The 115,343-nt window shown below is 54.6% G+C and carries 105 protein-coding genes and 1 pseudogene (1 of these 106 running past the window's edge); 49 read left to right on the top strand and 57 right to left on the bottom strand.

Going from position 1 to position 115,343, the window contains the following annotated elements; genetic code table 11:
- Positions 1–1,087 precede the first annotated feature (1,087 nt).
- The 5 genes from ACXAGA_RS12595 (at position 1,088) to ACXAGA_RS12615 (ending at position 4,935) form a co-directional block, all read left to right on the top strand.
- On the top strand, positions 1,088–1,234 hold the full coding sequence (locus ACXAGA_RS12595; RefSeq protein WP_475117834.1) for a hypothetical protein: 147 nt from the start codon (positions 1,088–1,090) through the stop codon (positions 1,232–1,234).
- Between the two features lie 110 nt (positions 1,235–1,344).
- Positions 1,345–1,710, top strand: a complete 366-nt coding sequence (locus ACXAGA_RS12600; RefSeq protein ID WP_475117835.1) for a hypothetical protein — start codon at positions 1,345–1,347, stop codon at positions 1,708–1,710.
- 5 nt (positions 1,711–1,715) lie between these two features.
- Entirely contained in the window at positions 1,716–2,603 is an 888-nt protein-coding gene (locus ACXAGA_RS12605) for a metallophosphoesterase (protein WP_475117836.1), read from the top strand.
- On the top strand, positions 2,593–3,438 hold the full coding sequence (locus ACXAGA_RS12610) for a hypothetical protein (protein ID WP_475117837.1): 846 nt from the start codon (positions 2,593–2,595) through the stop codon (positions 3,436–3,438). Before ACXAGA_RS12605 ends, ACXAGA_RS12610 begins: the two co-directional genes overlap by 11 nt.
- Positions 3,439–3,630: 192 nt before the next feature.
- Complete coding sequence (locus tag ACXAGA_RS12615) at positions 3,631–4,935, top strand: AAA family ATPase (RefSeq protein ID WP_475117838.1); 1,305 nt, start codon at positions 3,631–3,633, stop codon at positions 4,933–4,935.
- 90 nt (positions 4,936–5,025) lie between these two features.
- Here ACXAGA_RS12615 and ACXAGA_RS12620 read toward each other — a convergent pair.
- A pseudogene (locus ACXAGA_RS12620) lies at positions 5,026–5,157 on the bottom strand (IS3 family transposase); the annotation flags it as partial.
- A gap of 596 nt (positions 5,158–5,753) precedes the next feature.
- On the opposite strand from ACXAGA_RS12620, the gene ACXAGA_RS12625 reads away from it, so the two are divergent.
- Positions 5,754–6,497 carry a WecB/TagA/CpsF family glycosyltransferase gene (locus ACXAGA_RS12625; protein WP_475117839.1) on the top strand — a complete coding sequence of 248 codons (744 nt, stop codon included), beginning with the start codon at positions 5,754–5,756 and terminating at the stop codon, positions 6,495–6,497.
- Positions 6,498–6,520: 23 nt separating this feature from the next.
- Here ACXAGA_RS12625 and ACXAGA_RS12630 read toward each other — a convergent pair whose 3' ends face one another.
- The 9 genes from ACXAGA_RS12630 to ACXAGA_RS12670 form a co-directional block, all read right to left on the bottom strand.
- Positions 6,521–7,384, bottom strand: coding sequence for a sulfotransferase family protein (locus ACXAGA_RS12630; protein WP_475117840.1), 864 nt, complete (start codon positions 7,382–7,384; stop codon positions 6,521–6,523).
- Positions 7,374–8,609, bottom strand: coding sequence for an O-antigen ligase family protein (locus ACXAGA_RS12635; RefSeq protein ID WP_475117841.1), 1,236 nt, complete (start codon positions 8,607–8,609; stop codon positions 7,374–7,376). Before ACXAGA_RS12635 ends, ACXAGA_RS12630 begins: the two co-directional genes overlap by 11 nt.
- A complete protein-coding gene (locus tag ACXAGA_RS12640) occupies positions 8,606–9,544 on the bottom strand; it encodes a glycosyltransferase family 2 protein (RefSeq protein ID WP_475117842.1) in 939 nt (312 codons plus the stop codon). Before ACXAGA_RS12640 ends, ACXAGA_RS12635 begins: the two co-directional genes overlap by 4 nt.
- Positions 9,541–10,464 carry a sulfotransferase family protein gene (locus ACXAGA_RS12645; protein WP_475117843.1) on the bottom strand — a complete coding sequence of 308 codons (924 nt, stop codon included), beginning with the start codon at positions 10,462–10,464 and terminating at the stop codon, positions 9,541–9,543. The genes ACXAGA_RS12640 and ACXAGA_RS12645 overlap by 4 nt, the downstream gene beginning before the upstream one ends.
- Complete coding sequence (locus ACXAGA_RS12650) at positions 10,461–11,780, bottom strand: lipopolysaccharide biosynthesis protein (protein ID WP_475117844.1); 1,320 nt, start codon at positions 11,778–11,780, stop codon at positions 10,461–10,463. Before ACXAGA_RS12650 ends, ACXAGA_RS12645 begins: the two co-directional genes overlap by 4 nt.
- 264 nt (positions 11,781–12,044) lie before the next feature.
- Entirely contained in the window at positions 12,045–13,529 is a 1,485-nt protein-coding gene (locus ACXAGA_RS12655) for a DegT/DnrJ/EryC1/StrS family aminotransferase (protein WP_475117845.1), read from the bottom strand.
- 13 nt (positions 13,530–13,542) lie between these two features.
- Positions 13,543–14,685 (bottom strand): UDP-N-acetylglucosamine 2-epimerase, encoded by a 1,143-nt coding sequence (gene neuC, locus ACXAGA_RS12660; RefSeq protein ID WP_475117846.1) that lies wholly within the window; start codon positions 14,683–14,685, stop codon positions 13,543–13,545.
- Positions 14,686–14,697: 12 nt separating this feature from the next.
- On the bottom strand, positions 14,698–15,720 hold the full coding sequence (neuB, locus tag ACXAGA_RS12665; protein WP_475117847.1) for an N-acetylneuraminate synthase: 1,023 nt from the start codon (positions 15,718–15,720) through the stop codon (positions 14,698–14,700).
- Between the two features lie 15 nt (positions 15,721–15,735).
- On the bottom strand, positions 15,736–16,368 hold the full coding sequence (locus ACXAGA_RS12670) for an acetyltransferase (protein WP_475117848.1): 633 nt from the start codon (positions 16,366–16,368) through the stop codon (positions 15,736–15,738).
- An 89-nt stretch (positions 16,369–16,457) separates the two neighbouring features.
- On the opposite strand from ACXAGA_RS12670, the gene ACXAGA_RS12675 reads away from it, so the two are divergent.
- Positions 16,458–17,153 carry an acylneuraminate cytidylyltransferase family protein gene (locus ACXAGA_RS12675; protein ID WP_475117849.1) on the top strand — a complete coding sequence of 232 codons (696 nt, stop codon included), beginning with the start codon at positions 16,458–16,460 and terminating at the stop codon, positions 17,151–17,153.
- Here ACXAGA_RS12675 and ACXAGA_RS12680 read toward each other — a convergent pair.
- Genes ACXAGA_RS12680 through ACXAGA_RS12690 form a run of 3 tightly spaced genes read right to left on the bottom strand, consistent with a single transcriptional unit; the run spans position 17,150 to position 19,499 of the window.
- Complete coding sequence (locus tag ACXAGA_RS12680; RefSeq protein WP_475117850.1) at positions 17,150–17,866, bottom strand: hypothetical protein; 717 nt, start codon at positions 17,864–17,866, stop codon at positions 17,150–17,152. The genes ACXAGA_RS12675 and ACXAGA_RS12680 overlap by 4 nt on opposite strands.
- Complete coding sequence (locus ACXAGA_RS12685) at positions 17,863–18,966, bottom strand: ABC transporter permease (protein ID WP_475117851.1); 1,104 nt, start codon at positions 18,964–18,966, stop codon at positions 17,863–17,865. The genes ACXAGA_RS12680 and ACXAGA_RS12685 overlap by 4 nt, the downstream gene beginning before the upstream one ends.
- The gene (locus tag ACXAGA_RS12690; protein WP_475117852.1) at positions 18,966–19,499 is read right to left on the bottom strand and encodes a hypothetical protein; all 534 of its coding nucleotides are present in this window, start codon (positions 19,497–19,499) and stop codon (positions 18,966–18,968) included. The genes ACXAGA_RS12685 and ACXAGA_RS12690 overlap by 1 nt, the downstream gene beginning before the upstream one ends.
- 112 nt (positions 19,500–19,611) lie before the next feature.
- Between ACXAGA_RS12690 and ACXAGA_RS12695 the strand changes: the two genes are divergently transcribed.
- Entirely contained in the window at positions 19,612–20,382 is a 771-nt protein-coding gene (locus ACXAGA_RS12695) for a glycosyltransferase family 2 protein (RefSeq protein ID WP_475117853.1), read from the top strand.
- On the opposite strand, the gene ACXAGA_RS12700 is transcribed toward ACXAGA_RS12695, so the two are convergent.
- Entirely contained in the window at positions 20,379–20,951 is a 573-nt protein-coding gene (locus ACXAGA_RS12700; RefSeq protein WP_475117854.1) for a sugar transferase, read from the bottom strand. The two genes, ACXAGA_RS12695 and ACXAGA_RS12700, sit on opposite strands and share 4 nt — an antisense overlap.
- A gap of 180 nt (positions 20,952–21,131) precedes the next feature.
- Here ACXAGA_RS12700 and ACXAGA_RS12705 point away from each other — a divergent pair, with 180 nt between their 5' ends.
- From ACXAGA_RS12705 to ACXAGA_RS12735, 7 genes are all read left to right on the top strand, one after another.
- Complete coding sequence (locus ACXAGA_RS12705) at positions 21,132–22,382, top strand: hypothetical protein (protein WP_475117855.1); 1,251 nt, start codon at positions 21,132–21,134, stop codon at positions 22,380–22,382.
- A 68-nt stretch (positions 22,383–22,450) separates the two neighbouring features.
- A complete protein-coding gene (locus tag ACXAGA_RS12710) occupies positions 22,451–23,590 on the top strand; it encodes a polysaccharide biosynthesis/export family protein (RefSeq protein WP_475117980.1) in 1,140 nt (379 codons plus the stop codon).
- Between the two features lie 45 nt (positions 23,591–23,635).
- Positions 23,636–24,571: a Gfo/Idh/MocA family protein gene (locus ACXAGA_RS12715; RefSeq protein ID WP_475117856.1), complete on the top strand. Its 936-nt coding sequence runs from the start codon at positions 23,636–23,638 to the stop codon at positions 24,569–24,571.
- An 8-nt stretch (positions 24,572–24,579) separates the two neighbouring features.
- Positions 24,580–25,590, top strand: a complete 1,011-nt coding sequence (locus ACXAGA_RS12720) for a Gfo/Idh/MocA family protein (RefSeq protein ID WP_475117857.1) — start codon at positions 24,580–24,582, stop codon at positions 25,588–25,590.
- Positions 25,591–25,617: 27 nt separating this feature from the next.
- Positions 25,618–26,733 (top strand): KpsE/RkpR family capsule polysaccharide export protein, encoded by a 1,116-nt coding sequence (locus tag ACXAGA_RS12725; protein ID WP_475117858.1) that lies wholly within the window; start codon positions 25,618–25,620, stop codon positions 26,731–26,733.
- Between the two features lie 23 nt (positions 26,734–26,756).
- Positions 26,757–27,734, top strand: a complete 978-nt coding sequence (locus ACXAGA_RS12730) for a capsular polysaccharide export protein, LipB/KpsS family (protein WP_475117859.1) — start codon at positions 26,757–26,759, stop codon at positions 27,732–27,734.
- A gap of 8 nt (positions 27,735–27,742) precedes the next feature.
- Entirely contained in the window at positions 27,743–30,883 is a 3,141-nt protein-coding gene (locus tag ACXAGA_RS12735) for a hypothetical protein (RefSeq protein ID WP_475117860.1), read from the top strand.
- A 35-nt stretch (positions 30,884–30,918) separates the two neighbouring features.
- On the opposite strand, the gene ACXAGA_RS12740 is transcribed toward ACXAGA_RS12735, so the two are convergent.
- The 8 genes from ACXAGA_RS12740 to ACXAGA_RS12775 all read right to left on the bottom strand — a co-directional run bounded on the left by ACXAGA_RS12740 (position 30,919) and on the right by ACXAGA_RS12775 (position 39,447).
- Positions 30,919–32,187, bottom strand: a complete 1,269-nt coding sequence (locus ACXAGA_RS12740; protein ID WP_475117861.1) for an FCSD flavin-binding domain-containing protein — start codon at positions 32,185–32,187, stop codon at positions 30,919–30,921.
- 26 nt (positions 32,188–32,213) lie between these two features.
- Positions 32,214–33,371: a c-type cytochrome gene (locus ACXAGA_RS12745; protein ID WP_475117862.1), complete on the bottom strand. Its 1,158-nt coding sequence runs from the start codon at positions 33,369–33,371 to the stop codon at positions 32,214–32,216.
- A gap of 11 nt (positions 33,372–33,382) precedes the next feature.
- The gene (locus tag ACXAGA_RS12750) at positions 33,383–34,558 is read right to left on the bottom strand and encodes a c-type cytochrome (RefSeq protein WP_475117863.1); all 1,176 of its coding nucleotides are present in this window, start codon (positions 34,556–34,558) and stop codon (positions 33,383–33,385) included.
- A complete protein-coding gene (gene soxC / locus ACXAGA_RS12755; RefSeq protein ID WP_475117864.1) occupies positions 34,542–35,810 on the bottom strand; it encodes a sulfite dehydrogenase in 1,269 nt (422 codons plus the stop codon). Before soxC ends, ACXAGA_RS12750 begins: the two co-directional genes overlap by 17 nt.
- A 30-nt stretch (positions 35,811–35,840) precedes the next feature.
- Positions 35,841–37,544, bottom strand: a complete 1,704-nt coding sequence (gene soxB, locus ACXAGA_RS12760) for a thiosulfohydrolase SoxB (RefSeq protein WP_475117865.1) — start codon at positions 37,542–37,544, stop codon at positions 35,841–35,843.
- Positions 37,545–37,644: 100 nt separating this feature from the next.
- Entirely contained in the window at positions 37,645–37,974 is a 330-nt protein-coding gene (gene soxZ, locus ACXAGA_RS12765) for a thiosulfate oxidation carrier complex protein SoxZ (RefSeq protein WP_475117866.1), read from the bottom strand.
- Positions 37,975–37,993: 19 nt separating this feature from the next.
- A complete protein-coding gene (soxY, locus tag ACXAGA_RS12770) occupies positions 37,994–38,410 on the bottom strand; it encodes a thiosulfate oxidation carrier protein SoxY (RefSeq protein WP_086450135.1) in 417 nt (138 codons plus the stop codon).
- Positions 38,411–38,709: 299 nt separating this feature from the next.
- Entirely contained in the window at positions 38,710–39,447 is a 738-nt protein-coding gene (locus ACXAGA_RS12775) for a cytochrome c biogenesis CcdA family protein (protein ID WP_475117867.1), read from the bottom strand.
- A gap of 45 nt (positions 39,448–39,492) precedes the next feature.
- Here ACXAGA_RS12775 and ACXAGA_RS12780 point away from each other — a divergent pair, with 45 nt between their 5' ends.
- From ACXAGA_RS12780 to ACXAGA_RS12790, 3 genes are all read left to right on the top strand, one after another.
- Positions 39,493–39,855 carry a hypothetical protein gene (locus tag ACXAGA_RS12780; RefSeq protein WP_475117868.1) on the top strand — a complete coding sequence of 121 codons (363 nt, stop codon included), beginning with the start codon at positions 39,493–39,495 and terminating at the stop codon, positions 39,853–39,855.
- A 141-nt stretch (positions 39,856–39,996) separates the two neighbouring features.
- A complete protein-coding gene (locus tag ACXAGA_RS12785; RefSeq protein WP_475117981.1) occupies positions 39,997–40,326 on the top strand; it encodes an ArsR/SmtB family transcription factor in 330 nt (109 codons plus the stop codon).
- 45 nt (positions 40,327–40,371) lie between these two features.
- On the top strand, positions 40,372–41,430 hold the full coding sequence (locus ACXAGA_RS12790) for a YeeE/YedE family protein (RefSeq protein ID WP_475117869.1): 1,059 nt from the start codon (positions 40,372–40,374) through the stop codon (positions 41,428–41,430).
- Here ACXAGA_RS12790 and ACXAGA_RS12795 read toward each other — a convergent pair.
- From ACXAGA_RS12795 to ACXAGA_RS12810, 4 genes are all read right to left on the bottom strand, one after another.
- On the bottom strand, positions 41,425–43,647 hold the full coding sequence (locus ACXAGA_RS12795; RefSeq protein WP_475117870.1) for a hybrid sensor histidine kinase/response regulator: 2,223 nt from the start codon (positions 43,645–43,647) through the stop codon (positions 41,425–41,427). The two genes, ACXAGA_RS12790 and ACXAGA_RS12795, sit on opposite strands and share 6 nt — an antisense overlap.
- A 9-nt stretch (positions 43,648–43,656) precedes the next feature.
- Positions 43,657–44,835, bottom strand: coding sequence for an FIST signal transduction protein (locus ACXAGA_RS12800; RefSeq protein ID WP_475117871.1), 1,179 nt, complete (start codon positions 44,833–44,835; stop codon positions 43,657–43,659).
- A gap of 33 nt (positions 44,836–44,868) precedes the next feature.
- Positions 44,869–45,558, bottom strand: coding sequence for a response regulator (locus ACXAGA_RS12805; protein ID WP_475117872.1), 690 nt, complete (start codon positions 45,556–45,558; stop codon positions 44,869–44,871).
- A 128-nt stretch (positions 45,559–45,686) separates the two neighbouring features.
- Positions 45,687–47,453: a PQQ-dependent methanol/ethanol family dehydrogenase gene (locus tag ACXAGA_RS12810; RefSeq protein WP_475117873.1), complete on the bottom strand. Its 1,767-nt coding sequence runs from the start codon at positions 47,451–47,453 to the stop codon at positions 45,687–45,689.
- Between the two features lie 218 nt (positions 47,454–47,671).
- Here ACXAGA_RS12810 and ACXAGA_RS12815 point away from each other — a divergent pair, with 218 nt between their 5' ends.
- Complete coding sequence (locus ACXAGA_RS12815; RefSeq protein WP_475117982.1) at positions 47,672–48,631, top strand: ABC transporter substrate-binding protein; 960 nt, start codon at positions 47,672–47,674, stop codon at positions 48,629–48,631.
- A 23-nt stretch (positions 48,632–48,654) separates the two neighbouring features.
- Entirely contained in the window at positions 48,655–49,287 is a 633-nt protein-coding gene (locus ACXAGA_RS12820; protein ID WP_475117874.1) for an ABC transporter ATP-binding protein, read from the top strand.
- Here ACXAGA_RS12820 and ACXAGA_RS12825 read toward each other — a convergent pair.
- Genes ACXAGA_RS12825 through ACXAGA_RS12850 form a run of 6 tightly spaced genes read right to left on the bottom strand, consistent with a single transcriptional unit; the run spans position 49,269 to position 53,884 of the window.
- On the bottom strand, positions 49,269–49,805 hold the full coding sequence (locus tag ACXAGA_RS12825) for a tetratricopeptide repeat protein (protein ID WP_475117875.1): 537 nt from the start codon (positions 49,803–49,805) through the stop codon (positions 49,269–49,271). The genes ACXAGA_RS12820 and ACXAGA_RS12825 overlap by 19 nt on opposite strands.
- Positions 49,806–49,816: 11 nt before the next feature.
- Positions 49,817–50,596, bottom strand: coding sequence for an ABC transporter permease (locus ACXAGA_RS12830; RefSeq protein ID WP_475117876.1), 780 nt, complete (start codon positions 50,594–50,596; stop codon positions 49,817–49,819).
- Positions 50,593–51,303: an ABC transporter ATP-binding protein gene (locus ACXAGA_RS12835; protein WP_475117877.1), complete on the bottom strand. Its 711-nt coding sequence runs from the start codon at positions 51,301–51,303 to the stop codon at positions 50,593–50,595. The genes ACXAGA_RS12830 and ACXAGA_RS12835 overlap by 4 nt, the downstream gene beginning before the upstream one ends.
- Positions 51,300–51,740, bottom strand: coding sequence for a hypothetical protein (locus ACXAGA_RS12840; protein ID WP_475117878.1), 441 nt, complete (start codon positions 51,738–51,740; stop codon positions 51,300–51,302). Before ACXAGA_RS12840 ends, ACXAGA_RS12835 begins: the two co-directional genes overlap by 4 nt.
- Before the next feature lie 12 nt (positions 51,741–51,752).
- Positions 51,753–52,715 (bottom strand): YVTN family beta-propeller repeat protein, encoded by a 963-nt coding sequence (locus ACXAGA_RS12845; RefSeq protein WP_475117879.1) that lies wholly within the window; start codon positions 52,713–52,715, stop codon positions 51,753–51,755.
- Complete coding sequence (locus ACXAGA_RS12850) at positions 52,712–53,884, bottom strand: ABC transporter substrate-binding protein (RefSeq protein ID WP_475117880.1); 1,173 nt, start codon at positions 53,882–53,884, stop codon at positions 52,712–52,714. The genes ACXAGA_RS12845 and ACXAGA_RS12850 overlap by 4 nt, the downstream gene beginning before the upstream one ends.
- A gap of 141 nt (positions 53,885–54,025) precedes the next feature.
- Between ACXAGA_RS12850 and pedF the strand changes: the two genes are divergently transcribed.
- Complete coding sequence (gene pedF / locus ACXAGA_RS12855) at positions 54,026–54,724, top strand: cytochrome c-550 PedF (RefSeq protein ID WP_475117881.1); 699 nt, start codon at positions 54,026–54,028, stop codon at positions 54,722–54,724.
- Positions 54,725–54,726: 2 nt separating this feature from the next.
- Entirely contained in the window at positions 54,727–55,629 is a 903-nt protein-coding gene (locus tag ACXAGA_RS12860; protein ID WP_475117882.1) for a substrate-binding periplasmic protein, read from the top strand.
- Positions 55,630–55,632: 3 nt separating this feature from the next.
- Here the strand turns inward: ACXAGA_RS12860 and ACXAGA_RS12865 are convergent, their stop codons facing one another.
- Both ACXAGA_RS12865 and ACXAGA_RS12870 read right to left on the bottom strand, forming a co-directional pair.
- Positions 55,633–56,499, bottom strand: coding sequence for an FAD:protein FMN transferase (locus ACXAGA_RS12865; RefSeq protein WP_475117883.1), 867 nt, complete (start codon positions 56,497–56,499; stop codon positions 55,633–55,635).
- Positions 56,496–58,556: a 4Fe-4S binding protein gene (locus ACXAGA_RS12870; RefSeq protein ID WP_475117884.1), complete on the bottom strand. Its 2,061-nt coding sequence runs from the start codon at positions 58,554–58,556 to the stop codon at positions 56,496–56,498. Before ACXAGA_RS12870 ends, ACXAGA_RS12865 begins: the two co-directional genes overlap by 4 nt.
- 115 nt (positions 58,557–58,671) lie before the next feature.
- Between ACXAGA_RS12870 and ACXAGA_RS12875 the strand changes: the two genes are divergently transcribed.
- Together ACXAGA_RS12875 and ACXAGA_RS12880 are read left to right on the top strand one after the other, a co-directional pair.
- Positions 58,672–59,445 carry an ABC transporter permease gene (locus ACXAGA_RS12875; protein ID WP_475117885.1) on the top strand — a complete coding sequence of 258 codons (774 nt, stop codon included), beginning with the start codon at positions 58,672–58,674 and terminating at the stop codon, positions 59,443–59,445.
- Between the two features lie 76 nt (positions 59,446–59,521).
- The gene (locus ACXAGA_RS12880) at positions 59,522–59,902 is read left to right on the top strand and encodes a c-type cytochrome (protein ID WP_475117886.1); all 381 of its coding nucleotides are present in this window, start codon (positions 59,522–59,524) and stop codon (positions 59,900–59,902) included.
- 38 nt (positions 59,903–59,940) lie between these two features.
- On the opposite strand, the gene nhaA is transcribed toward ACXAGA_RS12880, so the two are convergent.
- The gene (gene nhaA, locus ACXAGA_RS12885; protein WP_475117887.1) at positions 59,941–61,125 is read right to left on the bottom strand and encodes a Na+/H+ antiporter NhaA; all 1,185 of its coding nucleotides are present in this window, start codon (positions 61,123–61,125) and stop codon (positions 59,941–59,943) included.
- Between the two features lie 110 nt (positions 61,126–61,235).
- Here nhaA and ACXAGA_RS12890 point away from each other — a divergent pair, with 110 nt between their 5' ends.
- Together ACXAGA_RS12890 and ACXAGA_RS12895 are read left to right on the top strand one after the other, a co-directional pair.
- On the top strand, positions 61,236–61,916 hold the full coding sequence (locus ACXAGA_RS12890; RefSeq protein ID WP_475117888.1) for a TerB family tellurite resistance protein: 681 nt from the start codon (positions 61,236–61,238) through the stop codon (positions 61,914–61,916).
- On the top strand, positions 61,916–62,929 hold the full coding sequence (locus ACXAGA_RS12895) for an endonuclease/exonuclease/phosphatase family protein (RefSeq protein WP_475117889.1): 1,014 nt from the start codon (positions 61,916–61,918) through the stop codon (positions 62,927–62,929). Before ACXAGA_RS12890 ends, ACXAGA_RS12895 begins: the two co-directional genes overlap by 1 nt.
- On the opposite strand, the gene ACXAGA_RS12900 is transcribed toward ACXAGA_RS12895, so the two are convergent.
- The 16 genes from ACXAGA_RS12900 to ACXAGA_RS12975 all read right to left on the bottom strand — a co-directional run bounded on the left by ACXAGA_RS12900 (position 62,926) and on the right by ACXAGA_RS12975 (position 83,735).
- A complete protein-coding gene (locus ACXAGA_RS12900) occupies positions 62,926–64,473 on the bottom strand; it encodes a Ppx/GppA family phosphatase (protein ID WP_475117890.1) in 1,548 nt (515 codons plus the stop codon). The two genes, ACXAGA_RS12895 and ACXAGA_RS12900, sit on opposite strands and share 4 nt — an antisense overlap.
- Before the next feature lie 46 nt (positions 64,474–64,519).
- A complete protein-coding gene (locus tag ACXAGA_RS12905; RefSeq protein WP_475117891.1) occupies positions 64,520–66,685 on the bottom strand; it encodes an RNA degradosome polyphosphate kinase in 2,166 nt (721 codons plus the stop codon).
- A gap of 41 nt (positions 66,686–66,726) precedes the next feature.
- Complete coding sequence (locus ACXAGA_RS12910; protein WP_475117892.1) at positions 66,727–67,401, bottom strand: P-loop NTPase family protein; 675 nt, start codon at positions 67,399–67,401, stop codon at positions 66,727–66,729.
- Entirely contained in the window at positions 67,401–68,534 is a 1,134-nt protein-coding gene (locus ACXAGA_RS12915; protein WP_475117893.1) for an AI-2E family transporter, read from the bottom strand. Before ACXAGA_RS12915 ends, ACXAGA_RS12910 begins: the two co-directional genes overlap by 1 nt.
- A gap of 71 nt (positions 68,535–68,605) precedes the next feature.
- The gene (gene cysG / locus ACXAGA_RS12920) at positions 68,606–69,982 is read right to left on the bottom strand and encodes a siroheme synthase CysG (RefSeq protein ID WP_475117894.1); all 1,377 of its coding nucleotides are present in this window, start codon (positions 69,980–69,982) and stop codon (positions 68,606–68,608) included.
- Between the two features lie 10 nt (positions 69,983–69,992).
- Positions 69,993–70,952 carry a glycosyl transferase family protein gene (locus tag ACXAGA_RS12925; protein ID WP_475117895.1) on the bottom strand — a complete coding sequence of 320 codons (960 nt, stop codon included), beginning with the start codon at positions 70,950–70,952 and terminating at the stop codon, positions 69,993–69,995.
- Complete coding sequence (locus tag ACXAGA_RS12930; protein ID WP_475117896.1) at positions 70,949–73,546, bottom strand: molybdopterin-dependent oxidoreductase; 2,598 nt, start codon at positions 73,544–73,546, stop codon at positions 70,949–70,951. Before ACXAGA_RS12930 ends, ACXAGA_RS12925 begins: the two co-directional genes overlap by 4 nt.
- The gene (nirD, locus tag ACXAGA_RS12935) at positions 73,546–73,881 is read right to left on the bottom strand and encodes a nitrite reductase small subunit NirD (protein ID WP_475117897.1); all 336 of its coding nucleotides are present in this window, start codon (positions 73,879–73,881) and stop codon (positions 73,546–73,548) included. The genes ACXAGA_RS12930 and nirD overlap by 1 nt, the downstream gene beginning before the upstream one ends.
- Positions 73,878–76,316 carry a nitrite reductase large subunit NirB gene (nirB, locus tag ACXAGA_RS12940; RefSeq protein WP_475117898.1) on the bottom strand — a complete coding sequence of 813 codons (2,439 nt, stop codon included), beginning with the start codon at positions 76,314–76,316 and terminating at the stop codon, positions 73,878–73,880. Before nirB ends, nirD begins: the two co-directional genes overlap by 4 nt.
- On the bottom strand, positions 76,313–76,738 hold the full coding sequence (locus ACXAGA_RS12945) for a globin family protein (RefSeq protein ID WP_475117899.1): 426 nt from the start codon (positions 76,736–76,738) through the stop codon (positions 76,313–76,315). The genes nirB and ACXAGA_RS12945 overlap by 4 nt, the downstream gene beginning before the upstream one ends.
- A 5-nt stretch (positions 76,739–76,743) precedes the next feature.
- Positions 76,744–78,423, bottom strand: a complete 1,680-nt coding sequence (locus ACXAGA_RS12950; protein ID WP_475117900.1) for an ABC transporter ATP-binding protein — start codon at positions 78,421–78,423, stop codon at positions 76,744–76,746.
- Positions 78,424–78,429: 6 nt separating this feature from the next.
- Entirely contained in the window at positions 78,430–79,509 is a 1,080-nt protein-coding gene (locus ACXAGA_RS12955) for an ABC transporter permease (RefSeq protein ID WP_475117901.1), read from the bottom strand.
- Positions 79,510–79,566: 57 nt separating this feature from the next.
- Positions 79,567–80,934, bottom strand: coding sequence for a CmpA/NrtA family ABC transporter substrate-binding protein (locus ACXAGA_RS12960; protein ID WP_475117902.1), 1,368 nt, complete (start codon positions 80,932–80,934; stop codon positions 79,567–79,569).
- Positions 80,935–81,197: 263 nt separating this feature from the next.
- Entirely contained in the window at positions 81,198–82,373 is a 1,176-nt protein-coding gene (locus tag ACXAGA_RS12965; RefSeq protein ID WP_475117903.1) for a CmpA/NrtA family ABC transporter substrate-binding protein, read from the bottom strand.
- Positions 82,370–82,954 carry an ANTAR domain-containing response regulator gene (locus ACXAGA_RS12970; RefSeq protein WP_475117904.1) on the bottom strand — a complete coding sequence of 195 codons (585 nt, stop codon included), beginning with the start codon at positions 82,952–82,954 and terminating at the stop codon, positions 82,370–82,372. Before ACXAGA_RS12970 ends, ACXAGA_RS12965 begins: the two co-directional genes overlap by 4 nt.
- Positions 82,955–83,075: 121 nt before the next feature.
- Complete coding sequence (locus ACXAGA_RS12975; RefSeq protein ID WP_475117905.1) at positions 83,076–83,735, bottom strand: GntR family transcriptional regulator; 660 nt, start codon at positions 83,733–83,735, stop codon at positions 83,076–83,078.
- Between the two features lie 291 nt (positions 83,736–84,026).
- On the opposite strand from ACXAGA_RS12975, the gene ACXAGA_RS12980 reads away from it, so the two are divergent.
- From ACXAGA_RS12980 to ACXAGA_RS13020, 9 genes are all read left to right on the top strand, one after another.
- Complete coding sequence (locus ACXAGA_RS12980) at positions 84,027–85,280, top strand: Zn-dependent hydrolase (protein WP_475117906.1); 1,254 nt, start codon at positions 84,027–84,029, stop codon at positions 85,278–85,280.
- 155 nt (positions 85,281–85,435) lie between these two features.
- Positions 85,436–85,831 carry a tautomerase family protein gene (locus tag ACXAGA_RS12985; protein ID WP_475117907.1) on the top strand — a complete coding sequence of 132 codons (396 nt, stop codon included), beginning with the start codon at positions 85,436–85,438 and terminating at the stop codon, positions 85,829–85,831.
- Positions 85,832–85,934: 103 nt separating this feature from the next.
- Positions 85,935–87,389 (top strand): dihydropyrimidinase, encoded by a 1,455-nt coding sequence (hydA, locus tag ACXAGA_RS12990; protein WP_475117908.1) that lies wholly within the window; start codon positions 85,935–85,937, stop codon positions 87,387–87,389.
- Positions 87,390–88,163 (top strand): ABC transporter ATP-binding protein, encoded by a 774-nt coding sequence (locus tag ACXAGA_RS12995; protein WP_475117909.1) that lies wholly within the window; start codon positions 87,390–87,392, stop codon positions 88,161–88,163.
- Complete coding sequence (locus ACXAGA_RS13000) at positions 88,156–88,407, top strand: hypothetical protein (protein WP_475117910.1); 252 nt, start codon at positions 88,156–88,158, stop codon at positions 88,405–88,407. Before ACXAGA_RS12995 ends, ACXAGA_RS13000 begins: the two co-directional genes overlap by 8 nt.
- On the top strand, positions 88,404–89,354 hold the full coding sequence (locus tag ACXAGA_RS13005; RefSeq protein WP_475117911.1) for an ABC transporter permease: 951 nt from the start codon (positions 88,404–88,406) through the stop codon (positions 89,352–89,354). Before ACXAGA_RS13000 ends, ACXAGA_RS13005 begins: the two co-directional genes overlap by 4 nt.
- Entirely contained in the window at positions 89,351–90,193 is an 843-nt protein-coding gene (locus tag ACXAGA_RS13010) for an ABC transporter permease (protein WP_475117912.1), read from the top strand. Before ACXAGA_RS13005 ends, ACXAGA_RS13010 begins: the two co-directional genes overlap by 4 nt.
- Positions 90,194–90,213: 20 nt before the next feature.
- Entirely contained in the window at positions 90,214–91,197 is a 984-nt protein-coding gene (locus ACXAGA_RS13015; protein ID WP_475117913.1) for an ABC transporter substrate-binding protein, read from the top strand.
- A gap of 95 nt (positions 91,198–91,292) precedes the next feature.
- On the top strand, positions 91,293–91,784 hold the full coding sequence (locus ACXAGA_RS13020; RefSeq protein WP_475117914.1) for a DUF2867 domain-containing protein: 492 nt from the start codon (positions 91,293–91,295) through the stop codon (positions 91,782–91,784).
- On the opposite strand, the gene ACXAGA_RS13025 is transcribed toward ACXAGA_RS13020, so the two are convergent.
- Both ACXAGA_RS13025 and ACXAGA_RS13030 read right to left on the bottom strand, forming a co-directional pair.
- A complete protein-coding gene (locus ACXAGA_RS13025; protein WP_475117915.1) occupies positions 91,781–92,365 on the bottom strand; it encodes a YdeI/OmpD-associated family protein in 585 nt (194 codons plus the stop codon). The two genes, ACXAGA_RS13020 and ACXAGA_RS13025, sit on opposite strands and share 4 nt — an antisense overlap.
- A gap of 62 nt (positions 92,366–92,427) precedes the next feature.
- On the bottom strand, positions 92,428–94,620 hold the full coding sequence (locus ACXAGA_RS13030; protein ID WP_475117916.1) for an NADP-dependent isocitrate dehydrogenase: 2,193 nt from the start codon (positions 94,618–94,620) through the stop codon (positions 92,428–92,430).
- A gap of 192 nt (positions 94,621–94,812) precedes the next feature.
- On the opposite strand from ACXAGA_RS13030, the gene ACXAGA_RS13035 reads away from it, so the two are divergent.
- Both ACXAGA_RS13035 and arsH read left to right on the top strand, forming a co-directional pair.
- The gene (locus ACXAGA_RS13035; RefSeq protein WP_475117917.1) at positions 94,813–95,115 is read left to right on the top strand and encodes an ArsR/SmtB family transcription factor; all 303 of its coding nucleotides are present in this window, start codon (positions 94,813–94,815) and stop codon (positions 95,113–95,115) included.
- A 55-nt stretch (positions 95,116–95,170) separates the two neighbouring features.
- Positions 95,171–95,857 (top strand): arsenical resistance protein ArsH, encoded by a 687-nt coding sequence (gene arsH, locus ACXAGA_RS13040; protein WP_475117983.1) that lies wholly within the window; start codon positions 95,171–95,173, stop codon positions 95,855–95,857.
- Here the strand turns inward: arsH and ACXAGA_RS13045 are convergent.
- Positions 95,854–96,960: a THUMP domain-containing class I SAM-dependent RNA methyltransferase gene (locus ACXAGA_RS13045; protein WP_475117918.1), complete on the bottom strand. Its 1,107-nt coding sequence runs from the start codon at positions 96,958–96,960 to the stop codon at positions 95,854–95,856. The two genes, arsH and ACXAGA_RS13045, sit on opposite strands and share 4 nt — an antisense overlap.
- Positions 96,961–97,100: 140 nt before the next feature.
- On the opposite strand from ACXAGA_RS13045, the gene ACXAGA_RS13050 reads away from it, so the two are divergent.
- From ACXAGA_RS13050 to ACXAGA_RS13060, 3 genes are all read left to right on the top strand, one after another.
- Positions 97,101–98,537 (top strand): mannose-1-phosphate guanylyltransferase/mannose-6-phosphate isomerase, encoded by a 1,437-nt coding sequence (locus ACXAGA_RS13050; RefSeq protein WP_475117919.1) that lies wholly within the window; start codon positions 97,101–97,103, stop codon positions 98,535–98,537.
- A gap of 3 nt (positions 98,538–98,540) precedes the next feature.
- Positions 98,541–99,911 carry a phosphomannomutase gene (locus ACXAGA_RS13055; RefSeq protein WP_475117920.1) on the top strand — a complete coding sequence of 457 codons (1,371 nt, stop codon included), beginning with the start codon at positions 98,541–98,543 and terminating at the stop codon, positions 99,909–99,911.
- Positions 99,912–100,018: 107 nt separating this feature from the next.
- Entirely contained in the window at positions 100,019–101,029 is a 1,011-nt protein-coding gene (locus ACXAGA_RS13060; protein WP_475117921.1) for a GDP-mannose 4,6-dehydratase, read from the top strand.
- A 33-nt stretch (positions 101,030–101,062) separates the two neighbouring features.
- Here ACXAGA_RS13060 and ACXAGA_RS13065 read toward each other — a convergent pair whose 3' ends face one another.
- The 3 genes from ACXAGA_RS13065 to ACXAGA_RS13075 form a co-directional block, all read right to left on the bottom strand.
- On the bottom strand, positions 101,063–102,691 hold the full coding sequence (locus tag ACXAGA_RS13065) for an acyl-CoA synthetase (protein ID WP_475117922.1): 1,629 nt from the start codon (positions 102,689–102,691) through the stop codon (positions 101,063–101,065).
- A 192-nt stretch (positions 102,692–102,883) separates the two neighbouring features.
- Complete coding sequence (locus ACXAGA_RS13070) at positions 102,884–103,798, bottom strand: phage head spike fiber domain-containing protein (protein WP_475117923.1); 915 nt, start codon at positions 103,796–103,798, stop codon at positions 102,884–102,886.
- Positions 103,798–104,064 (bottom strand): spike base protein, RCAP_Rcc01079 family, encoded by a 267-nt coding sequence (locus tag ACXAGA_RS13075; RefSeq protein ID WP_475117924.1) that lies wholly within the window; start codon positions 104,062–104,064, stop codon positions 103,798–103,800. The genes ACXAGA_RS13070 and ACXAGA_RS13075 overlap by 1 nt, the downstream gene beginning before the upstream one ends.
- A 434-nt stretch (positions 104,065–104,498) precedes the next feature.
- Here ACXAGA_RS13075 and ACXAGA_RS13080 point away from each other — a divergent pair, with 434 nt between their 5' ends.
- From ACXAGA_RS13080 to ACXAGA_RS13120, 9 genes are all read left to right on the top strand, one after another.
- Entirely contained in the window at positions 104,499–105,362 is an 864-nt protein-coding gene (locus tag ACXAGA_RS13080) for a hypothetical protein (RefSeq protein ID WP_475117925.1), read from the top strand.
- A gap of 51 nt (positions 105,363–105,413) precedes the next feature.
- Positions 105,414–106,619: a PD-(D/E)XK nuclease family protein gene (locus ACXAGA_RS13085; RefSeq protein ID WP_475117926.1), complete on the top strand. Its 1,206-nt coding sequence runs from the start codon at positions 105,414–105,416 to the stop codon at positions 106,617–106,619.
- 8 nt (positions 106,620–106,627) lie between these two features.
- Positions 106,628–107,197: a hypothetical protein gene (locus ACXAGA_RS13090; RefSeq protein WP_475117927.1), complete on the top strand. Its 570-nt coding sequence runs from the start codon at positions 106,628–106,630 to the stop codon at positions 107,195–107,197.
- 432 nt (positions 107,198–107,629) lie between these two features.
- Complete coding sequence (locus tag ACXAGA_RS13095) at positions 107,630–107,881, top strand: helix-turn-helix transcriptional regulator (protein ID WP_024096522.1); 252 nt, start codon at positions 107,630–107,632, stop codon at positions 107,879–107,881.
- A 1-nt stretch (position 107,882) separates the two neighbouring features.
- Positions 107,883–109,184: a type II toxin-antitoxin system HipA family toxin gene (locus ACXAGA_RS13100; RefSeq protein ID WP_475117928.1), complete on the top strand. Its 1,302-nt coding sequence runs from the start codon at positions 107,883–107,885 to the stop codon at positions 109,182–109,184.
- 269 nt (positions 109,185–109,453) lie between these two features.
- Positions 109,454–109,651: a hypothetical protein gene (locus ACXAGA_RS13105; protein ID WP_475117929.1), complete on the top strand. Its 198-nt coding sequence runs from the start codon at positions 109,454–109,456 to the stop codon at positions 109,649–109,651.
- A 133-nt stretch (positions 109,652–109,784) separates the two neighbouring features.
- On the top strand, positions 109,785–112,541 hold the full coding sequence (locus tag ACXAGA_RS13110; RefSeq protein WP_475117930.1) for a class I SAM-dependent DNA methyltransferase: 2,757 nt from the start codon (positions 109,785–109,787) through the stop codon (positions 112,539–112,541).
- Positions 112,538–113,851, top strand: coding sequence for a PDDEXK-like family protein (locus ACXAGA_RS13115; protein ID WP_475117931.1), 1,314 nt, complete (start codon positions 112,538–112,540; stop codon positions 113,849–113,851). The genes ACXAGA_RS13110 and ACXAGA_RS13115 overlap by 4 nt, the downstream gene beginning before the upstream one ends.
- On the top strand, positions 113,844–115,343 hold the 5' portion of the coding sequence (locus tag ACXAGA_RS13120; protein ID WP_475117932.1) for a pseudomurein-binding repeat-containing protein. Its footprint extends 567 nt past the window's final position; the window shows 1,500 of its 2,067 coding nt (coding positions 1–1,500); its start codon is at positions 113,844–113,846; the stop codon falls past the right edge of the window. The genes ACXAGA_RS13115 and ACXAGA_RS13120 overlap by 8 nt, the downstream gene beginning before the upstream one ends.

Raw genomic sequence — 115,343 nt, forward strand, 5'->3', positions numbered from 1 at the left:
TGGCATCGCATTTTACCCGCACAGGCGGGAATGGACCGTGAGGAGTTCAGACGTCGCCGATAAGGCTTTGTCAGGCTTCGTGCCGAATGCGTTGTTTCCGCGTCAGTGGCGCTCGCTCTTGCCCACATCGGTGGGCTATTTTTCCCGCTTGAGGCGGGAATGGACCGAACTGCGAACCTGTTTCGCAAGAGGGTTTTCCCACTCAGGTGGGATCGCAGGCCTGGTGGAGTTTCATGTAAATGAGCTCCACCAATCCTGCACTTATAGAGCCAGCTCAGGTTGCAGGCATGTGCCCGCGAAAAAATCTGAAAAAAGTGCGCAGAGGCTATTGTGTTGAAAATCTCGTGGCATATCTGCGCCTGAGAACGAGCGGTTGGCATCGCATTTTACCCGCACAGGCGGGAATGGACCGTGAGGAGTTCAGACGTCGCCGAAAAGGCTTTGTCAGGCTTCGTGCCGAATGTGTTGTTTCCGCGTCAGCGGCGCTCGTTCTTGCCCACATCGGTGGGCCACTTTTCCCGCTCTGGCGGGAATGGACCGAACTGCGAACCTGTTTCGCAAGAGGGTTTTCCCACTCAGGTGGGATCGCAGGCCTGGTGGAGTTTCACGTAAATGAGCTCCGCCGGGCCTTTTCATTTTGACGGAGTAACGGTTTACCTCGTCGATCATCGGCGTGATGCCTTCCTCGGCAGATGAGGTCAGGTAGCCGGTTGTCATGAAGGCCTTCCTGTCGAGGATACAATCTACTCGATCTGAGATCGTTTAATAATCAATCTGCTATGTTTTGCATTGTTAAACGATCAGGCTGAAATGACCGCTTCGGAGCCGCGGCCCCAGACAACCGCGTCCCCACAGCAACTCTTATTTTTCATTAGGCCTCTTGATTCCGTGAAAAGTAGCCCCCATTGTTAGTTCACAATGACCAAAAACCGTACCCACACCATACGCTGATCGGTTCAGCAGCTTTCCCTCTAACGGGAGGTAGCACGGGTGTGCGGTCGGGTCTTATACCCCCGAATTTGGCGCCAGATTAGCGCGTACCGTCGGGTTCGAGTCCCGAGCCTCCTACCAAATTATGGTGGTTATCATGGTTATCATCTCGAAATCGCAATTCGCGGCTGTCGCATTGGCGAATGCCGTCGTTCTCACTGGAGATCTCGTTGAAACGCTGACAGATCTCGTGAGCGGCGATCTGCTTGCCGCGGCTCAGGCCCTCATCCTCGGTTTGGTCTGAGGAGAAAAAAACATGCGTATCCCGTTTGTTAACATCCTGTTCCGAATACGAAGGGCGCCCGCCCTTCGCGACATCTCATGCTTGAATTTCCATTCGCAACAGGACCACCCATGGCCAATCTTCTTTTTATTTCCGTATCCCTGTCGGGGTATGCTGTTATCGCCGCCGCAATTGCTGCCGTTGACTCCGGACACGCAAATCCGCTTCTCTATGCCGTTTTCGCTCTAGGGATGATCGCACGCGTGCTTTTGATCATGCGTGCCGAGTTCGACGCCAACGATACGGTCACGCGTATTTTCATGATCCCGCTTCTGCTTGAGTTGGTCTTCTCAATGATCGTCGGGGGTATGTTTTCGTTCGTTTTGCTGCTCGGCATGGGCATGTCGGGTGCAACTGTTGAGGGCGTGATGGTACTGCTCTGGACGTTCGCGACCGGTACGGTTTTTGCGTCCTACTCAGCTGCAGCGGCAGGGTGAGCGAAATGATCTTGAACCTGCCGAGCCGTCGGATTCCCTGCTCCATTCCTGATGACACTGAGCTGTTCATTATCGGCGACATCCATGGCCGCAGCCTTGCGTTATCGCGGTGTCTGTCCGAGATCGCGCGGACCCCGACGGTTGCCGACACGCGCCGCATCATCGTGCTACTTGGTGATCTCATCGATCGGGGACCAGACAGTCTGGGTGTGATCCAGCAGGCGATGGAGGCGCATAACTACGCTGATGTGGTCCACATCTTGCCGGGAAACCACGAACTGATGATGCTGGACGTCCTTGATGGTAGCCGCAATAGCCTTTGGCTTCTGAACGGGGGAATGGCGGTTTTGGACGAACTCAATCCGGATTGGCGGGGAATGGCATGGCGGAATGTGATCGAGATGGTCCGCAACGGGCTTCCCGAAGGTTTTGAGCAACGGCTTCGGGATGCTCCGTCTCATCTTGTGATAGGTGACCTGCTTTGTGTTCATGCTGGCTTGCATCCCGGCCGCTCGCCTGAACAGCATTTGCTGCGGGATCGGCCTCATGCCACCCCTGATCATTGGGCAACGATCCGTTATCCCGCGCTGAACTGGCGCGGCGGCTGGGATTGGAACGGTCGTTATTATACCTGGGGCAATCGCGTGGTTATCCACGGACATACACCAGCGGTGCGTTGTGCCGTGCTCGATGAACCTAATGTCTTGCGTGACTGCGATGGGATCGACGAATATCGCGCACTTTGCCTTGACGGAGGGGCCAGCGCCTATGATCAGATCGCATGGGCGCGCATCTGGCGAGATGGTGGCGAGACACGGTTGCAGATCTATGCGGCCTGCGGCGCACCTCGTGCCGAAGGTAGTCTGTATGGGGAGAATTTTGATGCGAATTGATGACAGTCAACGCCACGCGGTGCTCTGCGCGGTGCAGAGAGTTTTGTCTGCCCAATTTGCAGGACAGAAATTCGACGTGACGGCGCAGGTCCATGAGGCCGACTGCGGAAACATGACCCTCGCCCATGTCGGGATCCTGTCGGACATGCCGCGTGAAGACCGCTGGGTGCTGAGCCATCTGGCACAAGCGCTGGCTCAGGCCTGTGGGATCGACGTGCATCTGCATCCGATGCGCGATGTGCGCCTGTTGCATCCCGATCCGCGCGACACGGTACCCGAAAAGATCTCTCAGTATGATTTGGTCCTGCAGGGTTTTACCCGCGAAAACTGGGCCCGTCTCATGGTCGAGGCTGAGGCCTACCGCGCTCGGCGTTTGGCAGAGGCCAAGCGCCCACGCGCCGTGTGTTTCGATCTCGTGGGTGCGTTGCTGGAACCGCTGGACCTGTCCGGTGACACCGCCGCCAATAATACCGCCTACCGGATGTCGCAGCAGGGCGCAGGACTGTGGGAAGCTGCGCACGCAGCCGGGCTTCCCATCGCAATCTTTGCCAACCTGACCGAAGACCATCTCTCCCTTGCGCTGGCCATCTTGCCTGCCAAACCTGCAGCCGTGGTCCTGAACGGTGCCGACGGTCGGGGGCAATCCGAGCAGACCTTCCTTGCGCAAATTGTGTCAGCGCTGCGCATTCCGCGAGATCACATTCTCTGTGTCGGTACGCCTGCGACGGATGACCTGGCTGCAGCGCGCGCATTCGGTATGCAGACCTGTTTCGCCCACGACGCGCTGACGCGATTAAGCGACCTCGACCCAGAGCAGTTGGGCGGCTTCCGATGACGGAGCTGCTTTACCTTCGCTCCATCGGAGCACAGACTACCTGTATGACCCAACAGGCCTCCCTTTTCCTGCATCGCATATGACGGCATCGCGCTGCGCGATGCTGTCTGACCGATCACACCCTCGTCGACATCCTGTCGGTGGGCCCAGGAAACCGTTGCGCGTCTTCGCGTGACGAATAGGAGATTTTACGTGGATTACACCACACACTTGCCCCATGCGCCCTCGCGCACCCATACCGTCTATACTATTCCACGCGACCTGACCTGGCATGCCACACAACGTATGCCAACGGTGATCGAGACAGCCCTGCAGGGCAAGATTTCCGAGCTTTGCATGCTGTTTTGCGAAGCGGGGCTGTACTTCGATCCGCTCGTTTCGCTGACGTTTTGCCCCGAAGAAATGGGGGCACGTGTCACTTGCGATTTTAGCCATGTCGCGGTTGAACCGCTGAAGCAACTCGTCATTCAGTTGGCCAAACGTTTCGAACACGATCTGAAAGTCGCCAACTACCTGGTCGCTGAGGATGCAGATCGCGGCGCTCTGGAGTACCATATTCAGAGCCTCATCCAGCAACAGCTGGTCTTGCTCAAGCCCCATTACCAGCGACTGTTGCGAAAGCAGGAGGATATTGCACGTCGGGAAATTCCGCCGCACCTGCTGGCTACTGCTGCGCGCAAAAATGATCGAAGCGACTGGGTCTCTGAGCTGGAAGGCGGCGAGGGCGCGCTTCCTCTTGGCGGGCCGACTGACCATCATGGGATCGACGAGTTGATCGCAGATGTTTTTGCCAAAGCGCCATGGATGGATGCGCCGTTGCGCCGTATCTGGGATTTGATGAAGACCAGCAGCGAAGGGAGGCTTGGATTTCCGCCGATCTTACTGCACGGCCCAGGCGGCACTGGAAAATCCATGCTCGCGCGATTGATCTCCGAGGCTTCGGGTGTTGCCTGCCACGAAATGGATGGCTCGGCCGGTGCAGCCGCATTTCGGGTCGCTGGACTCGAAGCGGGGTGGGCAGGATCGCGCCTTGGCGAACCGCTGCGCTTTATTGGCGCGCAGCGCTGCCCAAACCCGATCATGGTCATCAACGAGTTGGACAAAACGACTGGCGGTGCCCGCTCGGACAAAGGCACCGAGACCAGCCTGATCAATGCCTTGCTGCCCTTGCTGGATCCGCATTCCGCTGCCAGCTGGCGCTGCCCCGTCAGCGGCATGGTCTGCGACATGTCGCGCATCAACTGGGTTTTCACCGCCAATCAGCTCGATGGCCTGTCGCAACCGTTCCTCAGTCGGCTCGAGGTGATCCATGTCCCTGCGTTGACCGAGGTGCAGTATATGCAAGCGGTCGAAGTGATGTGCCCCAATGACGAGCTTGTCCGGGAAACCGCACGGCGGTTTGTTCAAGAAGAATGGCGGCGCCCTCAGTTTTCGCTACGGCTCCTATCCCGGACAATCCTACGCCTGTCCGCAGATCAACGACCGGAGTTTCATTGATGTCCGGCAATCGACAGAAATATGCCAATTTCAAGTCCTGCGGTGCCCGCTCATCGACAATTGGAACTCACGTTGGCGCAGGCGCTTTTAATAATCGTGAGAGCAGTATTGGCTACCGCGATCCGTTTGATTGATACAGTCATTGGGCGGTTGCCGTAGTGCTTTGGGCATCTACACAGCCCAGATCGTGAGATGCCGCTACATTCTGTTGCTGACCGCCCAACGTTCGTCTGTTTTGCTGGACATTATGCCATCAAAAGAGCGGCTCTAAACTGCGACAGGTCCGAACCGCACACGGCGGAGGTTTTGGTTTCTGGAGAAGTCGACGCAACTATTCGTTGGCGTAAAATTGATAACGAAGAGTAATGCCAAACAACACTCAAGATCGATAATTGGAAAACGGTTTTCCTGAATCTATTTTTAGACAAGATGTTTAATCAATTGTGTTGGTCAATTAAATTGGATGGTGACGCTGCATGGCGGGTTTGCTATACATTTTGCTACACAAAGCTCAGTTCGGCTAAGTGCTGAATTTCTGTTAAGGTGCTGATTTATCTTAGATTCTTGTGTGATGTCGTTTCTGGTTGGAATCTCACCTCCGCACTGTTTATTCATCAAGTTATTCATCAAGGTTTTGGTTGATTTTTTAACTGTTGGTACGCCTATCTGGTTTCTATTTATCTAAAAAACCTATATATTTCGTAACATTTTGTTAATTTTTATGGGTGATTATTTAATGGCGCCAAGGCTGCCATTGGGACAGTATTCTGTATAGTGGTTGATATTTCCGGCGCTCTGAAAGTTGTGCTGGAGGTAGCATGGGTAGCGGTAGTCCGAAACGTATTTCTAACTTGCTTGACCGTGTTCGTAGAGTTCATTGTAACGAAGAAGTCGGAGAGTTATTCGAAGAAATGAACGCGCCCAAAGCGGTGATGACTGTTGCTTTTTTAAACGCACACTCTGTGAATATGTGTTGGAAGTGCGAATATGTGTCATCGTCTTTTAGAGATGCTGATATTTTGCTTAGAGATGGTAAGGGAGTTGAACTTCTTTATAAATCGATTGGGAAGCATCCGGGTATAAATTTAAACGGAACCGATCTGATACCGAAATTTTTGAACTATGCAAAAGGTAAGAAAATATCGGTCTATGGAACTTCAGAGCCGTGGCTGGTACGAGCGTGTAGGAAGCTATCATTGGAAGGTCACGATGTTGTTTCGCAAATGGATGGCTTCAAGACTGAAGCTGATTACCTTTCCGATGCGATGAAAAATGAACCTCAGGTTATTTTGCTAGCCATGGGAATGCCCAAACAAGAAAAAGTCGCACGTTATCTTAGGCGACACCTAACCAATTGTAATGTTACGATTATCTGCGGAGGCGCTATCGTTGATTTCCTAGCCGGAAGGTTTCCGCGTGCACCAGAGTGGATGCGCAAAAGAGGTCTAGAATGGCTATTCAGATTTCTGCAGGAGCCGATGCGCCTGTGTCAGCGGTATATGGTTGGTAACATATTGTTTTTATTGAGAATTGGTAAAGTGAAGCGGGCGCTAAATCTATAGCGCCCTTTTTTAATCTAGCGATGTCAGAGTGCGCTGTTGTAAACGGTAATATCATCCTTGGATAGCTTCTCTAAAATACGTTGTTCTATTACTTCGATGCTGTCGCCATTTCTAACTTTTGGGGGTTTTTTCGTGACAGCTTTTTTCAAAAGCTTGAGCGTATTTTGGGGAAATATCGGTTCAATGTGGTTTTGAAAAAATGGTGCTGATCGAATATTTCTAGCCCAAGGCCTCCAGTTTCGGCGATCGTTCGCAGTATTTCTAACCTTATTGTCGTCGATTTTGGGCATTTTCGATCTATCGGCGCCTAAAAAATCTAGTATCGTTTGGACGTAGCCTTGTCTGTCTGTGATTAAGTTTTCAAATTTGATAACTAAGATGTTTTCTTTTGGAAATAGATCCCAGTAAGGTTTTAACTGTTTCGCGTATTGGCTGAGTTCGACCATATTTGGGTGTCGATCTACGGCTTCGGATAGTGTAGGTATGTCTGTTTCACGATGTTGAAATTCGTGCCCAAACTGACTGATCGCGCGTTTGATCGGATCCCGAACAATGTATAACATTTTTATGTTCGGGCCTATGGTATTGTAAATATTTTCCGCTGCGTTTGGTAAAGATGGAAGTTTTGTGTAATGCGTTGAACTTTCGCCACACAATTTATCTTTGGGAACGTTTTTGAAAAGTTTTGCATAGTCTTGGCGTCGTGCTGCATGTAATGGAAATTTTTTGGGTCCGCCAAAATCTGGACCAACAAAGTACCCAGGCTCTTTCCATCCTGACATTACGATGTCTGGGTGTAGGTCAAGGTCTTCATGCAACGTTGTTGTTCCGGATTTCATAGCGCCGATAATTATAAAATCGGGCATGCGAATTTCGTCATTTTTCATTGGATAACCTTTGTTGGTTCATGAAGGCATATAGAATTGCGACCGAAATTGACCAAAATATCCAGCTTGGCCGTGCGAATTGAAATGCCGGGCTTTCGAAAACGGAACGCAATGAGGAAAAGACAATGATTGCGAAACACAAAGGAACGGGTTCGGTTTTCACCGAGCCGGTTATTCGTATGGTTTTCGCGATTGGAATGATGACCAAACCAATGGCCATAAAAAACAAACCGATGACGCCAGTGCCAATCATTGTTTGTAGGTATGAACTGTGAGGGTGCGGGGCGATTGCAGCAAAAGGTGTGACTGCATCACCGATCAAATTCGGGCTGTCGTCACCAAATATGCTTCGGAATCCAAATCCCAGCCAAGGTCGATCGCTCCACACGTATAAGGCGGTTCGCCAAATGCCGACCCGACCGGTAAAATTGTACGGATCATTAAATAGCCAATATTGTATTTCGGCGTTCGATAGCGCCATAGCAACGACTGACGTGCCCAAAAATAGATAGAAACCGACCACGGTGCGCCCATATCCGCCGGCAAACCAGCAACGGATGAACAGCAAAGCCATGTATGCGATCATCGTCAGCAGCAGGGCGGTTCTGGATTGTGTGCCCCATAAAAAGACAACAGATGAGATGGCTATGAGTAAATCGAGCTTGGATTTTGAACGGAACCAAGCGTCCGTAAAAATGATTGTGGCGACTGCACCTACGGCGCCTGCTTCGTTTTTATGATTGTACAATCCGCGCCATGATCCCGCGATCAGTGGATCGTAAATAGAATGCACCGCATGGTCCCAAAACAGAACGGCAACCATGCTAGCCATGATTGAGACGGCTAAGCAGCCTTTGAACAGATCCCAAGCGCGCTGGATGGGCATGGACCCGATAAGAAGGATCAGAATGATGGCCGGCAATGTGCCGCGCAGCGCCAAATGCAGTGTGACTAGCGGCGTATATGACCAATAAGCTGATGCGATGCTAATCGCCATCGTCAGGCCGATCCAAACCGGAACGCCGTACCATTTGCGTGGCACGTCAGAGGTTACATGTACAAACAGTGCAAGCGGCAGCAATACCATTGAAAGCGCATAGCTAAGAGAGTTGCTCCCGATGTATAACGTCGGCACGAGCGCGATTACGAACAGAACGACGACGCCCCGTTTGGCCTTGTTTGGGGCCATTTCGTTGCTTCCATATGCGGGGCAGGTTGGTGTCATGCGCCGTCCACTTTGTATTCATGGACGCGATAGCGTGCAAAGCCGCTGAAATACCCGATAGAACGCCAAAGCCGAAGTTGCGCGTTCAGGCGGGTCACAGGGTTAAGGCAACCTGCGATCCAGAACGCGGGAAAACTGAATATCCCGATAAGACCGAAAATAACGATGCGTGGGATGGATTTTAACTTTGCAGGGCGCTGAGTTGCGCGCCAAGCGGTCGTTGCCCCGCGTCGAAAATTGCGTTTGCGCGCCCATTGGGCGGTGCTGCGCGATGCGGGGACCGACTCCATTATTTCGGCATCATTGGCCCAAGCGAAAGTGGCCCCAGTTCTTTTGGCGTGATAGAAAAAATCGGCATCTTCACCGCCAGTGGTCGCGAAAACTGGGTCGAACCAAGGTTTTGAAATGGTGTCTAAAAGCGTGAATTTGATGAATGCGTTTTCGGTCGAAAGGACGATGGGGACGGGCCCGGTTCGTTTGGTTTTGCGTCTAAACTGTTCACACTGAACGACAAACGAAGGCGTGGTTTCCTGTTCGAAAACGGATCGGACGGGGCCAGCGACGACATCCGCCTTTGTCTGGATCGCGGTCTTTTCCAGGTGGGTTAACCAATGTCGCGACGGCCATTCGTCGTCGTCAATCATTGCGATGTAGTCACAGTTTTCCTGTGCCCTGATGTGTTCGAACAAAGCGTTCCGCGCATAGGATAGTCCCTGTTTCGGTTCCACTATGCACGTTAGTTTGAACCGATACCCTTGTGCCGATCTTGCTTGGACGACGGTTTTTCCGGCTTGGTCAAGACCATCGTTGTCACAAATCAGAACAGTCACATCGGCAGTGGTTTCCAGCGCTTCGATATGATCAAGAAGGCGACAGAGGCTTGATGGTCTTTGAAAGGTTGCAGCAGCGATAACAATGCGGGTTTGTTGTGTCATTTCGTGATCCAGCTATTCGGCGCAATCACTGCGGGGCCGTCTAATGCGATCTGTTTGATCAGCTGGCGGTCCAATTCGTAATTGTGTGAAATGCGGTTGCGCAGGTCATCTGAAATCGACGCCTTAGCCGCCGGTGCACGTGCCGACAGGCGCCGCATTGGGGCGTCGATGCCCATGTTGCTAACCAGGCCTAGACGGCGTTTTATGCGCCTTAGGTATTTGCGGATGACGGTCGCAGTGACGGAACTGATCTCTTGGCGGGGGTTTTGTGCCGTTAGGTCGACTTTGATCTGCTCAATGTTCAAAAATGTACAAATTTCGGCCCATATTGCCGCTGGGTCCTGCCTGATTTGTTCGAAATCTATAATCAGGATCTGTTCTCGGGGGATGCTTTCAATTGCGCGCATCATCTGGAGCCCCATTTTCGCGCGCTCTTCGTAATCGATTTTCTTTGGTTCGGGGCGCGTGATCGGGATTTTGCGGCCACGGCGACGTTCCGCTGACAATGCGAACGCTTTTTCGAAATCGGATATCAGTTCGTTGCCGCTGATCAGCTCTTGTTGATGCATGGAAAACAATAGGTCAGCGTGATTGCGCACAGCGACGACAAAGCGGGCGTGTGGCGCGACTTTGATTATCGAGGGGATAGCGGTTTTGGACGCCAAATAATCGACGGTCGCATCGCAGTACCATGTCGTTGGCAGATCGGTTTGAAACAATGACCTGTATTGTTTTGGTCGTCCGCGAAAATGCCCGTCTTTGTAGTCATCGTTAAAAAAGGCGGGTTCTTTCGGATTGCTCACCAAAACCGCAGGATGCGCAGACAGCCAAGACGCGATAGATGTCGTGCCGCATTTGGGTGCGCCCAAAATAAAAAGGTTCGGCCAGCGGCCATCTGCAAGCTGATGACCATGGATCATTTTCCGTCTGCCTTTCGGGGAAATATCAAAGCCAAGGGCGCAGCGACCTGTCTAAGGTTCGATATGTTGAACAAATGGATGTTCAGCCGTTTGGCGCATAATCTGGTGCACCAGACGTTCCACAGGATGGTTGCAACCGTCGACCCGATCGCGGCACCGATCAGCCCGTAAAATGCGATACCAATCGCTGTGCAGACGATATTTGCCACCCCAGCCACAATCGAAATTAACAGCGTCGCTTTTTCTTGCCCCGCAAGGTTCAAAAGATGCCCATTCGGGCCACAGGCAGAGTTCACCAGCTGGCCAAATGCGAGGCTTAGTAAAACGACATGGGCATTGCTGTATGCGGGGTCAAATTGGGCCAACAGCCATGGTCCCAATCCTACGTAGAAACCAAATCCAATCAAAGAAAAGGTCAGCGCGGCAATGCTGACAGACGTCATAAGGTTCTGAAGTTGTTGAAATTGTCCTGCATGCCAAGTGCGCGCGATGACGGGGCTGGACACCTGATTGGTGCCGATCAATCCAATGGACAGAAGGTTCGATAGCCGCTGAGCCGCGAAAAATGCGCCCGCCGAAACTGGCCCCAGCATGATGGCAACAACAAAGGTCGCGGCCTGTTGTAGCCATTGTCGCGAAACCTCTCCGCCGCACAGGGCCCATTCGGCGCGTCTCATCGTTGCGAACTCAATGTGCGGCGGCTGCGTGATACCCCGAAGCGATCCAATCGCAAAGAACATGCGCAAAACCTGAAACAAAGTGGTCAATGACAGGCTGATCGCCACGATGCTTAAAGCCTGCGCGCCGGTTAATTCGGCACTGAAACCGGCGATCATGATGACCAATAGCCGCCAAACAATGTCTTTGGGTAGGATCGACCAGTGCAGCATTCCCTGCGCACGCAGCGCAAATCCTGTGAATTGAGACATACCCAAAACGACGGCAAATATGGCCGTCCAAATGATCATGCCGTCACTAAATTCAGTCAGGCCAAGCGACGCCCCAGACAGGATCAATAAAAAAGCACAGCCAATCACGACCGTGCCACAGCCAAAGATTATCCTAAGCCCACGTAGCAGAACAAAGTTTGCAGTTGCGACATCATAACGGTCTGAAAATGTGGGCCAGAACCGAACGGCAAGGGTTGATTGGCCCGCGGTGACGAAGGGCCAGACAAGGCTGGCGATAGCAAAGCCAATTGAATAAAGACCGAATTCAACAGCATTCGTTTTCTTTGCCAAGACCAGCACAACGGCAAATCCCAGCGCAGTCCCAACCAATTTGTAAAACCCGCCAATTGCGGAACGCAGGATCATGCGCCGATTTTGGTTGCTGAAAACTCCGTCTTTTTTGGGGGGCATTGCGATCAGTTGATTAAACGATGTTTACGGTTGGACCTACCGCGTAGCGCCCGATGGCGCCGATAAGCGGTAGGTATTCGTAAGAGTTTAATCAGATTGATTAATTTTCGGTTAAGACCCGTTAACAAATCAATCGTATCGTCGCGCACACAGCTGGCGTTGATATCGCGCGGTCGTCAAAGGATGCAGGCAAAATACCTTGCCTGCATCAGATGTGATTTAGTTTTTGGACCAGAAAGACCTGATAACCTGGATGATGTTTTCAACCTCCTGGTCTGTCATGTTCGATCCTGATGGCAAACAGATCCCTGTTTCGAATAGCGACGTGGAAACGGGTGGTTGGCTGTCGTCATGTTTCACCACCGAATAGTCACCAAAGACCGGCTGCATGTGCATCGGTTTCCACAGGGGGCGGGCCTCGATCATGTGATCAAAAAGATAGGTGATCAATGCAGAGGCTGTTTTCGGGCCATTTTGGGCATCAATCAACGCGCAGGATAGCCAACGGTTCGAATAGCTCCAATCGGGTTCGGGCATAAACGAAATGGCGTCGATATCGGACAGGCCGGATTTGTACAGTTCATTGATTTCGCGGCGGCGTGCGATGCGATCCTTCAACACACGTAACTGACCCCGGCCGATACCTGCCAGAATGTTGCTCATGCGGTAGTTATAGCCCAGTTCGATATGTTCATAGTGAACCGCGGGTTCGCGCGCTTGGGTCGACAATTTTTTCGCCTTGTCGATCAGCGCTTTGTCATCGCTGACCATCATACCGCCACCCGAGGTGGTGATGATTTTGTTCCCATTAAACGAAAACACGCCGATCTTTCCGATCGTTCCGCTTTGGCGTCCATCATAGGATGCACCCAAAGATTCAGCAGCGTCTTCTAGGATTGGAACGCCATATTCGTCGCAAATTTCAACGATAGGGCCCATGTTCGCGCTTTGACCGTATAGGTTCACGACCACGACCGCTTTGGGCATATTCCCAGTTTCACGCGCCTGTTCAAATGCGCGGCGCAACGCGATTGGCGACATGTTCCATGTTTCCGGATCACTGTCGATAAACACAGGCGTTGCATGCTGATACATGACAGGCGCGGCGCTGGCGATAAAGGTAAAGTCGGACACAAACACCGTATCGCCAGCCTTTACGCCCAAGGTGACCAGACCCAAATGCAAACCCGCCGTGCCCGACGATACCGCGCAGGCATATTTTGCGCCGACCATTTCGCATATTTCTTTTTCGAAATTGTCGATGTTTGGGCCGACAGGTGCGATCCAGTTTGTACGGAATGCTTCGTTGACGAATTCGATTTCGTCGTCGCCCAAATGCGGCGTGGACAGCAAAATCTGTTTTTGGATATCCGCGCGGTGCACGATATTTGTTGGTGTTCCGTCGGCATTCACCACAGGTATCTGATTGATACCGTTGGCATTTAGCATGTCCAGCAATTGACGAGGTGTCGTTGTTTCGTCTGCTGTAATCGATGCGTGAACGGGTAACGTCGCCAGTGTATCGTCGATCCCATAGCCGTCCAGCAATTGACGGCGCAGGTCACCATCTGTGACTGTGCATAGAAATTTTTTATCGTCATCAACACGAATGGCCATGCCAAGCGCGGTTTCGTCCAATGCGGCTAACGCATCTTTGATCGTGTTGGAATTGGACAGTGTAACGAATTTGTTTTGCTTAAACATGTGTCTGCCGATGTCAGTGCGAAAAGTTCTTTTTCAGAACATCTCTGGAAAGGTCTAGGGATTTGATAACGTCAACGATACGGGATGCACAGCCGCCATGATCGTATTGGTTGTCGAAATTCCCGTCGTATGAAAGGGCGAGTTTTAGCGCACCCGCAATTGCGGTTTTGTCTACTGCAGCGTCAAAAACGCTGTCGTTTCGATCCCGTGCGTTTTGGCGATCTCCGATATTTACAACCGGTGTGCCTAGTGTGGCTGCCTCGATGATGCCGGATGAAGAATTCCCAACCAGGACGTCAGACCTTTGAATGAGCCAAAGGTAATTATCGCGGGCAAGGTGCGTGAGCCAAACGAATTGCGCATTGGAATTTGCCTGAGCAAAGGTTTCGCGAGCCGTTTCAAAATAGCGCGCGATGCCTGCGGATCCTGCATCGGAATTGGGCGCCAGAACGATCACTTTGCCGGAAAAGCCGTCTGATAATGTTTCGATTAACGTTTGTGCCTGATTGGCCGCGTCATGTGCGTCTTGAACCACAGGGTGGAACACAACTGTTGCGACCCTGTCGTCTAATGCGATCCCTAGCGTTTCTTCGATGTTGGGATCTGCCTTGAACGTTGTTAGGCCGTCCAAACCGGGGGCACCCAAGGTGCGAATTGTTAACGGGTCTTCGCCCATCGCAATCAGCCTGTTACGCGCCGCATCATTCGCGGGGAAATGGTAATGTGCAAGGCTGGTGATGACCCGCCTGAACTGATCGTCCACCGTTCCAGATCGGTCACCACCGTGAAAATGGGCGGAAACGATGCCTAGGAATACACATGCCATACCCGCGGCGACCATTTCGCCGCGGTCACCCAATAACAGGACCAAATCAGGCGCATCATTGGAAAAATGGTCGATGATCTGTTGCATGACGGTTGCAACGACATGACCCATTTCGGCACCGGTTTCACCGGGCATATCCAGCGCGGGCAGGCGGTGAACCGATAGCCCGCTGGCTTCGATGTCTTTAATGGTATTTCCGTATCGCGGGTCCAGATGTTGCCCCATAGCAAGCACGCTGACATCAAACGTTGGTTCGATATCCAGCGCCCGCAACGTCCGTTCCATGAGGCCGAAATCGGCACGCGTTCCCGATACATAACAGATCTTCACTTTGGCGATCCTTTATAGGTCGTCCATGGTGAACGGGTCACCATTTTTGATGTCGCGCTTTGCCTCTTTGCCAATCAGGTCAAAGGCGTATTTCGGTTCAATGCCCGATGCAGGACGCAACATGATCAGATCGTTGGCCGAAATGATCTGACCTTTTTCCAAATCTTTTGCGGCGAAAACGCTGCGGCGGACCAGATCGCGCGCTTGTAATTCGCAAGGCTGCGGTTCTTTGATGCCCGTTCCCAGCATTTTTTCAGCGCGGCGGATCGCGTCGATCATCGTTTTCAATTCTTCGGGTTCCAACGATGCCTTGTGGTCAGGGCCGGGTAGGTTTCGATCAACGGTGAAATGTTTTTCATAAACCGTCGCACCTAACGCGACTGCCAGATATCCGGCCTCTAACCCGCCTGAATGGTCCGAATAACCTGCAGCACATTCAAACGCGTTTGCGATTGTTGTGATGGCACGCAGGTTCAATTGGTCGTTCGGAGTGGGGTAGGCGCTGGTGCAGTGTAGAATGCTTAGCTTTTCTTTGGGGGTGTCACCCAAACCCATTTCCAGCCGCGTTTCGCGGATCAGATCATAGGCCTGTTTGATTTCATCCATATTGCCCATGCCTGTCGATAGGATGATCGGCAGGTCAAATTGGACCAAATGTTTGATGAAAGGCAGGTTGGTCAATTCGCCCGATGGAATTTTAATTCGGGAAATGCCGACAGCCGCGAGGAAATCTGCACATTCTTCGTCAAAGGCGGTCGACATGAATTCGATGCCGCGCTCTTTGCAGCGCTGCGCAATCGTATAATGGTCGTCCTCGCTTAGCTCCAGACGGCGCAACAGCTCTTGTTGGTCGTCTTGTTCGGCGTTTACCTTTTGGTATTCGACTGTCTTTGTGCCGGTGCGAACGGTTTTGTCGGCTTTGAAGGTCTGGAATTTGACCGCATCCGCGCCTGCGTCAGCCGCAATGTCGACAAGTTTAAGGGCAAGATCGATGTCACCGTTGTGGTTAACACCTGCTTCAGCAATGAAAAACAATCGTCTATCTCTTTACTACAGTTGTTTGACTGGACAGCCCGCATAGGTGCCTGCCTCAGCAATATTGCGGATTACGACGCTACCTGCGCCGATTGTGATGTTGTCGGCAATATCGACTAACTCTCGGATTGTCGAATTTGCGCCGACTGTTGTTTGTGAACCGATGGTCACCGCACCCGCCAACGTGGCGCTGGGGCAGATGTGGCTCGATAATTTGATTTTACAATCGTGTTCGACTACGGCCGCGGTATTTATGATGCACGCTGCGCCAATTGTCGCGCGGGCATTAACGACCGCTCTGGCCGAGACAAAACTACCCTGCGCGATGGATGCCGACGGGCTGATCCATGCGGTTGGGTGAATAACGGTCGCCAATTTGAAACCGGCGTCTTTTAGCCACTGCGATAGGGTCGCGCGGACCTTGTTGTTTCCGATCGCGACGATAGCTTGCGTGCTGTCTTTGTCAAACTTCGCTGGATCGGGGCGCCCTTCAACAATGGGTAGGTCCAAAATCTTATCTGTTTTCGGAGCCTCGTCAAAAACCAAGATTTCCACATCAGGCATCGCCGCTTGCGCGGCTTCAATGACCACTGATGCATGACCCCCTGCGCCAAGTACTATTAGTTTTTGCATCTCAACGTCGAACATTGTCGCCTTGTGCCACTGGCTTTGTCTCGATAGGACTTAGAGCAGCTTTGTTAGCTGGTAAATATAAACTTTTTTGATCGAGCCTACCTATGAAAGCCCTTTGTGTTATTCCCGCGCGCGGCGGTTCAAAACGACTGCCACGAAAAAATGTTCTAGATTTGTGCGGAAAACCTTTGGTGGGGTGGAGCATCGAATTCGCCACGTCGTCTGGGTTGTTTTCCAAAACGGTCATCTCCTCTGATGATCAGGAAATCACTGATGTTGCTGTGCAATTCGGGGCAATGACACATGGGTTGCGACCTGCGGATTTGTCGGGCGATACGGCGAGTTCGATTGATGTTGTGCGTTATGAATTAGATCAGGCTGAAAAGGACGGGGAAAAATTCGACTTTGTCGCCTTGATGCAGCCAACCACGCCGTACCGCGAAGTTTCGCGTTGGATCGAAGCGTTTGATATCCTGAAGAATAACGAAACCGTCGCCTCTGTGATTGGCGTGCGCGAGGTCGAAGAAACACCTTATCACATGTTCGATTTGGGCGCTGAAGGCGAAATCAAAGCGCTGTTTCCTGACGGTTTGAAAATGCGAAGCCAGGATTTGCCACGTACTGTGGTCATCACGGGGTCGATGTATATCGTGCGTGCCGATGCGCTGCGGCGTGACCATTCACTGTTTTTCCCAACGTCCCGCGCGGTGGTTTGCCAAAGCGATCTAGAGGGCATCGATATCGATACCGCCGAAGATTTCGCGAACGCGGAACGGCTGTTGAACGACGCGCTGGATTAAAACAATAGCCCGTCGTCATCATCGGTATCGGCTGTTTCATTGACGCTACCGATGTTGATCGGCTTTGAATTGTTGATCGCCAAAGCGTCGTCGATGTTATTGGAAATCGCTACCTTTTGGTCTGCAACGATTAATGCTTTGGTGCAGGTTGCTTTGGCGACTTGGGTTTGTTTCGGTGTCAGTAGAACCGTTTTACCTTTGGTTTTTTCCATCAATAACCCAATGATCTTACGCGAAAATTCGATATCTTCGGGGAAGGCAAGGTTGGTGTCCAATAGGTAGATGTCGAAATCCGCCACCAGAGCCAATAGCAGGCTAAACTTTAGTTTGGTTTGGGCTGGCCAGTTTGCGATGGGATCCCAAAGAAGCGCGTCCTGACCAATGTGTTCTTTGATGAATGCGATGCCGTCATTTCTGTCAAACCCATATAGGATCGCAAAGTGCGATATGGCGTTTATGCCGGTGACAACGCTAGAAAACACACCCATTCGACCGATGGGCCACGAAATGTTGCCGCGTATTTTGCACAACCCATTTTGTAGTTCGGATTTTCCACATAGCAGGTCAAGAAACGCAACAGTGTGAAGCCGCGAAGAACCTGCCAAAAGGTACCAGCCAGGTTCCACAGATGTTGTGCTATTGGCCAGAATTTGATGCACGGTTCCTGAATTGCGTACAAAAAACGTCGCGTTTTGAATTTCGATCGGGTTCATGCGCGTACACTTTCGACTTTGCCGCGGTCACGCATGTGCATTGCAAGCCCCATCGCTATCAGCGTCAGCGATGCGAACGTAAGATAAAACAGGTTCGCGTCGGATGAGTTGTATTCATAGAACCAGAAACTGCGCGCGAATTGCACCGAATGGAGAAGGGGATTCATCAAAACGATCTGGCGCAGAGCGTCGGGTAATTGTTCAGAGATGTAAAATGTGCCCGACGACAGCGCGATAAAGCGCGTGGTAAAGCCGTTGATCCTACGAAAACCGGAATAGATACCGATGAGCGCATGAAAAATCGTGCCATAGGCTAGGCCGATGCACCAATTTATCAGCAGAAATATCATGACCATGGGCAAGTTGGCTGGCAGATCGCCACGACCGAACATGACGATCAGCGACATTAGGAAAACGCCAATCAACGTGTAGACCGCGAGCGAATGAAACGCGCGGGCGACGATCACGTCAAATCTAGATACCGTTGGATGATCCAGTTGCGGCACTAGCGCGCCGCCGCCTGACATCGCACCAGTGGCTGCCATGCGAAATGTCATTAGAAAACAAGCTCCTATTACCCCAAAGGGCAATACAGGCATGTCATCTACGGTGTCCGAATGCAGAAAAAATGGGATCGCGCAGATGATTAATACGTGGATCATCGGATCGGCAAATAACCATAGATAGCCGATCCTATCCATGGTCCCATCTCGGTGCGTGGATTGAATCCAAAGGCTCCAGATTTTCAACAGCCAGTTCCGTGAACAACTATTATTAGCATTGATAGAGGTTTCAGGATTAGGTGCAGAGCGTTCTAGGTCCAATGCATAATGGGGCGAAGCGGGATCGTACAATTCCCACACCGTTTCGGGGCCTTCATCCGAAAGGTTTTCGCGATTGATTTCGCGTTGCCGATCTGCGATCGCGAATTCGATTTCCAGCCTGCTTCGGTAGTCTGTCGGCGAACCAATCAGCCCGCGATCTTGTGCGGAATCTCTTAGATCGTTGAACGCGATCAATCGTGCATCTGTATCAAGGTCAGATGGACAATTCGAACGCAGATAGGAACGCGCCCGTTCGTTTGTTGTTTGCGTCGACATCAATGTATCTCGCTTTGGGCAGTTCGCTGGGATTGGGTGATCATGTGATCTAATCCATCAAGGATAGATTTGTTTCCGGGTATAAAACGAAGAGCGTAAAAACCCAGTTCGATGTTTTTTTCGTTAGCGGGCAGTTGTTCAAAAATCCGCGCAAGCGTCAGCCATTTTCGGTTTTCGGTGCTGCTGTCTGTTGGGGCGAATTGGACAATGCAGTGCGCAACTGTAGTGGCGGGCAAATCTATGACCGCAGCATCAGCCCAAGCGTCGAACAGGGCTGGCCCAAATTCGTCATCGTCACTGAGGTGCAGAAAAATGTGCCACGCATTCTCAAGTTCGCCTGACTTGATAAGCGCCTTGCAGTGGGCATTCAGCGATTTACGAGTGGCCGCAGCAAACGTCGCAATCGATGTGTTGTCGGGGAATGCCTTTGCTAAAGACTGAGCTTCTAGATAGGCGATATCAAACTGCTTGGCCCTGAATTTTGACTGAGCTTCGCGCAATTCGGCACTGGGGTCGCGGTCATATTCGTTCATTTGTGCCTGCTGCCCGTCATCGATTTCAAAATCGGTTTGTGTTTAACGTGTAAATTGTAGCAAACATCGGGTCAATTCTTTCACAGATGTCACAAGGGGCAATGCCTTCATAATGACAGATCTATCATCTACGACGGTGTCGATCGTGACGCCTGCTTACAATGCCGAAGGTGTCATCCGGCAATGTTATGCATCCATTGCTGCACAGACCCTGACGGATTGGGAATGGATCGTCGTTGATGACGGATCGATTGATCGAACCAAAGAAATTGTGACCGAGATTATGCAGTCTGATCCGCGGGTTCAGTTGGTGTCGTTGGATAGGAACCAAGGTGCCGCGGTCGCGCGGAACCGTGCCATTGATGTTGCAAATTGCAGGTTTGTCGCATTTTTGGATGCCGATGATTGCTGGTATCCTGAAAAGCTTGCCACGCAAATGAATTTCATGATCCAAACCGGCGCGGTCTTTTCGTATTCATCCTACCGTGTTGAAAATACGTCGGGAATGCACGTTGCAACCTATACCCCACCGGCGCGGATAACGTATCAAGAGCTGTTAAAGACAAACGTCATTGGTTGCTTAACCGCGATGTACGACCGCGCGTATTTCGGGCATGTTCAGATGCCACTGTTGCGCAAGCGTCAAGATTATGGGCTTTGGTTAGAGCTGTTGAAAAAGGTCGATCACGCGGTTGCGGTTCCGCAGGTGTTGGCGGTCTATCGCAAACAGAAAAACTCGGTCTCTTCAAATAAATTGGCCGCTATTCCTTACACGTGGGCCGTCTACCGCAAAGTTGCGCATTTGAACGTTTTTGCCAGCGCGTACTATCTGGCACATCAAATCATGTCAGGTGTTTGGGTCCGTTTCCGCGGACAGCGTTAGTGTGTGAATTTGCGCACCCGGTCGCCGAAACCTTTGCCGCCCAACATCGACAACGCGATTTGCAGGTCGAGCTTTAGGCTCCAGTTTTTGATGTAGATGCTATCATATCGCGATAGTTTGACGGGTGTCGACATATCCACCCCGTAAACTTGAGCCAGGCCAGCGATGCCTGGCTTTACACAAAAAATGTTCCGTTTTTCGCGCTCGGCAATGATCGTGTCCTGTGTCGTCAGGCACGGACGCGGCCCGATCAGGGACATTTCTCCGCGCAGTATGTTTAAAATCTGAGGAAGCTCGTCGATTTTTGTTCTACGCAAAAAACGGCCAAGGCGTGTGACGTAGTCCCCACGAATTTCGTGCGTGCTGACGTTCGGCGTATCGATGGTCATCGTTCGGAATTTGATACATTCGAACACGGCTTTGTCTTTGCCGACCCGAAGTTGACGGAAAAGCACAGGGCCTTCGCTGGATAGTTTGATCGCAATCGCTACCAAAGGGTAGAACCAGATCAACGTAAGAAGCAGCAATGTAGCGGCTAGGTAATCAACTACAGTTTTGGTACGGTTCATCCGGTAACACTTAAAATTATCGAGCCGCATTCGCGATTTGACCCGCAAACTGCTTTAACTTGGGTTCGGATACAATGCCCTAGTTGCAGCTGGGTGTCGATAATCCACTTATCGCCAGCAGTTGTAGTGATTTGTATGCGATTGCTGTTATAGCGGTTCACGGTTTAGTTAGTGATATCCATGATCCACCTTGATGAAAACTCTGCGAATTTTGAAAAAACGGCGGATGCTGTCCATTCGACTTTGGTGAAATTCTGGGGTCAGCAAAGATACGAAGGTTTTCAAACAAAGCTTTTAACCGGAGCAAAGGCCGTTGCTGCGACATGCATCGGGCACGGGCTGAAATATTCGATCTTTCGCAAAGTCACGTGGACATTGTTGTTGATGTCGCTTCGTAAATTGCCTGACGTGAAAAAAGGCACCCCGATTATATTCGCGCCGACCGCCACCAATGTCAGGGCTGTCCAGCGCGTGTTGGGTCTAATGCGCGACGGGGATACCGTATTTGACCTTGGCTTGGTTGGTGCATCTTTGCGGTCACGTCTGGGCGCATTGAAGTATGGTGGCTTTAAGGATGACCTGCGTCGTTCGGATCCATTCGTGCGCATCCAATGCGTTGTGGGCCGTGCAGCGGTTTCCTATTTTTGGAATGCTTTCTTGAAAAAACGGCCATCGGTTGTCATCGTCGCGAATGATCATAGCCCGATTTCCGTTGCTCTGATGCATGTAAGCAAAGCGATGGGCGTACCTTTGGTCTATGTTCAGCACGCTCCGGTAAACGACAGTTACCCTGAACTGATTGCCGACCTTTCCATTCTTTTCGATCAGTCGTCGCATGACACATATTCCGCGATTGGCGGCATTCATGGTGATGTTGCGATTTTATCGCCGTTTGAACCGGTCGCTGGGGCATTTGCTATCCGTAATCCGCCAGAGTGCTGGGGGATACTGTTGTCACGCGTTCCCGACATCACTGCAGTTGGGAATTTGCTGCGTGACCTTCATGCGGGTTTTCCGAATGCAGGCATCGTTGTGCGCCCGCACCCTGCAGTTGGGCGCGTGCCCGAAGGTATTAATGCTGATGAGCGGGGGACGGTCCATTCTGGGGATATGACGGACTTTGCAAGGTTGGTTGACGTGGTTGTCGCGCCCGGCACGGGCGCCATTGTCGAACTTCTTCATCATGGCACACCTGTTGTTTACCGATCAGACTTGGATGGGGTCGGTTTTGATCCGCATGGGTTGGTCACAGACGGGATAGTTCTGGATGGAACGCAGGTTAGTCTGAATGATATTCCCCAACGGCTGTCTGATTTTTACGACGAAGACTGGCGCGGTCGTTTGCGCCAAAAAATGGACAACCAAGATGTAAAATCGCAAGAAAGCATCGTGCGCGATAAACTGCGTGCGCTGTTAGATGTGTTGCCATGACGCGCTGGTCGGATATACGGTGTCCAACAAAAGGTCAGGGCAGTCGGAAAAGACGTAGTTTGAATAAAATGAAATACATGCCCCCAAAAACGCTTTTGACGGCTGCAGTGTTCGGTTTGAACTTTGCTTTGTCGGGTTGTTCATTTTTGGCGGGTGTCGGTCCGTTAACTGCCGGTGTGACCAGTGAAAGCCAGAAGGAAGATGCAGGGTATCACCTTGTGCCTGTATCTGACGCTGTCGTTCAGTTTCTTTCTGACGCAGGAGAGCCAAGTCTAAGCGAAAGCTTTGGCGTGCGATCGGCGCCAGTCGAACAACGGATCGTTGTCGGCGATCGTCTGGGGATTACTATATTCGAAAGCGCCCCGGGCGGATTGTTTTTCAACGGCGTCCCCGGAGAAGTCAGCGGCGCACGTCAAGTTGTGTTGCCAACGCAAACTGTCGACCAGAACGGTATGATCGAAGTTCCCTACGCGGGGCGGTTCAAAGCTTCGGGGAATTCACCCAGCGTTCTGTCCGAATTAATCGAAGAGCGTTTGTCTGACCGCGCGATCGATCCGCAAGTCATAATCGGTTTGGACAGTTATTCTGCCAATTCGGCAACTGTTTTGGGTGAAGTTACTGGAACAGGTTCGATAGAACTGTCGCCTCGGGGTGATCGATTGTTGACCGTATTAGGCAACGCGGGGTTGGCAGCGAACGAAACCGAAGCCGTTATTCGTTTGGTCCGCGATGACTATATCGTCACGGTCCCGCTGCGGACGATTATCAATAACCCTATAGAAAACATCTATGTCGCGCCAGGCGATACGATTTTTGTGCTAAGTAAGCCGCAGGTTTTCAATGCTTTGGGCGCCGTTGCGACCCCGGGTCAGTATTCGATTACTTTTGCGGAACAATCCATTGCAGGCGCTTTGTCTGTCGCGGGCGGTTTGTCCAGTTCCTTGGCCGATCGTAGTGGTGTGTTTTTATTCCGGTTTGAAAACCCTGAAGTCGCCAAGGGGCTTGTTTCATCCGATCAAGAAATCCGCGAAACACGGTCCGGCGTCCCGATTGTTTATCAGATCAACATGTCTGACCCCAATTCGTTCTTCTGGCTAGAGCAGATGACGGTTCGCGACTCTGACATGATCTATGTTGCTCACACCATTACGACTGAGTTGGACCAGTTCGCGTCGATTGTTGCGCGTGGTCGGCTGTTCGGTCTGTAATCGTGTTAAATCAAAGTGTGTCCAACACATAAGACAGGAAATATTATGAAAATTTGGTTGGTTGGTGCAGGTCCTATGGCGGGCTTTCATGCCGAGGTTTTGCGAGATTTGGACCACGACGTCACCATCGTTGCTACGAGCGCTACGCGCGCCGAACCGATGGCCGAAAAATTTGGAATGAAATTTTCAGATCAAGGTTTGGCGGGGGCGTTGGATCAAATGGGGCCGCCTGACGCGGCTGTGGTCGCTTTGCCCGTCGACATGTTGGCATCGGCAGCAGTGGAATTGTTGAACGGCGGTGTCAAAAAAATCCTCCTGGAAAAGCCGGGCGGATTGAATGAAACCGAATTGGCGACTGTTTCTGATCTGGCGCGTGAAACAGGTGCAGAGGTGTACATCGCCTACAACCGCCGTTTCTTGTCGTCGACAATCGAGGCGAAGAAACGGATCGCGGCAGCCGGCGGTGCGTTGTCGGTTGCTTTTGAATTTTGCGAAAATGCGCCCCGCATCGAAGAGTTGCCAACACCAGCCAACATCAAAGCAAAGTGGCTTATCGCCAACAGTACGCATGTGATTGATATGGCATTTTACATGTGCGGTTTCCCGACCGATCTGCAGACAAAAACCGTTGGTGAACTGTCGTGGCACCCATCTGGGGCCTATTTTTCGGGGCAGGGCGAAACGGAGCAGCAAACAGCGTTTTCTTACAATGCGGATTGGCGTGGCCCCGGTCGTTGGGGCATCGAAATTGTGCTGCCCGAAGAAAGACTGGTGTTGCGACCGATCGAACAGTTGCAGGTCATGCCGAAGGGTAAGTTCCAGACCGAGGTCGTCGAAATCGATGATGAATTGGATACAAAATACAAACCGGGTCTTTATCTGCAGATGCAAGCCTTTCTAACAGACGGCGCTGGGCTGGTTACTGCACAGGATCAATGCGACGCGATCGCAAACGTTTACAATAAAATTGCAAATTACTGAGTAAGAACATGACGACTGTAGTATTGATCGGTGGTGGCCGTATGGGCCACCGTTTTTCCCAAGCGATCCGCGAAGCGGGCCATACGCTGTCCATTCTGTTCGATCCAAGCGAGACACCTTTTGCTGTCGAAACCGAGGCAGGCCTAGCTGACGTTCATGAACGTGATTTTGACACTGTCCTGTCCAGCGACGCAGATTGCTATGTTATTTGCACCACCGCTGATCTTCATGTTCGGATCGCTCGACAACTGATCGAAGCGGGCAAGAAACGGATCGTCGTTGAAAAACCGCTATCCCAAAGTGCGAAAGACGCAATCGAATTGCGACAATTAGCTGAGCAAAATGGTGTGCGTATCATCGTCAACCACGGTCGACGGTATTGTGCGAACATCCAAATGCTAAAGGAAATGGATGGTTCGCCAGAGCTAGGCAGCTTGCGTTCGGTTATTGTGAAAGTCGGCGGCGGATCGTTGGGCTGCGTTGGTACACATTGGATTGATATGTGTAACAACCTGATGGGCGGCATGCCAAAATCTGTCTACGCAGAATTGAGCGATGAAACCCCATCAAACACTCGCGGGACAAAGTTTGATGACCCGGGCGGCGTCGTTTTGATGCGCTATGATGGTGGTCGCAGAGCTGTGATTGAAGCAGGCGATGATGTGGGCATTGTCATTGGCACGGATTTCATTTTCGAACGCGGAGTCGTGAATTGGGTCGCCGAAGGTGGCGTTTGGACCCTGCGGTGCCGTCGCGCCGAGGACCGTGAAAAGCCGCTATTTTTGTATGGCTTGCCGCTAGAGCAAAGCGATCTGGACATTACTCCGCCGAACCTGATCACCTATGCAAAGGCTGTATTGGCAGATGCGTTCAGTGCTGAAACGCCGATTAGCGGTCTGGATCAAGCGTGCGATACGATGAACGTCTATGCCGCATTGCGTGCATCTGCGTCCAATCGTGCGCCTGTGACTTTCCCATTAGGTGATGACGATGTTTCGGCGCATTATCCGATCCCATAAACTACGAACCATAGTTCAGGTGTGAAAATGCAGAAGGCTCGGTCGCGATTTAGTTTGGTTGCGTTGTTGTTCATTTTGGTTGTGTTGGTTCCGACTGTTGTGGCCGGCTATTATGCGTTGGTGACCAAAGCGCCGTTGTTCAAATCGCAAACTCAGTTCGCGGTCGAGGATCGACAGCAAGGATCGTCGAATATGCTGGGCGGTTTGGCGACGGCCGTTGGTATCGTCAGTGGCGAGCCCAGTGCGATCTATTCGGTAAAGCGTTTTATTGAATCTCCGGATGCTTTGAACGCGTTGGAAAATGACGTGGGTTTTGCCAAATTCTATCGTGACCCATATGGGGATTTCTTCACACAATTGCCTGATGATGCGTCAACCGATGCGGTGCTGGCATATTACCAACGTCATGTAATTGCGCGGGTTTCTAGTAAGGAAAACATCATATCGCTCGAGGTTTCGGCATTCGATGCGGAAACCGCTCAGGCGATCGCAGATAGTCTATTGGGCATCGTGGAAATGTTTGTGAATGACCTGAACGCTCGCGCGTTGAATGATCAGGTTCGTTTCCAGCAAGCAAACGTTGAAACCGCCCAACAGAACGTTTTGGATGCACGCCTTGCATTGACAGAGTGGCGAAACCGAAATGGCGCGGTTGACCCGATGGCGCAGGTTCAGATGCTCCAGGGGCTGATTGGAAATTTGGAAACTGAACTATCGTCGGTTCAGTCGGATCTTTCCTTGCTTGAAGAATCTGAAGATGCCGATCGGTTTAAGCCGCGCATCGATGCATTGAAGGATCAAGAGCGCATCATTTTGCGACAAATTTCGTCGGCCCGAGATCGTTTGGCGAGTTCGTCGGAAGGTGCTGTTTCGATGCAAATCGATGAATATGAACGCCTGTACGCTGCTTTGGAGTTCGCAGAAAATGATTTGGAGCTTGCGACCATGTCGCTGGAAACAGCCCGTCAGGTCATTTTGCAGCAGCAAAAATACCTGCTGATTATTTCGAACCCATCGCTGCCAAGTGACCGGACATTCCCAGTTCTGACCAAACACGTTCCAATCGTCTTCGTCGCTTGCATGCTTATATTTGCTATTATCGCATTGTTTTCCAATGTGACACGTGATTACCGACGCGTTTAATCGCGGTGTAAGAAAGTTTCTGAATGCGTATCTTTACACACAAAGCCACGGTTGCGTTGCGCCGCCTGCAGTTTTTTTTAGGACTGAAAAAATCAACTTTAGAAGTTGTAAAGTATCGACCAAATGCGCCTTATCGCACGGTTGTGTATGGTCTAGATGAATCGAAATGGGCTTATTTCGATGCCGCTTATCCGGAATTTCAAAAGTACTTTGTCCCCTTCAATGTCCACGTTGCAGATCTACGTAATGTTCTGATGCGTCGTCATATGGGCGTCGTTTTGTTTCAGGATTATTCAAGGCGCCGTTTCGATTTGGCTGCAAATGGGCTTTCACTCGTCGTGTTTTATGGTGCGGATGCGCCTTTGCCTGTTGTCGAAAAAGGTGAAAAAGATGCTATCGGTTTCATGCTGGATAGTATGGCAGATTGGACGTTGGCGCGCCGTCAGCTAGAAATCGACATTATGTTGCAAGGGTTCGATTTTTCTGAACATTCAGATGTTCTGGAACAGGCATTAAATTTTCTGGAAAGAGGTAACGACGTTTCATCAGGCGATAATTGTCTGATTATTCCAGATACAAAAGAAATGTCTTCGTCGGTTGAACTTTCATCCAATGAAAAACTGGAATTTTCGGCTGCCATTGAAAAATTGAAACTCGGCAAAAATTTGACGGTGTTTCGGTCACTGCCGTCTGAAAATGCAACGCTTCAGGATAACTTTGCGCATTTTGTGCAGCAGTTAAAGACGTGTGATACGGTCATCGTAAAAGACCATGCTTTGGGTTTGGTTGCGGCGCTTTGGGGGCGTCGTGTGATTGTTACTGGTCGGCCATTCTGGGCTGGCTACGGAATAACTGAAGATCTCAGTCAGATTTATCGATCACGTCAATTGTCGCGAGCTGAAATCGCAGCAGTCGTTGTTGCGATTCAGTCTAGGTATGGAACGGCTTTTGGAGAAAAAGTTGAACCTTTTGATGGCTGGTCCGCGCCGATAGTTGGATAATTTTTCGAATGGAACAATCCGCAATTTTTTCGGGTAAAGTACTTCATTATCCCAGCGATTTATGCTCGCTACCCAAAGTGCTCTGTGCCTTTGGTGAAATAAATGCGTCATTGCCTTTCAGTTTTTTGATTGAAGTCAGCAGGAAACTTTCCGCGCATATCGAGGCCGGTGAGGAGAATTCTTTTATTTGGGAGTCAAGGTACGGCCTAATCAAAGCAGATCTACCTGTATATTCGTCTCGAATTTTGGTTACGCCAACAGACGAAGGGTGGATCATAACGGGCGACAGTCAAAAAGACGCGCCAAAGTCTAAACGCTGGTTACCGATAAAGCGTCGTTCGGTTGCGAATATTCAACCGGTCTATCGATCGCTCAACCGTTATCGGAAAACGGTAGCTAAATACCTATTCGAACAAGCGGCCAATGATTTGGAAACCGCATCGTTGACCATCGATGCTAGTACGGAAAAAGAAGCCGAACTTTATCGCGTTTATAGAAGCCTTGTCCCACAGGAAAAACTGGATGTAGCGTGGCAAAGGTTTTATTTGGCATTGGTCACACGCTGGCATGATTTTTTTGTGCGTGACTTGAATGAATATTCTGTCAATTACTGGGCTAGGAATATTCGCAACAAACGTGATCGTGGTGCTGCAACGTTTGTAATTGCCTCGTTGATACACTCAATTCGTAGCATCAATTACGACGGAACCCGTAGTGGCGATAGGCAGGCTCGAATTGCCGCGAAAAAGATCGTGGCCAGTTGGAATTTTGAACCTAGACGGCCAAGATATATAAAATGGTTCGAAGGTATCCGCAGCAGGTTCGTTCGACCTGAAGTTCAGCAAGCTTTTATTGATCACCTGCTATCGGACTTAGTGAATTCTGCCCAAGATTTGCCAGAAGTGAAGGCGATCGGTTGGCGTAAGTCTGATTTGCCAGCGCCGACCTATGTGATGCTAAAGCGGTGCGCGAAATCGCAGCCTGACATTGCGGGTATTCTTGCCATTTTATTATTGAAAAGGGGGCTTGATACAGGGGCGCCCGAAATGCTGCTCTCTGTTCAGCGGTTGATCAGTGGCGCAAGGTTTTCAACCGATTTCATGTATGCAATTCGTAACCTAGCAGGTGCTTCGGTAGAAACAGAGTTATCATACTTTGACCTTGAACCCGTTAGGGTATTTGCACGGTTATCGGGTATTTCGTTTGACTGCCCGATTGATGAGGCAATTTTGCTTTGCCCCCAGCTGGAGACCCTTGAATACAATCTGATTGGACCTTCAGGCCAAAAAACCTCTCATGAAACGCTGGGTCGTTTTGATACGGCGTTCGTAACGACCAATAGTCCTGATAATGGACCGGCCCAACTTGCATTTGATGCATCAAGTAGCGTGTTTTTACCCGCAGCACTGTTTGATACGCGAACAGATTTGCGGGAACATTGTTCGTCCTTTTTAGACGTAAGGGTTCCCGCCTATAGTGTGATCGAAGAGGACCTGAGCTCTCATACCGAGATTTTAGCGTCACTTTTGATTGATGAATTGAAGGCAATTATTGGCGACGACCATTCGCAACTGTGGTTGGATACACTGAAGTTGCCGTTAGATGATACACTGTTTTCGGCGTTGATTGATTTTTGGAGCATCGTAAATTCAAAAGAGTTGCAGACATCCAACAGGGCTTTGATCGTTTGTGATACCGAACAAATGGCACGGGCTTATCATTTAGCCCTAAAAGGGCTGTCGTTTGGTACAGATGTAGTGTTTGCATCCAAAGGGCTGGCAAGCTTTGAAACGGATTTTGTTCAATCTCACCAATCAAATACCGAAGCCGATATGGTCCGGGGCGCGATCTCTCGTTTAATTGGTGAAGCAGGGATTTCAGGTAGTTCGGATAGCACCTCGACCAACGCGTTGCTGGTTGGTAGAAGTTTTGATCGCAATTATAAAACCGATCTTCTTTCCTTAGGGAAAGAGCTGCAAAAAAACGGTAAAGTGAATTTTGCTTTGACGGCGGGCAAACGTGGTTTGTCGAACTTGCCTGATTTTTTGAAAACCTATGCAGAGGCTTGGTTCGACAAACTATCGATCTCACCTTTGCTGCGTTTGTTTGTTCCGCCTTCTGATTTGCCTGATGTGTTCCAGTCCGGCCTTTCAGATTTGCTGATTGCGCGAATTTGGGAACGTGATTTCCTTACGCCGACGAACCTTGCGCTATTAATGGCTGCTAAACCTAGGTTAGATGCCTTTTTCAATGTGCGCCTGCCTCGGTTGATATTGGCGGGGGCGGATGTCGTTCGTTTGGTTCAAGATACCAGACCAAAGCAAATTGTGCTCTTGCCTGGGCGGGACTACATTTCACAAGTTGCTGCGGTGTGTGGCCGCGAAATTGGCGCTCAAAGCTTTGACGTTCAAACTGTTTTCGTAGGGCCGCGGTCTAGGTACAAAGCATCGGTTGCTGACTATCAGTTCGTTATCGAAACCTATTCGCAAAAGATTTTCGAAGGCTTTTTCAAAGTGCCGAACGACAAACTGGTACTGACGGGCAATTCAAAGGTCGGTGGCGTTCAGGCCCAAATTCGAAAGCTGGATCGGGATACATGTCGGGTCAAAGCAGGGCTATTGGACGAATTTCTAATAACCTTCGCTTGTTCGCCAATTTTACCTGACGATCAGGATGTTATTGATGCTTTGGCGGCTGTTGTCGGGGATATTCCCGGCGCGCGGCTGGCGTTTCGTTATCATCCGACGGCGCATCAGGAATATTTCGATTACTGCGACGCGATTGTCCAAAAAAATGACAACATTTTTGTCGCTGATATGCTGGATCTGCCTGAAACCCTTCTTGCGTCTGATCTGATTGTGACGCGGTTTTCGAATGTAGGGCTAGAGGCTGCTTTGGCTGGTCGAAATGTGATTTCGTGTAACTTTAGTGGAAAACGGTTCCCGATCAGTCTGGATGAAATGGGGGTCGCGACTTTGGTTGATGATCGGTCAAACCTTTTATCGACACTGTTGGATATCCAGTCACAGGGCGCAATTTGGGAAAAGCTACAAAAAACGCGCCAAACCTATATCACAGCCAATCCGCAATTGTTCCATGACAACCCACCTCAGGCGATGTGCGAATTTATGCGGTCTGTGAGCGGATAAAGTTACGCCCGGCGTTTTGCCGGGCGTCGTTTTGTTTAACCAAACATATCCGCAGTAATGCCGTCGTACCAACCAACGGATTCTTCGTATGTGGCTTGGCGGGTGGCGGCATCTTCGCCAGTGTCTGAAATGAACCCGTCAACTTTGGCGATCTTTTCGTCGGTTGCCTCATAGGTCGCGCCGACTTTGACGCCGTCATTGGTGTCGATCAGCGACCAGCAGGTATTGGCGAAACGGGCAGGGAACACAGCCGAGCCTGTCAGCGCACCACGAATGGCCATCGCGCATACCTTGGCTTGGCTGTTGGCCGAGAAGCCCGATTTCGGCATATCACCCTGTGCACAGGCATCGCCCAGCACGTGGATGTTCGGATCGATTTTGGACGACAGATCGATTGCATTTACCGGCGCCCAGTTGCCATCGGTGACGCCTGCGATTTCCGCAATACGGCCAGCCTTCATCGCTGGGATGACGTTGCAAACATCGACTTTGTTCACGTCGCCGTCGATATCAACGGTCATCGCAGATGGATCGACGGTTACATTCGTGCCACCAAAATCGGGGCCGATGCGTTCGATCATGCCCGAATAATGTGCGTTCCAGCCTTCTTCGAACAGTGCCTGTTTCGAAAATTTTTCTTTCGGGTCGGCAATCAGGATTTTTGCGGTTGGGTTCACCTGTTTCAGGCGGTGGGCAACCATGCTGACACGTTCATACGGGCCAGGAGGGCAGCGGTATGGGTTTGGCGGGGCGACCATGGCAAAAACGCCGCCCTGCGGCATGGCGTCGATCTGCGCGCGCAGCAGTTCGGTTTGCGATCCTGCCTTGTAGGCATGTGGCATCGCATTTTGTGCCGAAACGTCCCAGCCCTGAACGGACCCGTCGATGAAATCGATGCCGGGGCTGATCACCAGTCGATCATAGGGCAGGGTATATCCGCCCGCAGTGGTCACTGTTTTTGCGTCGCGGTCTACGCCAACCGCCCAGTCGTGCAGAACATTGATGCCGTATTCAGCAGCCAGCGTGCCATAGGAATGGCCCAAGCTGTTCATTTCCCGCAATCCGCCCAAATACAAATTCGAGAAGAAGCAGGTGTAATATTCGCGGCTGGGTTCGATCAGCGTGACGTCAATCGCGCCTTCGCTGTCCTTTGCAATATAACGAGCGGCGGTCGCACCACCTGCGCCGCCGCCAATGACGATAACTTTGGGTTTGCCGTGTCCTGCACCCATCACCATAGGTGCAGACAGCGACCCTGTGACCGCGACTGCGGTACCTAGGAATGTACGTCTGTTTAGTTTCATGGTTCTCCTCCCTAAGAACACCCCGATTATTCGAGGCTTTCGAAATACGCTGCGAGCGCTGCAATCTCCTCGTAGGACAAACGTGAGGCCATCATTTCCATGGCCTGATTTTCGCGCACGCCGATTTTAAAGTCGTGCATAGCCAGCATGAACGTTTCGCGCGGCCAACCCAGAATACTGGGGATATTCGATGCGGTTCCTGATAATTGATGACAGGATGTGCAATCACCTGACAGGTATTCGCCATAGGCTGGATCGCCCTGAATATTCAAAAACGCATATTCAGGATCATGCTCTTTTTCTGGTTCGACCGAGGCTTCCTCGGTCTTAGCCGGCTCCTCTTCGGCGGCCTCCTCACCGCCTTCGGATCCGTCATCGGGCGTTACGTCCAGAACGGTTGCCCGCATCGTGATGGTAACACTATCCTTACAATCGGTCATGCAAACGTCACCCGCAAAAATCGGGTATTCTGTCGTCGCACGGTCATCCATGTAGAAATTCGGTTCATTGGGCAGGCGCACATCGACAAAGTTTTCGTTCGACAGTTCGAAATCGTCATCAACCAGATCGTTGACGTACAACAGATACGCGGTGATCGCATAAACTTCGTCGTTGGTCAGCGATTGGGCCATACCAAACGGCATCGCGCGATTGATGTAATCATAGACCGTCGACAGATATGGCCAGTAGGACCCAATGGTTTTAACGGGGTCTTCGTCCGATAGCGTACCTTGGCCGCCTGCTAGAACGGGCCAGCGCCCGACAGCTTCGCCAAAATCGCCATGACACATGGCGCATTTTTCGACGAACACTTCTTCGCCGGTCCAGACGTCACCGGACCCTGCGGGCAGGCCCGCGCCGTCAGGGCGCACGTCAATGTCCCATGCTGCGATTTCAACGGGCAGCGCGTCGCGGCCCAAACCGAAACCAGCGGTCTGCGGGGCAGGGGCGCCAGAGATAAAGGCACCAGCCTCTGCCGCAATTTTGATGGCATCCAATGACTGCGCGGCGGCTTCAGCTTCGGCTTCGATTGCTTCGGCCTGAGCGATTGCTTGGGCTGCGATCCGTTCGTTGTTGGCTGCGATCTGCGCCTGATATTGCATTGTTGGAATGGCATAGGCCAAACCGCAAATCGCTGTGACGCCGCCCAGGCCAGGGATCAAAATGCTAGACAGTTTTGTCATCTGATTTCCCCTTATTCAAAAGTTGCCAGATAGGCGATGATAGCGTCGATTTCTTCTTGGCTGCGTAGGCCGCGGAACGCCATTTTGGTTCCCGGCATTGCGCCGCGCGGATCGGCAAGGAATGCACCCAAAACATCGGCTGACCATTCGCCGCCCGCATCCAAAAGAGTATTGGAATAACGGAAACCATCAACACTGCCGATCGGACGACCGACGACTGCATTCAGGTGTGGACCTACGCCATTGCCTGCGCCATCGCCGACTTGGTGACAGGATTTACACTGACGGAACAGGGCTTCGCCTTCTGCCGCTATATCGACCTGAGGTTCTGCCGCTGCTGCGACAACGACGGCGTCTTCTTCGGCTGCGTTTTCGTCCTGCGGTGTTACGTCCAGAACCGACGCGTGCATCGTGATTTCAACGCTTTCCTTGCAGTTTTCCATACAAGGTTCGACGCTGAACAGCGGATATTCCGCAGTCGCACGGTCATCCATAAAGAAGTTTGGTTCATTGGGCAGGCGCACATCGACAAAGTTTTCGTTCGACAGTTCGAAATCGTCATCAACCAGATCGTTGACGTACAAAAGATACGCGGTGATCGCATAAACTTCGTCGTTGGTCAGCGATTGGGCCATACCAAACGGCATCGCGCGATTGATGTAATCATAGACCGTCGACAGATAGGGCCAGTAGGACCCGATGGTTTTAACGGGGTCTTCGTCCGATAGCGTACCTTGGCCGCCTGCTAGAACAGGCCAGCGCCCGACAGCTTCGCCAAAATCGCCGTGACACATGGCGCATTTTTCGACGAACACTTCTTCGCCGGTCCAGACGTCACCGGACCCTGCGGGCAGGCCCGCGCCGTCAGGGCGTACGTCAATGTCCCACGCTGCGATTTCAACGGGCAGCGCGTCGCGGCCCAAACCGAAACCAGCGTTGTCAGTGACGGGCGCGCCCGTATCCAACGGCTGAGCGGCCAGCGCATTGACCAGATCGGTCGCGGCAGCGGATGTCTCTGCGATTGCGGCCTGTGCTGCAGCGGCGCGTTCTTCGGCGGCTTGAACCGTGGCTTGAGCCGTTTCAATCACGTCGCTTTGGTGGTTGCCGGAATTGACAGCGACACCGATGCCGACGCCGATCCCAGCAAGCCCTAGAATTGTATACAGGCCATTAGGAGATTTCGACATTCTCGGCCTCTCCGTTTTCGTTCACAGCCCAAGTTTGGATGCTGTTGTTGTGGTAGATCGAATTTTCACCGCGCACGTGGCGCAGTTGTTCTTTGGTCGGTTGAACATATCCGGTGCTGTCATGCGCACGGCTTTGTAGCAGCATCGGTTTGCCGTCCCATTCGATATCCAAATAGAAACGGTGCATTGATTTGTTCAGCGATGGGCCAGACATACGGGCCTGTTGCCACGTGATGCCGCCGTCGATGGTCACATCCACGCGTGGGATGGTGCCGCGACCCGACCATGCAACGCCCGTGACGACCAATGGGCCGGGGCCTTGGGTGATGGGGGCCTGCGGGCTGGGCGATGTGATGACCGATTTCGCATCCATTTCCCACGTGAAACGGCGGGCCTGACCGTCCGCCAACAGGTCGGTATATTTGGATGTTTCTTCGCGGTGGTGCCAAGGCTGATCGCCGACTTCGATGCGGCGCAACCATTTGATCCACATGTTGCCTTCCCAGCCGGGAACAACTAGGCGCACAGGATAGCCCTGTTCGGGGCGCAAGGCTTCGCCGTTCATTTTGAACGCGACCAGACAGTCGTCCAGCGCCTTTTCGATCGGGATCGAACGGGTCATGCCGGATGCGTCTGCACCTTCGGGCATGATCCATTTGCCGGTGGTTTTTACGCCCGCTTCTTGCAACAGCAGACGCAGCGGAACGCCCGTGTACATCACGTTGTGGATCATGCCGTGGGTGAACTGACAGCCGTTCAGCTGTGCGCCCGCCCATTCCATGCCGGTGTTCGCCGCACATTCCAGGAAATAAACGTGGTTTTCACGCGGGAACCGCATCAGGTCCTCCATTGTGAAAACCAAAGGACGATCCACCAAGCCGTTGATCATCAGGCGGTGTTCAGCTGGATCAACTTCGGCGATGCCAGCGTGGTGACGTTCGAAACACAGACCGTTCGGCGTGATGATCCCGTCCAGTTCGTGCAGAGGGGTAAAGTTGACCGACGATACAGGGTCAGCGGTCAACCAAGGTACATCCTGACGGCGCACGTGGGATTCAAACTGGGATGGCATACCATAGGGGCGGGCATCGACGCCTTCGCCCAAATATTGGTTCCATTCCTGTTTGTTGATGATCGCGGGATCACCTTCGGCGTTTGCGGCCTTGGCGGAAACCATCGCGACACCGCTTGCGGCAGCGCCAGTTAGGAAACTGCGGCGAGTGGGTTTCATGCCTTTGTAAATTTTGGTCATGATGAGCGTCCTTTTGCTGGGGCGGGGCGGTTAAGCGCCCACAACCTGAACAGAGGTATTTGGCGCGACAGAGACAGTGCCCTGACGGCGGATGTAATTTTCGACAACGTCCCAAATGGCGGGGCCTTCGGTGCCTTCGTTGACCGAAGCCCATCCCGCGACCACATAGGTTTTCGCAGGATCGATCAGTTCACCCGTTTTCAGCAGGGTCATTTCGGAAATGCGGCTGCCGATCGGTTTGGTGATGTCGATTTTGTATCCCATGCCACCAACGCGAACCATGTCGCCGCCTTGTTGGTAATAAGGGTCTTCGTTGAACAGGTTGTCGGCCACGTCTTCCATGATGGTATGGATGAATTCACCTGTCATTTCAGTGCGATAGGCATTCGGGTAGGTCATCGATGTGACGTTCCACAGGTCTTCGCGGGTGATGTCCTGACCCGGCAGAACAGACGGGCCCCAACGGACGCCGGGCGACATGGAAATATCTGCATCACGTTCGTCGATCAGGGCCTGACAAATCAGGTCATCCCACGATCCATTGAAATTACCGCGGCGGTACAGCAGCGTGTCATCTGCCGTTTTGCCGATGACTTCGGTCAATTGATCAGCAAAGGGCGCGCGTTCGGCGTCAATCGCAGCCGAGACTTCGGCGTCGGGTGTGATCACATCTGCAAAGATCGGGATCAGTTTATGTTTGAAACCCATCATGCGTCCATCGCGGATATCCAGATCGACGCGGGACACAAATTTACCGTTCGAACCAGAGGCAACAACGATGGTTTCATTGACCAGATAGGGTTCAGGCAGCGCATCATGTGTGTGGCCAGACAGGATCACGTCGATGCCCTGAACGCGCGATGCCATCGCTTTGTCCACGTCGAAACCGTTGTGGGACAGCACGACGACAACGTCTGCACCCATGCCTCGCACTTCGTTGACCATTTCCTGCATGCGTTCGTCGCGAATGCCGAACGAATATTCAGGGAACATCCATCCGGGGTTGGCGATGGGCATATAGGGGAACGCTTGGCCAATGACGGCGACCTTTGCGCCGCCTCGTTCAAAGAATTTATAGGGTTCGAAATCTTCGGCGGGTTCGTCCCATTCGCTGTCGAAAATGTTCTGACCCAAGGCTGCGTAGGGCAGGTTGGACAGATGTTCGCGCACGCGGTCGCTGCCCAATGTGAATTCCCAGTGGAACGTCATCGCGTCCGGTTTCAGCATGTTCATGACGTTGACAACGTCCTGACCTTGGGTGTGGTAGCAGGTGTAGGACCCATGCCACGTATCGCCGCCATCCAGCAGGATCGCGTCAGGGCGATCGCCGCGGATCGCGTTGACCACGGTTGCCACGCGGTCGATCCCGCCCATGCGGCCATATCCGCGGGCAAGGGATGAAAAATCGTTATATGTCAGGGCGTAATGTGATGGGCTGTTGTCTGCGATGCCGTATGCACGGCGGAAATCAGCACCCGTGATGTGGGGAACGGCGCCTTTGTTGTCACCAACGCCCAAATTGATTTCAGGTTCGCGGAACCAAATCGGTTTCAGCTGCGCATGGATGTCCGTGATGTGGATCAGCGTGACGTTACCGAAGGTATCGAATTCCAACAGTTGATCCTGCGTCAGCAATTGCTGGGCGGCCAACTTGCCCCATTGCCCAAAACCGGACGCACCGACGATGGCGCTGGCTGCCATACTGGCCTGCAAAAAATCCCGACGAGAGATCATAAAAATACTCCGTTTGCAGACACGACAGGCGACTGCATTCATTAGGTTGAAATTCGGGTGAATAGGTTGGGCGACGCGTACGCCGCCCAGGAGGAGTCTGTTACGCGACTACGATATCTTTGGTTTCCGTGTAGACGCTGCCGTCGTCATCGTTCCAAGTAAAGGTAAACGTGCCCGATTCAGGAACTGTTGCTTGGAATTCGAAAAACGGGTTGGTCGAAATCGCAGGTTCCAACACCACGTCAATGACGTTCTGACCGTTAAAGTCACAGGTAAAGTGGTTGATGATCGAACGAGGGATCGGGTTGCCGTCGCCGTCTTTGCGCTGGCCGGATTCCATTGGGTGCGAAATCAGCGTTTTGATGGTGATAACCTCGCCTGCGGATGCTTCGCGGGGTACACGTACGCGTGGTGTTACATTGTCTGCCATGGTTTTATCCCCTTATGCCTTAGCCGCCGCAGCCGCCGATGGTTACTTTGACTTCCTGACTTGCACGGACAAAGCTGCCGTCAGGCATTTGCGCGATGGCGATCACGTCTTGGGTGCCTGCCAAACGCATACGGGTCGATGCAGAATGCGACCCTGCCAGAGGACCAAAGGTAAAGGTTGCGACCTCTGGGGTCGGGTTGCCGCCTGCAAACACAGCGATCATGGTTGCGCCTGGTGCGTTTACTTCGATCGGAACGGTGTTGCCGTTTTCAGCGATCTCTGGTGCGATCAGGGTCAATCCCTCAGAGCCAGCCTCTGCGCCATTCAGTAGCGCATCAATGGCGGCGTCTGCGTTTGCCATTGCTTTGAACGGGACGGCCGCGGCGATTGCGGTCCCCACTGTCATCAGCAGCGTATTTCTACGGGTAATCTGCATGGATACTCCTCCTCCAGATGTGCGGCCACGTCGATATGTGACCGAACTGCAATTACAAATCCTGCCCAATGCGGGCGCGAAAGTTGTCAAAGAGTGTCATGCAAAGCCGAACCTATCAGCTGTTTGCACCAGAAGCGTTCCTCCAAAAACGCGTCTGCCTCTCCCCTCTGGTGTACCGTAGCGTACCAACGCGGATTCTCGCAATAATAAAATCAAAAATTTGAATATGTAATTTTGATTATTTTAATAGTTGTTATTTTTCAAATGCTTGATTGGTATAGGGCCGCTATACTTTCGGGTTAAAGTAGTCGTGATAACGCTGGTGCAACCATGAGTAACCACCCCGCGATGCGTTCGATTGATCCCGTTCCGATCAAAATTGCAAACAGGATCAGAATGACCCCCATGACTTTTTCGGTGTAACGCATCAGCGCCCGATGGCGGTCAATCCAGCCTAAGAACGGGCGCGCAAACATTGCGGCAAATACAAAGGGGGCGGTCATCCCGATCCCATATGAAAACAGCAGTGCGGCGCCTTTCCACACGTCATCATAGCTGCCCGCTACAATCAAAACGCCGGTTAGGGCAGGGCCAACGCAAGGTGTCCAGCCGAACCCGAACGCAAGCCCCGTGATGTACCCCCCAATTAGGCCCGTGGCGGGTAGGCGGCTGTGAATGCGGGCTTCGCGGAAGAACAATGGGATTCGCATTAGGCCCAGAAAATGCAAACCGAACAGCGCCAGCACCACGGCCGCCACGATCTGTAGCGCGCCTTTCCATTCGGCAAATGCCGTGCCGACCGCCGTCGCGCCCATTCCCAACAGGACAAAAATCGTCGTCACGCCCAATGCGAAACTGATGGCGCTGACGATCAAACGGGTGTGAATGCCAACGGTTTCATGGCCGCCGTCGCGAATCTGTCCGATAGAAATGCCCGCCATGTAGCTTAGGTAAAATGGAACCAACGGCAGCACACAGGGCGTGAAAAACGATAAAAACCCTGCAATAGCAGCGCCTAGGTGGCTTATTTCGGGCATCCGAAGATTCCTTGAAAATTAGTGCATTCATATTAAAATAATTGAATGTTTAGATTTTTGGCTATCCCTTTTCTGATGTTTGCCCCGATTTCGGCCTTGGCCGAGGTCCAGATGATGATGGCCGAAAGGCCAGGGTGTCAGTGGTGTTTGGCATGGGACAAAGAAATCGGCCCGATCTATCCTGTCACCGACGAAGGCAAAACCGCCCCGCTGCGAAAGGTGGATGTGACGGATGGTATTCCTGACGACATCACATTGGCGCGGCCTGTTGTGTTTACCCCGACATTTGTTCTGCTGGTGGACGGGTCAGAGGTGAACCGCCTAGAAGGTTATCCGGGCGATGATTTTTTCTGGGGACTGATCGCAAATATGTTGCGCGACGGCGGGGTGCAGATCGTCGATGACTGACCCAACCCATATCGCAATTAGACCAAAGGTCGTAATCCCGCGCGGGTTATTGTGGTATGGTAATGCTATGGCTGTTGCATTAAACTTAGCAAAAGCCTCGGGCATGCGGGGTGAAATGTATTGATGCAGCCTCCTTTTGATATGAATATCCCCGTCCTTGATCCAGAAATGTCCGACGCCGAAATTACGGCGATTATGGAAAACGCGACCAAAGCGACCAATTACCTAAAGGCAATCGGTCACGAAGGTCGGTTGATGATCCTGTGTCATTTGGTGTCGGGTGAAAAATCCGTGACCGAGCTCGAAGATTTGCTCGCCTCTCGGCAGGCGGCGGTATCCCAACAGCTAAGCCGCCTACGCCTAGAGGGGTTGGTCCAACCCCGCCGCGACGGGAAAACGATCTATTACAGCTTGACGGATGATCGCGCGAAACAGATCATATCACTGTTGTTTGATTTGTTCTGTAAATAGCCCCTTCGTTTGCGGGGCGTCGACACAAGCATGGGGAGGATGCGAATGGTCGAACTGCTGGGCGAAGGTAACTTTGCGGCGCTGATAGGTGGTGTCGGTGGGATCCTTTTGGGGCTTGCGGCGCGTCTGGGGCGGTTTTGCACGTTAGGCGCAATCGAAGATCACGTATATTCCAGCAACGACACGCGTTTGCGCATGTGGGGCATGGCGATTGGCCTGTCCGTTTGTGCAACCTTCGTTTTGTCCGCATTGGGTTTGGTGGCTGAAACCCGCACGTTTTACCTACAGGTCGATGCGCAGCCGATCGTATCGATCATCGGCGGTCTGATTTTTGGGTATGGCATGGCGATCGCAGGCAACTGCGGGTACGGCGCATTGGCCCGATTGGGCGGCGGCGATCTGCGTAATTTTGTGATCGTAGCCGTGATTGGCGTTGCAACCTATGCCACATTTTCGGGACCGATTGCATGGGCCCGTCTGGCGCTTTTCCCCGACCGACCCCAATCCGAGGCTCCGGCTGGTATCGCGCATGTTCTGTCCAGCGCGACGGGGGTTCCGACATCCGTTGTCGGTATCGTCATTGGTTTGGCAATCGTCGCTATCACACTGTCATCCAAAGGTTTTCGCCAAGATTCAAAGGCTCTGTTCTGGAGCGCAATCGTCGCATTGTCCATCGTGACCGCTTGGGTCGGGATGACCTATGTAAACCGCGTCGGGTTTGATGATTTGACCATCGTGTCGCATACTTTCGCCGCGCCGATTGGTGAAACAATCCTGTATGCCATGACCGCAACGGGCCAAACCCTAAGCTTTGGGATCGGATCCATTGCAGGCGTATGGATCGGCGCATTCGTTGGCAGCCTGATCAAAGGCCATTTCCGTTGGGAAGCCTGCGAAGATCCACGTGAATTACGCCGCCAGATCATCGGCGCTGGGCTGATGGGCGTAGGCGCTGCGCTGTCCCTGGGGTGCAGTTTTGGCCAAGGGTTATCGGCCATGTCTGTGCTGGCCCTATCGGCGCCATTGACGCTGGCGGGGATCTACTTAGGTGCGCGGCTGGGTCTGAAACAGCTGGTCGAAGGGCGGCTGGCTTGGGGGCTATAGGCCCCCGTCCGCGCCCCGCGTCCGCGCGGGCATGTCATAGACCAACAGTTCGAACAGTTTGTGTTTATCCAATGGTTTGGCCAGCAGCGGTATGTCGATTTCGCGGCATTCGCGCTGTAGTTCGGTTGACCGATTGGCCGACAAAATCGCGGCTTTCACTTTGCCATAGCGTTCTGTGAACGCGCGATAGAATTCGACGCCGCTCATGCCGCTGCCCAATTGATAATCCAACAACAATCCGTCAGGGATTAATTCGATTTCTTCCAACAATGCCAGTGCCTCTTCGGCGCTGTGGGCGACCAGAACCTCTGCTCCGTGTTCTTCGACCATCAATGTGATCGCGGCAGATAGGGGGATGTCGTTTTCGACCAACAACAATACCTGGCCGGTCAATTCTTTGCCCCAGGTTCGAGGGGTTTCGGACGGGGTTTCTGGGTGTTTGGTGGCGTCGCACAGCGGCACGTTTAACGAAAAACAGCTGCCGACATCTGGCTGTGACCAGATGCCCAATGGATGGCCCAAACCGGCGGCGGCCCGTTCCACAATAGCAAGCCCAAGGCCCAGCCCTGTATTGTCGGCAGGACCATCACGGCGTTCGAATTCCTGAAAGATCGCTTTCTGGTCTTCTTCGGCGATGCCGCGGCCTGTGTCCCAGACTTCGATCCGCGCGGATTTGCCGTAGCGGCGCACACCGACCAGAATGCGCCCGTGATCAGTGTATTTGATCGCGTTTTCCATCAGGTTTTGGACGATGCGCCGCAGGTATGCGGGGTCGCTCATGACGGTTAGGTCGGCGATAACGATGCGCAGTTCCAACCCTTTGGCAACGGCTGTTGGCGTTAATTCATCGCGCAGCGGTTCCAAAATGGCCGACAGGCGCACTGGCTGAACTTTGAACGTGGCCTTGCCTGCATCCAGCCGTGAAATATCCAGCAAAGCTTCGATAATTTTTTCAACACTGAACAGCGCGGTTTCCGCTTTGGCGAGCACCCCGCGCGATGCGTCATCAGACAGACGGTCCGACAGGGATGACATGAACAGTTTTGCAGCTGATAGCGGCTGTAGCAGATCGTGGCTGGCGGCGGCGACGAAACGGGATTTGGATGCGTTCGCGCGTTCGGCCTCTGCCAAAGCAACGCCCAGTTCGGCCGTGCGGTCGCGCACGCCTTTTTCCAGACGTTCGTTGATTTCTGCCATCGCACGGGCTGCGTCGACTTCGGCTGTGACGTCGGTAAAGCTGATCACAAACCCACGATCGGGCATTTCCTGACAAAACACACGCAAGGTACGACCGTCTTGGCGCGTGGCTTCGAATTTCAAAGGGCGGCGGCGTTGGCGTTGCTTTGCCCATTTGATCAGACGGTCCGAACTTTGCCCGTCTGAATAGTGCACGCCATCGTCAAAGCTGTCCAAAAGTTCGTGGAATTGCAAACGGTGCACGGCGCGGCGGGGCGGCAAAGATAGCAATCCTTCGACGTTTGTATTCCAACCGACCAAGGCAAGCGTGTGGTCAAAAATACAAATCCCCTGATCCAGATGGTCCAAGGTCGCTTGCAAAGTACGGGCCTGCTGATCGCGCAGTTTGTTCCGCTCTTCGCGTTCGTTTTGCATGATTTCGGTGACGTCCGTTTGCAAAATAACGGTGCCACCACGTGCCGTTCGATGTTCCGAGACCTGAATCCAGCGGCCCCATCGAACCGCCACGTTAAACACCACGTGGCTTTCGGAATGCAGGGCCATGCGTTCGGCGGACCACTGCGCGCGGGTTTGGTCGGCGGGCAGGGCCAACGCTTTGCTGTGGGCAACCATGTCGACATAATCGCCAAAGCTAAGGCCTTCGTTCAGGTTGGACATGACGTCATGCATGTCGCGGCAAAAACGGCTGTTGAACAGCACCAGTTTTTCATCCGGATCGAACAAAGCGAACCCGTCATTCACGGTTTCAATCGCTTCGGCCAGATTGGTACGGGCGGCTTCGGTTTCGGCGTTTGCTGTTTCCAGCCGCGCGTTGGATTCTTGCAGCAGGTCGAGCGTACGTTCTAATTCAATCGTCCGTTCCCGCACTTGCGTTTCCAGCAGCGCAGCGCGTTCAAATTGCTGATAGGCTAGGCCGGTGTGTTCGCTTTTCTGTTCAACCCGTTTCATCAACGCTTGGGCGATGTTCAGCAATTTTTCGTTTTGCCGTTCCAGACTGTCTTCGGGGTTAACAAGCGACATTATGCGTTCCTAGGGCGCGTTACGATAAAATGCCACGCCGGTCATGGTGTGGTTTACATGCAGGGGGCCGATCTGTTCGCCATAGGTGGATAGGCCCAATACCTTGTTCGCGGCCATGATGTCCGACAGTTGGCGGGTTAATTGGGTTTGTTCGGCTTCGATCCGGCGCAAGATACAGTCGAAACTGATGATGTGATCGGGTTTTGCCTGAGCGGACAATTCGGCCATTTTCGCATTCAGGTGATCGACCATATTGTCGGCCGTGGCGACGGTCAGAACCATGCCTTCGTCGATGGCGGAAAAGAATACAAGTTCGCCGGCGTCATTGACCTGTTGAATGGCGCGGACGTGATGTTTGCCGCCCAGACGCACCACGACGGGATGGGAAGCAAATGTGAAACGGTCCAACTGTTCGGGATCTTTGCCGACGATCCGCGCGTATTCACGGGCAGCAGGTTCTGCGTTGATCGATTTCACGATCCGGCGTTCTGGATCGGCTTCGGTGACGACCATTTTCTGGTCGGTCGGAACCAGATGATCCAATGTAAAGACTTTGATCTTGGCCGAGCTGCGCAAGATATTCAGAATGGCCGCGTTTTTCATGACCTTGCCGTTGTACGCGATCAGCGTTTCGCTAAATCGCGTCCCATCACCGGCAGAGGCGCCCAGCAGCGGCGTATCGCGCAAGGCAGGGGAAATTGTGGCGGTCAACACGTCTTCACGCAGGGACAGGCCATCAATCGTCAGCAAGGCAAACCCATAGGATTTGTCTTCGTGTTTTTCTTGTAAACTCACGCGCTGTTGCGCGATGCGGTCGCTTAGGGATTGTGCATCGAAATCGGACAGATTTTCGATGATCACACCGCTGCAGGCAAAGGTTTCGGCGGGGAACCCAATGGCGATGATTTGGCCTTCTTCGTAGCCTTTCTGGCCAATTTCACCGGCGGTCGTACAGGCGACGATTTGGGTGTCCGGATACCGTTCTATCAGCGCATCGACAATGGGCCGAAAATCGGCTTGGGCGGTGATATAGACCGACAGCAACGCCAACTGTCCGTGCCCGATCTGATCTGCGATTTTGGAAATTGGGTCCTGCACGTTACAACACACTTGTGCTGTGCGCAAAACATCCGCGCACACGATATCCGACCCAACAGCCATAGCTGTTACATCTTCGTTTCTGGCCATAAGTCTCTCTCCCTACCCATCACGATAGGGGCGTTAACCTTCTTTTGGCAAGGGTTTTGCGAACTTCGCTTCTTGGGCCACCAGCACGGCTTGGGTGCGGCTTTGAACGTTCAACTTGCGCATGATGGATGTGACGTGCGCTTTGACCGTGGCCTCGGCGATGGACAGATCATAGGCGATTTGTTTGTTCAATTTGCCTTCGCAAATCAGTTCCAGAATGCGCGCCTGTTGGTTGGTCAGCGACGACAGGCGGGCAATGGCCAAAGTCTCTTCGTCGTCCTCTTGGCCTTCGACGAATCCTTGGGGGGTATAGATGTTGCCAGCGCCGATTTGTTCGATCGCGTCGCGGAACACATTGCGTGCGGAATGTTTGGGAACAAAACCCGACGATCCAGCCGCGATAGCGCCTTTGATGATGTTGTTATCGGTCATGGACGACACGATGATAATCGGCGTTTTGGTCGCCGACCGTTTGAGCCGGATCAGCCCATCCAATCCATTCACGTCTGGCAAATTCAGATCCAGCAGGATCAGGGCAGGGGCGCTGTTGGATGCGTCCAGTTTGGCCAAGGCGGCCTCTAGGCAGTTGGCGGTCTGAACTTCGCTAAAGTTTTGCAGCGATTTCAGGGTCAGTTCCAATGCGTCGCAAAACAGCGGGTGATCATCAACGACCAAAGCCCAGCCATTGACCTGTGGCATTACAGTTGGCGCTGTATCTGTCATTTGTTCTGTTTCCATAACCATACGGTAGCACCCTCTGTTGTCTCCTCCTACTTAGCCTAAAGACTATAATAGAAAATGCGCCCCCGACTATGGTCGGAGGCGCATCTATTTTTCAGTCAGCGATTAAATTACTGCGCCGAAGCCAGCTGCTGTGGCAGACGGAATGTCCAGACCATGCCGCCTTGGTTCAGGTAGTTGACCTCTTTGGCCACTTCGCCGCCCCACAGAGGAACCGCGCCGCCCCAACCGGATACAACCGACACGTACTGTTCGCCGTTCTGTTCCCATGTCACAGGCTGACCAACGATGCCCGAACCGGTCTGGAACGACCACAGCTCTTCGCCGGTTGCGGCGTCAAACGCCAGGAATTCGCCTTCTGGGTTGCCGGTGAAGACCAGACCGCCAGCGGTTGCCATCACGCCGCCCCACAGTGGTGCATCGTTTTTGTATTCCCAAACGATTTCGCCGGTGTCAGGGTCAATCGCTTTTAGCGAACCAATGTGGTCTTCGTAGTTTGGTTTGATGGTGAAACCAGCGCCCAAATACGCAGCACCCTGTTTGTAGGTGATCGGTTCGTTCCAGATGTCCATGCCCCATTCGTTCGATGGAACGTAGAACAGACCTGTTTCAGGCGAATGCGCCATTGGCATCCAGTTTTTGCCGCCCAAGAACGATGGCGATGCGAATACGACTTCGCCTTGGCCGCCGTCTGCTGCGTCTGCTGGGTTACCCGGACGGTTTTCTTCGTTGTAGATCGGACGACCGTTTTCATCGATGCCGCTAGCCCAAGAGATATCTTTGACGAATGGGGTTGCGGATACGAATGCACCGTCTTCGCGGTTCAGAACGTAGAAGAAACCGTTACGGTCTGCGGTTGCGAAACGGTCGTTACCGTCGCGGTCGGTGTATGCGACGACTTCGTTCACGCCGTCATAGTCCCAACCTTCGCGTGGGGTGGTCTGGAAATGCCATTTAATTTCGCCGGTCGCAGGATCAATGCCCAGACGCGATGCCGCGTACAGGTTGTCGCCCGTGTTGCCGTCAACTGGCGTGCCAGCGTTGCGCAGGTGGCTGTTCCAAGGTGCAGGGTTACCCGTGCCGAATACCAGCGTGTCGGTGTCCGCATCATACGAACCGCCCAGCCATGTCGCGCCGCCGCCTGTTTTCCACATGTCGCCCGGCCAGGTCGCGTTCAGCGTGCCAGTCATGGTGGATTCTTCGCCGTTCAGAGTGCCCATGTGGCCTTCGATCACGGGGCGATCCCAGATCAATTCGCCGGTTTCAGCATCGCGTGCCTGAACCGCGCCAACGATACCGAATTCACCGCCCGAATTGCCGGTGATGACCATGCCATCAACGATCAGCGGGGCTGCGGTCATCGAATAACCAGCCTTGTAGTCAGCGACTTTTTTGTTCCAAACAACGTCACCGGTTTTCAGGTCCAGCGCCACGATACGTGCGTCCAGAGTGCCGAAATAGATGTTGTTGCCATAGATCGCGCCACCACGGTTGATTACGTCACAGCAAGGCAGGATGCCTTCGGGCAGGCGTGCGTCGTACTGCCAGATTTCTTGGCCGGTCATGACGTCGATCGCGAACATGCGCGAATACGAACCGGTGATATACATGATACCGTCGTGGATCAGCGGCTGGGTTTCCTGCCCGCGCTGTTTTTCACCGCCTAGCGAAAATGCCCATGCGGGAACCAGATTTTCGACGTTGTCGGTGTTCAGGGTGTCTAGCGGCGAAAAACGCTGAAGGTGACGGCCCATGCCGTTTGTCAAAACGTCACCGACAGAGTCGGTGTCATTCAGCAGCATGTCTTCGGTTACTTCGGCGTTTGCAGCGCCCCCAATCAATAGTGTTGCAGTGACTGCGGCTACGAACCTGTTCATTTCGGCTCCTCCCTATGGCCAGTTGAAATGGATCAGGGCGAGTCAGTCCCTGATCGGTCTGGACCAAGTATTCAGCGAAATTGAGTTCACGAGATATTGAACGATAGTCGTACGACCTTTTCGGGCTTGACCGATAGGGGGCAAGGCTTTGGTCGTATTTCCGCCTTTTGCGAAATCGGTTCTGATCTACCCAAGTGAGGGAGGATCACATGACATTCATGAAACCACTGGGCGCGGCGATGGTCGCACTGTGTACTGCAACAACGGTTTGGGCCGAAACGCCGAATTTGCGTGCGGCTGTGTTGGAATTCGGGACAGTTAATTGGGAATTGGACACCATCCAACACCACGAACTGGATACCGCCAACGGGTTTGAATTGCAGGTCATGGGCGTTGGCGGCGGGTCCGCTGCCCAAGTCGCGTTTCAGGGCGGCGAAGCAGATGTGATCGTTTCTGACTGGCTGTGGGTCGCGCGGCAACGCGCGGCGGGGCATGATTATGTGTTTATCCCGTATTCATTGGCTGTCGGCGGCGTCATGGTCGGTGCGGATAGCGATGCACAAACGCTGGCAGATTTGCGGGGGAAATCCATCGGGATCGCAGGCGGTCCACTGGATAAAAGTTGGCTGATCCTGCGGGCCTATGCCGAAAAAAATCACGACATGGATTTGGTCGCGGAAACGGAACAAGTATTCGGTGCGCCGCCTTTGATTTTCGGATCGGCAACCTCGGGCGAATTGGATGCAGCGATTAATTTCTGGCATTTCATGGCGAAAATGCAGGCGGCTGGCATGCGCGAATTGATTTCGGTGGCGGATGCCGCGACAGATTTGGGACTGGACCCTGAAACGCCATTGCTGGGCTATGTTGTGCGCGGTGAATTGTTGGCGGAACATCCTGATTTGGTGCATGGGCTCGCCGCTGCATCGCGCAGCGCCAAAGATATTTTGGCAACCAATGATGCCGAATGGGACCGTCTGCGCCCGCGCATGAACGCCAAAACCGATGCGCAATTTGATGCGCTGGTCGCTGGGTTTCGGGCGGGTATTCCATCTACAGACCCCGTTGACGAAGACGCCGCAGCACGCATGTTGGACCTGATGATCGAACTGGGCGGAGAGGAGCTGGTCGGCTCCGTCACCTCTATGCCCGAGGGCGTGTTTTACAGCGGCAACTGACCATGCAGCCCCAGATCATACCAATGGCCCAGCCAGACCGATCGGCCGTTCTGTCGTTGCAATTGAACAGTTTCAGCTATGGCAACGCGCAGGTGTTGGGGGCGATCGATTTGACAATTCAGCGCGGCGAAACGGTCGCGCTGGTGGGGCCATCTGGCATTGGGAAATCATCGATCCTGCGTATTTGCGCGGGGCTGGAACAGCCCATCGGCGCAAAGTGCCGTTTGCGCGGACGCGTCAGTGTCGTGTTTCAGGAACCCACATTATTGCCGTGGCGCACATTGGTGGAAAACCTGACGCTGACCACAGGCATATCGCGGGCCGCGGCACGTGATGCATTGGCCGCTGTGGGGTTGGCGGGGCGCGATGCCGATTTCCCTGGGCAAATGTCATTGGGCCAGCAGCGGCGTTTGGCGTTGGCCCGCGCGTTGTCTGTGCGGCCTGATTTGTTGCTGCTGGACGAACCGTTTGTATCGTTGGACCCGCAAACGACAGACGACATGATGGAATTGTTCGACACGCTGCGCGGTGAATACGATCTAACGACAATCATCGTCACCCATGCCGCGTCAGAGGCCGAAAGGCTGGCGACCCGCATCGTGACCTTGGGCGGAGCGCCAGCGGTGATCACGCGTGATCAGAAAACGGGCGCATAACGCCAGTTATCGGCGTCTGGCGTGACTTCCTCTAGATCATAATCGGCGCCTTGCAGACGTTTGGCGATTGGCAACCCTTCTTCGGCGGCTTCGTCCACCAGCGCGCGACCGGCAGCTTCGTCCTGCGCGACACCGTAGCCGCGCATCAGGCTGATACCATAGTTGAATTTGCCAACTGGATCACCCAGCTCTGCCGCCATCCGATCCCATTCGGCGGCCGCATCGGGATCGTATTCACCGCCCAGACCGTTGTTATCCAGCTGGCTCATCCACGTCATGGCGCCTGTGTATCCGTCACGGGTGCAGTTCAAGAACAATTGCCTTGCTTCTTCGTGGCGGCCCGATTTGGTCAGCAGATACCCCGTCGAACAAATCACCATCCCCGTTTCACCGCGTTCGGCGCGATCCAAAATGGATTCCCACGTCATTTCATCAGGGTTCAGCGTCCCCAGATCGTCACCTTCGGCGGTTGCGATGCTGGCCGTTGCGACCAATAGCGACACACATATCTTTTTCATGACTTTCCCCATTATGATCTGGCTACGCGGGCAGAGTTATAGCCCCACAGCGCGAGCGCGGTGAAAATTGCGGTAGATAAAACGGTCCAACCCAGTGCGGGCAGATTCCATTGCAGATAGGCGGCGAAACGGATCAGTTCGACGCCGTGGGTAAATGGATTGACCGCACAGATGTTGTGTAAAAGGACCGAACTTTCGGCCATTTTCCACAGCGGGTACAATGCAGACGACAGGAAAAACATCGGAAATATGACGAAATTCATTACGCCAGCAAAGTTTTCCAATTGTTTGATAAAGCTGGATAAAAACAAACCCAATGCGCCCAGCATGATCCCTGTGATCATCAACGCCGGTGCAATGGCCACATAGCCGAATGCGGGTAATTTGATCCCGAAACCTGCCGCCACGGCCAGAAAAGCGTAGACCTGCAAAATCGAAATCATCGTCGCGCCGATCAGTTTCGACAGCAGCAGCCACCAACGCGGCAAATTGCAGGTCAGCAGCAATTTCATCGACCCCAATTCGCGATCAATGATCAGGCTTAGCGATGATTGCATGCCGTTAAACAGCAGGATCATGCCGCATAGCCCGGGCACGATGTATGTTTCATAGGTGATATAGGTTTGGTAGGGCGGGATGATCGACAGCCCCAATGCGGCGCGAAAACCAGCGGCAAAGACCAATAGCCAGATCAGGGGCCGTACCAGCGCGGCAATAAACCGTTCGCGCTGGTGTATGAAACGCAATGTTTCGCGCCAAACGATCGCCTGTAGGGCAGTCCAATACATCATGCCGACACCATCGATAGAAACGCATCGTTCAGATTGCGGGGGCCACGGATGACACCAGCGGTTCCATTGGCCAAAACGCGTGATTGATGCAGGACCACCAGTCGATCCGCATCCCAAATTTCATCCGGCAAATGGGTTGCCCATAATACGGTTGTGCCATCAATCGTCAGATCATGGACGTGATCGGTGATTGCCTTTCGGCTTTGCGCGTCCAGACCAACAGTTGGTTCATCCAGAAGCAAAACTTTGGGATTGTGCAGCAAGGCCCGCGCAATTTCGGTGCGGCGGCGATGTCCGCCATTCAAGGACCGCGTTTTGTCATCGGCGCGATCAGTGATGAACAATCGTTCTAAAACGGCATCAATCCGTTTTGCACGTTCTTTGCCTCGAATACCGTGAAGGGCGGCAAAATAGGACAGGTTTTGCCTGACGGTCAGATCCAGATCCAGCGTTGGCTGCTGAAACACGATGCCCAATTGCGCCAAACCGGCCCGCCGGTGCGTTGCAATGTCATGGCCCGCGATCGTCACATGGCCTGCGCTGGTCGCACGCAAGCCCGACAGGATGGAAAACAGGGTCGATTTGCCCGCACCGTTTGGGCCCAGTAAAGCGCAAAATCGACCCCGACCGATATCAAAGCTGACGTCCGACAGCGCGGTTCTCTTGCCATAGGAAAACGTCAGCCCTGATACCGAAATTCCGTTCATTCGATGGTGATCTCCATCCGTTGGGTTTCGCCCGTGGTGCCAGGGATTTTGATGTAATATTGGCCGGGTTTGATGGCGACGAACCCGATCTCCATTTCGCCGGCTTCGTCAAATTCGATGCTGTCCAACCCTAGGGGGCGGATTTCCAACCCTTCGACGACGATTTCGTCAATCCAGATGGCGCGGAAGAATTCGGGGCCGACCAGCGCCAATTCTTGACTGCCGTCACCGATGATTTCGAATTCATAGTAGGCGCCCGATTTCAAAACCCAATCCGTTTCAGAAATGGGCATGCCCGCGGACAAAGTGATTGGCGGCAGGTTATTCTGGTTGCTGCCCGACAATAGGCCAGCCGCGCCAAAACCCATATCGTCGTCATCGTCCGCAAAGGCGGCGGTGGCTGCACATATAGCGAATGCTGTAATTAGGCGTTTCATGGTTTCTCCCTCTTAGTTCGTTGGCCGATATGCCGCGCCCCAAGGAAAGCGGCCGACTTTGATTGTTTTGATGGCTTCGCGGCTGGCGACATCGATCACGGTCACGTCGCCCGACACGCCGTTCGTGGTGAATAGCTGCGATTTGTCGCCGTTGAACGCCATGTGCCAAACGCGGCGTCCGACGAGGATGTAATCCTCTACCTCGAACGTTTGGGCGTTGACGGCGGCGATGTGGTTGGCTGGCCCCAATGCGACAAAGACGGTTTCGTCGCCTTCGGAAAATTCAAACCCAACGGGCTGAACGCGGTCTGGGTGGATGCCTGCGATTTCGAACTCCATTTTGCCGATTTCGGTCTGGGTTTCGACGTCAAACACCGTGACCGTGCCGCCGATTTCCGAACTGACCCACATCTGTTTGCCGTCCCGCGTGAATTCGGCGTGGCGGGGGCGGCTATCGACCAGAGTGTTCGCGAACAGCTGCTGTGTTTCGGTGTCGATCCAATGGGCCATGTTGGTGGTTTCGGACGTGGTGATCGCTATTTTCCCGTCGGGGGAAACGGCCATGCCTTCGGGTTCGACGCCCACGTCGATCTGAGCCACCACGCGGCGGGTTTCGACATCAACCACGGTGGTGATCGCGTCGTCTTCGTTCGCGATGTATAGATGCACGTCATCTGGATGCAGAACGAACTGTTCAGGGTCTTCGCCCGATGGCAGGTCGTGCAGAATTTCGCCCGTGTTTGGGTCCATCACCTGTACGGCGTCGCTGTCTGATGCGCAGATGTACAGGCGGCTGTAATCATGGCTGAACGTGATGCCGCGGGGGCGTTCGCCTGTTGGGTAGGTCTGGATGACCTCTAGCGTGTTGGTGTCGATCACCGAAACGGTGTCGTCTTTTTCGTTGGTGACCCAGATTTCATCGGACCACGCGGTGGTCGATAGCAGGGTCAGGCATAGGGCAGAACGCAGGATCATTTATAGGCCTCGCATTGGCTTTCTGGGCGGTCAAGGCCCAAAGAATCTAGTTCGTTAACGTGGTGCAGGAATCCATCTAGCGGAGCCGTAGCCACCAAGGCACGCGGGTGCGCGATGGCGATCGGCTGGCGCAATTGGCCGTTCCAATCGCGGTAGGTTAGGGGGCGGCCTTTGAACCCGGCCAGTTCGAAATCATCCGATAGGATGTAGGCGCGAAGGGTGTCAAAATCGTTCGAATTTGTGCGGGTGACAGCCTCGCCCACTGTGCGAACGGCGGCCCATGCGGCGTAATCCACGGGGTCCATCGGGCGATCATGAGCGTCTGTGAAACGGCTTTGTAATTGGGCGGCGCCCCATTGTTCGATCACGGGCGCCCAAGCGGTGGCGGTTAACCCTTCGGATCCTGCAACAGGGCGCGGATTCCACGTGTTATATAGAATGTAACGACCAAAATCGTGGGTTTCGTCCGCAACGACCAAAACGTCGTAGTCCCCGAAATCTTGGGTGAATAGGGGGACCTCGGCGGACGCAGCGCGGCGCATGTCCGCGTCAAAGGCCCAAGTTTTTTCATCCCCCATCCGCATTCCGAATTTACGAACAGAGTTGCGCATCGCATTGGCATAGGCGGTGTCGGCGGGATAAGTGCCCGTAATCATGACGACTTCTGTCCAGCGGCGGGAAACAAACAGTTGTGCCAAAGCATCTGTTTCCATCGCATTGGATGGGATCGTGTGCAGTAGATTGGCGCGGCAATCGGCACTGCGCAGCGATTGGTCTTGGGCCGACGCGTTGAACAAAATCGCGTTTTGGGCAGGTTGCAAATCCGCAATAGCGATCAAGGCATCCATCGGCGCGTCGATCACAAGGTATGGCGATATGGCCAATAAATCCGTCGCCGCAGCCAAATAATCACCGTCAATGTCGACGGATGTTTGCGTCAGACTGTAGGTGTGATTCAGAAAACGGCCCGTTGTTTGGTTGTCTGCGATGCCGGTCACGGCGCCTGCAGTTCCCAGATTTTCCGGTATTTCGTCCAACCGCGACAGCGTCGGAGGCGGCGGCGTGATGACGGATAAATATCCAATCGTAATATCGACATCGGCCAAAACCGATGTCCCCCATAGCGCGGCAAAGATAGCGGCGCTTGTTCGTGTCCTCCCGTTCATCATGCCTCCACGCTAGATGATGGTTTTCCCTGATCCGTATTGGACATTGGTATCAATCCGTGTGGTACCCCAACCAAAGTCGAATACCGCCCAGAAACCGCGTTGATGTAGGCATTGGAAAACCACATCTGGAGGAGACACCCGATGACCACTCAAATGCGTAGCCGCCTGATTGCAGCAGCCGCGTTGTCCATGCTGGCAGGTTTTGCCAATGCGCATGGCGATGTTGCGCCTCAGGCCGTTGATACCGCGGGCTTGCCCGAAACCGGCGACGAATGGCTAATCGAAAACCCATATCGCGCCGATAAAGTTGGCGAAGAAACATGGCTGCGTGCCGTGCAGATCGGTTCGTCCGGTTACAACCAGAACTGTGCGCGCTGCCACGGGCTCGAGGTTGTGTCGGGCGGTCTGGCCCCTGATTTGCGTTTCCTAGAGGCCGAAGAATACGGCGACGAATGGTACGTTGAACGGTTCCGTTTCGGTTATACCCAGAACGGCATCACCAAAATGCCGGGCTTTGGCGAATTGCTGGGCCAAGACGCAGCATGGGCGATCCGCACATACATCGAAACCCGCCCGGATTCCTACGCGATGGAAGAATACGCAGACGAGCTAAAGGCGCTGCGTGACCAGATGGCAGGATACGGCGAAAACGCGGATGGCGCAGACGCAGACGCGATCAAAGCCCGCCTGTCGGAAATCGCAGCCGCCGTTCCAACCATGTCGGGCGCACCTGTCGCAGACAGCATCGCATCGCGCGCTGTGGTTCAGATTGACGGTTCCGCCGAAGGGTACACCAAAGCGGCCGAAACCCTGACCATCGGCCTGTCGGCGGCCCACTAAATATGAACGGGCGCCTAGGGACCTTAACCTTGGGCGTTCTGGGCCTGCTCTTTGCTGGGCAGGCCTATGCGGCCGATCCGTGTGCCGATTATGTGCCGCAAGAACGCCCCCAGAACGTTGGCCGCGATATCGTGGGTCAAGAACTGGATACGATTATCGAACAGGGCAGCATGTTGTTTGCCGTGTACGAAAACTACCCCCCATACAGTTGGGAAGAGGCCGGTCAGGCCAAAGGCGTTGATGTTGATATCGCCCGTCTGATCGCCGAAGAACTGGGCGTCGAGGCCCATTTCAATTTTGTCCAAGCCGGCGAAAACCTAGAGGCGGACCTGCGGAACAACATCTGGAAAGGCCCCATTGTCGGTGGGCGCGTTTCAAACGTCATGATGCGGGTGCCCTATAATTCGACGTTTAAATGTCGCGTCGAACAGGTTGTTTTTACTGGACAATATGCCAGTGAATCGATCGCCATCGGGTATGACATAGACAGCTATCCCGATGAAAAACCCGTCCCTGCCTATTTCCGTTTCGATACGGTTGCCGTCCAAAACGACACCATCGCAGATTTCTATCTGTCCGCTTTTCCGGGCGGTCAATTGGGCGGGAATATCCAGCGCTACGTTGACATGCGCCAAGCGATGGGCGCGATGGAGCGAGGGGATGCGATGGCCGTCATGGGGCCTCTGGGTCAGATCGAATACAGCCTGACGGATGCATCGGGCGTGCACCAACCGCCGCTACCTGGGTTTGCGGTGGGCGAATGGACGTTGGGTGTGGCTGTGAATTTCCGCTATCGCCCGTTGGCCTATGCGGTGGATGACGCGATTTACGCGGGCCTATCCGATGGCCGTATCCCAGCGATTTTCGAAAGCTATGGGCTGACATTCCAGCCGCCCGAACGCTAACGATTAGATCGTGGACAGATCCCCGTTTTTGTCCACGATCACAATCCGCCGGATCGCAGGGTGCTGGGCTGCAGCGTGAATTTCATCCAGATGTGCCAGACATAACGCCGTGGAATACGCGTCGGCGATTGTGGCTGTGTCAGCCTCGACCGATACGGTTGACCACTGCGCCGTGCGGACGGGATGCATGATGTGCGTTTGCGCCCCAACAAACAAGGCCGCCGGCGACGACGTTGCGATAGCCGCACCCGCCAGCTGCCGGCGGCCAATCATACCGTGGCGCGGGTCACTAAGACCCAGTTGAAACGGACCGCCAAGCGCACGGTATTCGCCGATATTGACCAGCATGTCCCCCAGCCCGAAATCCGCCAGCAGGTTGGTAATTTTATCTGTCGCGTACCCTTGGGCGATCCCGTTCAAAGTAATGGATTGCGTTTCGCCGATGGTTATCCGCGCGGGACCAAACTGCACCTGATCCCAACCCATGGATTGCGGATCAATCGGATCCCCCGAAGCCGCATCGCGCCACATCGCGCCAATCGTCGGGTCAAACAATCCGCCTGTGTCACGATAGGCACGGTCGGCGTGATCCAATAAATCCACGAACATCGGGTCGGGCGTATTTAGGGCCTTGTTCCGATTGAGTTCCCGAATGGCGGAGGCGCTGTCGAACAGGTTAAATTGCGCCTCAATGTTGCGGATTTCAGAAATCGCGGCCCGCAGGGCTGCATCGGCGGTTTCATCCGGTGCGTTCAACCTGATCGACGTATCGGCGCCAAAGGCATATCCCGTCCATTCATGCGCCTGCGCTGTTCTCGGCAGCAATGATGCAGCGGCAATCGTGATAAATCGGCGGCGGGATAGTGTCATGGTCGGGCCTGTTTTTTCGCCTGAAGGATCAAGGGGACGCATTTCGCCGCGTCGTCATGGATCGTCACGCAGTCAAGGCATTGAAAGCATTCGGAATACTGGATCGACCCGTCCTTGCGGATCGCATCATAGTTGCATTTGACACGGCATAATTGGCAGGGCGATCCGCATTCGGCGCGTCTGGCGATCCAGTCGCGGCCTCGGATCAGGCCGCCGATCGCCATGACGGCACCCAAGGGGCAGACGTATCGGCAAAAACCTTTGAATGTGACCATAGATAGGATCAACAAACCGGCGGCATAGGCGACATAGTACCATTCGCGGATGAAAAACGTTGTGACGGCGGTTTTAAAGGGTTCAACCTCGATCGCGGTGTCTAGCTGCGCGGGGGCTGTGACGGCCAGTATGACCAGCAGTGCAAGAACACCGTATTTGATCCATTTCAGGCGGTCGTCCCATGCGCTGCTGGGCGTCCAAGTGGGTAGGCGCAGCATGCGGCCCAGATGGTGCGCGAATTCCTGCATCGCCCCAAAGGGACACAGCCAGCCGCAAAACAGCCCACGCCCCCACAGCGCAAATCCGAAAATCGCTATGGCCCAAATCAACAAGGAAAAGGGATCGTAGAGCAAGAAAGCAAAGCTACCGCCCGTTGTGGCCGTGCGTATGACCGCCAAAGGTGTCGCAATGGATAGCTGCCCTTGGCCCCACCAGCCGATAAATCCGATCACAAACGCAAGGATCGTCAGGCGCAAGCCGGTAAAATATTTGGCGCCTGCCAATCGGTTTAGGTTGAACCCCAGCGCGGCGACTAGGGCCGTCAAAAATACAGACAGCACAATCAGGTCAGCGCTGCGGTCTAGGATCGCCTGTTCCCAAGCAGAGCGTTGTTTTGGCGCGGTTGGCCTGATGTAGAACCGTTCGGGGGACATGACCGTTGTTGCAAATGTGGTCGATCCGATTTCAGGTTGGAAAACGCCGTGTTCGCGTAGCGCTTTGATCCGCAGGGTCCATTCCGTGGTGGGGTCAAACCCCAACCGCCGATCCGTGCGCAGGATCAACGCGGGGGCATCGTGCAGCGCGGCGGGGGCGTCATCTGACAGACCGACCAGAATATCGGCATCCCGAAGCGCGATGGGAAACCCCGATTGTTCTGCGCTGATCAGGTCGGGCGCGGTGTTGCGAATGAATTCGTCAGTGATCAACCCATGGCGCCCCGCGTCAATAACAAGGATCGGTTCGTCCATGTCGGCAATGGCCATAAACGCCTGCAATTCACCCAGCGCGTTATCATCCAAAACGGCACGCGCTACAGACGCAGGGCCAATAGCGATGACCCAAAGGTCCAGATACAGATCGTCGGGGTTCGCGGTCGCAACCGGATCGTCGTTTTGCCATTTCGTGCCTGAAAACGCCTGATTGACTTCGGCGTTTGTGATTTGCAGGCGGTGCGCGATACCGTCCAGATCGTCCCAAGTCAGCGTCTCATCAACGGATGGATCGGGATAGGCGGGCGGTCCGGCGGAAACGCCTTGCATCTTTTCGCGGGCGACCTTTAGCGTTGCGGCCAATAGGCTTTCGTGGGCGATGCGGACGGATGCCGTGGCTTTGGTTACGCCGTCTAGGTAAATCAGGGCCGACCCTTCGGACGCCCCGCCATAAGGCGTGCCAACCACCAAACTGTCCGAAATCGAAAGCCCCCGATATTGTTCGAAAAATGCATGAAATGGCGCTTCGCCTAGGCCCGATATGAAAATAGGTTCGTTATGTGATAGCAGGCGGACATCTAAAAACCGCCCGTCCAAATCCAGCACAACCAGCATATTGATGGGCGCACCAGAAAAACCGGGTAGGGGGGCCATGGTCTGGGTTTCAAACACGTATCCAGCCACGGCTCCGCCCGAATTCAACAGTTCCCATACGCCGTCATCTGTCAGTTGGTCACCGATAGACATCGGCGGCGTCACATAGGGTTCCAACGCGGATTTTGGCAAAGCTTCGGCCTGCAGCAGCGTCGCAATGCTGATCAACGTGGCACATAAAATCCAAAGAAGTTTCATTCGTCCGTACATGAACAAAACACTATTGATCGTTCACGATTGTCCCTATGCGACTTAGGTCTTGGGCGGTGCGAAACGTTTTGGAACATGGGCGCAAATATGCGACCCATTTGCTATGGCACAGTCATCTGATCCGAAATCCGTTCCCATTGTCCTGTTGTCTATCGCGGGGTTCATCGCGTTTTGGGCGGTGCTATCGGTGATAAAGTCCGATCCCATGGTGTTGCCGTCGCCTTTGGTCGTGGCGCAGATCGTGGCGGATGAATGGGCCAAGGGGGCTATGCAAAAACACCTGTGGGCGACCTTGGTGCGGGTCGCGGCGGCCTTTGGTTTGGCGATGGTGCTAGGCACGGTGATCGGCATTATTATGGGGGCTAGCAAACAGGCAGACCGATGGTTCGGCGCATGGCTGGTGGTTTTTTTGAATATCCCTGCCTTGGTGGTTATTGTCCTGTGCTATCTATGGATCGGGCTGAATGAAACGGCAGCGATCACAGCGGTTGCGTTGAATAAAACCGCAATGGTTGCTGTGACGATCCGCGAAGGTACGCGGGCGTTGGACCGCAAATTGTGGGAAATGGCCCATGTGTTTCAGATGCCGCCTTTGCGGCGGTTTGTTCATGTCACTTTGCCCCAGCTTTGGCCCTATATCGCGTCCTCCATGCGCAACGGGATCGCCATCATTTGGAAAATTGTGCTGGTCGTTGAATTTCTGGGCCGCAGCAGCGGGGTCGGTTTTAAAATCCACCTTTATTTCCAGCTGTTCGAAATTGGCCATGTGCTGGCCTATTCGGTTAGCTTTGTCGCGGTCATGCTATTGATCGAATACACGGTCATTTCGTCGATTGAACGACGCGCGACGCGGTGGCGAACCGACCCAAGGGTCTAAGAGACTATGGTCGGATAGAGAGCGATACGTCCCCACGATAGTGTCCCAGCGGGAGATAAACCAAGGGGAGCTATCTATGATCCGTACATTCGTATTGGCCGGCGCGTTGGCGACTGTTTCAACCTTTGCCATGGCCGAAGGCGATGCCGAAATGGGCGAACGCGCTTTTCGTAAATGTCAGTCCTGTCACCAAGTGGGCGAAGGCGCAGCAAATCGGACCGGTCCGTCTTTGAACAACATAGTAGGTGCCCCGATGGGCGCGAATGCTGATTTCGGGTATTCGGATGCATTGGCTGATATGGCAGCCGAAGGCGGTGTTTGGAATGTTGAAACATTGACCGCGTTTTTGGCCAACCCGCGCAGCGCGATGCCTGGGACCCGAATGTCCTTTGCCGGTTTGCGCAAGGAACAGGAAATCGCGGACGTCATCGCCTATCTTGCGACATTCAGCGAATAAAATGAAAAGGCCCGCCAAATTGGCGGGCCTTTGTTTAATTATATCTCTTGCGGCTTCGGCTCTTCTTTGGCGGGGGCGCTTTTCAGCACCAAATAGCCAGTGATTGCCGAAATGATCGAACCACCCAGAACGCCGATGCGGACTTCGTTCATCAGCGTGCCTTCGGCAAAGCTAAGGCCACCGATAAACAGCGACATGGTAAACCCGATGCCTGCCAGACAGCTGACGCCGTAGATATGTCGCCACGTCACACCGTGCGGCAATTGCGCCAGTCCCGATTTAACCAATAGCCAAGTCGTTCCGAAAACACCGATCTTTTTGCCCAAATACAGGCCCAATGCGATACCGATCGGCAGCGGGGCAAATACCTGATCCCAAGTGATACCAGCCAGAACAACACCTGCGTTCGAGAACGCAAAGATTGGAACGATCAGGAAAAACACATATGGCGATAGCCCGTGTTCGATCGAATGCAGCGGGGATTTGCCGTATTTATCCTTTAGCGGGATAAAGAACGCGGTGATCACACCAGCCAGCGTCGCGTGAACACCCGATTTCAGAACGAAGAACCACAGGATGACACCCAGCAAAATCGACGGCGCGATACGGTGCAGACCGTAGTAGTTGCGCAGCCACAGACCCGCCAGCGGGATCAGCGACAGCCATAGGTAGTCGATTTTCAGATCTGCGGTGTAGAACAACGCGATGATGACGATCGCGCCCATGTCGTCCAGAATCGCAAGCGTCAAAAGGAAGATTTTGATGCCCGACGGTGCCTTGGACCCGACCAGTGCCAACACACCAATTGCAAAGGCGATATCGGTTGCCGCAGGAATGGCCCAGCCGTGGATGGTTTCAGTATTGCCCCAGTTAAAGGCCACGAAAATCAGCGCTGGTACGACCATGCCGCCAACGGCCGCCATACCGGGTAAAAACACGTCCCGAGGGTTCTTGAGTTTACCCTCTAGCATCTCGCGTTTCAGTTCGAGACCGATCAGGAAAAAGAACACTGCCATCAGACCGTCGTTGATCCACAGGATCAGCGGCTTTTGCAGGCCTTCACCCCCGAATTGAACGGTGAAATAGGTGTTCAAGAAACCGTGGTAGGCATCGGTCAAACCCGAGTTGGCGATAATCATCGCCAAAACGGCCGACGCCATCAAAACGATACCACCTGCGGCATCGTGGCTAAAAAAACGGTCCAAGGCCCGCGACAGTGACATATCATTCCCCATAAAATTAGTTGATTCTGCCCTTGATCTAGGGGCTTTTTCCCCTGCATCAACGCGATAGGGTCTAAAACCCGAGTAAAACTAAAGGAATTTTATCGAATATGTCGATTTGGTCACGAATTGCGGATGCTTTGGCTGCATTGCGGAGCGGAGAAAGCCTGTCGACGGTGTTTGATCGGTTGCGGACGCCGCCGGAAAAATCGGTTGGTTTCACAATCGCGGTGATCGCGCTGGGCGCAAAAATGGCCAAAGCCGACGGGCAAGTCACGCGCGATGAAGTTGCGGCCTTTCGGGAAATATTCACCATTTCGCCAAAAGACGAAGCGCAAGCAGGGCGTTTGTTCAATTTGGCCCGTCAGGATGTCGCCGGATACGAAGAATATGCCAAACGGGTCGCCGCAATGTTCCGCGATGACATGGACCCTTTGTGCGACCTCATGGAAGGTTTGTTCCATATCGCGATGGCGGACGGCGTGTATCACGACGGCGAAGACGCGTTTTTGCAGAACGTCGCACAGATTTTCGGGTTCGATCAGGCAAAGTTCAAGGCGATACGCGCGCGGTTCGTGCCTGATGCAGAACGCGATCCCTATGATGTGCTGGGCGTCACGCCCGACACGCCAATGGACGACATTCGCAAAGCGTGGCGCAATGCGGTCCGCGCAACGCACCCAGATCAGATGATCGCGCGCGGTGTGCCGGAAGAGGCCATCAAACTGGCCGAGGCGCGATTGATCGCCGTCAACAATGCGTGGGAAACCATCGTCGGGCAGGCGCGGTAATGCGGATTGCGACCTATAACGTCGAATGGTTCAACAACCTGTTCAACAACCACGGAACACTGTTGCGCGACAGTGACTGGTCTGGGCGGTACAATGTGACGCGCGGTGATCAGGCAGATGCCTTGGGCGCTGTATTCGCAGCGATGGATGCCGATGCGATCATGGTGATCGAAGCGCCTGATGACAACCGCCGCAGGTCTGGCGTGACGGCTCTGAAAAACTTTGCGGCCTTTTATGGGTTGCGGACCACCGAAGCAATCATTGGGTTTTCCAATGACACCCAGCAGGAAATATCCCTGTTGTTCGACCCCGCGTTGATGACTGTTCAGCACGACCCTATCGGGGACACGTTTGACCCCTACGCGCCCCGTTTCGACGGGCGGTTTATGTACGATCTGGACACGGATGCCGCGCCCGAACCCGTGCACTGGTCGAAACCGCCGTTTGAGGCGCGGCTGGATACGGCATCGCAAGCAACGGTCCGGTTGATAGGTGTTCACGCCAAATCCAAGGCGCCGCATGGGGCCCGTAATGCCGATGAAGCGATGCGCATTTCAATTGAAAACCGGCGCAAGCAGTTGGCGCAATGTGTCTGGTTGCGCCGCCGCGTGGATCACCATGTAGAGCAGGGCGATCATCTGATCGTTCTGGGTGATTTCAACGATGGCCCTGGTTTGGATGAATATGAAAAACTATTCGGCCGTTCTGGGGTAGAGGTGGTCATGGGCGAAGGGGACAGGCAGTGTCTGTATGATCCCCATGCGCGCATGGCCTTATCGCAACGGGTGGGGGCTGCGCCGACTACGGCCAGATTTAGCGTGGGTAAAGATAAACCCTATCTAAACGCGCTGTTGGACTATGTGATGGTGTCGCCGTCGTTGATGGACAAATCCCCCCGTTGGACGATTTGGCACCCATTCGATAACCCCAGATGTTACGCAGATCTGCCATTACGCGAAGCGTTGTTAACGGCGTCAGATCATTTTCCGGTCACGTTGGATATTGATCTTTAATCCACGAATTCGACGTTTTTATCGATAGCCGACAGAGAGTTCGCCAAAGAGTTAAAGCGCGATGCGGGGACTTCGCCCCATAGGGCATGGGCATGTTGCGTCAGGCGCAATTCCAGTTCGCGTTTCTTTGGCTTCCAGACCAATTCACCCGGCAGTTCGTCGTCTTTGAGCCATAGCATGGCACCAAGCCGCATGGCTTTGCCCAAGATTTCGGCCTCTTTGATTTCTTGTTCTGATAGCAATCCGAACAAAGGTTCAAAGCGCGACCCTTCGCGTTTGTTTTTATAGCGGTGGAACAGCGATAGGCCGACAAAGACGCGTTCGGAATGTTTCAGACCGCCCAAGTTTGCGCGGGTGACGTTTTCGAATGCCACTTCGTCGCGGTAATCGGGGTGCGCGCGCCAGCTGACGTCATGCAGCAGTGCGGCCGCTTTGATCAGGCGTTTTTTCTGCCAGCTGACATTCGGAAACAACGGGGCGACGAAATCATACATCACCTTGCCAAACCCCGGTAGGCGGGCGTCTTTGGCTTCGGCGTGGCGGCAGGCTTCGATCAATGGGTCGCGATCACGCAGTTCCTGCGGCATTTGCTGGTACAGCAGGCCTTCGCGGATGCCATAGGACGAAACTGTAATGTCTTTGGGTTTAAAGGTTCTGACGACTTCGCGCAGGACCTGCACCGCGATCGGAACCAAAGCCATACGATCCGATGAAATGCCGCAACGGCCGCGCAGATCATTCAGATTGGCCGCACCGATATAGTCGGCGGTGGTCGAAATGGCACGGCTGGTCATGCGGTATTCATGCAAAACCGTCATCGGATATCCACGGCGTTCCATATCCACGCGGGCAATGGCGCGCCACGATCCGCCCACCAGAAACAGACGTTTGCCGGTTTCATTGCCCATCTGGTCGTGCAGACCTTTGACGATGGATTTGATATGTTCCTTGAGCTGTTTCTTACCCTTAATGTCGCGCAGCTTCAGCGGACCCAGTGGCGACGTCAGGCGGTGGCCGACCTTGCCTTCGGAAATGACAGCCAATTCCATCGACGACCCGCCGATGTCGCAGACCAAACCGTAGGATCCAGGCCAACCCAGCAACACACCTTGGGCAGAGAGGCGGGCCTCTTCTGCGCCGTCGATGACGTGCAATTTTACGCCCGTTTCGCGCAGCACTTCTTCTTGGAATTCGGGGCCGTCTTCGGCTTCGCGGGCGGCGGCGGTGGCCACTGCGGTTAGGGGCAGGGCGCCCATGCTTTCGGCCAATGCGGCGAATCGTTTGATCGCAGACAGGGCGCGTTCGCGGCCTTTGGGATTTAGGCGGCCTGTTTCGGACAGACCCGCGCCCAAACCTGCCATGACCTTTTCGTTAAAGAAATACGCAGGGCTACGTGCCGCGCCATCAAACACAACCATACGGACAGAGTTGGACCCCACGTCCAAAACAGCGACCCGCGCCAATGCTTTGGCCAGATCTTTGTCGAACAGCGGACGGCCAAAGGGCCCCCAATCGGTCACGTCATCTGTGGTCGTATCGGTCATTTGATCTCCGGTCTTATCCGAGGTTTGACCCGACCGGCCACTGGTGTCAATCGTCGGCGTGCGTAAGTTTTACCACGTCCGACGCCCCAGCCGACCCGCGGCCCGACAACGACGGCGTTTCCATAAAGAATTTATGGCAGTTAAATGCAAATCCATCGTCAGGAATTTGGGCGCGAATAAATTTACCATTTGGCTGCATTGTCCAGCTTTGGGCGATGTCGGCCATGTTTGCGGCCATGATCTGATCGACGATCTGCGCCTTAACCGTTGGGTTCGTAGCCTCGACCAATGTTTCAACGCGGCGGTTCAGGTTGCGGCTCATCCAGTCGGCAGAGCTAAAGAAAACGCGCGCTTTTTTACCGGGCAGACCGCCGCCGTTGCCGAAACACACAATGCGGCTGTGTTCCAGAAAACGGCCGACGATGGATTTCACGCGGATGTTTTCGGACAGACCTTTGATGCCGGGGCGAATGCCGCAGATGCCGCGCACAACAAGGCTGATTTTCACGCCTTCCTGACTTGCGCGGTACAGGGCGTTCATCACGTCCTCTTCGATCAGGCTGTTCATTTTGGCCCAGATGGTCGCAGGGCGGCCCGCGCGGGCGTGTTCGATTTCGGCGTCGATCATTTCGATCAGGCGCGGTTTTAGGGATTTGGGCGAAATAGCCAGATTTTCCAGACCGACAGGTTCGACGTAGCCCGACAGATAGTTGAACACTTTGGTAGCATCCCGCCCCAACGCGGCGTCGCAGGTAAAGAACGACAGGTCGGTGTAAATCTTGGCCGTGATGGGGTGATAGTTGCCCGTGCCATAGTGGGTATAGGTGACCAGCTGGTCGCCTTCGCGGCGGACCACGGTGCTGATTTTGGCGTGAGTTTTGTATTGGGTGAACCCGTAAACCACATGCGCGCCTGCGCGTTCCAGACGGCGCGATTGGCGGATGTTGGCGGCTTCGTCAAAGCGGGCCTTTAGCTCGACCAGCGCTGTCACCGATTTACCGTCTTCGGCGGCTTCGCACAGCGCTTCGACAATCGGGGATTTTTTCGATGTGCGGTATAGCGTCTGTTTGATCGCCACCACATTCGGATCGGTCGCTGCCTGATTTAGAAACCGCACAACCATGTCAAAGGTTTCATAAGGGTGGTGCAGCAGCATGTCTTTTTGTTTGATCGCGGCAAACATATCGCCGTCGTAATCCTGAACCCGTTCAGGCACGCGCGGGGTATAGTTTGGCCACAGCAGATCAGGGCGGCTGTCCAGAACCAGTTCTTTTAGATCGGCCATGCCGATCAGGCCATCCACCTCGATGACTTCGGTTTCATCGACGTGCAATTCATCCATGATCATGCGGCGCAGACCTTTGGGCGCGCCCGATGTCATTTTCATCCGCACCACTTCGCCGCGGCGACGGCGTTTCAGGGCGACCTCGAATTCGCGAACCAGATCTTCGGCTTCGTCTTCGACCTCTAGATCGCTGTCGCGCAGCACGCGGAATGCACAGCTGCCGGTCAGGCGATAGCCCGGGAACAGCTGATGGATTTGCATCAACAGCAATTCCTCTAGGGGGAGGAACCGGTTTTCGTCACCCGGTAAGGCAATAAAACGATCAATCTGCGCAGGGACAGGCAACAACGCCCGCATAACGCGTTTGTCGGATGTGCGTTCTAATTCCAGCGCAAGGGCAAAGCCCGTGTTCGGAATGAACGGGAACGGGTGCGCAGGGTCCACAGCCAAAGGCGACAAAACCGGAAACACGTTATTCAGGAACACGTTTTCCAAATATCCCGTATCGCCGTCGGCCAGTTCATGGCGGGTCAGGATGTTGATCTGTTCGGTTTTCAACAACGCCTTTAGGTCGTTGAAAACAGCCTGCTGTTTAAACATCAACTGGCGGGCGTCATCGTCGATCAGGGTCAATTGTTCGGCAGGGGACAGCCCATCCAGCGCAGGCGTTGTGTTGCCCGCATGGGCCAATTCGCGCAGACCTGCCACGCGAACGGTGTAGAATTCATCCAAATTCGTTGCCGAAATCGACAGAAACCGCAGCCGTTCCAACAAAGGCACGCGCGGATTTTCAGATTCCTCTAGGACGCGCCAGTTAAACGAAAGCCAGCTTAGTTCGCGGTTATAAAAACGCGCGGGGCTGTCCAAATCGAAATCTGGGTCTACGGGGGCGGGAAACGGGGCGTATAGAAAATCTGCGGTGTTCATGAGAATGCTTATGCTGCGGGATTGCAACGGATTGGTGACGATTATGCGTCTTGTTCGCCGGAAATGTCCAGAATTGCCCGCGCAAGGCCAACGGTCACCTTTGAACCTTTGGCCAATGCCTCTTTATCCAGCAGGGCGACCACATCGGCGGCAGATGTATAGGACCGTTCCATATTCTTGATCAGATAGGCAATTACATTGGGTTTGGGGAATAACTGCCTGTCGGCAAATAGTTTCATCAGAACCGCCGACAAAAGCCGGTCATCGGGGTTGCCGATATCGACGGCGGGGGCGGCTTGCATGCGGCTGGCCAAATCGGGCAACGCGATGTCCCACCGCGCAGGCGCAGATTGTGCGGTCATCAGCAATGGTTTGCGCCGCGCCCGCAGGTGATTGTGCAGGTGAAACATGTCCTCTTCTGCGGTGCGGGGCAGGGTTTCCATATCTTCGACGACGATGGCCGTATCGGGCAGGTCATCCATGTCCGCCAGATCGGCCGCCGACAAAATTGCGGCGCCGGTGACATGCTGGAACACACGGGCAAGGTGGGATTTCCCGCTGCCTTTGGGGCCGACGACAACCAATTTTCCTTCGGCCCAGCCATCGGGCAGGGTTGCCATCGCATAGGCATGGGCATTTGCGCCCGACACGAAATAATCGTCTGGGCCCAGCGACACTTGCGCGGGCAGGTCAAAAGATAGCTGTTTGGGGGTCATTATTCGTCGGCGTCTTTTTCAGAGAACCCTTTGTACAGGCGTCCGTCTTTGTAGCTGCGAATAGCATGCCGCGCAACGACACCAATCATCGCGGCAACGGGCACGGCCACCAACATGCCCACAAATCCGAATAATGTGCCGAACAAAGACAGCGCAAAAATCAGCCAGACCGGATGCAGGCCAACCGAACTACCGACCAATTTGGGCGTTAGGAAATTGCCCTCTAGAAACTGACCGACGCCAAAAATGGCGGCCACAATACCGATGCGGATCCAATCAGGGTGGGTTGTCGTGATGTCGCCTGATGTGACCTCGACCCCGTTCCAGAATTGAAACAAAGCCAGACCGATAGACAGCAGCCCCCCAACCAACGCGCCAACATAGGGAATAAACGTCAGCAGACCGGCAATCGCGCCCGCGACCAGCCCGAATTGCAGTCCCACTAACATAAGCCCAAGCGCGTAAAAGATGCCCAAAATCAGACAGACAGTGCCCTGACCGCGAATGAACGACGCCAGTGTTTTGTCGATTTCTGTGGCAACGCTGCGGATCGTGCCAACGTGATCACGCGGCAGCAAACGGTCGATTTCCGCGACCATACGGTCCCAATCATACAGCAGGTAAACAGCAACGACCGGCACGATCACCAATAGAACAACCACGTTCAAAAGGCTCATTGCGGATGTCAGGATACCGTTCATCAGGTCGCCGCCTTTGGATTGGACAGCGGCCGCAACGGTTTGCAGTTGGCCCGATAGGGTAATGTCGTACTGCGCCAGCATCGGGAATGTCTGTGACAGCCATTGATCCAAATCCTGCAACATGGACGGTGCGCCATCGACCGACGTGCCGATAAATTCAAACAGCGATGCCGTCTGTTGCAGCAACACCGGAATAATCAGCAACACGCCCAACACAAAGATCAGCGTGCCTATGGTCGAAATGATCGCGACAGAGGTGGCGCGCGAAAAACCAGCGGCTTCTAACCTGTCGGCAACAGGGTCCAGCATGTATGCAACCGCGCCGCCCAGCACGAACGGCAGGATAACATCGCCCACGAAATACAGCAGGAATGCAAAGGCCGCCGCAGCAAAACCCCAGTATTTGACTTGATCCCTGACCGGCAAACCCATGGCGTGTCCCTAAAAATTAATGCGCGCAATACTGAACGACTTAGGGGGCAATGCCTATGCCTGCAAGTAAATCAGGCTTTTTTCATCTGCGTGGCAGCAAATTCGCCCTTGCGCCATGTAAACATGATGATCGCGCAGCCGCCAACGTCGTGTGATTTCAGGTCTTCGACCAAAGTGCCTAGCGTGACATCGAAAATATGTTCCGATTTGTGGGTCACGTTTGCGCAAATATGGCCCGTTGCATCCGCGGGCAGGCCCGATTCCAGCAATTTGTCACGCAGCGCAGCCGCCTGAGACACAGCCATGTAGTAAATCATGCGCGTGCCCGGATGGACGTGATGATGCCACAGCGGGGCATCTGCGCCCTGACGGCTGTGGCCGGTGGTGAACACAACGCTGTCGATTTCGCCGCGTTCGGTCAGGCTGCGGCCCATCGCGGCGGCGGCGGCGCTGGCTGCGGTAACGCCGGGGATGATTTCGGTGGGAATGCCCAGTTCGCGGGCGGATTCCAGTTCTTCGGTCGCGCGGCCAAAGATGGACGGATCGCCGGATTTCAGACGGACAACGCGGCGGCCTTTGCGGGCCTCGTTGACGATCAATTGATTGATGTTGCTTTGCGGGATGGCATGCGCGCCCACGACTTTGCCAACGTACACACGTTCGGCATCGCGGCGGGCCAGTTCCAGCACATCAGGATCGACCAAACGGTCATAGAAAATAACGTCCGCTTCTTGCAGGCGTTCAACGGCGCGCAGGGTCAGCAGATCGCGCGCACCTGGGCCCGCGCCAACCAGCGAAATCTGGCCTTCGGTTTGTTGCGCACCTGTTTCGATGGCGGTTTTCAGCAGCTCGGCGGCTTCGCGTTCGGCGCCGCGTTTGAATGCTTGCCAAGGCGCATCGTTAAATGCCCAACGCCAGAATTCGCGGCGGTTTTCGCGGGCGACTTTTTGCGCGACGCTATCGCGTAGACGGCCCGCCAGCGCGACATAGGTGCCCAAACGCGGGTCCAGCATTTTTTCGATCTGGGTTTTGATCGAACGGCCCATGACGGGCGCGTTGCCTTCAGTGCCGATGGCGATCACGACAGGGTCGCGGTCAACGATCGATGGCGTTGTCGCGTCACACAGGGCAGGTTGGTCCACCACGTTGACCAGAGCGTTCACGGATTTTGCAATCGCATGGATCGATGCATCCACAGCAGGGCAGCCTGTGCCGATCAGAACCATCGCCACATCGCGGAACAGATCAGCGGTGATGGGGCCTGTGTGGTGATCGGCGCGGCCATTGTCGACCAGCGCCTTTAGTTCGTCATCCAATTCCGGCGCGGCGATTGTTAGGGCCGCGTCGGTTTTCAGCATCAGGCGCGATTTTTGCGCGGCCTGTTCGTCCCCTCCAACGATCACAACGCGGCGATCGGCCATTTTGATAAACATTGGAAAGGACTGCATTGGATGGCTCCTAGTTGTCTATGCGGCGATTGCGCGCCGCCCATAAATCAGCGGCCGTTTCGGACGCGCCAATTGTTTGCAGCGCCAGATCCGCCGTGCCCAGCACGACAGATTGCGCGAAATCATCGGTGAGTTCCCCTGTCCACAGCGCAGGCAGCGCGGCAGGGTTGGTGTTTTCCGTCCCTTCCGACAGACGGACGTGGTCGGCGTTGATGGCGGGGGCATCTGCCTCCCACGCTTTGCCCCCCCGCAGACCGAACAAAGCGACACCTTTGGACGGGTTGCGTTCGAATTCGCCGCCGCCGCCTTTTAGGACGGTCATGGATTGCTGGCCCAGAATAACGCCCGCATCCATTTGCAATTCGCGATAGGGCGGGTGGAACACGCCCTGAACAGAAGCAGGGGCGGACGCTGGGTTCAAAACACGCAGCACAGTGTTCACGCAGGACCGCAGGTTGAACACATCGCGCAGGCGCATCAGGTCGAACATGATCGGCGACAGCGTTTCCAGCGGCAGGTAACCGATGTTGCCGTCCAATGTGTCGAACGTGGCCGATGCCAGCGTCGGGATGCCGATGCCGTCCAACGCACCGCGCACGGATGCTACGGGGTTTTGGTGGCTATTCCAGCCGTGCATCAAAACAGGATACCCCGCCGAGGCAACCAATTTCGCCGACAGCAAGAACCACGGCAATCCGCGCGTGCGGCCAGCGGCATATGACGGCCAATCCAGCGCGACATCACCGACCGCAGGGGCCACGACGCGTGCGGCACGTACGAAACCTGCGATTTCCTGTGCCTCTTCGCCTTTCATCCGCATCAGCATCAGCATCGCGCCGATGGCTTCGGGGGCTGCTTCTCCGCGCAAGACGATTTCCATCGCCTCTTGGGATTCCTCTAGCGTCATGGAACGGGACAGGTTGGCCCCACGTCCTAAAATGCGGACGTATGGGGCAAGAGCGGTTTTCATTCAGCGGCCTCTTTGACGGTGCATTTCGCAATCAGCGCCGCCAGTTCAGGTTTACACGAACCACAGTTCGTTCCCGCAGAAAGTGCAGCGCCAATAGCGTCTACAGTCATCAGCCCGTCTGCTTCAATAGCGTGCAGGATGGAATTCACCCCAACCGAGAAACAAGAGCACACAATCGGACCGGGATCAGGGCGATCCCCGCCAGGGCGGCCCGCCAGAACATCAGCATAATCGCCGCCCAAAAGGCCCGCCAAATGGTCGCGCGACACGGCCACAGGTTCGCGGCCCGCGAAAATCGCGCCGATCAGCTGGCCGTCTTTGACGACGGCCACACGGGCGATGCCGCGGGCAGGGTCTATAACAGATACGGTTTCGCCGTCGCCGAACAGCGATTTGGCGTAGGTGTCCCAATCGGTTGGCGCAGTGCCAGCCAGTTCCATTCGCCATCCGTTATCGACGCGCGCTTTGGCCCAATAGGTGCTATCGGGTGTGATTTCCTGCGCCGACACCGCAAAGGCGTAGAATTCAGGGTCAAAAGGGGCGACCGCGACGGTCGATGCTTTGCTTTCTGGTTGGCCCGAAACGGGGTCAACATAGCCCGTAACCAATGCGTCCACGCGCCCTGTCGGGGCGGTTTCGCCTGTCCAGTGGATCGGTACGAACACCTCGCGGCGGCGAACACGGTCGGTGACCAATGCGCGGACAATCGCGGTGCCATGATCCGAAGTCAGCTGAACCAGATGCGCGGGTTTGATGCCTAAACGGCTGGCGGTATCGGGGTGGATTTCAACAAACGGTTCGGCCAAATGTTGCGATAAACGCGGGCTGCGGGCGGTGCGGGTCATTGTGTGCCAATGGTCGCGCACGCGGCCTGTGTTCAGGCGGAATGGACGATCGGTGGTGATCGCGGATTTCGGTGCGCGCGATTTCAAAGGCAGCATTTTTGCCTTTTTATCAGCGTGATAGAAACCGCCGTTTTCAAAGAAACGTTCGGTGCCCCAGCGGCGGGGGAACATGGCGTTGTAATCTTCGGTCCAGTCAGAGATGTCGAAATCGCGTTCGAATTTCGTCGCGATCCCCGATAGGGCGGCATATTCGCGGAACACGTCTTCGGGTGTGGCGTAATCGAACGCATCACCCCAGCCCATGCGGCGGCCAACGTCAGCCATGATATCCCAGTCGTGACGGGCCATGCCTGGTTTGGGCAGGAACGGACGCTGGCGGCTGATGGTGCGGTCCGAATTGGTGACCGTGCCGTCCTTTTCGCCCCAACCTGTGGCGGGTAGCAAAACATCGGCGCATTTCGCGGTATCGGTGGTGCCGAACATTTCCGACACGACCACGAAATCACAATCCAATAGGGCCTGACGGACTTTGTCCGCCTCTGGCATTGACACAACTGGGTTGGTGCACATGATCCAGATCGCTTTGATCGTGCCATCTGCGACGGCGTCGAACATATTGACGGCCTTTTTGCCTGCTTGAGTTGGCATCGTCGGGCTGTCCCAGAACGTGCGCACAGCGTTGCGATGTTCGGCGTTTTCGATGTCCAAATGGCAGGCCAGCATGTTCGCCAGACCGCCGACTTCGCGGCCGCCCATCGCATTCGGCTGACCAGTCACGGAGAACGGGCCCATGCCGGTGCGGCCAATGCGGGCTGTGGCAAGGTGACAGTTGATGATCGCGTTGACTTTGTCCGCGCCAGAGGAGGATTGGTTGACGCCTTGGCTGAATACGGTGACGACTTTTTCAGTCGAACACCACATGTCCAGAAACGCCAGCAGGTCCGCGTCGCAAATATCCAGCGTGTCGGTCACATCCGCACGGGCCGCGGCGACCGCGTCGTCAAAACCATTCACATGCTGCGCGACGTAGTCTGCATCGACCAGACCGCGGTCAACGATTTCGACCAGCAGGCGGTTAAACAGGGCAACATCAGACCCAGGCGCAATCGACAGATGCAGATCGGCCAGATCGCTGGTGGCAGTACGGCGCGGGTCAACGTTGATAATACGCATGTTCGGGTTGGCGTCTTTGGCCGCCGAAATGCGTTGGTATAGAACTGGGTGACACCATGCCAGATTGGACCCGACCAGAACGATCAGATCGGCCTGTTCCAAATCGGTGTAGTTGCCCGGCACAGTATCTGTGCCAAAGGCGCGTTTATGCCCCGCAACGGTAGAGGCCATGCACAGACGCGAATTCGTGTCGATATTCGCGGTGCCCATGTAACCTTTGATCAGTTTGTTGGCGACATAGTAATCTTCGGTCAGCAACTGGCCTGACACATATAGCGCAACGCTATCGGGGCCGTGCTGTTCGAACGTGGATTTGAACCGTTCGGCGACCAGCGACAATGCGCTGTCCCAATCGGTTTCCTGACCGTTCACGGTTGGCGCCAACAGGCGGCCTTCGGTCGAAACGGTCTGGCCCAGTTGCGATCCTTTGGAACACAGACGGCCAAGGTTGGCGGGGTGGTGCGGGTCGCCTTTGACCGTCACACCACCGTTGCCGTCAGGCGTCGCGATGACGCCGCAACCGACCCCGCAATAGGCACACGTGGTCCGCACCGTTTTTACAGGGTCGTTCGTCATTATGCAGCGCTCCGTGCCATGATGAGTTCGATGTCCAGCATGATGCGGCCGTTTTCGACCTTGGCTGGGTAGGTTGGAACGGTTCCGCTGTCGTTGCCTTGAGCTTCGCCTGTGTTCATGTCGAACACCCAGTTGTGCAGCGGGCAGGTGACTTTGTTGCCGTGAACGATGCCTTCGGACAGCGGGCCGTTTTTATGCGGGCAGCGATCCTCTAACGCGAAAACGTCGTCGTCCATGGTGCGGAATACCGCAACGCAGCCCGACTGGGTTTTGACAACCCGCGCGCCTTGGCGCGGGATGTCGTTCAGTTCACCGATATCGATCCAGTTGCTCATTCTGCTGCCTCCATTGCGAGGTTGGCGATAGGGGCGTAGCGCGCTTTTTCTTTCTCGACGTGCTCTGCCCATGGGTCAAATTGGTAGACGCTTTGCGAAATCGCGAACCGTTCGTTCAGGGCCTTGCGGTTTGCCTCGTCCGTGACCTGTTCGGTGACCCAATCCAGACCAACCTTGGCAACCCATTTGTAGATGCGGTCCAGATATTTCGCGTTTTCGCGATATAGCTGCATAACCGCCTGAACGTATTCCAGAACTTCCTCTTCCGAGGTTGCCTTGTGCAGGAATTCGGTTTCTTTCACGTCCATACCCGCGGCACCTGCGATGCTGACTTCGTAGCCAGAGTCGACGCATACAACGCCGATATCTTTACAGGTGGCTTCGGCGCAGTTGCGTGGGCAACCGGTGACGGCCAGTTTGACCTTGTGCGGTGTCCACGACCCCCACAGAGCTTTTTCCAGTTTGATACCCAAACCGGTCGAGTCCTGAGTGCCGAAACGGCAGTGGTCTTTGCCGACGCAGGTTTTGACGGTACGCAGACCTTTGGAATAGGCGTGACCCGATACCATGCCTGCGGCGTTTAGATCGGCCCAGATTGCGGGCAGGTCTTCGCCTTTGGCGCCCAAAAGGTCGATACGCTGACCGCCCGTGACGTGCAGGGTCGGGATCGCGTATTTTTCCGCCACATCCGCAATCGCACGCAGTTCGTCCGGCGTGGTCATGCCGCCGAACATACGTGGCACGACCGAAAAGGTGCCGTCTTTTTGGATGTTGGCGTGTTTGCGTTCGTTGATGAAACGCGACTGTGGGTCGTCTTTGTATTCCAGTGGCCAATCAGCCAGCAGGTAATAGTTCAACGCAGGGCGGCAAACGTGGCAGCCTTCTGGAGTTTTCCAAGCCAGTTCCTGCATAACAGCCGGCATGGATTTCAGTTCCTGCGATTTGATCAGACGGCGCACGTCTTCGTGGGTGTGATCGGTACATTTGCACATGGTGGCAGCGGCAGGGATGACGAAATCGTCGCCCAAGGTCGATGCCAGAACTTGTTCTACAAGACCCGAACAGGTCCCGCAGGAAGCAGATGCTTTGGTCGTCGCGCGGATATCGTCCAGTGTGCTGGCGCCATTGTTGATGGCCTGAACGATTTGACCTTTGCATACCCCGTTGCAACCACAGATCTCCGCGTCATCCGGTAAGGCTGCAACGGCTGCTAAAGGGTCTGCGGCTCCGCCACCCTGATACGCCGGTCCAAAGATTAGAGTGTCACGCATTTCGGTGACGTCGGTGCCGTCTTTGATGTGGCTATAGAACCAAGCCCCATCAGCGGTGTCGCCGTACATCACAGCGCCAATGACTTTGCTGCCCTGAAGGATCAGACGTTTGTAAACGCCGCGGGCAGGGTCACGGAATACGATGTCTTCGCGGTCTTCGCCTTCGGCAAAGTCGCCCGCGCTGAACAGGTCGCAACCCGTGACTTTCAGTTTGGTCGATACTTCTTTGTTAACAAAGGTATCTTTGACGCCCATCAGGGTGTTCGCCAGAACTTTGGCTTGATCATACAGCGGGGCAACCAGACCAAAGATCGCGCCGTTATGTTCAACGCATTCACCCAAGGCCAGAATGTTTTCGTCGCTGGTGACCATCTGGTCGTCAACATGGACACCTTTGCCCACTGCCATACCTGCGTCAGCCGCCAGTTTGATGTTCGGACGGATGCCGACCGCCATCACAAGAAGGTCGCAAGGGATTTCGGTCCCATCATCCAATAGCAGCGCGCGCGCCCGTCCGTTCTCATCTGCCAGGATCTCTTTCGAGTTCGCTTGGCACATGACCTTGATACCCTTTTCGGTCAGCGATTTGCGCAGCAGGTAACCTGCGGCTTCGTCCAGCTGACGTTCCATCAGGTGGCCCATGATGTGGATCACAGTAACGTCCACACCGCGGGCTGCCATGCCTGCTGCGGCCTCTAGGCCCAGCAGACCGCCGCCGATAACCACGGCTTTGGCGTCTGGTTTGTTGCCCAGATCCATCATCTCTTGGGTGTCTTCCAGATCACGGTAGGGGATTACGCCCTCTAGATCGTGACCGGGCAGAGGAATGATGAACGGGTTAGAACCTGTGCCGATGACGAGTTTGTCATAGGCAACTTCGCCTTTTTCGCCGACGACAACTTTGCGTTCGCGGTCGATCGATACGACCTTTTCGCCAAAGCGGCAGTTGACGTTGTGTTCAGCGTACCATTCGTCATCGTGGGTAACGATTTCTTCGTATGTTTTTTCGCCGGATAGAACGGGCGACAACATCAAACGGTTGTAGTTGCCGCGTGGTTCTGCGTTGAACAAGGTGACTTCGAAATCGGCATTAGCATCGAACAATTTTTCGAGCATCCGCCCCGAGGCCATACCGGCCCCGATAACAACGAGCTTCTGTGTCATTGTGCAGCTTCCTCTGTAGGGTATGCAGCGTCGATCATTACGCCTGACAATGTTGTGTATGCGGTGACCCAAGCGTCTTTCGTCTCGGGTGTGAAACCGTCGCCCAGACCTTTTTCCAATGTGTCCAAAAGGGCCTGACCGACAGGTGCATAGTGTTCGGCCGTCACGCCGTAATCGACGTGTTTGATGGCCAATTGCTGCGCAACGGGAACGATTTTCGGAAGATCGCGCAGGCTGTTCACAACAACGCCTAAGGTCGTCATCAGTTTCTTACCTTGGTCCGCCATGTCGCCTTTGAACATCGGCTGCACCTGTGGTGCGATTTCGAACAGGCGTGCGTAGAATAGTTCAGCTGCGGTATCTGCAATCGGAACTACCTTGGCAAAGCTGGATTGAACGAGGTCTATCTGGCGATCTTCCATTTGAATTACTCCGCTGCGATGGCTTTGGTAGGTTTCGGTTTGGGTTTTGCGCCGTGTTCGTATTCCTCTAGGAAATCCAGAACTTCTTGGCGGTAGTGGTAGTAATCGGGGTGTTCCAGCAGCGCCTTGCGGGTGCGTGGGCGCGGCAGGTTCACGTCAGTGATTTTGCCGATCGTGGCCTGAGGGCCGTTGGTCATCATCACAACGCGGTCCGCCAGCAGGATGGCTTCGTCCACGTCGTGGGTGACGCAGATTGCGGTCACTTTGGTACGCGACCAGACTTCCATCAGCACCTCTTGCAATTCCCAGCGGGTCAGACTGTCCAACATGCCGAATGGTTCATCCAGCAGCAGCAGTTTTGGCGATAGGGCAAATGCACGGGCGATGCCGACGCGCTGTTTCATACCGTTCGACATCGAATGGGCAGGGCGGTCCATTGCATCGGCCAGACCCACACGTTCCAGATAGTATTCCACAACGTCCTGACGTTCGGCCTGCGACGCTTTGGGGTACACTTTGTCTACGCCAATCGACACGTTTTCTTTGGCTGATAGCCAAGGGAACAGGTTTGGCGATTGGAACACCACAGCGCGTTCTGGGTCTGCGCCTTCGACGTGGCGGCCGTCCAGTTTGATCGCGCCTTTGGAAATCGGGTTCAGGCCCGCAGCCATGGTCAGAACCGTGGATTTACCACAGCCAGAGTGACCGATCAGGCTGATGAATTCGCCGCGATTGACCTTTAGGTTGAAATCTTCGACCACGGTCAATGGACCTTTGGGCGTTGGATAGATTTTGTGCAACTGGCTGAAGTCTAGGAAACGTTCTTCGATCAGGCCTTCTTGGGCGGCGGCGACCGCTGCAGGAATGCCGTGGATCGGGGTGACTTCGGGCAGTTTGCGGGTTTCTTCGACTTTGGCCTGAACGCCAACGTCCATCAGGTAGTTGGTCACCTGCGCGCGCAGTTTGTGGAACCCTTCGTCGGTGTTCATCGCCATACGGTCACGAGGGCGCGGGATGGTGACAGTGACAGGGTCGCCCAGCGTGCCATCAGGGTTCAGCGGGATGATGCGGTCGGCCAGTAGGATGGCTTCGTCCACGTCGTTGGTGATCAGGATACAGGTCTTTTTGTCCTGTTCCCAAATCTGCAGGATTTCGTCTGCCAGATTTGCGCGGGTCAATGCGTCTAGCGCGGACAAAGGTTCGTCCAGCAGCAGCATTTCAGGCGACATTGCCAATGCGCGGGCCACCGAAACACGTTGGCGCATGCCGCCCGACAGTTCGGCAGGGCGACGGCCAGCGGCGTGCGACAGGCCAACCATTTTGATGTAGTGGTCTGCTTTTTCGTCTTTTTCTTTGGCCGACAATTTAGGGAACACAGAGTCGATAGCGACCATGATGTTTCCTTTGACCGTCAGCCACGGCATCAACGAATAGCTTTGGAAAATCAGACCGCGTTCAGGGCCAGGGCCGGTGATTGGCGCGCCTTTGAATGTGACCGAACCGGTGTCTGGCATTTCCAGACCAGCGATCAGGTTCATCAGGGTCGATTTACCAGTGCCGGAGAAGCCGAGGATCGCGATGAATTCGCCTTCTTCGATGTCGACGTTGATGTTTTTCAGGACCTCGGTGCGGGCTGTGCCCTCACCGAAACCTTTGTTGACGTCTTTGAAACTCAGAATAGCCATGTGCGATTACCGGTTTGCAGAGAAAGTGAAGAAGGATTGGATGGCGTACATCACACGGTCCAGCAGGAAGCCGATGATACCGATGGTGAACACAGCAACCATGATGCGTGCCAGCGATTGGGAGGAACCGTTCTGGAATTCATCCCAGACGAATTTGCCCAGACCAGGGTTTTGCGCCAGCATCTCTGCTGCGATCAGAACCATCCAGCCCACACCCAGCGACAGACGCAGACCGGTAAAGATCAGTGGCAGCGCCGAAGGCAGAACCAGTTTGGTGATCTTTTTCCAGGTCGACATTTTCAGAACCTTGGATACGGACACCAGATCTTTGTCGATGGACGCAACGCCCAGTGCGGTGTTGATCAGGGTTGGCCATAGCGAACACAGGGTCACGGTGATCGCGGACACAAGGAACGATTTGGCGAACAGGCCGTCGTTTTGAACGGTTGCCGAAATGATCATCGTCACGATCGGCAGCCAAGCCAGAGGCGACACAGGTTTAAAGATTTGAACCAGCGGGTTGATCGCAGCGTTCGCAATTGGCGACAGGCCAGCGACGATACCCAGCGGGATCGCAACCGCAGCGGCGATGATAAAGCCAAAGAACACGGTGCGGATCGAAGTGCCGATCTGGTCGTAATAGGATGGCGCGCCGGTGTAGGTCATTTCTTTGACCTCGTCCGCGCGGCCTGCTTCGATCAGGCGTTCGTTGCGTTGTTCAACGCGTTCATAGAATACGGCCTCTTTTTCGGCCTTTTCCATGGCGTCCTGATGCAGATCAACCGCGCTGGACCAGACCTGAGCCGGACCGGGGATCGCACCCAAGGACGTTTGCACTTTGGGTGCTAGAAAGCCCCACAGCGCGATAAAACATAGGATTGCCAGCACAGGAACACCCAAGAGGCGCCAGACTTCTTTCATCTGGGCGCGTGGGTTGTCGCCCAATGCGGCCTTTAGCAGAGGAGTGATCCAAGCCAGACCCAACACGGTGAACCATGCGTCGGCTTTGTTGATGCGAGTGAATAGACGGGCGCGGCGGGCTTCGCGTTCGGCGTCTTTCTGGAAATTGGTGTCAGCGGTGGTCATGGCGATCCTCAGAGGGGCTGATGTGGGCGACCCGAGGGTCGCCCAGCAAGTGTTTGATTAACCTTGGATTTCGTTGCCAACGACGGTCTGGCCGGTCTTTAGACCAATGGACAGGCTGTCGATGTAAGCGTTCGGGGTGCGGCCGTCGTATGGAACACCATCGATGATGTCGGCTGCAGGGGTCGGTTCACGGTAACCGTCGCTGTCCCATGGGAAATCAGCTTCGTTTGCCAGACCTTCGTCCACCAACATGCGGGCGGCTTCTAGGTAGATTTCTGGCTTGTAAACCGACTGTGCGACTTCGTCGTACCAGCTATCAGGCTGATCTTCGGCGATCTGGCCCCAACGGCGCATCTGGGTCAGGTACCAAACAGCGTCCGAATAGTATGGGTAGTTCGCATAGTAACGGAAGAACACGTTGAAATCAGGAACGTCACGAACGTCGCCTGGTTCGTATTCGAACGTACCAGTCATCGAGTTGTCGATAACGTCAGCGTCTGCACCTACGTATTCAGGCTTGGACAGGATGTTCACAGCTTCAACGCGGTTTGCGTTGTCGTTTTCATCCAGCCACATCGCTGCGCGGATCAGCGCTTTGGTCACTGCCAGCGTGGTGTTCGGGTTTTCTTCGACGAACGACGCGTTCAGGCCGAATACTTTCTCTGGGTTGTTTTTCCAGATTTCGTAGTCGGTGATCACAGGAACGCCGATGCCTTTGATAACGGCCTGCTGGTTCCATGGTTCACCCACGCAGTAACCGTTGATGGTGCCTGCTTCCAGCGTTGCTGGCATTTGCGGAGGAGGGGTCACCGACAGGAATACGTCAGCAGCGATCTGGCCGGTTACGTCTTCTGGCGAATAGAAACCTGGGTTGATGCCGCCCGACGCCAACCAGTAGCGCAGTTCGTAGTTGTGGGTCGACACAGGGAAAACCATGCCCATGTTGAACGGTTTGCCGTCAGCGTTGAACTGTTCGATCACAGGCTGCAGCGCTTCGGCCGAAATTGGGTGCTGTGGGCGACCGTCATCCATCGATGGGATGTGTGGGCGCATCATGTCCCATACTTCGTTCGATACGGTGATGCCGTTACCGTTCAGGTCCATCGAAAATGGGGTCACGATGTGGGCTTCGGTACCGTAGCCGATGGTCGCAGCCAGAGGCTGACCTGCCAGCATGTGCGCGCCGTCCAATGTGCCGTCGATCACGCCGTCCAGCAGAACTTTCCAGTTTGCTTGGGCTTCCAGTGTGACAAACAGGCCTTCGTCAAAGAAGTAGCCTTGTTCGTATGCAACGGCCAATGGGGCCATGTCGGTCAGTTTAATAAAACCGAAAGTCAGTTCGTCTTTTTCCAGTTCCAGCATTTCGGCAAAGGCCGGAGTGGTAAGCAGCGTGGTCGCTGTAAGAATGGCAGATAGCCGTTTCATGTCCCTGTCGTTCCTTTGTTTGTGCCCCATTTTTGGGGTTTTAAGACGCAAAAAGCCGCTGACCGTAAACTGCGAGGGAGGAGGTTCGCAGCAGGTCGAGCGGCTTTGCTCTATCTCCCTAAGCGCTGGGAGAAATCGAATGTTGGGTGGCGCCATTGCTACCCTGAGTCGACGTTGGCCTATACTTTTGACGCTGTCGATTGGTTAACCGTCGTTAATGCTGCCTTGCGGCAAGTGCATCTGGGCGTGTGCCTATTTTTTAATCAACTGACCTTTTCAGGGTCAAAAAAGCGGCGATCGAAAAACGCTCCGGGCTCTAGGTACAGTTTGCCCGATTCCGATGACACAGGCGTGCGGCTATCCAACAGGCCTTCGACTTTCGACGATGCCGAAGGTAGGTCGGCCGTTTCTGCGGCAAGTGCCGACCGATATAGGTCGCTGCGGAAAATCATGCGTGTGCTGGATCCGGCGGATTTACGGTCCAGGCCCAGGCGCGACGCCAATTGAGTTGCGATCCATGCGCATTGTGATGCCCATGGGAACCCTGCTGCGCCACGATGGAACACAACAAAATCATCTCGATGCCGTTCTTCGCCGCGGCCATTGATAACGATTTGACCAGATAAGGCGCGATCAATGACGTCTGCGGGGACATTCACATATTCTGGACGCGCAAGGATTTCTGACGCGGTCATGTGGTTTTCAGGTTGATCCAGCCAGCGGCCTGCACGCCACACGGCACGTATCAGGCGTTTGGACAGTTCGGGTTCGGATTCGACCCAATCATGACGCGCGGCTAACACCTTTTCAGGGGCAAAGCCCCAGATGGCGGCGCCTGGGATCAACAATTCGCCAACGCCATTGTCGACGGCAATTGATCCCCATGGCTCGCCCACGCAGAACGCATCGATTTCGCCGTTCGCGATAGCCTCGGCCATGAGGGCAGGCGGGACGGTATGGATTTCGACCGATTGCGGTGCAGGCAGGCCAAGCGCGTTCAGCCAATAATACAGTAGTTCGGCGTGCATCGAAAACGGGAACGGAACCCCCAGACGCAATTTGCCTGTGGCCGCCGCGATCAGAGCGCGCCCCGCATTTTCCGCATCGGTGAAATCGAACAGATATCCGTTGTCGCGCATACGCTGGGCAAGGTCGGTAGAGACACCAATGACAGTGCCGTTCACCGATAAAACGGACAGCGCATCAAATTTGATACCGCCGCTTAGCCCCATGGATGTGGCAATGGGCACAGGGGCCAGCATATGCGCGGCCTCGATCCGGCCAAGAGCCAGCATATCGCGCAAAGTGGACCATGATGGCGCTTTTTCCAGTGAAAGGTTTAAACCTTCTTGTTTTGCAAAACCCAGTTCCTGCGCGACAATAATGGGCGCGCTGTCGACCAGAGCCATAAAGCCGACGTTCAGATCAATTCCATTCATGACAGCAACCCCGCAGCCGTTACCAGTGCTTGGGCCACATCAACAACCTTGCTTCCTTGGTCCATCGCGGTTTTGCGCAGCAACGCATAGGCGGCATCTTCGTCCAGACCGCGGGCTTTCATCAAAATCCCTTTGGCGCGGTCGATGACCTTGCGTTCTTCTAACGCCTTTTTGGTCGCGGCCAGTTCTTTGCGCATGTTTTGGAACATGTGGAACCGTGTGATGGCGGCATCCAGAACGGGTTTCAGGCGATCCGCACGCAGACCGTTGACCACATAAGCGCTTAGCCCTGCTTCGATCGCGGCTTTGGTCAGTCCATCGTCGCTTTGATCGACGAACATCGCGACGGGGCGATCCATCGGACCAGAGGCTAATGCCAATTCCTCTAGCGCGTCGCGGGACGGGCTGGCCACGTCGATCAGCACAACATCGGGGTTATATTCCGCGATGGTGCGCGCCAGACGGCTGGATTCGGCAACAATATGAATGTTGTAGTCGCCCGCATGCGCAAGGCTCGCGGCGATCAGTTCGGCGCGGTCGCGATCAGGTTCAACAACGACAATGGAAAGGCGGTTGGTCATGGCGCCTGTGTGCGCCCAGTTTGGATTCTAATCTATCGCGCGTGCGCGAGGCGCGGTTGTTTTCACTACTATTTTCACAGTGCCGATTAAATTTTGTGCATGTTGACTGTTTTTGTGGCGATTATTTCAGCGCCCCGTCAAGCGCGGTTAGAAAGCGTTCGCCTGCGACTTCGATTTGTTGGCGCAGCAGAGCGGTCGTTCGGTCGGTATTTCCTGAAACGGCGGCATCAGCGATTGCTTTGCATGCGTCGATGGTGGATGCGCTGGGTGGCAGACCTGCCTTGCGGGCCATGCGGCGATAACGGTCATTCTGGTTGTTCAATATCCGCCAAAACCCGATCAGTGTCGGCATCTTGCAGCCCTGAACCAAAGTTTCCAAAAACGCCAGATAGGCGTTGTCCCAGTCGTTTTTGTCTTGTTCCGCTGATCGTCTAAGCCTGTGAAAGGCCGCCAAAATATTGCTTTCCCATTCCAGATCGCTGTGGGTCATCGCATGGGACACCGCCAAAGTGGAAATCGATGCGACCAGAGACGTGATTTCGATCAGGTTCGCCGCTGATACGGGTGCGATGCGATAGCCGCGCTGATCCTCGAACGTAATCAGCCCTTCGTTCACCAATCGCGACATGGCTTCGCGCATGGGGGACAGCGAAACGTCAAAGATGTGGCGCGCCTCTTCTAGGTTGATTTTCGACCCGGGTTCGAAATCACCGCGCAAGATCGCCTCTTTCAATTCTTGCGAAACGCGGCTGGCGCGCGTCAGTTTGGTGCTGTCTTGCATGTGGGGTCCGAAAATTGGGGCTTTGGATGGGCCCGTGTTTGGCATTCTTGGGCTGGCGTCGCAACCAAATCGGGTCCTATGCCGCGTGCTTTGCTGGGGTAGGGCGAAAACAAAATGTTGCGCGGTCGCATAGTTTTTGTGCAACCTGATTAAATAATGACGCAGTTTGCAGACCCAATGGGCGATTAAACCGAAATGACGCGCATTTCTTTGACCGCAGATGCGGGTGCGGTAGCGTTTATTTGATCCTTTGGTCAAACACTGAATGACACGTCCGAACAGGAGATATTTATGCCAGCCCTTAGCGCGAATTTAACGGTCAATTCAGACCGGCTGTGGGAAAGCCTGATGGAGATGGCCCAGATCGGGCCGGGCATTGCAGGTGGATGTAATCGCCAGACCCTAACGGACGAAGACGCCGAAGGCCGCGCATTGTTCCAAAAATGGTGCGAAGACGCAGGCATGACCATGGGTGTCGATACCATGGGCAATATGTTCATGACCCGCGCGGGCACAGACCCTGACGCACTGCCGATTTATGTCGGATCGCATCTGGATACGCAGCCGACGGGCGGCAAATACGACGGGGTTCTGGGGGTTCTTGGCGCGTTAGAGGCCGTGCGCACCATGAACGACATGGATATCAAAACCAAACATCCCATCGTGGTCGTCAACTGGACGAACGAAGAAGGCGCGCGTTTTGCCCCTGCGATGTTGGCCTCGGGCGTGTTTGCGGGCGTGTTGGATCAGGATTACGCCTATGACCGCACCGATCTGGACGGCAAACGGTTTGGCGACGAATTGGTGCGCATCGGCTGGAAAGGCGAAGAAGAAGTCGGCGCGCGCAAAATGCACGCCTATTACGAATTGCACATCGAACAGGGCCCGATCCTAGAGGCCGAGGGCAAAGACATCGGCGTAGTCACCCATTGTCAGGGCCTATGGTGGTTGGAATTCACCCTAACAGGCAAAGAGGCGCACACAGGATCGACCCCTATGCCTCTGCGGGTGAACGCAGGTCTGGCCACCGCGCGGATCATGGAAATGGTCCAAGAAGTCGCCATGAAAAACGCCCCCGATGCGGTGGGCGGGGTCGGCCAGATGAAATTCAGCCCTAATTCGCGCAACGTGCTGCCGGGGACTGTGGTGTTCACGGTCGATATTCGGTCGCCCAATCAGGACAAACTAGACAGTATGCGGGCCGAGATTGAAACGCGCGCCGCCGACATCTGCGCCGAAATCGGTGTCGGCTGTTCGGTCGAAGCGGTGGGTCATTTCGATCCTGTCACCTTTACCCCCGAATTGGTCACCAACGTGCGCAACGCGGCCGAACGGTTGGGCTATAGTCATATGAACCTGATTTCAGGCGCGGGCCATGACGCCTGTTGGGCGGCCAAAGTCGCGCCCGCGACCATGGTTATGTGCCCCTGCGTTGATGGTCTGTCCCATAACGAGGCCGAAGAGATCAGTCAGGACTGGGCCAAAGCAGGCACCGATGTTCTGCTGCATGCCGTTTTGGAAAGTGCCCAGATTGTCGAAGGTTAAGACGCATATGTCATGTTCGGAACGTCAGGGCCCAATGCAAAGTTGTTTTGCATTTTTGCGCCTACGTTTCGAAAATGCAGCACCCTATATTGCAATTGTGCAGCAGGCATCCGGCCTGATTGCGCAAGACGCAAATGATTATGGGGGGCAAAATTATGCCGCTATTGAACTTTCACATCACCGAAGGCAGCCGCAACGACGAAGAGCTGCAACTGTTTCTGGACACAGCCCACGAAGCCGTCGTCGAAGCCTTTGGTGTGCCGCAGCGCGACCGCTATCAGATCGTGAACGAGCACAAGAAAGGCCACATGATCTTGCAGGACACGGGGCTGGGGTTCGAACGGGACGACAGCGCGGTTCTGGTGCATATCTTTACCAGCACGCGGCCCGAGGAACAGAAACACAAATTCTACGACATTCTAGCGTCGAAACTTCAGGCTGCGACGGGGCTGGACCCCAAAAACCTGATGATCGCGCTGTTCGAAAACACGCAAGCGGACTGGAGCTTTGGTTTCGGTCGCGCCCAGTACATCACCGGCGAATTGGGCTAACCGGCCCAATCCAACCGATCAAAATTTTAGCCGCTCACGCGTCTGGCCACATGTCAGCGCGGGCGGCTTTTTCTATTTCAAATACCCCAAAGGAGCCCACGCTATGACCACCGTGATCAAAGGCGGCACAGTTGTAACCGCTGACCTGACCTACAAAGCCGACGTTCTGGTCGAAAATGGCGTGATCACCGAAATCGGGCCGAACCTGTCGGGCGATGAAACGCTGGATGCGACGGGCTGTTACGTCATGCCGGGCGGTATTGATCCGCACACCCATTTGGAAATGCCGTTTATGGGCACCTATTCGGCGGATGATTTTGAATCTGGCACCCGCGCGGCGCTGGCGGGCGGCACCACGATGGTCGTTGATTTCGCGCTTCCCAGCCCCGGTCAGGGCCTGCATGACGCGCTGCAGATGTGGGACAACAAATCCACCCGCGCCAACTGTGATTATTCGTTTCACATGGCAGTGACGTGGTGGGGTGAACAGGTGTTCAACGAAATGGAATCCGTGGTCCGCGACCGCGGGATCAACACGTTCAAACATTTCATGGCCTACAAAGGCGCGTTGATGGTGAACGACGATGAAATGTACGCGTCGTTCCAACGTCTGGCTGAATTGGGCGGCATCGCGATGGTGCACGCAGAAAACGGCGATGTGGTTGCCGAACTGTCCGCCAAACTGCTGGCCGAAGGAAACACAGGCCCCGAAGCGCACGCCTATTCCCGTCCGTCCCAAGTCGAAGGCGAGGCCACCAACCGCGCGATCATGATCGCCGACATGGCTGGCGTGCCTTTGTATGTGGTTCACACATCCTGCGAAGAGGCGCACGAGGCGATCCGCCGTGCCCGCCAAAACGGCAAACGCGTCTGGGGCGAACCGCTGATCCAGCACCTGACGCTGGACGAAACCGAATATTTCAACGCAGATTGGGATCATGCCGCGCGGCGCGTCATGTCTCCGCCGTTCCGCAACAAAAAACATCAGGACAGCCTGTGGGCGGGTTTGATGTCGGGGTCATTGTCGGTCGTGGCAACTGACCACTGCGCGTTCACCACGGATCAGAAACGATATGGTGTCGGTGATTTCACGAAAATCCCTAACGGTACAGGCGGGCTAGAGGATCGTATGCCGATGCTATGGACGCATGGCGTGGAGACAGGGCGCCTTACGCCGAATGAATTTGTCGCCGTAACCTCAACCAATATCGCGAAAATTTTGAATTGCTACCCACGCAAAGGCGCGGTTCTGGTGGGCGCTGATGCCGATCTGGTCGTGCTGGACCCGAACAAGGAAAAAACCATTTCGGCGGCGATCCAACAGTCGGCCATCGATTACAACGTGTTCGAAGGTCACAAGGTCAAAGGCCTGCCGCGGTTCACCCTGACACGCGGGCAAGTCGCGGTTTACGATGGTGAAATCCGTACCCAAGAAGGCCATGGTAAATTTGTCAAACGCGAACCCAATACAGCCGTGAACAAGGCGCTGTCGACGTGGAAAGAATTGACTTCGCCGCGTCCCGTTCAGCGGTCGGGCATTCCTGCGACGGGTGTGTAAATGACGGTCATACAGGCCCAAGGGCTCGATCTGACGTTCCAGACCAACGATGGTCCGGTGCAGGCGTTGCGCGATGTGAACCTGACCATCGACAAGGGCGATTTTGTGTCGTTCATCGGCCCGTCTGGCTGCGGCAAAACCACGTTTTTGCGGTGTATCGCGGGGCTGGAAACGCCCACAGGCGGCACGCTGACCGTGAATGGCATGACGCCGGACGAGGCCCGAAAATCCCGTGCCTATGGGTACGTGTTTCAGGCCGCTGGTCTGTACCCGTGGCGTACCATTGGCGGCAACATTCGCCTGCCGCTGGAAATCATGGGATTCAGCAAAGACGAACAATCCAAACGCGTCGCAAAAACGCTGGATCTGGTGGATTTGTCGGGGTTTGAAAAGAAATTCCCGTGGCAATTGTCGGGCGGGATGCAGCAACGCGCATCAATCGCGCGGGCGCTGTCGTTTGATGCGGATATCCTGCTGATGGATGAACCCTTTGGCGCGTTGGATGAAATCGTGCGCGACAAACTGAACGAAGAGCTGCTGAAGCTGTGGGATCGCACAGGCAAAACCATCGGCTTTGTCACCCATTCCATCCCAGAGGCCGTGTATCTATCGACCAAAATCGTGGTCATGTCGCCGCGCCCTGGGCGGATCACGGATGTGATTGAATCGACCCTGCCGCGCGAACGGCCGTTGAACATCCGTGACAGCGCCGAATTCATCGAAATCGCCCATCGCGTCCGCGAAGGCCTGCGTGCGGGGCATGTAGATGACTAACGATCCAGCCATCCGTTTTGCGCAACAAGCGACCCGCAAAGAGGCAAAGAACGCGGAAAGGCGCGCCCGATATCCACGGAACACTCCAACATGGAGCCTTGTCGCTGCCGTACTGTCAGTTGGGTTGTGTTTATATTGGGCCATGTCGCAGCAATGGCTGCCCGCAGCAATTTGGTTCATCGCCACGATTGTAAATGGGCGGGCATTTGTCCGTGCGCGTTCGCAGGAAAAGGGCGCGGCATGAAACAGCGGATTGTTCCCATTATAACCGTCGTATGCGCGATCTTTGCCCTTTGGTACGTGGCCTGCATTCCAATGAACGTGCAGGAAACGCTGACGGCGGCAGAACGGGCAGGGGCGGTTGTGACCCCCGATAATGCCCGCGATCGGGCACAGGTCGGGCGTTTCGCGCTGATGGCTCAGAACTTGGACACTTTGGGCGGTAGCTGGTCCGTGGATCGCGCGCGTCTACCCGCACCGCATCAGGTCGCGGTCGAACTCTGGGACAGCACGTGGAACGAAGAGGTCCATGGCCGCCGCGGGATCGTGAAATCGGGCAGCCTGTCGAACAGGTCTCTGATCTATCATGGCGGCGTCACCTTGGGCGCGACGGTCGTCGGTTTCCTGATCGGGTCGGGTCTGGGCGTATTGCTGGCCATTGGGATCGTGCATAGCCGGACGATGGATATGTCGGTGATGCCGTGGGCGATTGTCAGCCAGACCATTCCGATTGTTGCGCTGGCCCCGATGATCATCGTGGTGCTGTATTCTATCGGTGTGCAGGGCCTGATCCCAAAGGCCGTGATCAGCGCCTATCTGTCATTCTTTCCTGTCGTTGTCGGCATGGTCAAAGGATTGCGCAGCCCTGACGCCATGCAAACCGATCTGCTGCGCACCTATAACGCCAGTAAATCCGACGCGTTCTGGAAGCTGCGTCTGCCGTCGTCCGTGCCGTATCTGTTCACATCGCTAAAGGTCGGGATCGCGGCGTCTTTGGTGGGCGCGATTGTGGGCGAATTGCCTGTGCAGCGCGGCGGATTGGGCGCGCGGATGTTGGGCGGGTCGTACTATGGGCAGACCGATCAAATCTGGGCGGCGCTGTTCTTTGCAGCGGCATTGGCGGCGGTTCTGGTCGCGATCATTAGCTGGATCGAAACCCGCACGTTGAAACGCATGGGGGTGCTACAATGACCCTGATTTATGCGCTGATCGTATGGGCGGCGGGCTGGGGCCTGAATGTGATGATCGCACGGTCAAAAGGCGCCAATACCGCCGCCGCACGGTTCGCTGTGCCCGTCATTTTCGGCGTCACCCTGTTGGCAATCTGGGAAATACTGGTGCGCGGCTATGACATTTCCGCCGTTATCCTGCCCGCACCATCGGTCATCTGGGCGACCCTGACCAGCACAACGGATGTCCTATGGGGCGATTTCGTCCAGACATTCCTAAAGGGCGCGCTGTCGGGATATATCATCGGCTGTGCTTCGGCTGTTGTCGTGGCTGTGATCGTGGATCGGTATGATTTCCTGCGCCGTGGATTGCTGCCTGTTGGGAATTTCGTGGCGGCTCTGCCCATTGTCGGCACCGCGCCGGTTTTGGTGATGTGGTTCGGGTTTGATTGGCAATCAAAGGCGGCGGTGGTCGTGGTCATGGTGTTTTTCCCGATGCTGGTGAACACGGTCGCAGGGCTGCGCGACACGTCCGTCATGCAGCGCGATCTGATGCGGACCTATGGCGCGACGTACATGCAAACGCTGTTCAAACTGCGCCTGCCTGCCGCGCTGCCGTTTATGTTTAATGGTCTGAAAATCGCGACGACTTTGGCGTTGATTGGTGCCATCGTTGCCGAATTTTTCGGATCGCCCGTGCGCGGCATGGGTTTTCGAATTTCGACCTCGGTCGGGCAATTGGCGCTGGACATGGTCTGGGCCGAGATCGTCGTCGCTGCCATCGCGGGCAGCCTATTTTACGGGCTAATCGCAACCATCGAAAAGGGGCTGACCTTTTGGCACCCCAGTCAACGAAAATAATTACCAACAAGGAGATACCAATGAAAACATACATGATGGCCGCTGCTGCGGCGCTGACAACGGCGACCTCGGCCTTTGCGGCGGATGATCTGACCCTGCAATTGAAATGGGTGACCCAAGCGCAGTTCGCGGGCTACTATGTCGCGCTGGATCAGGGCCTGTACGAAGCCGAAGATCTGAACGTAACGATCCTAGCGGGCGGCCCTGACATTGCACCGGGTCAAGTACTGGCTGGCGGCGGCGCTGACGTGATGGTCGATTGGCTGCCATCGGCGCTGGCGGCCCGTGAAAAAGGCCTGCCGATCGTGAACATCGCGCAGCCGTATAAATCGTCGGGCCTGATGCTGACCTGCTGGAAAGACAGCGGAATTACCGGCCCCGCCGATTTCGTTGGTAAAACCATCGGCGTTTGGTTCTTTGGCAACGAATATCCGTTCCTGTCATGGATGAGCCAAGAAGGCATTTCCACCGCTGGCGGCGAAGACGGTATTACCGTTTTGAAACAGGGATTTAACGTTGATCCGCTGTTGCAGCGTCAGGCCGAATGCATTTCGACCATGACCTATAACGAATTCGGTCAGGTGCTAGAGGCAGGCGTGTCCCCTGATGAACTGGTCACCTTTAAATACGAAGACGAAGGCGTATCCACCCTAGAGGATGGCCTATACGTGCTAGAGGAAAATCTGGCTGATCCAGAGTTCTCCGATAAAATGGTCCGTTTTGTCCGCGCATCGATGGCAGGTTGGAAATGGGCAGAAGAAAACCCAGAAGAAGCGGCCATGATCGTTCTGGATTACGACGAAACCGGCGCCCAGACCGAAGAACATCAGATCTATATGATGGGCGAAGTTGCCAAACTGACCGCGGGGTCGGACGGTGCGCTGGATATTGCGGACTATGAACGCACCGTTGCCACGCTGCTGGCGGGCGGTTCGGACCCCGTCATCACGATGGAGCCTGTCGGCGCATGGACCCATGCGATCACCGACGAAGCTCTGCAGTAAAACACCTGTCGGGGGGCGGATTGCGTCCCCCGATTTTGCTTGCATCCGAGGGTTGCAAAGGCACATGGTGACCACGCAAAATAAAGGTGGTTGTTATGTACAGCAGTTTCCCAGTGGACGGGTCAAATGCCCGTATCCTTGCCCCTCAATCCGAACTTTCATTCTATTGTCCGCAGTCCGTTGATCTGCCGCGCGATATCACGCCGCTAGAGGCGTGGAATTTGATGATGGCAAAACCGCTGCCTTTTTTGAAAACCGCGTTTTTGATCCGCGATAAGGTTTCCGCACTGTTCGGTGTGAAACAGATCGGCGGGTTTGAACGGCGCGCGGTCGAACAGGTTCAGGTGGGTGAAAAGCTTGATTTCTTTCTGGTCGAATACATCGACGATCAGGTTATGTTGCTGACGGAACGGGATCGGCATTTGGATGTGATGACCTGCATTTCCGTGCAGGATCGCCGCCTGACAATCACGTCTTCGGTGCGGACGCATAACGCGTTTGGGCGTTTGTACATGATCCCCGTCGCACCCGCGCACAAATTGATCGTGCGCGCCATGTTAAACCGTCTGCAAAAGGCAATGGCCTAACGTTCGTTCAGGCCTTTGCCCGCGATAATGGCTGGGCGGGCCTTTTCGATGCGGTTGAAACGGGTCTGCACCTGTTTCGCGCCTGCGACGTGCAGGAACCAGCTGCGCTGACGGCCCGGGGTTAGGGCGTGGAACGCTTCGGCCAATTCGGGGTCTGCGTCCAAAGCTTGGGCCAGTTCGTCGGGCATGTCGCGTTCGGGCGCGGGGGGCAGGGGGATGGCGGCGCGTTCGACACGCACAGCTTCGGCCATCAGGGCGGCGATGGCGTCGGCGTTCGCATCCAGATCATCCATCGATGACAGTTTCACTACGCGGCCCGCGTGCCCGTTTTCACCCTGTTTGACCAACAGCCCGTTGGGGTCATCCATGATGATCCCTTTGAAAAAATTCACAGTAGCGAAATCTTTGAACGCGCTGATGATGAAGGTGTTTTTGCCATCCACGGCATAGCACGGCTGCCACCATTTTTTTTCTTCGGTGACGTCCAATTCCAATGCCATGCCGCGCAAACGGCGATGGATGTCCTGCCATGGGCCGGTTTTGTCGAAATAGAAATCTAAGTCAGGGTTCGGTTGTGCCATGTGTCACCATACGAAAAAGGGCGGGGAAAGTCCCCGCCCGAATTCATTCAATATCAGACTGATTAGCCGATGATAGCGTTCAGCGTGGCCGATGGGCGCATCACTGCTGCAACCTTGGCTGGGTCCGCGTGGTAGTAGCCGCCCAGATCAACTGGTTTGCCTTCGCCAGCGGCCAGTTCGGCCAGAATGGTGTCTTGTTTGTCAGCCAGGTCTTTGGCGATTGGCGCAAAGTGAGCCGCCAGATCAGCGTCTTTATCTTGTGCTGCCAGTGCCTCTGCCCAGTAACGTGCGAACCAGTAGTGCGAGGTACGGTTGTCGTTCTGGCCGACTTTGCGTTCAGGCGAATTGCCATTCAGCAGAACCTTTTGGGTCGCGTCTTCGATTGCGTCGCCGAATACGCCAGCCTTTGCCATGCCTTTGTCAGCAAGGAAGTTGAACGATTCACCCAGCGCGCAGAATTCGCCAAGGCTGTCCCAACGTAGGTGGTTTTCTTCGACCAGCTGCTGAACGTGCTTTGGTGCCGAACCGCCAGCGCCGGTTTCGAACAGACCGCCGCCCTGCATCAGGGATACGATCGACAGCATTTTCGCCGAGGTGCCCAGTTCCAGAATTGGGAACAGGTCGGTCAGGTAGTCGCGCAGAACGTTACCGGTGATGGTGACAACGTCTTTGCCCTCAACCATGTTTTCCAGAGTGAAGCGGGTCGCTTTTTCTGGGGACAGGATTGGGATGTCCAAACCTGCGTCTTTCAGGGCTGGTTCGACGTATTTGATCAGCTCTGCGTCATGGGCGCGGTTTGCATCTAGCCAGAATGCCGATGTACCGGTTGCCTTGTGACGGCGGATCGCCAGTTTAATCCAGTCTTCGATCGGCGCCTGTTTCACAGTTGCCGAACGCCAGATGTCGCCTTTGCCAACGGTCAGTTCGTGTAGAACGTCGCCGTTGTCCAGAACGATGCGCACGGTGCCCGCTGCTGGCATTTCAAAGGTGGTTGGGTGCGAACCGTATTCTTCGGCTTTTTGCGCCATCAGGCCCACGTTGGACACTGCGCCACAGGTGGTCACGTCCAGTTTGCCGTTTTCTTTGAAGTAGTTGATGGTTTCCGCGTAAACGCCTGCATAAGAGTTATCAGGGATACAGCATTTGGTGTCAGCCGGTTTGCCGTCTGGGCCCCAACCGATGCCGCCTGCGCGGATCACGGCAGGCATGGATGCGTCAATGATGACGTCCGATGGTACGTGCAGGTTGGTGATGCCTTTGTCGCTGTCGACCATGTACATTGGCGGACGTGCGTCCAATGCGGCTTTCAGGTCTGCTTTCAAGGCGTCGTCGCCTGCGATCAGTTTTTCCAGATCGCCGATGCCGCCGTTCGGGTTGAAACCCAGTTCAGCCAGTTTGTCGCCGTGTTTCGCGATGAAGTCTTCTAGGTAGACCGATACAAAGTGACCAAAGATGATTGGGTCCGAAACCTTCATCATGGTTGCTTTCATGTGAACCGAGAACAGAACGCCTGGTTCCATGCTGTCGATTTCGGCTTTGATGAAATCGCGCAGGGTCGCAACGGACATATAGGTCGCGTCAACGATCGTGCCTTCTTCGTACTTTAGGCCGTCCTTTAGAACGGTTTCGGTGCCGTCTTCAGCAGTGAATGTGATCTTTGCGCCGCCAGCTTGGGCTGCGGTGATGGTTGCAGATACTTCGTTCGCAAAGAAATCGTTGCCTGGCATGGATGCAACGCAGGTTTTGCTGTCTGCGGTCCATTCACCCATCGAATGAGGGTTTGCTTTTGCGTATTCTTTAACAGCTTTGGCCGAACGACGGTCAGAGTTGCCTTCGCGCAGAACAGGGTTCACAGCCGAACCTTTGATCGCGTCGTAACGTGCGCGCACGTCTTTTTCTTCGTCGGTTTTTGGCTCCGACGGGTAGTTCGGCAGCGCGTAACCTTGGGATTGCAGTTCTGCAATCGCTGCGTTCAGCTGAGGAACCGAAGCCGAGATGTTCGGCAGTTTGATCACGTTCGCGTCTGGCGTTTTCACCAGTTCGCCCAATTCCGCCAGATCGTCGGAAATGCGTTGTTCTTCGGTCAGGTAATCAGGGAAAGCCGACAGGATGCGGGCTGCAACCGAAATGTTGCGGGTGTCTACGGAAATGTCCGCAGCACTTGCAAAAGAACGGATGATCGGCAGCAGGGAACCGCTGGCCAATTCTGGGGCTTCGTCAACAATGGTGTAAATAATATCAGGCGTCTTTGCCATGGGTCGCTTCTCCGCTTTAGTCGCTGGCGCGATGGGCATTTAGCATAGAACGCCAACCGTCCTATACCGTTGCGCACGGGATAAATGGACCCCGCGCTCAAGTCAATGTGTGCAATTGTATACCGACCGAATTTGCGGCGAAATGTCCGACTTTTGCGTTGACGAATCCAATATTTCCAGAATATTTGAAGTATGGAAAAGAGCGAAGCATTAGCGGCATTGTCCGCATTGGGCCAAGAAACGCGGTTGGACGTGTTTCGATTGCTGGTCGTCGCGGGCGAACAGGGCATGTTGGCGGGCCAAATCAGTGATGCGTTGGACCTGCGTGCGAATACGTTGTCGGCCAACCTGACAATCCTGCTGAACGCGGGCCTGATCCGCAATAAACGCGAAGGCAGGGCGATCCGCTATTTTTCCGACATGCAGGGGATGCGCGGATTGCTGGATTTCCTGACGAAAGATTGTTGCGGCGGTGCGCCAGACGGATGCCTGTGACCGCAACCCGATTTTAAATGATTTACCTAAATAGGACGATGCCGTGGCCGATCCGATAGACACCTGTTTCACCCCAATTGACCCGACCGCGTTGTTCCCCGCCGAACGCAGCACCCATGCTCCGCGGATTTTGGTGCTATACGGATCGCTGCGCGACCGCAGTTTTTCGCGTCTATCCGCCCAAGAGGCCGCGCGCATTCTGGAACGGTTCGGGGCAGAGGTGAAAATCTACAATCCCTCTGGTCTGCCTTTGGTCGATGATGGCGTGGACGCGTCCCATCCAAAGGTTCAGGAACTGCGCGATCTGGTGAAATGGTCCGAAGGCATGGTCTGGTCGTCGCCCGAACGTCATGGCGCGATGACGGGTTTGATGAAAACTCAGATCGATTGGATCCCGTTGTCGGATGGCGCGGTTCGCCCGACCCAAGGCAAAACGCTGGCCGTGATGCAGGTCTGCGGCGGCAGCCAGTCGTTTAACGCGGTCAATCAGATGCGCATTCTGGGCCGTTGGATGCGGTGTTTGACGATCCCGAACCAGTCGTCGGTCGCCAAGGCGTGGAACGAATTCGACAGCGATGATCGCATGAAACCATCCGCCTATTACGACCGCATCGTCGATGTGATGGAGGAGCTGGTGAAATTCACTCTACTCACCCGCGATATCAAAGATCATTTGGTTGATCGCTATTCCGAACGCGTTGAAACCGCCGAGGAATTGATGAAACGCGTCAACAATACCTAAGGCAGCGGCCCCGTTTGCCACAGCTGAATGCGTAGCCCGCCGTGAGATATCGGCGGGTTTTCTGCCTCAAACGGCAGGCCAGTGGTTTTCGCCAGCGCGGGTTCCGATGTGATGATCCCCACGCGCCATCCCGAAAAACGATCCATCAGGGTTTTGCCCAACGCGCCGTAGACCGCATACAGCAGTTTTTTGTTGCCGATCCGCGCGCCGTAGGGCGGGTTCACGATAACGATGCCGGGGGCGCCGTCGGGGCGGGGCAGGTCGCTGACGGCGTGGTGTTCGAATGTGACCCAATCGCCCACGCCCGCACGGGCGGCGTTCTCGCGCGCGCCTTTGATCGCGCCAGCATCGCGGTCGGACCCATAGAAAATCTGGTTCGGTGTTCCGCTGGGCGCTGCGCTACGGATTTTGTCGAATGCTGCCTGATCAAAAGATGCAAATTGTTCAAAAGCAAAGCTGCGGTCGCGCCCCGGCCACAGGTTTGCGGCGATCTGCGCGGCCTCGATCGCAAAAGTGCCAGAGCCGCACATCGGATCGACAACCGATTGCGTCCCGTCGTAGCCCATCTGTTCCAAAAACAACGCCGCCATATTTTCGCGCATCGGCGCTTTGCCCACAAATGATTTGTGGCCGCGTTTGTGCAGGCTTTCGCCCGAGCTATCCAAGGAAATGGTGCACAGGTCATCCTCAATCCGCACCTTTAGCGTGATGTCGGCATCTGGTGACAACGTCGCGCCAAAGCTTTCGGTTAGGGCCGTTTCGATGCGCTGTTTGGCGGCTTTGTCGTGGTAGATTTTCGATTTTCGGCAGGTGACATCAACCTTGATCGGGACGTCTTTGCGCAGGGTGTCGCCCCACGCGAATTTGCGGGCGCGTTTGTCCAGTTGTGCCAAATGCATCACGCGGAATGATCCGATCCGAACCAGAACGCGCGCCGCGCCGCGCAAGACCAGATTGGCGCGCCAAACGTCCGCCCAATCACCCTGTACGGTCACGCCGCCAGTGGACGTGCCTGAAACGGCAAACCCCGCGCGGGCCGCTTCGGCAGCAAGAGACGTTTCAAACCCTGGGGCGACGGAAAGGAAGAGTTCTAGATCAGACATGCGCCTACCTACCGCGAAATGCATCCCTGCGCCATATTGGGAAACGTTAATAAAGTTGAAATGTTTGATAGGCTTTATTATCAAAACATGAACGCGTATCGGATTGTTTTTTCGATATTTCTTTGGGGTTGGGCGATACTATGGCTATCCATCCGGTGATTTTATGTGGCGGGTCAGGCACGCGGCTGTGGCCGTTGTCACGCAAATCATATCCCAAACAATTTGTCCCGTTGGTCGGTGAAGAAACACTTTTTCAGGCCTCCGCGCGACGTCTATCGGGCCGCGATTTCGCTGCGCCTTTGATCCTGACGGGGTCTGATTTTCGGTTCATCGTTGTCGAACAATTGCAGTCCATCGGCATTGATCCCGGTGCCATTTTGATCGAACCCGAAGGCCGCAATACCGCGCCCGCGATTTTGGCAGCGGCGATGTATCTGGCCAAAACCGATCCCAATGCCGTTATGCTGGTCGCCCCGTCAGATCACGTTTTGCCTGATACCGATGCGTTCCATAACGCGGTGCAGCAGGGGTTAACGGCGGTTGAACGGGGTCGATTGGTGACATTCGGCATTCATCCAACGGGACCGAATACAGGGTATGGCTATCTGGAATTGGCGGCGGAACCGGACGGATCGGGGGCTCCTGTTGCGCTGAAATCCTTTGTCGAAAAGCCATGCATCGATGCCGCTAGATCGATGGTCGAGGCTGGAAATTTCCTGTGGAATGCTGGGATTTTTCTGTTCAGGGTCAGTGACATTCTGGATGCTTTTGCGCAACTGGCGAATGAACTGGTGGCGCCTGTGCAGGGCGCGGTGGATGACGCGAAAACCGATTTGGGGTTTTTGCGGTTGTCCACGGATCCATGGCAGCAATGTCCTGATATTTCTGTGGACTATGCGGTGATGGAAAAGGCGTCGAACCTATCCGTTGTCCCATTCAGCGGGGGGTGGTCTGATTTGGGCGGCTGGGATGCTGTTTGGTCTGAATCGCAACCAACCGACCGCGGCGTTGTAACCAGCGGCAGCGCGACGGCGATCGACTGTGATAACAGTTTGCTACGATCAGACAGTGATAATCTGGAATTGGTCGGCATCGGGTTGGACAATATCATCGCCGTTGCAATGAACGATGCGGTGCTGGTGGCTGATAAATCGCGTGCGCAGGATGTGAAATTGGCGGTTGCGGCGTTGAAATCGAAAAACGCACCACAAGCCACTGATTTTCCAAAAGATCATCGGCCTTGGGGTTGGTTCGAAAGTTTGGTCAGCGGCAGCCGTTTTCAGGTCAAACGCATTCACGTCCACCCTGGCGCATCATTAAGCCTACAAAGCCATTTTCACCGCTCTGAACATTGGGTGGTCGTTCAGGGGACTGCGCGTGTGACATTGGACGAGACATCGAAATTGGTGACGGAAAATGAATCCGTCTACATTCCTGTCGGATCGGTTCATCGTTTGGAAAACCCGGGCAAAGTGCCTTTGGTCGTTATCGAAGTTCAAACCGGCACCTTTATGGGCGAAGATGACATCACGCGATACGACGATAAATACGCGCGCGGCGCAGGCGCAAAGGGGTAGGGGATGGGGCCTGCCTTTGGCACCAGCGGTTTGCGCGGGTTGGTTTCAGATTTAACCGATGAATTCGTGCGCAGCTATGTTCACGCGTTTTTAACGACAGTCTCGGTGGCGGCGGTGTACGTCGGTCGAGATTTGCGAGGCTCGTCGCCGCGTATATCGCAGGCCGTTATGGCGGTGGTTAAGGACGCGGGTTTAATCGCGGTCGATTGCGGTTCGGTCCCGACGCCAGCGTTGGCCTATGCAAGCATGCAAAACAATGCCGCCGCAATCATGGTCACCGGTAGCCATATTCCCGCGGATCGCAATGGCCTGAAATTCTACACGCCATTGGGTGAAATTACCAAAGATGACGAGGCAGCGATCAACGCGGCCTTGGGCGCTGTGGGTGCTGCCAAATGCGGAGCCGTTGAAACAGCAGACGTGTTGGGCGAATTCTCCTACCGCTATGTTCATGCCTTTGGGGCAAATGCTCTGTCGGGGATACGTGTGGGGGTCTATCAGCATAGTTCAGTTGCGCGTGATGTGCTGTTGGATGTCCTAACGCAGCTTGGCGCGATTGCTGTGCCGTTGGGGCGTTCGGAAACCTTTGTTCCTGTGGATACCGAAGCGGTTGATCCTGATACACGGCATGTGCTGGCCCAATGGTGCCTAGATCACGAACTGGATGCGATCGTGTCGACAGACGGGGATGCGGATCGTCCGATGGTGACGGATGCATCAGGGCAGGTGATTGCTGGCGATGTTCTGGGAGTTTTGACCGCGATGGATTTGGCTACGGATGTTGTGGTCACGCCCATAAATGCCAATTCCATGGTGACAAAGGTCGGGTTTGCCGACGTCCAATTCACGCGCATCGGGTCGCCCTATGTGATTGCCGGAATGGATGACTATCGTGGGCGGCGGGTCGTAGGGTTTGAGCCCAACGGTGGTTTTTTGGTCGGCTTTGACGCATATGACGGTCGGATGAAACCCTTGCTTACGCGTGACTGCATGTTGCCGATATTGGCGCCATTGCGCATGGCTGTGCAGCGCGGGGTAGGGATCGCCGAATTGGTTGCGGAACTGCCGCAAATCTTCACAGCCTCTGATCGTTTGACAGACATTCCAACAGCGCGATCCGCGGCGTTCATAGAACAGATCGCGGGTGATCCGGAGATTGCGTTCTTTGGTCAGTTTGGTGATGTGGATCAGATCGATACGACAGACGGGGTCAGAGCGACTTTTAAAAACGGCGATGTTCTGCATCTGCGGCCATCGGGCAATGCGCCTGAATTTCGCGTTTATGCGCAGTCGACATCGCGCACATTAGCGCATGACCTCCTGCAACGCGGGTTGTCTGTGGTCCGTGCTGCATTGATCGACACTGTCGCATAATTGCTATGCTGGCGGGCAAAGCCCGATGATTTGACCTGTCGATTGTTGCGCTGAACCCAAATTCGCCCAACAAAGCAACATATTAAAAGCTGATAAAAGGGTCATTCATGCCTACCGCTCTTGTCACCGGCGCTGCCGGATTTATCGGATCGTTCGTTTGCCGCACCTTGCTAGAGGAAGGCTGGCGCGTGATCGGGCTGGATTGCATGTCGGATTATTATGACGTCAGCCTAAAAGAACGCCGCGAAGACACCCTGCGCGCCTACGACAACTATCGGTCGGTCCATGACAAGGTTGAAACGCCTAACCTGTTGATGTCGCTGTTTGAACAGGAACGCCCTGACGCGGTGATCCACCTCGCGGCTCAGGCGGGCGTGCGCTATTCCATCGACAATCCACGCGCATACCTAGAAAGCAACATCGTCGGCACTTTTGAGCTGTTAGAGGCCGCCCGCGCGTTCCCGCCAAAACACATGCTGCTGGCGTCCACGTCGTCTGCCTATGGCGCGAACACCGAAATGCCATACGTCGAAACGCACAAGGCCGACCACCAGATGTCGTTCTATGCGGCGACCAAAAAATCGACCGAAAGCATGGCGCATTCTTATGCGCATCTGTTCGATCTGCCGATCACGATGTTCCGTTTCTTTACCGTCTATGGCCCGTGGGGTCGCCCCGATATGGCGCTGTTCAAATTCACCAAAGCGATTTTGGAAGGCAAGCCAATCGACGTCTATAACTATGGCGATATGAAGCGTGATTTCACCTATGTCGAAGATCTGGTTCACGCGATCCGCCTGTTGATCGACGCCGTGCCAGTGCGCCCCGCAGATGGCATCGTGCCCGAAGGCGACAGCCTATCCCCCGTCGCCCCATTCCGCGTGGTGAACATCGGCAACAACGACGCCGTCCAGCTGACTGACTTTATTGAAGCAATCGAGTCTGCCACAGGCCAAACCGCCGAACGCAACCTGATGCCGATGCAGGCGGGCGACGTGCCAGCGACGTGGGCCGACGCCGATTTGCTGAAATCCCTGACGGGCTACGCCCCGAAAACATCCGTCCGCGAAGGCGTCGCCAATTTCGTCAGATGGTATCGCCAGTTTTATCAGGTCTAATTGAAAACGCCGGCCAATTGGCCGGCGTTTTTGTTAGGCGCCTTTGGCGCGATCACGCAGGATGAATTTTTGAATTTTCCCCGTCGAAGTTTTCGGCAGCGGGCCAAAGATCACTGTTTTTGGGGCCTTAAAATGGGCCATGTGATCGCGACAAAACGCGATAATGTCGGTGTCCGTGGCCTCTTGCCCGGGTTTCAAATCGACAAAAGCACAAGGCGTTTCGCCCCATTTGTCGTCCGGTTTCGCGACCACGGCGGCCTCCATCACGGCGGGGTGACGGTATAGAACGTCCTCGACCTCGATCGACGAAATGTTTTCGCCGCCTGAAATAATGATGTCTTTGGATCGGTCTTTTAGTTCGATGTACCCGTCAGGATGCATCACGCCCAAATCACCTGACGCGAACCAGCCGCCCTTGAACGATTCTTCGGTGGCTGATGGGTTTTTCAGATACCCTTTCATCACGACGTTGCCGCGCATGAAAATTTCGCCCATCGTTTGGCCATCTGACGGCACTGGGTCCAACGTATCGGGATTGGCCACCATTAGATCGTCCAGAGCCACGTTTTTCACACCTTGGCGCGATTTTCTGACCGCTTTGGCGTCGCCGTCCAGATCATTCCACGTTTCTTTCCATGCACAAACAACGGATGGGCCGTAGGTTTCGGTCAGGCCATAAACGTGGGTGACCTCGATGCCCATTGCCTCCATCTTTGCTATGACGGCAGCGGGCGGGGACGCGCCTGCGGTCATCACTTTGACCTGATGGGAAAAATCCTTGAGCTCATCCGGTGCGTTTGCCAGCATATTCAACACGATTGGCGCACCGCAGAAATGGGTGACCTGTTCGTCGCGGATCAATTGGAAAATCGGTTCGGCCCGCACGGCGCGCAGGCATACACACACACCTGCATTGGCCGCGATGGTCCATGGAAAACACCAGCCGTTGCAATGGAACATGGGCAAGGTCCACAGGTAACGCGAATGCTGCTGCATGCCCCATGTGACGATATTGGACATCGCGTTCAGATGGGCGCCGCGATGGTGGTAAACGACACCTTTGGGATTGCCCGTGGTGCCTGATGTGTAATTCAGCGAAATGGCGTCCCATTCGTCGGCGGGGCCCAACCAGTCAAAATCGGCGTCACCTTCGGCGATGAAATCATCATAGGTGATAGACCCGATTCTACGTCCGCCCTCGAACGTTTCATCAACGATATCAATGACCAAGGCATCCGTTAGGCCCGCCATGTGAATGGCGCGATCTACGACGTCGGAAAATTCGGGATCGACGATGATAATTTTGGCTTCGGCGTGGGACAGGATAAAGGAAATCGCTTCGGCATCCAGACGCGTATTGACGGTGTTCAATACGCCGCCTGCCATCGGCACTGCAAAATGGGCTTCGAACATTTCGGGGATGTTCGCGGCGATGATTGAAACGGTTTCGCCCTTTTTTATGCCTCGTTTTACCAAAGCCGATGCCGCGCGTTTCATGCGATCATAGGTTTCGCCCCATGATTGACGTCGGTCGCCATACACGATGGCGGGGTATTCTGGGTAAATCTGTGCGGTTCGTTTTGCAAATGATAGCGGCGTTAACGGCTCATAGTTCGCGGGGTTTGCGTCTAGGCTGACGTCATAAATGCTTTGGTGTGTCATATCTCTCCCTCCACCGATGTGCTGCAGTCTCCTCACTGTGCACATGGCGCCCTTTTCGGGTCGTTGTCAGATTGGCGGATCAACCCATTCGAGTAAATGGGGTAGGGCGTGTTCCTGAAAACGAGAAGGGTGCGTTAAATTGTATCAGGCAATATGTATGTATGGCGCCGCCCGCAGTGGACGGCGCCGCATTTAGGCACGATATGCAATCATGGATCGCACGCAATATTGGGATAATTCCGGCCAAAACCCATCGCTGATCAGTTGCGATTTGATAATCTGGGTTGCGCCATCGCCATAGGTTACGTGTAGATCGAATAGGCCCGAAATACCGTGAATGGTCGCGCTGTCGGCTGGCCGCTTCTGTTCTGCGCCATTTGTTGAAATGTAGGATGTGGGTTTGGTCCCTTTTTCCAACTGCATTCCCAGAATGATGACATTATCGCCTGTTGTCGCGCTATGCGGACCTACGCCTATCGAATGCGATTTGGTTGCGATCGGCGTGAATGTCAGCCTTAGGCGCAGTGTCCCATCTGGGAACCAATATTGATCGATTAGGGTTAACTCTCCGGCGCTGTTTGACGTGACATTTGGGGCCGCGAAAGTCCCGTTCAATGTGGCGCTATTGCCGTCTGACGTACGGAATGTGACGCGGAATGTTTCAGACGTCGACGGACGCAGCCACACCGTCAGGCAGTAGGTTTCCCCTTGGCCCAAATCGACAGCGGGATGGTTAAGGCGATGGAACGACGCCCCGTTTGACGCACACAAAACCCCGTCAAATTGGCCCAACACGTTCAGATCCAGTTGTGAAACCGTGGCTGATGATGCGGCCCAAGTTTCAACCGATGCGCAAGATTGGGTCAGCAGGTTGGTTCTGGCCGGTTCGATCAAAGTGCCCAAGATCGCCCCTGTGGTCGGGTCATAGTCCAATCGCGGAACATCAGAACCGATCGCAGATAGGGCGCCGCCAGCAGTATGGGCATATGCAACCGCGGGTCGATTGAACTGCACGTTATTGGTAGGCCCGGATGGAGTGATCAAGCTGATGCCGCGCCGATCCGATGAACGGCTGTTGGCCCAGCAGTTTGTTGCGAATCCCAGCATCAATTCACCGTCAGTGCATGAATGCCCGAAGCCGTAGTTCCGGTTTCCAGCACGCGCGTCGCACCCACGGGCAGAATGGTGAAATCCGCGACCTGAATGTTGCGCGTTTCGCCGGTGACGGTGACAATGGTCAGATTTCCACCGGTCTCAATATACAGTGCAACGGCAACCTTTGCCAAATCCGCCCCATCAGCTGGCGTCACAGGCAGCATATCAGTGGCTGGACCAGTCAATGACGGGCTGCGGTTTGCGAATGGATTGTTCATATCTATCTCCTACATGGGTCTGAAAAGGCGCGAAAATTCGCCAAACAGAATGTGATCGAAGACAGGTATATGAACCGCTGGTTAACGCGCGACTGATAGACCGTTCGCTACCTAGCGCAACGTGGTCGTATATATTGGGGGATATACCAGTGGAGGCGAGTACCGGAATCGAACCGGTGTACACGGATTTGCAATCCGGAAGATTTTGTTGATTTAAAAGGGAAAAATTGTAAACGGACTTGTTTCGTTCAGGGTCACTTTTCAATAGGTTACGAGGCCCAAGTAAACGGTTTTTCACAGTCTCCCGCTCTGGCGAAAGGGCAAAGAAAAACCGCTGAGGGGGCGGCCACCCACCTCAACGGCATAGAAGAATATTTCCGTCCCAATACCTACGGCATCTCCGGTCTGACCTCAACCCAATTGGCGGTGAGATCATGAGCTGGCGCATCGCAAACGAATGCGCCGAGCGCCGCTTTGGCAGCGCTGCGCGCAAGCAGATCATCATGTTCCTGGCTGATAAGGCGAGCGACGACGGCTCGGGCATCTGGTGTTCGAAGGGGACAATTCAGCGCCACACAGAGCTCAGCGAGAGCACGGTGAAACGCACCATCATCGACTTCCTGCGAGAAGGCATTCTGATCGAGACAGGACGGCGGCACTGCAAGAACGGCTACACCGTCATTTACCGCATTGTTCTGGAGCGCGTGGCCGCGCTCGAACCCACTGCCGAGCCCGATATTGAGACGGGGGTCACTGTGAACCCCGTCCAGCCTGAACCCGGTACGGGGTCCACGGTGAACGGGGTACGGGGTTCACGGTGGACCCCAAACCATCCTAAAACCATCCATAAACCACCTACGCGCAGGCGCGAGGCGGCGGAGGAGGTTGAAGATCTTGAAGCTGAGAAGATCTTGGCGGCCTATCCCGAAGACAGGATCCGAGACCGGCGGACCAGTCTGCGCCTGATCGCAGCGGCCGTGAAAGCCGGGGTAGAGCCCGATGACCTTCTGCAGGCGGTCAAAGCCTATGCGAAGGAAAGCGAGGGCTATACGCGCAGCAAGGTTTGTTTCTCGGACAACTGGTTCAAGATGCGGCGTTGGGAAAAGGGGCTGGCCCGGATCCAGGCCGACCGAGAGAAAGCGCGAGAGGCCGAAGCCAAGGGGCGTGCCAGCCTCGCCGAGTGGATCCACGAGCGCCATCCCCTGTGCCGCCACATCACGAACCGGCAGATCGAGGATTTGATTGCGTCAAAACTGGTGACGCCCGAACAGGTCCGCGCTGCGGGGCTGCAGGCATAGGTCCAGCCATTGACACGGAGGTGAGTGGCTTGATTAAAGCAACATGGCTAAGTGAAAGAAGATTTTGTTTTGAGCGCGTTAAGAGATTCAATTGCATGGCTTGAGGCCTCTCCAATGCAGCGAATGTCGCTGGGATCACGAGAGCTGTTTCACTCGGATTTCTTGTCGTGGCTTTTCGAAGCATATCCTCGCGCTCTGGCACATGTATTTGATCTGTCAGTCGAAAATTGCAAGATCGCGCGTGAAGAACAGAACCTAGATCTTGTTGTTTACGATGGTGAAAACCCTGTTCTCATTGTTGAGAATAAGGTGAAGAGCTACCCAGATTTTGCACAACTCCAACGCTACAGCACGAAACTTCCAAGTGTGGACAGAAGGTATCTTCTGACGTTGGTGCCGCCGGGCTTCGAAATCCCAAAGGGCTGGAAAACAGTTCTGTACAAAGACTTGGCCGCTCGATTGCGGCGCTGGTTCGAAACCAATCAGGTCTTGAGTGAACACAGGCAATACATCGTTGACTACATCACCTTGCTTGATCACCTCGTTGCGGTGGCGCAGGAGTGTTTCGATCCCGCGAAAATTCGGGAAACCAACTTTTGGTTCCAAGGCAACCAAACCCAATTTCTGGAAAAGGTTGGATTCTCCCAAACGCTCCAAAAGTTTCAAGCGATGGCGTTTAGGGATTTTTTGAAGCAGGCGATTCCTGCAGAGACAGCTTCCAGCGCTTTCCCAGCCTTGATTTCAAATGATGATGCCGCTCCAGAAGAACATCACGTCAAAGTGTGGTCGGCGCTTTTCAATAATACCCCCTGCGTAACTCTAGAGCCAGTGTTGGCCAACCCGGACCCGGAAGGATTGCGCTTTGAGATCCAAATCCAGGGACAACAGTACCGTCGCCTTGTTGCTGGGCCGCCATTGCGGGAGGCTGTGAATCTTACCACGTCGCGAACGGAAAAGTCAGCGCGAACATGGGAGTGTCTTGAACAGTTTGGGGCGGACAGCTGGTTGTTTGGTCGTGAGCGAACCCTTTCTCCAGATGGAAACAGATGTTTTGAGCTTGATGAAGTGAAGAGGCGTTCAAAGATGCGCAGCGATTTGTGTTTCTACAAGCCGAATGTCGTATATCAATATATTGATATTGTGCTCGAGAGTGATCACGGGGCGCTGCCTTTGAAAGCATTACCGCTCCAGATAACTAGAGACATTGAACTGGCATTCGAGCTCCTTCGACATGCTGATAAAAAGAAAAACCCTTGAGGCCATTTATGACCAATTCGAAAATCCAGCTACAAGTCGCCACCCTGCTTGATAAGATCAATTCAGGAACTATGACGGTTCAGCAATTGCAGAATGCTTATGCAAATGCCGAAGGTCATGCTGAGGTCTCAGATGAGCAGCGCGAGGATTTGGTTGAGGCGGTCACAATTCAGATGCGCAAAGCCTATCCCGCAGTTGCAAATAAGAAATTTGGTCCCGTGAACCGAGATAGTCGGCAGAAATTAGAAGAGTATCTCGCGAGTCTGCGCTCACGGTTTGATTTTTCCAAGAACGGCCATAAGACCAAGGTCAAAGTTGGGGGCGACGTCATTAAGGGCGAAACGCTCGTTAACGATTATATCTCTTATCGAAACCAAGAAACTAAGGTGATGTGCCACCTGTTCTTTGTCCAAAAGGATCATGAGGCCCCCAGGCAGCTGCACGTTGTAATGAATGAGCTAAAGGCTTGGGGGCAGAATGACAGTGAGAGAATTTTCCCTGAGACATCCTTTGACGAGGCCTGTACCGCCTTCGAGGATTATCTACAGCGAGTTCTCCAAGGAGAATTCCCAAGTTAATGGCCCCGCAGGGTCGGGCCATTAGGAGAATGTTCTCCCAGGCTCTTGGGGTTGGAGAAGGGTAATACGCAGGTAACGGCCTATTGCGAAAAGCCTTGAGAGGCCGAAGTCAAAGGACGCGCCAGCCTCGCCGAATAGATTCACGAGCGCCATCCCCTCTGCCGCCATATCACGCACCGGCAGATCGAAGACTTGATCGCGTCAAAGCTGGTGACGCCCGAACAGGTTCGCGCTGCAGGGCTGCAGGCGTGAGTGTCGTTGTGCAATTTGAGATATGCCTTTCCTTATCTCAGAAACCGCATTGTTTTTTGAGATAAGGCTGATGATGAGGCTTCGTTACATGATGCTCAGATCATACCTAAGTTTTATGGCGTGGAGATCATATTGACAATTTATGATTTAAAGGTCATACCCAGTGGCAGGAGAACCGCCATGAAGCACCTCGTTCGTACATCAAAAAACTTGGGCCACGCAATTCGCCAGGCTCGGAAGGCAAAGAACCTTACCCAGAAGGAACTCGCCTCGATGAGCGGTGTCTGGCAAGAGACAATTTCCAAGATCGAGAACGGCAGTGGGGGCACCAAGTTGGAAACGGTGTTCGATTTGATCGCGGCCTTGGAGCTCGAAATAACGGTGACCGAGCGCAGTAAAGGCACATCAGACGGGCTAGAGGACATCTTCTGACATGGGCCGCAAGCGCAGCTACACACCGCTGAACGTTTTTCTGAACTCGCGGCTCGTGGGTCAATTGGTGCGTGAGCCCTCGGGCGGCGTCAGTTTCGCCTATGCACGAGACTGGCTCGACTGGGAATACCGGATGCCGGTGTCTTTATCGTTGCCATTGCAGGAGAACCGGTACAGCGGCGCACCTGTGATGGCCGTTTTTGACAACCTGTTGCCCGACAGCGATGTCATCCGGCGAAGGGTCGCAGAACGCGTCGGGGCCGAGGGCGTCGATGCCTTCAGCTTGCTGTCACAAATTGGGCGGGACTGCATCGGGGCGCTTCAGTTTCTGCCCGACGGGCAAGAGCCACAGCCAATGTCCGAGCTGACTGGAGAGCTTGTCGACGAGGCGCAGATCGGGGCCATTTTGAGCGACCTCGATCTAGCACCACTGGGTATCCGCCGCGAGAATGATTTCCGCATTTCTGTCGCTGGTGCACAGGAAAAAACCGCGCTGCTTCGTAAAGATGGCCAGTGGATAGAGCCAACCGGCACGACGCCAACCACGCACATCATCAAGCCGCAAATCGGCAGATTGCCCAACGGCATGGACCTGTCCGACAGCGTTGAAAACGAATACCTGTGCCTGAAGTTGATGGAAGCGTTTGGGCTTCGGGCTGCGAATGTCGAAATGGCTCAGTTTGGCGATAAGAAAGCCTTGGTGGTAGAGCGTTTTGATCGGCGCTGGACGTCTGATGGCCGCTTGATCCGTCTGCCGCAGGAGGATTGCTGCCAAGCATTATCCATTGTGCCCACGCAAAAGTACCAGAACGAGGGCGGCCCCGGGATCTCGGACATTATGGATCTTTTGTTGGGAAGTGATGATCCCAACAAAGACAGGTACGATTTTTTCAAAGCCAACGTCCTTTTCTGGTTGCTGGGTGCAACAGATGGTCATGGAAAGAACTTTAGCGTCAGCCTCTTACCCGGCGGCCGTTTCCGCATGACCCCGCTTTACGACGTGCTGACAGTTCAGCCAACTGTCGACGCACGGCAGATCGAGCGGAAATACTTCAAGCTCGCTATGAATTTCGGAAACTCGAACCACTACAAAGTGGCAAATATCGTGGGCCGCCACATCGTGGAGACCGGAGTTCAATCCGGCTTGTCCCGCGCGGTCATGCAGAGCCTGTTCGAAGAGCTGCAGGAGACTTCGCACGCGATCGTTGAGGCTACGTTCAATCAGCTTCCGGAAGGTTTCCCGGAGGCGTTGCTTTCTTCGATCGACCGCGCGCTGACGGCTAGGTTGCACCTGCTGAACTAAAGCTGATTGCGCCTGCCTTGCGCGAAAGTGCGGCTATTCTGGATTAATCGAAATCAGGTCAGATTGTCGTGCCAAACCCAGATCCTCAGTGCCGTATTTCCGACTGCTGAACATAAGCGGGCAGCCGTGCCGGACGCGGCGCAAGCCCCGATTCAACAAGAAAATTCCCCTGCGCCAGCGCATTCCTCGCGAGGCAAGTTTCTCGCTGACAGCCCCTTGGTGCCAGCTTTGATCATGTTCATCGAAACACACAAAGTGAGGATCAAGAAATGGCTACTCAAACTCTGAAACTGAACGTCAAATCCGGCGAAAAAGACGGCAAGAACTTCTGGGACCGCTGCGGCGTCCTCTTCGTCAACACTGACGACAGCGGCAACATCACGTCGATCAACGTCAAACACAGCATGTTTCCCGACGCCGAAATGGTCGCCTTCCCGCGCCGCGATGATGAACCGGTTACCGAGTGACCTTAGCGCTAGGGCGGATTTTCCGCCCTGGCCAAACCTTCGCCTCAAGGAACTACACAGGTTTTGCGGGTGCGAATCCCGCAAATAACCGCTAGCAATACAGAAAAACAATTTCGAGTGGGGACAACCTGTCGTGAATGCCGTTGAAATCGAAGAGGCAATTTCTGTCTTAGCTGAACAACCGTTTGATGCGGTTGAATTTCCTTATGCCTTCCTGCTCGCCTTCGGCAACAAAGAGACCACGCTCAAACGCCTTCGCTCCGGCACCTCGAACAAATCCGACCTGGACGGCGTTCTGCAAACGAACAACATCCACCTGAAGTCCTGCGCAGCGGGCACCGTGTCTGAAACGCTGGCGGCGCTCAAAGCCAGCCCCGCAACAACCAAGGCCAAGGCGAAATTCATCCTCGCCACCGATGGCAAGACGCTTGAAGCGGAGGACCTGAACGCCGGCGACACCATCGCCTGTGACTTCAAGGATTTCCCAGACCATTTCGGCTTCTTCCTGCCGCTCGCGGGCATCTCGACCGTCAAGCAAATCCGCGAGAGCTCGTTTGATATCAAGGCGACCGGCCGCCTCAACCGCCTCTATGTCGAGCTGCTGAAAACCAATCCCGATTGGGGCACGGCTGAGCGCCGCCATGACATGAACCATTTCATGGCGCGGCTGATCTTTTTGTTCTTTGCCGAAGACACGTCGATCCTGAATGGCGAGGACCTGTTCACCGCCACCGTCACCCAAATGTCGGACAAGGACAGCTCGAACACGCATGAGGTGATCTCGGAACTCTTCCGCGCCATGAACACCAAGATCGAGGACCGCGCCTCCGCAAACCTCCCCCGTTGGGCCGATACCTTCCCCTATGTGAACGGCGGGTTGTTTTCGGGCAGCACCGAGGCCCCCAAATTCTCCAAGATCGCGCGCAGCTACCTGCTCCACATCGGGTCACTCGACTGGACCAAAATCAACCCCGATATCTTTGGCTCGATGATCCAGGCCGTCGCCGATGACGAGGAACGCGGCGCATTGGGGATGCACTACACCTCTGTGCCCAATATTCTCAAGGTGTTGAACCCGCTCTTCCTTGATGACCTGAACGTGCAGCTTGAGGCGGCGGGGGACAGTAAAAAGAAACTCGACAACCTGCGCAAACGCATCTCGAAAATCCGCGTCTTTGATCCGGCCTGCGGGTCGGGCAATTTCCTTGTCATCGCCTATAAGGAAATGCGCGCGATTGAGGCCAAGATCAACGCCTATTGCGGCCAGCCCGATCGGCGCACGGAGATCCCGCTGACCAACTTTCGCGGGATCGAGCTGCGCGATTTCCCGGCCGAGATCGCCCGCCTTGCGCTGATCATCGCGGAATACCAGTGTGACGTGACCTATCGCGGCCACAAGGACGCGCTGGCGGCATTTTTGCCGCTGGATGCAGAGAACTGGATCACCCAAGGCAACGCCCTGCGCCTCGATTGGCTGACCGTCTGCCCTCCCACAAGCCAGAAGGTCGATATGCGCGGTGAAGACCTCTTCATGTCGCCGCTGGAAAAGGCCCAGATCGATTTCAAGAACGAGGGCGGCGAGACCTATATCTGCGGGAACCCGCCTTATCTTGGCTCCACATGGCAAAGCAAGGAACAGAAAGAAGACCTGAAGGCGATCTTTGATGCGCGGGTCAAAAGCTGGAAGTCACTCGACTATGTGGCGGGCTGGTTCATGAAGGCCGCTGATTTCGGCCAGCACACCGACTGCACCGCCGCCTTCGTGTCCACCAATTCGATCTGTCAGGGGCAGCAGGTGCCGATCCTCTGGCCTGCGATCTTTGCCACCGGCCATCACATCAGCTTTGCCCATACCTCGTTCAAATGGGCCAATCTTGCCAGCCACAACGCGGGCGTGACCGTGGCGATCATTGCTGTCTCGAACATACCGAACCAGACGCGAAGACTCTACAGCCTGAATGCCGAAGGCGAGGCGGTGATGAAAGAGGTGGAGAACATCAACGCTTATTTGGTGGCTGCGCCGAATGTTGAAATCAAAAAGGCGATGCTACCGATTTCGAATGGGCTAACAGAAATGCTTCGCGGCAATATGCCTTATGATGGCGGCAATCTGCTTTTGAATTCTGACGAAGTTGACGCGCTGGATTTGACGCCAGATCAAAAGGCCCGCTTCATTCGTCGTATTTATGGGTCTGCCGAGTTCATCCAAGGCAAAGAGCGTTATTGCCTGTGGATCGAGGACAAGCACCTTGACGAAGCGCAGGCCATTCCTAGCATAGCTGCCCGCATCGAAGGCGTGCGTGAAATGCGCCTTGCCAGCCGAGACAAAAGCGCAAATGACATGGCAAAGCGCTCGCACCAAATGCGGGAGATGAACATCGGCCAAACGCAAAGCGTAGCCATGCCGTGCGTTTCTTCAGAAAACCGTGGGTTTCTCCCTGCTGGCTTGATTGACAATAACTCAACCGTCACGAACCTTTGCTTCGCCCTCTACGACGCCCCGCTCTGGAACATGGCCCTAATCGCCTCGCGCATCCATTTGGTCTGGATCGCCACGGTCTGCGGTAAGATGAAAACCGACTTTCGCTATTCCAACACCCTCGGTTGGAACACCTTTCCCGTCCCCAAGCTGACCGAAAAAAACAAAGAGGACCTGACCCGCTGCGCTGAGGATATCCTGCTGGCCCGCGAGGCGCATTTCCCCGCCACCATCGCCGACCTCTATAAACCCGACGCCATGCCACAAAACCTCCGCGCCGCTCACGATCGCAACGACGAGGTGCTCGAACGCATCTACATAGGCCGCCGCTTCCGCAACGACACAGAACGGCTGGAAAAGCTCTTTGAGCTGTATACGAAAATGACAACGAAGGTGGGGGGCGCCGCATGACACAGGCCGCGCATCACCCATCCCAAGATGAGCTGGAGGCACTCTTCGTGAACAATGCGAGGCTCGATCGGATCACGGCCTATCTGAACCGCTTCAACCCGATCCGAGTCATGCGGATGGAGGGTATGGAAATCCGTCACTCCGCCATCCTTGCTTGGTTGCTCGACCCGATCGAAAACCATGGGTTCGGGGATGCGTTCCTTCGGGCGTTCCTGGCACAGGCCTTGCTTGGCGCTAAAAGCCCCGTCTTGACCGCCCTGGACGTGTCGCAGGCCGATCTACGAGACGCAGAGATCCAGCGGGAAAAGCGCAACATCGATATATTCGTTTCATCCCCATCCAACGGCTGGGCCTTCATCATAGAGAACAAATTCCACAGCAAGCAAAGCGATGGGCAGCTGGCCAAATACCTCGAGCGCGCAGAAGAGGATGCAAAGGATGCAAAGTTGCCGTTCAAGCATCAAGGCATCTTCCTGACTTTGCATGAGGAAGCGCCAAGTGCTGAAGTGGCCGAGAAATATGTCACGATGCGCTATGCTGATGTGTGCCAGATATTGGGTGCTTTGATGGCTGCCAACCAGACGCGCATGGGGTCTGAAGTCCAACAGTTTTTAAACCATTACCTAGAAGTCATTCGAGATGCGACAGATATGAACGACGAACAAACCGATATGGAAACCTTGGCCCGCCAGCTTTATCGATCGCATAAGAAAGCGATTGATTTCATCATGGAACACGGCGTGTCTACCGAGTTCACTTTTGCTGCAGACCAAGTGTTTGGTGAGGGGCTCGACTATGGCGACAAGGCGACAGCCGAAGGTCTCAACGTCATGTACAACTGGAGCAACCAGCGTACCTTTAGTTTTATTCCGACAAATTGGGTTGATGCGCTGGGCGGCGAGGGAAGCAAGCCTTGGGCTGGTTGCAAAAACTGGTGGGCTGAATTTCCGGTTATCTGCTGGTTCCAGCTCAACACGAAAGAGGATGGGGTGAAGGGGGCTTTGTTTCTCTATGCCGAAGTCGGCCCGGTTGAAGACCCTGCGGATAGGAGGCATCTCATAGAGTGCATCCAAGAATGCGCGGAAGGGAAGCTCGAGAAAAAGATTAAGTTCAGAAGCGATGCCACCAAAGCTCGGGCAATGTATTCAAAATTCTTCAATGGAAACAGCACAACCATATCAGATGTAAGTGACGCCGAAGCGATTGAGGCAGGAATGCGAAAGCTTCTGAAGGAGTTCGCCCCAGCATTCGAAGCAGTTGGACCCACCTTGATAGAATTCGCAGAATATATGGAGGGCGAACATGACTGATCCTCGAAACGTTCCCTCCGTTTCCGTCACCTATGCGCAGAACCGCTCCTCAACCACGTCGAACGAGTTGGGCATGCGCAAAATGCAAGAGCGTGCCTATGAGATGCGTGGGGAACAGTATCTGCTGATTAAATCGCCTCCTGCCTCGGGGAAATCGCGGGCGCTGATGTTCATCGCGCTCGATAAGCTGCATAATCAGGGCCTGAAACAGGCGATCGTGGTGGTTCCCGAAAAGTCCATCGGGTCGAGCTTCAACGATGAGCCGCTGAGCAAATTCGGCTTTTGGGCTGACTGGCACGTCGAGCCGCAGTGGAACCTGTGCAACGCCCCGGGTGGCGATGACGGCAAGGTTGGTGCTGTTGGGCGTTTTCTGGAAAGCGATGATCAGGTGCTGGTCTGCACCCACGCGACCTTCCGCTTCGCTGTCGACAAGTTTGGGATCGAGGCCTTTGACGATCGGGTGATTGCAGTGGACGAATTCCACCATGTTTCGGCCAACCCCGACAACAAGCTCGGCGCGCATCTGGGGGCGTTCATTGCTCGCGACAAGGTGCATCTGGTCGCGATGACGGGGTCCTACTTCCGCGGCGATGCCGAGGCGGTCTTGTCGCCCGAGGATGAAGCCCGTTTTGAAACGGTCACCTACACCTACTACGAGCAGCTCAATGGCTATGAGCATCTGAAGACGCTCGATATCGGCTATTTCTTTTACACTGGGTCCTATGCTGACAGCATTCTGGAGGTTCTGGACCCCGCCGAGAAAACCATCGTCCACATCCCGAATGTGAATTCACGCGAAAGCACTAAAGACAAGCACAAGGAAGTCGAACACATCATCGATAGCCTCGGTGAATGGAAAGGCCTCGACCCTGAGACGGGTTTCCAGTTGGTCGAAACGCCAGAGGGCCGGGTGTTGCGCATTGCCGATCTGGTCGATGATGAAGCGGCCAAGCGTGACAAGGTGGCGAGCGCATTGAAAGATCCCGCGCATAAGAACAACCGCGACCACGTAGACATCATCATCGCGCTAGGGATGGCGAAGGAAGGGTTTGACTGGATCTGGTGTGAGCACGCCTTGACCGTTGGATATCGTGCGAGCTTAACCGAGATCGTGCAAATCATCGGCCGCGCCACTCGCGATGCAAAGGGCAAGACCAAGGCGCGCTTCACCAACCTGATCGCGGAACCCGATGCGGGTGAAGAGGCTGTGACGGAGGCGGTCAACGACACGCTCAAGGCCATAGCGGCAAGTTTGCTGATGGAGCAGGTCTTGGCCCCTCGCTTCAACTTCACGCCCAAGACGCCGACGAGTGGACCCGTCGAAGGGTTTGACTACGGAGACGGCGGTTATGACCCGAACAAGGAAAACGTCGGCTTTGATGCGGCCACAGGGCAAATCCAGATGGAAATCAAAGGCCTTGCTGAACCCAAAAGTGAATTTGCGCGACGTATTTGCCATGAGGATCTGAACGAGGTCATCACAGCGTTCGTT

Source organism: Marivivens sp. ABH4_498, from assembly GCF_056160585.1.

Bases quoted from the DNA above. Each gene is read 5' to 3' on its own strand.
- ACXAGA_RS12595 (WP_475117834.1), top strand. From the start codon at position 1,088: ATGGTTATCATCTCGAAATCGCAATTCGCGGCTGTCGCATTGGCGAAT.
- ACXAGA_RS12600 (WP_475117835.1), top strand. From the start codon at position 1,345: ATGGCCAATCTTCTTTTTATTTCCGTATCCCTGTCGGGGTATGCTGTT.
- ACXAGA_RS12605 (WP_475117836.1), top strand. From the start codon at position 1,716: ATGATCTTGAACCTGCCGAGCCGTCGGATTCCCTGCTCCATTCCTGAT.
- ACXAGA_RS12610 (WP_475117837.1), top strand. From the start codon at position 2,593: ATGCGAATTGATGACAGTCAACGCCACGCGGTGCTCTGCGCGGTGCAG.
- ACXAGA_RS12625 (WP_475117839.1), top strand. From the start codon at position 5,754: ATGGGTAGCGGTAGTCCGAAACGTATTTCTAACTTGCTTGACCGTGTT.
- ACXAGA_RS12630 (WP_475117840.1), bottom strand. From the start codon at position 7,384: ATGAAAAATGACGAAATTCGCATGCCCGATTTTATAATTATCGGCGCT.
- ACXAGA_RS12635 (WP_475117841.1), bottom strand. From the start codon at position 8,609: ATGACACCAACCTGCCCCGCATATGGAAGCAACGAAATGGCCCCAAAC.
- ACXAGA_RS12640 (WP_475117842.1), bottom strand. From the start codon at position 9,544: ATGACACAACAAACCCGCATTGTTATCGCTGCTGCAACCTTTCAAAGA.
- ACXAGA_RS12645 (WP_475117843.1), bottom strand. From the start codon at position 10,464: ATGATCCATGGTCATCAGCTTGCAGATGGCCGCTGGCCGAACCTTTTT.
- ACXAGA_RS12650 (WP_475117844.1), bottom strand. From the start codon at position 11,780: ATGATCCTGCGTTCCGCAATTGGCGGGTTTTACAAATTGGTTGGGACT.
- ACXAGA_RS12655 (WP_475117845.1), bottom strand. From the start codon at position 13,529: ATGTTTAAGCAAAACAAATTCGTTACACTGTCCAATTCCAACACGATC.
- ACXAGA_RS12670 (WP_475117848.1), bottom strand. From the start codon at position 16,368: ATGTTCGACGTTGAGATGCAAAAACTAATAGTACTTGGCGCAGGGGGT.
- ACXAGA_RS12675 (WP_475117849.1), top strand. From the start codon at position 16,458: ATGAAAGCCCTTTGTGTTATTCCCGCGCGCGGCGGTTCAAAACGACTG.
- ACXAGA_RS12680 (WP_475117850.1), bottom strand. From the start codon at position 17,866: ATGAACCCGATCGAAATTCAAAACGCGACGTTTTTTGTACGCAATTCA.
- ACXAGA_RS12685 (WP_475117851.1), bottom strand. From the start codon at position 18,966: ATGTCGACGCAAACAACAAACGAACGGGCGCGTTCCTATCTGCGTTCG.
- ACXAGA_RS12690 (WP_475117852.1), bottom strand. From the start codon at position 19,499: ATGAACGAATATGACCGCGACCCCAGTGCCGAATTGCGCGAAGCTCAG.
- ACXAGA_RS12695 (WP_475117853.1), top strand. From the start codon at position 19,612: ATGACAGATCTATCATCTACGACGGTGTCGATCGTGACGCCTGCTTAC.
- ACXAGA_RS12700 (WP_475117854.1), bottom strand. From the start codon at position 20,951: ATGAACCGTACCAAAACTGTAGTTGATTACCTAGCCGCTACATTGCTG.
- ACXAGA_RS12705 (WP_475117855.1), top strand. From the start codon at position 21,132: ATGATCCACCTTGATGAAAACTCTGCGAATTTTGAAAAAACGGCGGAT.
- ACXAGA_RS12710 (WP_475117980.1), top strand. From the start codon at position 22,451: ATGAAATACATGCCCCCAAAAACGCTTTTGACGGCTGCAGTGTTCGGT.
- ACXAGA_RS12715 (WP_475117856.1), top strand. From the start codon at position 23,636: ATGAAAATTTGGTTGGTTGGTGCAGGTCCTATGGCGGGCTTTCATGCC.
- ACXAGA_RS12720 (WP_475117857.1), top strand. From the start codon at position 24,580: ATGACGACTGTAGTATTGATCGGTGGTGGCCGTATGGGCCACCGTTTT.
- ACXAGA_RS12725 (WP_475117858.1), top strand. From the start codon at position 25,618: ATGCAGAAGGCTCGGTCGCGATTTAGTTTGGTTGCGTTGTTGTTCATT.
- ACXAGA_RS12730 (WP_475117859.1), top strand. From the start codon at position 26,757: ATGCGTATCTTTACACACAAAGCCACGGTTGCGTTGCGCCGCCTGCAG.
- ACXAGA_RS12735 (WP_475117860.1), top strand. From the start codon at position 27,743: ATGGAACAATCCGCAATTTTTTCGGGTAAAGTACTTCATTATCCCAGC.
- ACXAGA_RS12740 (WP_475117861.1), bottom strand. From the start codon at position 32,187: ATGAAACTAAACAGACGTACATTCCTAGGTACCGCAGTCGCGGTCACA.
- ACXAGA_RS12745 (WP_475117862.1), bottom strand. From the start codon at position 33,371: ATGACAAAACTGTCTAGCATTTTGATCCCTGGCCTGGGCGGCGTCACA.
- ACXAGA_RS12750 (WP_475117863.1), bottom strand. From the start codon at position 34,558: ATGTCGAAATCTCCTAATGGCCTGTATACAATTCTAGGGCTTGCTGGG.
- soxC (WP_475117864.1), bottom strand. From the start codon at position 35,810: ATGACCAAAATTTACAAAGGCATGAAACCCACTCGCCGCAGTTTCCTA.
- soxB (WP_475117865.1), bottom strand. From the start codon at position 37,544: ATGATCTCTCGTCGGGATTTTTTGCAGGCCAGTATGGCAGCCAGCGCC.
- soxZ (WP_475117866.1), bottom strand. From the start codon at position 37,974: ATGGCAGACAATGTAACACCACGCGTACGTGTACCCCGCGAAGCATCC.
- soxY (WP_086450135.1), bottom strand. From the start codon at position 38,410: ATGCAGATTACCCGTAGAAATACGCTGCTGATGACAGTGGGGACCGCA.
- ACXAGA_RS12775 (WP_475117867.1), bottom strand. From the start codon at position 39,447: ATGCCCGAAATAAGCCACCTAGGCGCTGCTATTGCAGGGTTTTTATCG.
- ACXAGA_RS12780 (WP_475117868.1), top strand. From the start codon at position 39,493: ATGTTTAGATTTTTGGCTATCCCTTTTCTGATGTTTGCCCCGATTTCG.
- ACXAGA_RS12785 (WP_475117981.1), top strand. From the start codon at position 39,997: ATGAATATCCCCGTCCTTGATCCAGAAATGTCCGACGCCGAAATTACG.
- ACXAGA_RS12790 (WP_475117869.1), top strand. From the start codon at position 40,372: ATGGTCGAACTGCTGGGCGAAGGTAACTTTGCGGCGCTGATAGGTGGT.
- ACXAGA_RS12795 (WP_475117870.1), bottom strand. From the start codon at position 43,647: ATGTCGCTTGTTAACCCCGAAGACAGTCTGGAACGGCAAAACGAAAAA.
- ACXAGA_RS12800 (WP_475117871.1), bottom strand. From the start codon at position 44,835: ATGGCCAGAAACGAAGATGTAACAGCTATGGCTGTTGGGTCGGATATC.
- ACXAGA_RS12805 (WP_475117872.1), bottom strand. From the start codon at position 45,558: ATGACAGATACAGCGCCAACTGTAATGCCACAGGTCAATGGCTGGGCT.
- ACXAGA_RS12810 (WP_475117873.1), bottom strand. From the start codon at position 47,453: ATGAACAGGTTCGTAGCCGCAGTCACTGCAACACTATTGATTGGGGGC.
- ACXAGA_RS12815 (WP_475117982.1), top strand. From the start codon at position 47,672: ATGAAACCACTGGGCGCGGCGATGGTCGCACTGTGTACTGCAACAACG.
- ACXAGA_RS12820 (WP_475117874.1), top strand. From the start codon at position 48,655: ATGGCCCAGCCAGACCGATCGGCCGTTCTGTCGTTGCAATTGAACAGT.
- ACXAGA_RS12825 (WP_475117875.1), bottom strand. From the start codon at position 49,805: ATGAAAAAGATATGTGTGTCGCTATTGGTCGCAACGGCCAGCATCGCA.
- ACXAGA_RS12830 (WP_475117876.1), bottom strand. From the start codon at position 50,596: ATGATGTATTGGACTGCCCTACAGGCGATCGTTTGGCGCGAAACATTG.
- ACXAGA_RS12835 (WP_475117877.1), bottom strand. From the start codon at position 51,303: ATGAACGGAATTTCGGTATCAGGGCTGACGTTTTCCTATGGCAAGAGA.
- ACXAGA_RS12840 (WP_475117878.1), bottom strand. From the start codon at position 51,740: ATGAAACGCCTAATTACAGCATTCGCTATATGTGCAGCCACCGCCGCC.
- ACXAGA_RS12845 (WP_475117879.1), bottom strand. From the start codon at position 52,715: ATGATCCTGCGTTCTGCCCTATGCCTGACCCTGCTATCGACCACCGCG.
- ACXAGA_RS12850 (WP_475117880.1), bottom strand. From the start codon at position 53,884: ATGATGAACGGGAGGACACGAACAAGCGCCGCTATCTTTGCCGCGCTA.
- pedF (WP_475117881.1), top strand. From the start codon at position 54,026: ATGACCACTCAAATGCGTAGCCGCCTGATTGCAGCAGCCGCGTTGTCC.
- ACXAGA_RS12860 (WP_475117882.1), top strand. From the start codon at position 54,727: ATGAACGGGCGCCTAGGGACCTTAACCTTGGGCGTTCTGGGCCTGCTC.
- ACXAGA_RS12865 (WP_475117883.1), bottom strand. From the start codon at position 56,499: ATGACACTATCCCGCCGCCGATTTATCACGATTGCCGCTGCATCATTG.
- ACXAGA_RS12870 (WP_475117884.1), bottom strand. From the start codon at position 58,556: ATGAAACTTCTTTGGATTTTATGTGCCACGTTGATCAGCATTGCGACG.
- ACXAGA_RS12875 (WP_475117885.1), top strand. From the start codon at position 58,672: ATGGCACAGTCATCTGATCCGAAATCCGTTCCCATTGTCCTGTTGTCT.
- ACXAGA_RS12880 (WP_475117886.1), top strand. From the start codon at position 59,522: ATGATCCGTACATTCGTATTGGCCGGCGCGTTGGCGACTGTTTCAACC.
- nhaA (WP_475117887.1), bottom strand. From the start codon at position 61,125: ATGTCACTGTCGCGGGCCTTGGACCGTTTTTTTAGCCACGATGCCGCA.
- ACXAGA_RS12890 (WP_475117888.1), top strand. From the start codon at position 61,236: ATGTCGATTTGGTCACGAATTGCGGATGCTTTGGCTGCATTGCGGAGC.
- ACXAGA_RS12895 (WP_475117889.1), top strand. From the start codon at position 61,916: ATGCGGATTGCGACCTATAACGTCGAATGGTTCAACAACCTGTTCAAC.
- ACXAGA_RS12900 (WP_475117890.1), bottom strand. From the start codon at position 64,473: ATGACCGATACGACCACAGATGACGTGACCGATTGGGGGCCCTTTGGC.
- ACXAGA_RS12905 (WP_475117891.1), bottom strand. From the start codon at position 66,685: ATGAACACCGCAGATTTTCTATACGCCCCGTTTCCCGCCCCCGTAGAC.
- ACXAGA_RS12910 (WP_475117892.1), bottom strand. From the start codon at position 67,401: ATGACCCCCAAACAGCTATCTTTTGACCTGCCCGCGCAAGTGTCGCTG.
- ACXAGA_RS12915 (WP_475117893.1), bottom strand. From the start codon at position 68,534: ATGGGTTTGCCGGTCAGGGATCAAGTCAAATACTGGGGTTTTGCTGCG.
- cysG (WP_475117894.1), bottom strand. From the start codon at position 69,982: ATGCAGTCCTTTCCAATGTTTATCAAAATGGCCGATCGCCGCGTTGTG.
- ACXAGA_RS12925 (WP_475117895.1), bottom strand. From the start codon at position 70,952: ATGAAAACCGCTCTTGCCCCATACGTCCGCATTTTAGGACGTGGGGCC.
- ACXAGA_RS12930 (WP_475117896.1), bottom strand. From the start codon at position 73,546: ATGACGAACGACCCTGTAAAAACGGTGCGGACCACGTGTGCCTATTGC.
- nirD (WP_475117897.1), bottom strand. From the start codon at position 73,881: ATGAGCAACTGGATCGATATCGGTGAACTGAACGACATCCCGCGCCAA.
- nirB (WP_475117898.1), bottom strand. From the start codon at position 76,316: ATGACACAGAAGCTCGTTGTTATCGGGGCCGGTATGGCCTCGGGGCGG.
- ACXAGA_RS12945 (WP_475117899.1), bottom strand. From the start codon at position 76,738: ATGGAAGATCGCCAGATAGACCTCGTTCAATCCAGCTTTGCCAAGGTA.
- ACXAGA_RS12950 (WP_475117900.1), bottom strand. From the start codon at position 78,423: ATGGCTATTCTGAGTTTCAAAGACGTCAACAAAGGTTTCGGTGAGGGC.
- ACXAGA_RS12955 (WP_475117901.1), bottom strand. From the start codon at position 79,509: ATGACCACCGCTGACACCAATTTCCAGAAAGACGCCGAACGCGAAGCC.
- ACXAGA_RS12960 (WP_475117902.1), bottom strand. From the start codon at position 80,934: ATGAAACGGCTATCTGCCATTCTTACAGCGACCACGCTGCTTACCACT.
- ACXAGA_RS12965 (WP_475117903.1), bottom strand. From the start codon at position 82,373: ATGAATGGAATTGATCTGAACGTCGGCTTTATGGCTCTGGTCGACAGC.
- ACXAGA_RS12970 (WP_475117904.1), bottom strand. From the start codon at position 82,954: ATGACCAACCGCCTTTCCATTGTCGTTGTTGAACCTGATCGCGACCGC.
- ACXAGA_RS12975 (WP_475117905.1), bottom strand. From the start codon at position 83,735: ATGCAAGACAGCACCAAACTGACGCGCGCCAGCCGCGTTTCGCAAGAA.
- ACXAGA_RS12980 (WP_475117906.1), top strand. From the start codon at position 84,027: ATGCCAGCCCTTAGCGCGAATTTAACGGTCAATTCAGACCGGCTGTGG.
- ACXAGA_RS12985 (WP_475117907.1), top strand. From the start codon at position 85,436: ATGCCGCTATTGAACTTTCACATCACCGAAGGCAGCCGCAACGACGAA.
- hydA (WP_475117908.1), top strand. From the start codon at position 85,935: ATGACCACCGTGATCAAAGGCGGCACAGTTGTAACCGCTGACCTGACC.
- ACXAGA_RS12995 (WP_475117909.1), top strand. From the start codon at position 87,390: ATGACGGTCATACAGGCCCAAGGGCTCGATCTGACGTTCCAGACCAAC.
- ACXAGA_RS13000 (WP_475117910.1), top strand. From the start codon at position 88,156: ATGACTAACGATCCAGCCATCCGTTTTGCGCAACAAGCGACCCGCAAA.
- ACXAGA_RS13005 (WP_475117911.1), top strand. From the start codon at position 88,404: ATGAAACAGCGGATTGTTCCCATTATAACCGTCGTATGCGCGATCTTT.
- ACXAGA_RS13010 (WP_475117912.1), top strand. From the start codon at position 89,351: ATGACCCTGATTTATGCGCTGATCGTATGGGCGGCGGGCTGGGGCCTG.
- ACXAGA_RS13015 (WP_475117913.1), top strand. From the start codon at position 90,214: ATGAAAACATACATGATGGCCGCTGCTGCGGCGCTGACAACGGCGACC.
- ACXAGA_RS13020 (WP_475117914.1), top strand. From the start codon at position 91,293: ATGTACAGCAGTTTCCCAGTGGACGGGTCAAATGCCCGTATCCTTGCC.
- ACXAGA_RS13025 (WP_475117915.1), bottom strand. From the start codon at position 92,365: ATGGCACAACCGAACCCTGACTTAGATTTCTATTTCGACAAAACCGGC.
- ACXAGA_RS13030 (WP_475117916.1), bottom strand. From the start codon at position 94,620: ATGGCAAAGACGCCTGATATTATTTACACCATTGTTGACGAAGCCCCA.
- ACXAGA_RS13035 (WP_475117917.1), top strand. From the start codon at position 94,813: ATGGAAAAGAGCGAAGCATTAGCGGCATTGTCCGCATTGGGCCAAGAA.
- ACXAGA_RS13045 (WP_475117918.1), bottom strand. From the start codon at position 96,960: ATGTCTGATCTAGAACTCTTCCTTTCCGTCGCCCCAGGGTTTGAAACG.
- ACXAGA_RS13050 (WP_475117919.1), top strand. From the start codon at position 97,101: ATGGCTATCCATCCGGTGATTTTATGTGGCGGGTCAGGCACGCGGCTG.
- ACXAGA_RS13055 (WP_475117920.1), top strand. From the start codon at position 98,541: ATGGGGCCTGCCTTTGGCACCAGCGGTTTGCGCGGGTTGGTTTCAGAT.
- ACXAGA_RS13060 (WP_475117921.1), top strand. From the start codon at position 100,019: ATGCCTACCGCTCTTGTCACCGGCGCTGCCGGATTTATCGGATCGTTC.
- ACXAGA_RS13065 (WP_475117922.1), bottom strand. From the start codon at position 102,691: ATGACACACCAAAGCATTTATGACGTCAGCCTAGACGCAAACCCCGCG.
- ACXAGA_RS13070 (WP_475117923.1), bottom strand. From the start codon at position 103,798: ATGCTGGGATTCGCAACAAACTGCTGGGCCAACAGCCGTTCATCGGAT.
- ACXAGA_RS13075 (WP_475117924.1), bottom strand. From the start codon at position 104,064: ATGAACAATCCATTCGCAAACCGCAGCCCGTCATTGACTGGTCCAGCC.
- ACXAGA_RS13080 (WP_475117925.1), top strand. From the start codon at position 104,499: ATGAGCTGGCGCATCGCAAACGAATGCGCCGAGCGCCGCTTTGGCAGC.
- ACXAGA_RS13090 (WP_475117927.1), top strand. From the start codon at position 106,628: ATGACCAATTCGAAAATCCAGCTACAAGTCGCCACCCTGCTTGATAAG.
- ACXAGA_RS13095 (WP_024096522.1), top strand. From the start codon at position 107,630: ATGAAGCACCTCGTTCGTACATCAAAAAACTTGGGCCACGCAATTCGC.
- ACXAGA_RS13100 (WP_475117928.1), top strand. From the start codon at position 107,883: ATGGGCCGCAAGCGCAGCTACACACCGCTGAACGTTTTTCTGAACTCG.
- ACXAGA_RS13105 (WP_475117929.1), top strand. From the start codon at position 109,454: ATGGCTACTCAAACTCTGAAACTGAACGTCAAATCCGGCGAAAAAGAC.
- ACXAGA_RS13115 (WP_475117931.1), top strand. From the start codon at position 112,538: ATGACACAGGCCGCGCATCACCCATCCCAAGATGAGCTGGAGGCACTC.